This window comes from Streptomyces sp. DSM 42067 (assembly GCF_055792885.1).
Genome location: NZ_CM147706.1, coordinates 4,784,104 through 4,897,910 on the forward strand (window position 1 = coordinate 4,784,104; position 113,807 = coordinate 4,897,910).

The following is a 113,807-nucleotide window of genomic DNA, read 5'->3' on the forward strand; positions in this document are numbered from 1 at the left end:
GAGATCGAGCACGCCGGGGCTCTGCTGGTGGAGCGCTTCAGAGTCTTTGGGCGGGTACGAGCTGCGCCGCGTACCGCGTGGAGCTGGATGAGTCATTGCTGCCGTGATGCCTTGAGTACCGCGTGATGCCTTGAGTACTGGGTGGTGCCTTGGCTACTACGTGGTGCGTTGGGTCATGCATGGCGCCTTGGCTACTACGTGGTGCCTTGGGTCCTGCATGGTGCCTTGGGCTGCATGGTGCGTTGGGTACCACGTGATGCCGTGAGTACTGGGTGATGCATTGGGTACTGCCGCGATGTCTTGTCCTGCGATTCGTCTGTGCCTGTGAGGGCTTCAGAGAGTCGGGGCTTCTGCCACATTCGCTGTGCCTGTCGCGGAGGCGTCGAGGGCCGGCAGACGGCGGCAGGTGGGTGAGGAGCCGTGGGCCTCGGCGTGGATGCGCTGCTTCATCGTGGGCGGCAGGGCCCCGACGTGCGGCGGCCTCCAGTGGACCGCGCGGGGCGCCGGTGCCGTCGCGTCCGCCTTGCCGTTGCAGGATTCCGTCGGCTGCTGTACGGGGGCGGCCGCGGTGGCCGCCGTGGTGAAACCGAGTGCGGCGAGCACCGCGAGGAAGGCGGAAATGATGAGGGTCCACAGGTTGACGACCTTGTTGGCGGCCATGATCTCTCCCATTCGGGTCGGGCGATTTGCGTACTTTCCTCATGATGTGTATGACGGGCGAAGAGTGGTGGACCGACGCCCATGGCGCATCGATCTTCGGATGAACACCACCCGGATGGATGCATGTGGATGGAAATGTCCCCAAGAGCGGTGAAAGTACCAGCATGTAAAGGGTGATCGGCGGGGCTCCGCCCGGTTCGACTGCTGGATTCCGGGCGGCAGTTGAGGGCCGACGCAGGTCACCGATCGATATCGGTCGGTGTGTATAGTCGGGCGCCAGAGGTCCCCTACGTCAAGGAAAGACGAGGTCGCGCGGTGAAGAAGCTTCTCCTGGTCGCACTGGCCGCCATCGGCGGACTCCTCGTGTACCGCCAGATCCAGGCGGATCGCGCCGAGCAGGATCTGTGGACGGAGGCGACTGACTCCGTGCCCACGGGTTCGTGAGTATCCCTGGCAGTCTCTTCACGGGCCCCGGTCACATGATGGCCGGGGCTTTGTGCTGCCGGGTTCGGTCAACCCGCTTCACTTGAGTGAATCTTTTGCTTGCTGATGCAAATGGCGATGGGTGACGAGGGGTGGTGCGTGATGGGGCGGCGCTACAGCAGGTCGCTGGTCGCTGCGGGAGCTGCGCTGGGCGCTCTGGGCTCGCTCTGCGTAGCGGCCGTATTTCCTGTGGTGCCCGCCTCGGCGGCTAGCGCTCCTCCGCATCCGTATGCCTTCGACGACGATGCGACGAAGGTCGCGGGCACCGCCAGCAATACGGATGCCGAGAGGCTGCAGCCCGGCACGACGTACAGGAGCTCCCTCCCGCGCGACGAAGTCAAGTTGTACTACCGCCTTCAACTCGACGCCACGTCCAACGCCTACGTCTCCGTCACCGCCGTACCCAAAGCGACCGCGCAGGTCGTGAACACGGACGGCATCAAGGTCTCCGTACAGGACAGCGATGGCCGCACCTGTTCGTTCGGTGAAGAGCGGTTCGGCGCCGCCGAGAGTACGCGGCCCATCGCCGCCTGGGCCTCACGCGATATCGAACCCGGCGAGGTCACCTGCCAGGAGGCCGGCACGTACTACGTGCTCGTCGAGCGCACCGGCATCTCCCGGTCGACCCCGGAGGACTGGGACCTCGAGCTTCAGTACGCATCCGAGCCCGCTGTGAAGCAGAGCGGTGAGATGGAGCCTCCCGAGGTCTGGGACTCCGCCTCACCTCAGCCGCCCGACGCTGAGCCGAAGCCCCGTAAGGGCGGAGCCGGTTTCAGTGAGGCGCGCGGAGTGGCGCAGGGCGTCTGGAAGGACGAGATCGAGGCCGGGGAGACGCTCTTCTACCGCGTGCCGGTGGACTGGGGGCAGCAGCTCTTCGCCACCGCCGAGCTGGGCAGCGCCAGCGGGGGCGACGGATATGCGGGCAACGCCCTCGTCATGACCCTGTACAACCCGGTGCGAGGCTACGTCGCCGATACGGGCACCGGGTACGACGGCGAGCAGAAGTCGACCGCCCTGGACCCGCTGCCTCCGGTCGCGTACGAGAACCGCTATGACCGCGACGACCAGGTGAACGGGGTGCGGTTCGCCGGCTGGTACTACCTGGCCGTCCACCTCGACCCCGAGGTCGCCGAGAAGTTCGGCCAGGAGCCTCTCGGGCTGACTCTGAGCGTGGCGGTACGGGGAGCGGCGCAGGCCGGACCCGAGTACGCGGGGTCCCCTCAGCCCGCCGGCGCGTTCAGCGTCACGGAAGGGGACAAGGACGCGGCGGAGAGCGGGGAGACGGAGGACGAGGCCGCGCGCGGCGACACCATGAAGCTGGTGGCTGCCGGCGGTATCGGCACGGGGACCGTGCTCGTGTTGTTCCTCGGGTTGTGGACGGTCGTTGCGCGGCGGCGGGCGGCAGGGGTTTCCCGGGCGCAGCGGGAGTACGGGACGCCGTGAAGGGCCGGGCCGGTGGCCAGGCCGGGGCGGTTCGTGATCACATCTGGGTCAGCGCCCAGATGCCCACGGCGAAGCAGATCAACGCGACCGCCAAGACGGGGATCGCCACCTTCGCCGGCGGGCCCGGACGCCGGGTGGGGAGCTGGGGCGGTGCGTACGGCAGCTGATCGGCTCCCGGGGTGGTCCCCGGGAGGTAGGGGTTGGCAGGGGTGTAACCGTGAGCGGATCCGTGCGCGGACCCATGAGCGGGGACTCCCGGGACCGGAGCCGTGTACGAACGAGTGGGCGCGGTATCCCGCTGGACCGAGGCTGTCGGACTCCCCGAGAGGTCGATGGGAGCCGTAGGCGGCGCTGAAAGGCCTGGCAGGGGGCTCGATGGTGAACTCGGGGCTGGGCTCGCCTGCGGTGGTGGAGCGAGCGGGAAGCTGCCCGTCTCCGACATCGAGGGGTGATGCCCGCCCGCGACTTCCGCGTCGGGGGACGCCGGTACGGCCGGTCCAGCGGGAGTGACCGGCTCGGAGCCGGGGTCGGCCTCGGGGGTGACGAGCGCCTCGGAGGCGCCCGCGTCGAGGAAGGCAGCAGCGGGAGTTTCGGCGTGCGAGAAAGCCTCGGAGGGAGGCACTGCCGGTCCTGGGCCCATGGTCGGTCCGGTGGTCACGGCCGGTCCCGGGCTGACGGTCGGGCCGGTAGTCACGGCCGGTCCCGGGCTGACGGTCGGGCCGGTAGTCACGGCCGGTCCGGGGCTGACGGTCGGGCCGGTGGCCACCGTCGGCTCGGATCGAGGTGCCTTCGTGACGGGCCCGTCGGGGCCGAATCCCGGTGGGAGCGACCCAAGTTGGTCGAAGACCTCGATCAGCTCGTCGTCCGGCCCGGGCTCGGGCAGCATCTCGGCGGCGGAGGCCAGCGCTTTGCGCGCCCCCGTGGCCGTACGGAACCGCGCCTGCGGATCCGGCTGCAGCAGATTCGCCACGACCTGCCAGAGGGGCTCGGGGATGCCCTGCGGTGCGTGCGGGATGCCCTGCGCCCTGAAGCGCTCGACGAGCGCCTTGGCGTCCGGCTTGGCTCCCTGCAGCAGATACAGGGCCACCAGGCCGACCGCATAGAGGTCGGAGGGGAAGTCGGGTTCCGCGCCCAGCAACTGCTCGGGCGCGAAATACCCGGGCGTCCCCACCACGAAGTCCGTCTCGGTGAGCCGCGGCTCACCCTTGCGCATCGAGATGCCGAAGTCCGACAGCCGTAGGTGCGGCCGCTTGGTGCCGGTCGCCTCGAGCAGGATGTTGGCGGGCTTGATGTCGCGGTGCACGACCCCCTCGGCGTGCACCGCGGCGAGCCCCGACAGCAACTGGTCGAGCAGAGTGCAGACATAGGCCGGCGGCAGCGGGCCGTAGTCGCCGATCAGGTGCGCCAGCGAGCCGCCGCCGACCAGGTCCATGGTGAACAGGACCTTGTCGTCGTCGGCGGCCCAGCTGACGGGAGCGAGCACGTGCGGGTGGTCGATCCGCAGCGCCTGCTCGCGCACGAAGCGCAGCAGCGTGTGCGCATCGCTCTGCTGCAGGACCTTGGCGGCCACATACCGGCGCCGCCGGTGATCCCAGGCACGCCAGACCGCCCCGACTCCCCCGCGTCCGATCGGATCGGCCAGTTCGTACCGCCCGGCGAAGATCTCACCCATCGTCGTGCCCAGCTCCCGGTTCGGCGGTCCCGGCGGCCCGGCCGCCGGTTGAGCGGCCTTGGGGAAGTGCACCCGCACTTCCCCGAGGCCGCTCAGCTCTGATGCGCCTGGTAGTGGGCGACGGCGTCCGCCGTGCGTCCGGCGCCGTACACGCGCAGGAACTCTGCCAGCTCCGGATGGGCCGGGGCGAGCATGTCCGCGGCCTCGATGATGTCGCCGGCGGCGGCGACCGAGCGCAGCAGGGACTGGATCTCGCGGACGACACGCTTGACCGTGGGCGCGCCTGAACTGGACGTGGTCTGCGAGGTGTTGGTGCTCAGCACGGAGCCCCCCTGGGACCTCTTGATCTCGTCCATGCGCTCGGTCGCCTCGGCGGCGCTCACGCTGCCGTCCGCGACCTGGCCGGCCAGCTCCTGCAGCAGTTGGACCCGCTGGACCACCGCCGGATTGCCGATCTTGGCGCGCTGGCCGCTCATCAGCTGGGACAGCATGGGCGCAGAAAGACCGAGCACCCCCGCGAGCCGCGCCTGGTTGAGGCCCAAGTCGTCGATCAGCCTACGGAAGAGCGCCCCCAACGGCTCTCCGTACCAGTTCCGCTGCAGCTCCCGTGCTCTTGCGGTCGCTTCCTGCTGTGCGGCATCCATTGCGTCTCCCCATCGCTTCCCCAAGTACCGCGCGGTTCGCTGCTGCGAACCACGTCGAGCATCTTACGAAGCGGGATCGTGGACGGGGAGCCCCAATCCTTTTGCGAGATCCCGGGGGTTACCCGGTACTCTGGTCCCCGGTGCCTGCCGGAAGGTGTTTCTTCCGGTGGATGCATCGCCTTCGGGGCCTTAGCTCAGTTGGTAGAGCGCTGTCTTTGCATGGCAGATGTCAGGGGTTCGACTCCCCTAGGCTCCACAACGACAACAGGCGACGCCTCCCGCGAACAGCGCGGGCGGCGTCGCCTTCGTCGTTCTGCATCCTGTGACTCTCGCGACTTTTGTTGCGACTTTTATGCCGAATCCATGGCCGTCCTTTGCGCAAACCGCAGGCAAAGCGCTGGCCGAGTGTCATGTCAGGGGTGGCGCAGGCGACGCCGGGTGAGGGGTGGCGCTGGGCCAGAGAGCGATGCCGTTGGTGGAGGGCGCTGGGCCAAAGAGGGATGCTGTTGGGTGGAGGGCGCTGAGCCGAAGGGGTCGGATCGAGCGCATCGAGGTTTCACGTGAAACGCTGTCGGGCGGGAGACCGGCTGGTCTCCCGCCCGACAGCGTTCGTGGCGCTCAGTCGCGCTCGTTGCGCTCGGCTGCCTCCGCTTCGGCCTGCTTCGCCTGCACGTCGGGGTCGAGCTGGCTGCTGCCGTCCACCGAGCTCAGCGCACCGCTGTCAGACACTTCGGTGGCAGCCGGCGGCTCGACCAGCCAGTCGGGGTTGGCCTGCTTGTCCCACCACTTCCAGGCGGCGAAAGCGCCGCCGGCGAGCGTGGCGAGCAGAGCGAGACCCTTGGCGAACCGCCCGGCCTTCGCCCGACGCTCGTGCTTGCGCACCAGCTTCTGGATGTCCTTGGCGGAAATCTGACCGCGCAGCGCGGCCAGCGCAGCCACACTGCGAGCGGCTGCTTCCTCACGGACGGGCTGGGCCGCGGCGACGGCCTGCTCGATACGCGGCCTCGAATAGACGGCGGCCTGGCGGGCTGCCCGGCGAGTGCGGACGGCGGCCTCATGAGCCGCGTAGTCGACCTTGGGTGGCACATGGGTGCGTGCCTGTTCCAGACGCGGCGCAACATGTGAGCCGTACTGGGCACGGGCCTGTTCCGCCGCTTGCTGTGCGGCGTGCGACACCTTCGGCGCGAGTCGTACACGTGCCTCGTGTGCGTAGTGCGCGGCCCGGTCCTTGGCCGTGTCGGCGTAGGGCGCCACCACTTCCGCGGCGTGCAGCACGCTCTCCTTCGCCGAGCCGGTCGCGGCGCGCACGCTGTCGATGCGGGTCACGGGATCCTCCTCCTCGGTGGCGTACAGGTATTTCACCTTTCCACCCTTATCGGGATCATGCCTGTCGGAAGGCTCCGCGGCATGCGAGGGCGGGCATCCGGGTCATCAGCGATGACTCAGGGAATTCAAGAGCAATACGGTGCAAGGGGAGCTTGCCGACGACAATGCCACGGATCCCGGCATGACGCGCCCCTTCGGCTTCTACTAGGCCGTGTTTCCCCGGTAAAGAGGTGTAGTCCGGCAGGTTGGGGTGCGACGACGCACGGACCAACCGTGCGAAGACGGCAGAGACCATCCATGCGAGGATCGGAGGGTCACAGAGGACAACGGAAGGCAGATCGTGGCTGAGCAGCTTTACGCCACCCTGAAGACCAACCATGGCGACATCGAGGTGCGGCTGCTGCCGAACCATGCGCCGAAGACGGTCAAGAACTTCGTCGAGCTCGCCCAGGGCGAGCGGGAGTGGGTCCACCCGGCGACCGGCAAGAAGTCCACCGACAGGCTCTACGACGGTACGGTCTTCCACCGGGTGATCAGCGGTTTCATGATCCAGGGCGGTGACCCCCTGGGGAACGGCACGGGCGGCCCCGGCTACCAGTTCGAGGACGAGTTCCACCCGGACCTGGCCTTCGACAAGCCGTACCTGCTGGCCATGGCCAACGCCGGTCCTGGCACCAACGGCTCGCAGTTCTTCATCACCGTGGCGCCGACCGCCTGGCTGACCCGCAAGCACACCATCTTCGGCGAGGTCACCGACACGGCCAGCCAGAAGGTCGTGGACGCCATCGCCGCCGCCCAGACGAACCCGCGCACCGACCGCCCGGTCAACGACGTCGTCATCGAGTCGGTCGTCGTGGAGACCCGCCAGGGCTGAGCCCACGGGATCCCGCGGGTGCGCCCCAAAGGGACCCGCAGGGAACCAAACGCCCCGCCCGTCCGTAAGGATGGGCGGGGCGGTGCGTTGTGTACGGAGAACGAGGGGAATCCCATGGACCAGGCGCCAGGCAATCCCAAGGACCCGCAGGGTGCCCAGAGCCTGCCCGGCTGCTACCGGCACCCGGACCGGGAGACGGGCATCCGGTGCACCCGCTGTGAGCGCCCGATCTGCCCGGAGTGCATGGTCAGCGCCTCGGTCGGATTCCAGTGCCCCGACTGCGTACGCGAGGGCTCGGGCACGGGCCATGCCCCGGACGCGAACCAGCCGCGCACCATCGCCGGTGGCACGGTCGCGGCGGACCCGCGCATGGTCACCAAGCTCCTGATCGGACTCAATCTCGCCGTCTTCTTGGTGCAGCTCTCGGTCGGTGACCGGTTCACGGACAGCTTCGATCTGATCGGGCGTGCCTATGTCCCCGTGCTCGGATCACTCGAGGGCGTTGCGGACGGGCAGTGGTACCGGCTGCTGACGGCGATGTTTCTGCACGGCAGTCTTATCCACATCGCCTTCAACATGCTCAGCCTCTGGTGGATCGGCCCGCCGCTGGAGGCCGCGCTGGGCCGCGCGCGCTATATCGCTCTGTATGTGGTCTCGGGACTGGCGGGCAGCGCTCTGACCTATCTCCTCGCCGCCCCGAACCAGCCATCGCTCGGCGCGTCCGGTGCCATCTTCGGGCTGTTCGGCGCGACCGCCGTTCTCATGCGGCGGCTGAACTACGACATGCGGCCGGTCATCGCGCTGCTGGTGATCAACCTGGTCCTCACGTTCACATGGGCCAACATCGCGTGGCAGGCCCACGTGGGAGGACTCGTCGGCGGTGTCGTGGTCGGTTACGCCATGGTCCACGCGCCTCGCGAGCGCCGGACGCTGGTCCAGTACGCGACCTGTGCGGTGGTGCTGGCCGTGTCGCTGGTGATCGTGCTGATGAGGACTGCGCAGCTCACTTGAGCCGCAGTTGTCCACAGCGTGTGGCTGATCCTGTGCATGCCGTGGGGAACGAGTGTGCCCCTTGTCGCTGACCTGGGTTTTCGCAGGAAGGACAAGGGGCGAACAGACGTCCGAAGGGTGGTAGGTCAGTCACACCGGCAGCAAAACCGGTGGGTTATCCACAGATCTTCTGACCTTTTCCCCCGCTGTGGACAGTGCTGTGGATAACTCAGTGGATAGCTGGGGGCAGAGCCTCGGGCCGAGGCTGGGGCCGAGCTATTTCCACTGGGTGGAGACGCCGAACCCCGCCGCGATGAAGCCGAAGCCCACAACGATGTTCCAGTTGCCGAGGGCGTCGATCGGCAGCGAGCCGTCGGTCACATAGAAGACGACGATCCAGGCGAGACCGAGCAGGAACAGCGCCAGCATCACCGGAGCCACCCAGGCGCGGCTGGTCAGCTTGATGTTCGTCGCCTGCTTCGACGGCGGCGGCGTGTAGTCGGCCTTCTTGCGGATACGTGACTTCGGCACGAGGGTCTCTCCTGTCGATGCGCTGCGTGGCCGCGCAAGTGAACTGGGCTGGCCCTGGGGCAGCGTACAAGGGGAAACTGAGCGCTCCCCCGGGCGTCCGTTAGCGTAGTCCTTCCGCGGCGCCGTAAGGAGTAAGGGTACGTTGAGCAATTCTGCCGACTCCCCGGGGACTCAATCCAGTCCCAGTCGTACATCACGGTGGCGACCTGTGCGGTTGCTCACGATTGCCGTCTTTGCTCTGGCCGGACTGATCTTCTTCACCAGCTTCAACACCGCCAAGGGCACCAACATCCGCACCGACGCGTCCTTGCTGAGGCTCTCCGACCTCATTCAGGAGCGCAGCCACAGGAACGGTGAGCTCGACGAGTCGAACAGCTCGCTGCGCGAGGATGTCGAGTCGCTGGCCGAACGGGACGACGGCAGCACGAAGGCCGAGGACGCCAAGCTGGCGGCGCTGGAGGAGAACGCCGGCACCAAGAAGCTCCGCGGCCAGGCCCTCTCCGTCACCCTCAACGATGCCCCGACGAACGCCACCGCGAAGCTCCCCGGCTACCCGGAGCCCCAGCCCAACGACCTGGTCATCCACCAGCAGGACCTGCAGGCCGTCGTCAACGCCCTCTGGCAGGGCGGAGCCAAGGGGATCAAGGTCATGGACCAGCGGCTGATCTCCACCAGCGCTGTGCGCTGTGTCGGCAACACCCTGATCCTCCAGGGCCGCGTCTACTCCCCGCCCTACAAGGTGACCGCGGTCGGCGACCCGGAGAAGCTGCAGAACGCTCTCACGGCCTCTCCCGAGATCCAGAACTACATGCTGTACGTCAATGCGTACGGTCTCGGGTGGAAAGTCGAGGAGGAAGGGTCGGTGACTCTTCCCGGCTATTCGGGCACAGTGGATCTCCATTACGCGAAGCCTGTGGAGTAGCGCCCGGAGGTCGATGGTGTCGGTGCGAGTGATCGTCAGGACGTTCAGCGAACTGTGCATCACCGTCGGCGCCCTGATCGTGCTCTTCGTCTGCTACACGCTGTTATGGACCGGTGTGCAGGCCGACGGTGCCATGGACGACCAGATCGACCAGTTGCAGGACGGGTGGGCCCAGGGCTCGCTCCCAGCACCGACACAGACCGGGGCCGCTGAGGACAAGGGCACTGACGCCGCCCCGGACAGGAACGGCGGCCAGGAACAAGAGCCCGCGGCCGCCGAGCCGAAGCTCTACAAGGACGGCAAGCCCTTCGCCGTCATGTACATCCCGCGCCTTGGTTTCACGTGGAACAAGCCCGTGCTCGAAGGCACCAAGACCGAGACGCTGAAACGGGGCCTCGGCCACTACGCCGGCACCGCCCAGCTCGGCCAGAAGGGCAACTTCGCCGTCGCCGGCCACCGCCGCACCTACGGCGATCCCTTCAAGGACTTCCCCAGGCTGCGCCCCGGCGATGCGGTGGTCCTGACCGACGGCACGACATGGTTCACGTACCGCATCGACACCAAGCCGTACAAGACACTGCCCAGCGACATCGCCGTGATCGATCCCGTGCCGCGCAAGTCGGGATACGACGGGCCGGGGCGCTACCTCACGTTGACGACCTGTGAGCCGGAGTGGGGCCACAGCCACCGGTTGATCGTCTGGGCCCATCTCGACGCCACCCAGCCTGTGGAGGCCGGGAAACCGAAGGCGTTGCGCCGTTAGGCTGGTGCCGTACGGCGTGAGTCTGGTGCCGTGGTGCGACGGAAGGGACGGCATGTACGGCTGGATCTGGCGGCATCTGCCAGGAAACGCATGGGTGAGGGCACTGATTTCGCTGGTGCTGATCCTCGCTGTGGTCTACGTCCTCTTCCAGTACGTCTTCCCCTGGGCCGAGCCTCTGCTCCCCTTCAACGATGTGACGGTGAACGGCCAGTGAGCGCACGCATCCTCGTCGTCGACAACTACGACAGCTTCGTCTTCAACCTGGTCCAGTACCTGTACCAGTTGGGCGCCGAGTGCGAGGTCCGCCGCAACGACGAGGTCTCCACGTCCCATGCGCAGGACGGCTTCGACGGCGTACTGCTCTCGCCCGGCCCCGGAGCGCCCGAGCAGGCGGGTGTGTGCATCGACATGGTGCGCCACTGTGCCGCGACCGGCGTGCCCGTCTTCGGCGTCTGCCTCGGTCTGCAGTCGATGGCCGTGGCGTACGGCGGCGTGGTGGACCGCGCGCCCGAGCTCCTGCACGGCAAGACGTCGCTTGTCGAGCACGAGGGCAAGGGCGTGTTCGCCGGACTTCCCTCGCCCTTCACCGCGACCCGCTACCACTCGCTGGCCGCCGAGCCGGCCACGATCCCGGACGAGCTGGAGGTCACGGCCCGTACGCAGGACGGCATCATCATGGGCCTGCGCCACCGTGAACACCGGGTGGAGGGCGTGCAGTTCCACCCCGAGTCCGTGCTGACGGAGCACGGCCACCGCATGCTCGCCAACTGGCTGGTCGAGTGCGGCGACCCGGGCGCGATCGAGCGATCGGCCGGGCTCGCCCCGGTGGTGGGCAGGGCCACAGCGTGACGGCGCTGCGCCCCGAGCGCGACGGTGCCCCGTACGACGAGTACGACGAGTACGCGTACGGGGGCGCCCAGGCGTACGACGGCGCCGACGCGTTCGAGGCGGCCGTGGATCAGCTGGCCGACCCGCTGAGCGATCCATTGCCGGGGCAGCACGCGCTTCGTGGCGAATCCCATTCGTCCCCCTGGTTCCGCGTAGCGCAGAGCCCGGAACCGCCGTCAGCCGACCAGCAGGAGTGGCACGCCTCGGGAGACGACCCACTGGGGTACGCGAACGACTGGCACGGGTCGCAGGTGCTGCCGTCTCAGCCCTCGTACGAGGAGCAGGCGGGCTCGTACGGGCAGGAGGCATACGCCCAGCCCTATGCGGGGCCGCAGGACCCCTCGGCCGCGGCTCCGGCGCCGTCTCCGCGCGCCACTCCCGCTGCTGCCGCCGGACCGGTTTTACCGCCGGACGACGGCGCGTCTGTGGGCGCCGATGGCGAGACTGTGGGCCTGCGCATCCCGCACCCGCGTCCGGTCCTCGACGACGAGACGGTGGGACTGCGCACGGAGGACACCCGTCGAGCTGCGACCGGCGGAGCCGACGGCGCGCTCTTGGCAGGGAGCGCACAGGGGGCAACGGCCGGAGCCACTGCCGCCCTGCCTCCCACAGAGGGCCGGGCGGCCCGCCGCCGCGCCGCCAAACGCGGAGGCGGCCGGCATTCGGCGGCCTCCCGGACCACCTCCCAGGAAGCAGCCTCCCAGGGGGCATCGGACGACGCAGCCGAGGCCGCGTCCAAGCCCCTCACCCGGCTCGAGGCGCGCCGGGCGGAGCGGGCCCAGAAGCCGAGCCCGGCGGTGCTGGCCAGCCGCGCGCTCGGCGAGGTGTTCATCACCACCGGCGTACTGATGCTGCTCTTCGTCACCTACCAGCTGTGGTGGACCAACATCCGCGCCCATCAGCAGACCGATGACGCGGCCCACACCCTGAAGGACGACTGGGCGAACGGAAAGCGGAAGCCGGGGGCGTTCGAGCCGGGCCAGGGCTTCGCGATCATGCACATCCCCAAGCTGGACGTCGTCGTGCCGATCGCCGAGGGCATCGACAAGCAGACGGTTCTCGACCGCGGCATGGCCGGCCACTACGGCAAGGACAGCATCCCGACGGCGATGCCGAACGCCAAGACGGGCAACTTCGGAGTGGCCGGGCACCGCAACACACACGGCGAGCCGTTCCGCTACATCAACCGCCTCCAGCCCGGCGACCCGATCGTGGTGGAGACCCAGGACGCATACTACGTCTACAAGATGGCGAGCATCCTCCCGCAGACCTCGCCGAAGAACACGAGCGTCCTCGACCCGATCCCGAGAGGGTCCGGCTTCACCAAGCCGGGCCGCTACATCACCCTCACCACCTGCACCCCCGAATTCACCAGTACCTACCGGATGATCGTCTGGGGCAAGATGGTCGAGGAACGGCCGCGCAGCAAGGGGAAGCCCGATGCGCTCGTCGAGTAGCCGAGGGGGCCGTGGCCGACGTACCACCACCGCATGCGCAGCCGACCGATGCGTAGGCGATGATGCATGCGCTGCAGCAGACACACGAGTTGCCTTCACCAGCACCTGATACAGACGGGGCAGATCAGTGGTAGCCACGACCGACCGCGACGAGCGCACCGGGGCGCCCGCGCCCGCACGACGACGCCGGGCCTCGGGCCGCATCGCCACAGCGGTCAGCGTCTTCGGTGAGCTCCTCATCACCGCGGGCCTCGTCCTCGGCCTCTTCGTCGTCTACTCGCTGTGGTGGACCAACGTCGTCGCGGACCGTGCGGCGGACAAAGAGGGCAACAAGGTGCGCGACACCTGGTCGAAGGACACCGGCCCGGGCGCCCTGGACACCAAGGACGGCATCGGCTTCCTGCACGTACCGGCGATGAAGAACGGCGAGGTGCTCGTCAAGAAGAGCACCTCCCCGAAGGTCCTGAACGACGGCGTCGCCGGCTACTACACGGACCCGGTGAAGTCCGCCCTGCCTCAGGACGCCAAGGGCAACTTCTCGCTGGCCGCGCACCGCGACGGGCACGGCGCGAAGTTCCACAACATCGACAAGATCAAGAAGGGCGACGCGATCGTCTTCGAGACCAAGGACAAGTGGTACGTGTACAAGGCGTACGCGATCCTGCCCGAGACCTCGAAGTACAACGTGAAGGTCCTGAGCCAGGTCCCCAAGGAGTCGGGCGTGAAGAAGGCCGGCCGCTACATCACGCTGACGACCTGCACGCCCGTGTACACGTCCACGTACCGCTACATCGTGTGGGGCGAGCTGGAGAGGGTCGAGAAGGTCGACAGCGAGAGGACGCCGCCGGAGGAGTTGCGCTAGCGAGATGGTGAGAATGGCAAGTTGCTTATGTCGAGAGTGACTTGCTGTCACTCTCGACATGAGCCGGGCCCGAAGCCGCAACTTCCCTTTGCGGCTTCGGGCCCTTTCCTGTGCGGTGCCTATCGCAGCGCCTTGAGGCGCACTCCGGCGCTCCACGCCTCCAGTTCGTCACGGTTCACGGTGATGACCCCGCTCAGGTCTGCGATCGCTTGGGCCTCCCTACTGAATTCGCAGGTGGCGATGAACAGAGCGACATCCACGCGGTCAACGGCGCGTGCGGCACCGGCGAACTTCTGCATGTCGGCGCTTGGCACGGACCAGCGGCCGGTCCGGTTCTTGCACTGGACGGCGACGGTGCGTCCGTCAGCTGTGCGCGCGGTGATGTCGATACCCCGATCGCTGCGTGCTTGTCGTACCACGACGTCGGTACAACCGTCCCGGTGTAGCAGGTCGGCGACATGGCGCTCGAACGCCTGCCAGGTCATTGCTTTGATGGAGGCCCTGACCTGGTCCGTCGGTTCCTCTCCTTCCAGGCTGCGGATTCGCCGGTGGTGCCAGCACAACTTGCGCTCGACGTTCTCGATGTCCTCGCGGAGCGCGATGAGCTCGCGGCGGTGTTCGCCGGAGGTGGCGATCAGGGCGTTGAACATCGGGACGACGGTCTTGCCGAGGATGTGGGTGATGCGCTGGTCGATGCGGTCGTCGAGGGACGGTACGGCTTCGTGAGCGTGGACGTCCGCCCTGTCGACAGGGGGGTCCACAGGGCGGATGCGTACTAGGTACTCCATATCGAGGAGGTACGTGCGCACCTGACGGGCGACATCGCTGTCGCGCAGGAGCATGGCGACATTCAGGACGGATCGGCGCGACCAGATGGCCAGGCTAGAGCGGGGTTGTGGATAACCGCTGTGATAGGAACTCAAGTTGAGTTCCTTAAATTCTCGCAGCTCAGGACCGCGAAGTACTCGCAGTCCGTTGGACTCAAGCTCCTGCCTGTGACGACTGAGCAGGTTGTTGATCACTGTTTCGGCGACCTCGAAGTACGCCGCGACCATCGCCGTCGTCACATGCATGCCGTCGGGCAGCAGCGACAGCGCCTTCACCCTGTCGAGCACTTCCGTGCGGTCCAGCACGCTGGCACGCAAAGTCTGCGATTCCAGCAAAGCCGATTCGTTGATCACTCTCTGCCCCTTGTCACTCGTGTCGTGGCCGAGTGGCCAGGGCAGAGATCTGATTCCCCATCCCACCCGATCAACGAGTCGTGAAATCTGAAGACACGACTGGGTGCCGGGGTGCGATTGGGGTAGAGCCCAGGCAAAGCGGACGCCGCCGGCTGAGTTGCGCTAGCCGGCGGCGTCCGTGGGCGCCCTGTGCGGGCGTTCAGGCGGTGCTGAGGAGGGTCAGTACTCCTCGTCGCGGGTGGCCGTGCCCGTGGGGCCTCCGAAGAAGCCTCCGTTGCCGTTTCCGCCGTTGCCGCCCTGGTCTGCGGTGACCAGGCTGACCGCGGAGCCCTTGGCGACCTGGCTGTCGGGCTGCGGGTTCTGGCCGAGGACGGTGGCGTTGTCGTCCTGGGAGCCGGTGACCGTGACAGTCAGGCCGAGGCCTTCGAGGGTCTTCCTGGCGTCCTTGAGTGTCATCTGGGTCACGTTCGGGACCGTGACAACCTCCTGCGAGGGCGCCTTGGCGATCTGGATCGTCACCGCCGAGCCGGGGTCGACCGAGCTGCCCTTCGCCGGGATCGTCTGGATGACCTTGCCCGCCTCGACGGTGGTGCTGTCGACATCGGTGCAGTTGCCCGTGAGGTCGTTGTCCTCCATCTGCTTCTTGGCCTCGTCGCAGGTCTTGCCGGTCACGTCGGGGACGGTGGTCTGCTCCTTCTCCTTGGCCACCTCGAGCGTGATGGTGCTGCCCTTCTCCCGCTCACTGCCCGGGTCGGGGTCCTGGCTGAGAACGGTGCCGGGCTTCTGCGAAGACTCGGTCTGCTCGGTCTCGACCTCGAAGCCCTTCCGCTCGAGCTGCTCCGTGGCCGCCTCGACGTCCTTGCCGATCACGTTCGGCACGGCGACCTTGGGCGCACCCTTGGACACGACCAGCGAGACGGTGTCGCCCTTGTTGACCTGGGTGCCGGCCTTCGGGTCCTGGCTGCAGACGCTGCCCTTCGGCTGGTTCTCACATTCCTTCTTTGTGATGTCCAGCTTCAGATCGACGTTCGTCGCCATCTTCTCGGCGTCGCTCTGCGTCTCACCGACGAAGTTCGGGGCCTTGAAGGGTTCGTTGCCGGCGTCGGTGCTGCTGAACGCCCACTTCCCGATCAGGATCGCCCCGACCAGCACCAACAGGCCGGCCACGACCAGCAGGATTGTGGAGGTGTTGTTCTTCTTCTGGCGGCGGCGGTCCGGGCGCTCGTCGTAGCCGTAGCCGCCGCCGTCGTCGGGGTTCACGGGAGGCATCATCGACGTCTGGCCGACGCCGCCGCCCTGCGGGCGCAGCATCGCCGTCTGCTGGTCGTCCGGGTGGCCGCCGTAGCCGACCGCACCCAGGGCCGCTGTGGCCGCGACGGGCTGGCCGTCGAGGCAGGCCTCGATGTCGGCGCGCATCTCGTCGGCGGACTGGTAGCGGTAGTCGGGGTCCTTGACCAGTGCCCTCAGGACGATGGCGTCCATCTCGGGCGTGATCTCGGGGTCGAAGACGCTCGGCGGCTGCGCCTCCTCCCGTACGTGCTGGTACGCGACCGCGACCGGCGAGTCGCCCACGAACGGGGGCCGGACGGTCAGCAGCTCGTACAGCAGGCAGCCCGTCGAGTACAGGTCGGAGCGGGCGTCGACCTGCTCGCCCTTGGCCTGCTCCGGGGAGAGGTACTGGGCGGTGCCGATGACGGCGGCGGTCTGCGTCATCGTCATTCCGGAATCACCCATCGCACGGGCGATGCCGAAGTCCATCACCTTGACCTGGCCGTTGCGCGTCAGCATGACGTTGGCCGGCTTGATGTCGCGGTGGACGATCCCGTTGCGGTGCGAGTACTCCAGGGCCTGGAGGATGCCGATGGTCATCTCCATGGCGCGCTCGGGCAGCAGCTTGCGCCCGGAGTGCAGGAGTTCCCTCAGCGTCGACCCGTCGACGTACTCCATGACGATGTACGGGATCGAGACCCCGTCGACGTAGTCCTCGCCCGTGTCGTACACCGCGACGATCGCGGGGTGGTTGAGCGAGGCGGCCGACTGGGCCTCCCGGCGGAAGCGGGCCTGGAAGGACGGGTCGCGCGCGAGGTCGACCCGCAGCGTCTTCACCGCCACGGTGCGGCCGAGCCGGGTGTCATGCGCGAGGTACACCTCGGCCATGCCACCACGGCCGAGCACCTGGCCCAGCTCGTACCGGCCGCCGAGGCGACGCGGCTCTTCCATAGCTACCTACCAGCCCTCTCCGTCGGTCCCGACCGCACCCATGTGTGGTCCGGCGGTGTGCTGTCCGGGCATACCGTACCTGGCTCGCGTTGCTTGACCTGGCCGAGAACGTCACCCGATACAGGACCGGTATCGCAACGTGCACCGTTGTGAAGGCGACGTGACCGGGTTCACTTCTTGCTGTCGATCACTGCCTGCATCACGGCCTTGGCGATGGGGGCGGCCAGACCGCCACCCGAGATGTCGTCACGGTTGGCGCTGCCGTCCTCGACGACGACGGCCACGGCGACCGGGGAGCCCTCGCTGGTCTTCGCGTACGAGATGAACCAGGCGTAGGGCTTCTCGCTGTTGTTGAGGCCGTGCTGTGCGGTACCGGTCTTGCCGCCGACGGTGACGCCCTGGATCTGGGCGTTGGTTCCCGTGCCCTCGCTGACGACGGTCTCCATCATCGACTGCAGCTTCTGCGCGTTCTCCTTCGAGATCGGCTCGCTCAGCTTCTTGGGCGTGTGCTGCTCGATGGTGTCGAGGCTGGGCGCCTGCAGCTTGTCGACCATGTACGGCTCCATGAGCGTGCCGTCGTTGGCGACGGCCGCGGCGACCATGGCCATCTGGAGCGGCGTGGCGCGGTTGGACGCCTGGCCGATGCCGCCCATGGCGTTCTGCGGCCGGTTGTCCTCGGGGTAGACGCTTTCGACGGCGCGGACCGGGACGAACTGCTCCTCGTTGAAGCCGAACTTCTCCGCCTGCTCGATCATCTTCTCGTTGCCGACGTCGTCGCTGAGCTTGCCGAAGACCGTGTTGCAGGAGTCCCGCAGGGCCACGCGCAGCGTCGCGTTCAGGCATTCGCCGTGCTCATTGGTGAGCTTGTCGGTGGACAGCGGCAGCGGCCAGGGGTCCGGGGAGTCGGTCTTGGCGTCGATGTCCGTGACCTCGCCGTTCTCCAGCGCCGCGGCGGCCGTGACCACCTTGAAGGTGGAGCCGGGCGGGTAGGTCTCGCGGAGGGCGCGGTTGAGCATCGGCTTGTCCGCGTCCTTGTCCAGCTTCGCGAACTTGTCGCCGTCGTTGAGGCCCGCGAAGACCGACGGGTCGTAGGAGGGCGTGGAGGCGAGCGCCAGGATCGCGCCGGTGGACGGGTCGATGGCGGCGACGGCACCCTTCTTGCTGCCCAGGCCCTCGAAGGCGGCCTTCTGGGCGGCGGCGTTGAGGGTGGTGACGACGTTGCCGCCCTCCTTCTTCTTACCCGTGATCATGTCGAGGGTGTTGCGGAAGAACAGCCGGTCGTCGTTGCCGGTGAGGATGCCGTCCTCGATGCCCTCGAGCTGGCTGGTGCCGACGAGCTGCGAGGCGTAGCCGGTGACCGGGGCCCACATCTCCCCGTTCTTGTACGTCCGCTTGTAGTTGAAGTCCGTCCCGGTCGTCTCGACGGAACCGGTGATGGACTTGCCGTCGACGATGATGTCGCCGCGCGGAGCGGCGTACCGCTCGATGGCGACGCGGCGGTTGTTCTTGTTGGACTGCAGTGCGTCGGCCTGGACGTACTGCAGCCAGTTGTCACGGATGAGCAGGGCGAGGACGAGGAGTCCGCAGAAGATCGCGATCCGGCGCAGGGGCTTGTTCACGGGCGGACCACCTGGGTCATCTCGGCGTCGGGGTTGGAGGCGGGGGTCGGGGCAGGGCGCCGCGCGGTGTCGCTGATGCGGATCAGGATGCCGATGAGGGCCCAGTTGGCGATGACGGACGAGCCACCGGCCGCGAGGAACGGCATGGTCATACCGGTCAGCGGGATGAGGCCCATGACACCGCCGGCGACCACGAAGATCTGCAGGGCGAAGGCGCCGGACAGACCGACCGCGAACAGCTTCCCGAAGGGGTCGCGGGCGGCCAGTGCGGTGCGTACGCCCCGTTCGATGATCAGGCCGTACATCAGCAGGAACGCCATGACGCCGGCCAGGCCGAGCTCCTCGCCGACGGTGGCGAAGATGAAGTCGGAGTTGGCGGCGAACCCGATGAGGTCGGAGTTGCCCTGGCCGAGGCCGGTGCCGAGGACACCGCCTGAGCCGAAGGACATGATCGACTGGCCGATCTGCTCGCAAGCGCCCGAAGTCTCGTAGCAGGCGAAGGGATCGAGCCAGGCGTCGACGCGGGCCTGCACGTGGCTGGCGAACGAGGCGACGCCGACGGCGCCTGCGGCGGACATCAGCAGGCCGATGACGATCCAGCTGGTCCGCTCGGTGGCGACGTACAGCATGATCACGAACATGCCGAAGAACAGCAGCGACGTACCGAGGTCGTTCTCGAAGATCAGGATGAGCAGGCTGACTGCCCAGATCGTGATGATCGGGCCGAGGTCGCGGCCGCGCGGCAGGTAGAGGCCCATGAAGCGGCGGCTGGCCAGCGCCAGCGCGTCGCGCTTCACCATGAGGTAGCCGGAGAAGAAGACCGCGATGATGATCTTCGCGAACTCGCCGGGCTGGATGGAGAAGCCGCCGACGCTGATCCAGATCTTGGCGCCGAACACGTCGGCGCCCAGTCCCGGCACGAGCGGCAGGAGCAGCAGCACCAGCGAGGCGACCATCGAGATGTACGTGTAGCGCTGCAGGATGCGGTGGTCCTTGAGCGCGAACAGCACGACGACGAACAGTGCGATGCCCGCCGCGGAGTACATCAGCTGGTTCGGGGCCGAGGGGCTGAATACGCCGTACTGCTTCTCGGCGAGCTGCTGGAGCCGCTCCGACTGGTCCAGGCGCCAGATGAACACCAGCCCGAGCCCGTTCAGCAGCGTCGCCAGTGGCAGCAGCAGCGGATCGGCGTACGGCGCCAGCTTGCGGACCACCAGATGGCCGACGCCCGCGAGCAGGCCGAGACCGATGCCGTAGCCCATCAGGCCGGTCGGCACCTCGTCATTGATGGCCAGGCCGACGTTGGCGTAGGCGAACACCGGGATGACGACGGCGAACACCAGCAGTGCGAGCTCGGTGTTGCGCCGGCTGGGCGCGCCGATGGCGCCGATCGTTGACGTGTGGTGCGTCGACGTGTTCGTGCTCATGGTGTGACAGGGCCCCTCACGGCTGCTTACTGCTTACCGCACAGCGAGACCAGCTTCTGCTCTTCGTCGGAGAGGCTGGGGCCGGGTGTCGGAGTGGGTGCGGTCGTGGACTTGTCGGTCGAGGACGCCGAGGGACTCGGCGTGGGTGTGGCCTTCGTGACGACCGAGGTCTTCGTGGCGCTCGTGGTCGTTCCCGTGGTGCCACCCGCCTCGCCCTCGCCGGTCTTGGCGTTGTCGCTCTCGGCCTTGCGGCGCTCGTCGTTCTTCTTGCACGCCGACGCCTGAAGGGCCAACTCGTCGATCTTGTCGTGGGCGTCGCCGAGGCTGCCCTCGGCGATGGTCGCCTCGACCAGCTTGCGCTGGTAGGGCGGCAGGTACTTGAGTTCGATGTCGGGGTGGTCCTTCTCCACCTTCGACAGCGAGACCCAGGCCAGATCCTGGCTGATGCCGCGGTACAGCGCGACATGCTCGCCGTTGGCCCCGACGTAGTACTGGGTCTGCGTCCAGCGGTAGCCGCCGTACAGGCCGCCGCCGATGACCGCGAGAGCGAGCGCGGTGTAGAAGGATCTCTTGAGCCACTTGCGGCCCCTGCGCGGCTTGACGAAGTCGTCGTCCGTGTAGGCGCCGAAGTCGGGCTGGGGAACGTACCCGGTGATGTCGCCGCTGCCGGGCGGGCCGAACTCGCCGCCGGCTCCGCCGTGACCGGGCGCCGGACGGCCGAGGCCCGATGCGCGGCCCGCGGGGGTCTGCATCGCGCTGTTGTCGTGCAGATGGTGCTGGTTGTGCTGGTTCTCGGCGACCGCGCCGACCACGACGGGGGTGTCGGAGAGCTGCGCGGCCAGGGTGTCGCCGCTGTCGATGTCGAGGACGTCGGCGACGATCACCGTGATGTTGTCCGGGCCGCCGCCGCGCAGCGCGAGCTGGATGAGCTCCTGCACGGTCTCCTGCGGGCCCTGGTAGCTGGCGAGGGTGTCCTCCATCGTCTGATGGCTGACCACCCCGGACAGGCCGTCGGAGCAGATCAAGTACCGGTCGCCAGCGCGGACTTCACGGATCGACAGGTCCGGCTCGACGTGGTCGCCACTGCCCAGCGCGCGCATCAGCAGGGAGCGCTGCGGGTGGGTGGTGGCCTCCTCCTCGGTGATGCGGCCCTCGTCGACGAGCCGCTGTACCCAGGTGTGGTCCTGTGTGATCTGCGTCAGCACGCCGTCACGCAGCAGGTACGCGCGCGAGTCGCCGACGTGTACGAGACCGAGCCGCTGACCGGTCCACAGCAGTGCGGTCAGGGTGGTCCCCATGCCCTCGAGCTGGGGGTCCTCCTCGACCATCATCCGCAGCTGGTCGTTGGCACGCTGCACGGCGGTGCCCAGCGACGTGAGGATGTCCGAGCCCGGGACGTCGTCGTCGAGCGTGACGAGTGTCGAGATCACCTCGGAGCTGGCGACCTCGCCGGCGGCCTGGCCACCCATGCCGTCGGCGATCGCGAGAAGGCGGGGACCGGCGTAGCCCGAGTCCTCGTTGCCCTCGCGGATCATGCCTTTGTGCGATCCGGCGGCGAAGCGCAGTGACAGACTCATGCGCACCTCGCCCGTCGGCTCCGGGTACATCCGCACGGTGCCCACCCTCCGGTCGGGAGCGCGCCGGCGTCCTGTGCCAGGACCACCGCGTCCGCTCGCTCGCTCCGCTCGCTCATTGTCGTACTACTTCCGCAGCTCGATGACGGTCTTGCCGATGCGGATCGGCGCGCCCAGCGGAATCGGTGTCGGCGTGGTCAGCCGGGTCCGGTCGAGATACGTGCCGTTGGTCGACCCGAGATCCTCGACGATCCACTGGCCGTCACGGTCGGGGTAGATCCTGGCATGCCTGCTGGACGCATAGTCGTCGTCCAGCACGATCGTGGAGTCGTGTGCCCGGCCCAGCGTGATGGTCTGTCCCTGCAGCGCCACCGTGGTGCCGGTCAGGGTGCCCTCGGAGACGACCAGCTTGGTGGGAGCGCCGCGGCGCTGGCGGCCGCCGCCGCTCTGCTGGCGCTGCTGCGGCGGCGCGGCCTGGCGGGCGGCCTGCTGCGGCCGCCCGGCGTCACGGCGCGACCCGCGCTGGGTGACGCGCGTACCGAACAGGTCGCTGCGGATGACCTGCACGGCCACGATCACGAACAGCCACAGTACGGCCAGGAAACCCAGCCGCATGACCGTGAGGGTCAGCTCTGACATTGCCCCCGCTTCACCCTTCGGCTTGCCGGTAAATGATGGTGGTGCTGCCCACGACGATCCGCGAGCCGTCGCGGAGCGTAGCGCGGGTGGTGTGCTGCCCGTCCACCACGATTCCGTTGGTGGACCCGAGATCCTGGATCGTCGAGGGCGTTCCGGTCCGGATCTCACAGTGCCGGCGCGAGACGCCGGGGTCGTCGATCCGCACGTCGGCGTCGGTGCTGCGGCCCAGCACCATCGTCGGGCGGGAGATCTGGTGGCGGGTGCCGTTGATCTCGATCCAGCGCCGCACCTGGGCGCCCGGCAGCGGGCCCGCGGCCGACCGCTGTCCCGCGGACGCGGGTCCGGACGCGGGTCCGGACGCGGGTCCGGGGCGGCCGGGCGGAGGCGTGGACGGCATGGGAGGAGCACCGGTCGGCTGCTGCGGGTACCCGCCTGCGGGCCCCGGGTAGCCGTAGCCACCGCCCGAGGCTGCACCCCGGCCACCGGCTGCCGGGCCCGCAGGGGCGCGGCCGGGAGCCTGGGAGGTGCTGGAAGCGAGCGTGCGGCTGCGCACCCGGTACAGACCCGTGTCGAGGTCGTCGGCCTTCTCCAGGTGGACCTTGATCGGTCCCATGAAGGTGTAGCGCTGCTGCTTCGCATAGTCGCGGACCATGCCGGACAGCTCGTCGCCGAGCTGTCCCGAGTAGGGGCTCAGACGCTCGTAGTCCGGCGTGCTCAGCTCCACGATGAAGTCGTTGGGAACGACGGTCCGCTCGCGGTTCCAGATCGTCGCGTTGTTGTCGCACTCGCGCTGCAGGGCGCCGGCGATCTCGACGGGCTGGACCTCGGACTTGAACACCTTGGCGAAGGTGCCGTTGACCAGACCCTCGAGACGCTGCTCGAACTTCTTCAGGACTCCCATGGGGCACCTCCTCCTTCGATGTCGCCCTGGTACTGCTTACTGATCGTATCCACGCGCCGGTAAATCGGCTGGTTCCCCTTGTCTGCCCGGACCATGAGTGTCGACCCTCACAAGACATGCCCTGGCGGAAGAGCCGGGATCCTTCCGGGCCTCCTCGAAGGCCGATTCCGGACGCCGGCCGGACCTCGTCGGGGCACCTGTGCAGCCTCCTCCTGAGACTCGTGCCGGGGCTCCTTCACCTCGGGGCTCCCCTTTGAACTCCGCTCTGAACTCCTCGGCGAACCTCTCCGCACTCCTTGCCGAACCGCTCCGGTGAGGCTCGGTGAAGTTCTCCGTTGAACCTTCCCGACAAGGGATCGTAGAGGGGGCCTGAGAACAGTGTCCCGCACCCGGCTGTGGACCTCGGTCACTGCCGGGGGTCCGGGCCGGGACCGGTACGAGGTTGGTACGCGGCCGATGCGGATCCGCTGCCGATCCGGCACCGGTCCGGCAGCGCGGGGGTGCCTGGCCGTGCAGCGGCAGTGCCGAGGCGGTGCAGATCCGGTGCCGCGCCAGTGCTGATCCGGTGCCGCGCCAGTGCTGATCCGGTGCCGGGGCGGGTGTCGGCACGACGACGGCGGTCGTCCTGGGGGGTGGGGCGGTCGTCGGGGGAACGGGCTGGTCGCCGGGAGGACGAGTAGAGGTGTCCGGGGGTGCTGGGCGGCCGGTGGTTGACGCGCGCCGGGGAGGCCGGGGTCCCGGCCGGCCTCCGTCGGGACGTGCGGCCCGGCCGGGTGCGGTGTGGGCTGGAGAGTGCGCTGTGTGCTGGAGATACCCCTGGTCCGATGCCCCTGGTCCGGTGCCGTGCGTGGCGTACGCGGCCTCGCGATGCGCCGGGATCCGGTCTCACGGCTGCTCGCGGATACGGATGTGAATCCACCCTCGACAGCGTGCTAATCTTCTGGATGTCGGCAGGCGCTCGCACCGAAAACGCGGGACCGGACGACAACACCCAATGCGCGGGTGGCGGAATAGGCAGACGCGCTGGATTCAGGTTCCAGTGCCCGCAAGGGCGTGGGGGTTCAACTCCCCCCTCGCGCACAACATGAAGCGGGTCCCCGCCAGAGACGAAAGTCCTGGCGGGGACTCGCTTTTTGTGTTGTATCTCACCGTGGTGCATGTCGCTTGGCGGGCAGTTGCTTGGTGGCAGTCGCTTGGTGATATGCCCGCTGTGGGCGTCTTGCGCGGCTGTGTCGTACTGCTGCGTCTGTACTGCTGCGTCTGTACTGCTGTACTGCTGTGTCGTACGGCGCCGCGGTGCGGGTGCCCCGCCTGGTGCGCGGCGAGGGCTCCGCGGTGACGTATCTCACCGCTGGAGCGTCGTCGGTGTGTATGCCTGCCGGGGTGCGCCTGCCGGGGCCCGCCGGTTCGGGCGGGCCCCGGTTGGAGCGACTGCGGTCGTACGGTCGGCTGCGGCCGGCCGCAGGTCGACGGCGCTGTGGATCAGGCCGCCGCTGGATCAGACGGCCTGGTGGATCAGGCGGCGGCGACGCGCTGGACGAGTGTCTTCGCCTTCGAGGCCGCGTCGTTCAGGGCCTTCTCGCGGGACGCCTCGGCGAGCGGGATCAGCTCCGCCATGGCGGGGTTGGAGTGCGCAAGCGTCAGCTCGGGGACGATGAAGTCGACGTCCATGCCGAGCATGTCCGACAGCAGAGCGCCGATCAGGTTCTGCACGTACTCGAAGCCCTCACGCGGCGTGCCGGGGGCGTACGAGCCGCCCCGGCTGGCGACGACGGTGACCGGGGTGCCCTTGACCGTGGACGTCTCGCCCGCGGTGCGGCCCATGATGATCACCTGGTCCAGCCAGGCCTTCAGGGTCGACGGAATCGTGAAGTTGTACATCGGGGCGCCGATCAGCACGGCGTCGGCCTGCTCCAGCTCCTCCACCAGCTTGATGCGCTCGGCGTAGGCCGCCGCCTGCTCGGGGGTGTGCGTCGCCGGGTCAGCGAAGGCAGCGGAGGCGCCGGCGCCGTCGAGATGGGGCACGGGGTTCGCGGCCAGATCCCGGTAGATCACCGTGCCTTCGGGGTGCTGCTCCTCCCATACCTTGCGGAACGTGTCCGTGACGGTCCGGGAAGCGGAGGCGGAACCAGGGAAAACAGACGAGTCCAGATGCAACAGGGTGGCCATGGGGATCTCCGTGGGTAATGCCCCGCCCGGCGGGCCGGGCGGATGTGGCGATGAGTGGTGAGCGGAGTGGGAGGAATCGTGAGCGTGAGGCGGCATGGGCGTGCCGCGTCGCCGCTACCGACGCACTGCCACTCCGTGCGTAACTATGGATAACACAGGTCCTTACTTTTTTTCACCTCCCGAAGGTAAGGCAGTACCCTGGACTCATGGCGGCCAACGGGGTCCACAGCGAGACGGCGTGCAAGCGCGTGGACGAAGGCATCACGCGCGTATTCGAGCTGCTCGGAAAGCGCTGGACCGGGCTCATCGTGTCCGTGCTGATCCAGCAGCCCGTCCACTTCGCCGATCTGCGGAGGGCCATCCCCGGCATCAGCGAACGCATGCTCTCGGACCGGCTCACGGAACTCGCCACCGCGGGGCTCGTCGTACGGGAGGTGTCCGAGGGACCCCCGCTGCGCGTCTCGTACCGCCTCACAGCGGCGGGTGCTGCGCTGGAGCCCTCGCTCAAGGAACTCGGGCAGTGGGCTGAGAAGCACCTGCCGGACGGCTCGGGGTGTCCGGGGTAGTTCCAGCAGTAGGGCGGGGGGCTGCATAGGGCGACTGAATGGGCGGCTGCACAGGGCGGCTGAAATGGTGCGCACTACAACGCTCGTAGGCGCTCGGCGAGTTCGTCGGCCCGAGTTGTCCACAGCCTGCCGTGGGTGCGGACGTGGAGTTGTCCACAGGTGCGGAGTTGTCCACAGGCTCTGACGCACTCTCGCCACCGGCGGTACGGTCATTGCCGGTTGATGTTCATCTGAACGTCGGTACGCGGTGCGTCCGCGGTCCGTAACGCCCGTATGTTCGCGCTCCGCGGGGGCTGTACGGCGTTCCGTGCGCTGCGTACCGCCACTGCTGCAACCGCCGCAGAAGGCGGTGAGACACGGGGGAGGCGGTCGCCGTGACCGAGATCAGTACGGAAGCCGGGCTGGAAGCCACGGGCGTTCGCGGACGGCGCGTCGAGACGGAGCACGACGAGACGTCGCGCGACGAGACGGCGGCGCGCGATGCAGCGGAAGCGCCCCAGCTGGGGGGTGGGCCTCGGGCGGCCCGGCTGCCGCGGGTGCGGGGATTCGCGGAATGGCCCGCGGAGGATTCGCCCGGGCATTCGCCCAAGCAGGAGGGCAAGGCACTGCGTGCGCGTGTGCCCCGGTCCTCGCACGCCGAGTTCTCGGCCGACAGCGGTCGCCCGGACGCCGTCACCGCCGTCGAGGAGTCCAACCGAGGCAGGCTGGCGGAGCTCACACCCATACGCGTCGGGCGGATGGCCGCAAGTCCCTTCGCCTTCCTGCGCGGTTCGGCCGGACTCATGGCGTACGACTTGGCGCGCACGCCCCTCACGGGCGTCGGCGCACAGATATGCGGCGACGCACACGCGGCCAACTTCGGGCTCTATGCGGACGCGCGCGGCGGCCTGGTCATCGACCTGAATGACTTCGACGAAACCGTGCACGGACCGTGGGAGTGGGACGTCAAGCGGCTCGCCGTGTCGCTCGTTCTCGCGGGCCGTGAAACGGGAGCGGACGAAGACGTCTGCCGCAAGGCGGCCTTCGACGCCGCCGGCGCCTACCGGCGCACGATGCGACTGCTGGCGAAACTTCCGGTACTGGACGCGTGGAACGCCATCGCCGACGAGGAACTGGTCTCGCACACGGACGCACACGACCTGCTCGGGACGCTGGAGCGGGTCTCGCAGAAGGCACGGAACAACACAAGCGGGCGGTTCGCCGCCAAATCCACCGAGCCGACAGTCGACGGCGGACGGCGGTTCGTCGACGCCCCGCCCGTGCTGCGCCGCATACCCGACGCCGAAGCGGCCGCGGTGGCGGCCTCCCTCGGCGAGTATCTGAGCACCCTGTCCGCCGACCGACTGCCGCTGCTGGCGCGGTACGCGATCCAGGACGTCGCGTTCCGGGTGGTCGGCACCGGCAGCGTCGGAACCCGCTCGTACGTGGTGCTGCTCCTCGACCACCGGGGCGAGCCCCTCGTGCTGCAGGTGAAGGAAGCGCGCCCGTCCGCTCTTCTGCCGCACCTGCCGGCCGCCGGCTTCAAGGTGCCGGAGGAGAACCACGAGGGCCGCCGAGTGGTGCTCGGCCAGAAGCGTATGCAGGTGGTCAGCGACATCCTCCTGGGATGGACGTCGGTCGACGGACGGCCTTTCCAGGTACGGCAGTTCCGCAACCGAAAGGGCAGCGTGGACCCCGCGGCGCTGGCCGCCGACCAGCTGGACGACTACGGCCGCATGACCGGCGCCCTACTGGCCCGCGCCCACGCACACAGCGCCGAGCCACGACTGATAGCCGGATACTGCGGCAAGACCGAGGAACTGGACGAGGCGATCGCACACTTCGCGATGGCCTACGCAGACCGCACGGAAGCTGATCATGCGGGGCTGGTGGCTGCGGTGAGGGAGGGGAGGGTGGCGGCGGAGATTGGGGTTTGAGGGGGTAGGGGGCGGGGCGGGGCGGGGCGAGGCGGGGTGGGGGCGGGGTGGGGGCGGGGGCGGGCCCCTCCCAGCCAGGGGCGACCGGCCAGATTCGGGGCCCCCGCGGCTTCCCTTCGGAGCGCTGGTCTCCGTCTCGCGGCCGTGGCCTAGGCTGGACCGGTGACGACCCCGGAAGCCGAGACGCCCCAGCCCGAGCCGCCTGCCCAGGAGCCGCGGGAGCGGGCTGGCGCAGGTGAGCGGTCCGGCACGGATGAGCCCGCCGGTGTCGGTGGCCAGGCGGGTGCCGGCGAGCAGCCCGGTGGCGACCAGCAGCCCAGCGGCGACCAGCACCCAGGTGCTGGCGAGCAGGCGAAGCAGGCGGGGACCGGGCAGCGGGCCGGTTCTGATGGGCGGCGGCCCGAGGAGCGGCTCGAGCAGGCCGTGCGCAACGCTGAGCAGGCGTTGATCGAGTATGAGATCGCCGTCGAGACGTTCCGGGTCGAGGTGGAGAACTTCTCCCGGCTGCACCATCAGAAGCTCGGCCCGATGTACGCACGGCTGGACGAGCTCGACGCGCAGATCGCTGAGGCCAGAGCAGCCCGTACCGGTGATCCCGAGGATCTGCGCCGGGCGCAGGAGGCGCGGGCGCGGGTCATGCCGATGCCGGCGGTCGAGGAGCTGTTCCACGACTGGATGGACTCGGACGGGCTGCGGCCCGAGGCCGCCGCGATGCTCACCGATCAGTCGGTCAGGCCGCCGCAGCGGGTGCGCCCCAGCGACGAGGCCCGCAAGCTGTACCGCGAGCTGGCGCGTAAGGCGCATCCGGATCTGGCGGACGACGAGCGGGAGCGGGACCGGCGTGACGAGTTCATCTCGCGGGTGAACGCCGCATACGCCCGTGGTGACGAGGCGTTGCTGAGGGAACTGGCCGAGGAGTGGGCCGCAGGGCCGGTGCCCGCGGAACGACGGCCCAGCCCCAGCGAGGAGCTGTACGCCCGGCTCGAGTGGCTGGCGCAGCGCAAGGAGCTGCTCACCCTGGTCGCGCGTGAGCTGGAGGAGGGCGCGATCGGCTCGATGCTGCGGCTGGCGCCCGACGACCCGGACCGGCTGCTGGACGAGATCGCCGAGCAGCTGCTGGCCGAGGTCGCGGAGCGTGAGGCGGAGCTGGCGCGGCTGCTGGCCGCTTAGCGGATCCAGTGAACCAGCGGATCCAGCGATCCAGCGATCCAGCGGATCCAGTGAACCAGCGGATCCAGTGAACCAGCGGATCCGGTGAACCAGCGGATCCAGCGGACCAGCGATCCAGCGGATCGTCTTCCGGGGCTGAGCCGGTGCCTCGATACGGCTCCCGGAACAGTGGGCGGCGCAGCCGTGAAGCGGTGGGGCGTGGTCAGGTAGCGTCGGGGTTATGCATTTCGGATCTGGTGTGCCCACGGTCGAGGTCGGCCAGCTGTCGGCCGAGGACTTCCTGCTGGACGTCCGCGAGGACGATGAATGGGAGGCGGGTCACGTCGAGGGGGCGCTGCACATCCCCATCAGTGAGTTCGTGGCCCGGTACGGCGAGCTGACCGAGGCGGCGCCGCAGGACGGCAGGATCCATGTCATCTGCCGGTCCGGCGGGCGCTCGGCGCAGGTCGCGATGTACCTCGTGCAGCAGGGCATCGACGCCGTGAACGTCGACGGCGGTATGCAGGTGTGGGCTGCCGCCGGCCGCCCGGTCGTGGACGCCAAGGGGCAGCCGGGATTCGTGCTGTAGCGGGCCGCGTCGGCCGGCTGCACAAAGATCGCCCGCCGCGAGCCGAGACGGCCTGCTGAGCCGAGACTGTCCCGCCGCGAGCCGAGACTGTCCCGCCGTCAGCCGAGACGGTCCTGCCGCGAGCCGAGACTGCCCCGCCGCCAGCCGAGACTGTCCTGCTGCGAGCCAAGGCTGCCTGCCGGGCCCGCGGCCGCCCGCCGATCAGCTCAGTGCATGGGCGGCGAGCAGATCACCCAGCGCTTCCTCGTGCGCCGCGGCCGGGCCGAGTGACAGCTCGAGGTGTTTGGCCCACGCGTGGTAGCGGTGCAGCGGGTAGTCGGTGTCGGCGCCGAAGCCGCCATGCAGATGCTGCGCGGTCTGTACGACGCGTCGTACGCCGTCGGACGCCCAGATCTTGGCGACCGCCACATCGCCCGACGCCGGCAACGCGCCGCCTGCGGCCGTGCTGATGCGCCAGGCGGCCTGCCAGAGGGTGGCCTCCATCGCGCGCAGGTCGATGTAGCGGTCGGCGGCCTGTACGGCGACGGCCTGGAAGGTGGCGATCGGGAACCCGAACTGCTCGCGTTTGCCGGTGTACGTACTCGTCATGGCCAGCACCCCCTCGCCGAGGCCCAGCGCCAGCGCGCAGGTGCCGGTGGCCAGAAGGTTCCGCAGCCACTCCCAGGCGCCCTCGGCCTCGATGACGTCGTGGGCGTTGATGCGTACGGAGTCCAGACGGACTTCGCCGAGGCGTTCGCCGCTCGTGGAGATCTGCTCGTAGAGGCTGATGCCCTCGTGGCCGCGCGGGACGAGCGCCAGCATGGTGCGACCATCGCCGGTGTGCGCGGGGACCATGATCAGGTCGGCGCCATGTGCCCAGGGCACGGCTGTCTGGACGCCGTCCAGGACCCAGGCGTCGCCGTCCCGACGTGCGGTGACGGCGAGTTCCGCCGGGTCGTGGCCGGTACGGCCGTTGGCGGCCACGGTCAGGACGAGATCGCCACGTGCGGCGGGCGGAAGTATGTCGCGCTTCAGTTCCTCACCGCCGTAGGTGTGTACGGCGTATGCCGCGGCGCTGCTCTCCAGCAGCGGGACGCGGGCGAGCACCTTCGCGGATTCCCGCAGTACGAGGCAGAGGGCGATGGCGTCCAGGCCGGCCCCGCCGTACTCGGGTCCGACCAGCAGACTCAGCAGATCGCTGTCGGCGAGCCTGGCCCACAGTGCACGGTCGAAGTCCTCTGCGACGGGGCCCGGGGTGAGGGCCGGGCTGGGTACGCCGTCCGGCGTGACCCCGGCGAACACTGCTTTCGCCGCCTCTGCGGCCGCCTGCTGTTCCTCGGTGAAGGTGAAGTCCACGGCCTGTCCTTCCGCGATACGGCGACCGCTGTGAGCACGGGCACTGACAATCGATCTGACGGGGCGTCAAGATAGAACAGGTTCTACGAGAAGGGAACGGCACGAGCAGATTCCGGATTCGCGCCCGTCCCCCACCTGCAACCTCCAGCCGGCGCCCACGTGCAACCCCCGGCCGGCGCCACCTGCACCCCCCCGGTCGGCGCTACCTGCAACCCCCGGCCATCGGCTGGCCTGAAGGCCGCGTGCCGGACGGGACGAGGGATGTGAACCGGCGCCGTAAGGTGTCAACCCTGTGGACAACGTCACGGATCGCTGTGCCGGGCGGGCAGACCTGGGTACCGTCCGGTGCGAACGTCGCGACGAGGGTCAGGGCCCGAGGTCCGAGGGTCCGAAGGTCGGGGGCCGGGGCCCGAGGGTCCGAAGGTCGGGGGCCGGGGAGCCGTAGCGGGCGGGCCGCGGGAAACGGAAACGGGCGGCAACCGGAATCCGGAACCCGAGGAATCCGAATCCGGATCAGCAATCAGGAATCGCATCGGAAAGCGTGGATGGATCGGGGCGGAATGGACGCATACGACAAGGGCGCGAGCGCCCGCCCCCAGCCCGCACCACCTCCCCACGCTCCCCGGATCGGCATAGCCGCGCTCTCGTTCCGCTACCAGATCGTCGCCGCGCTCGCGCTCGGGACAGTCGCGCTTGCCGCGTGTGCGCACCTCGCGATGGTGTTTCTGCACGTCGCACCGTCGAACACCGTGACAAAGCAGCACGGGCAGGCGATCGACGAGTGGATATATCCCGAGTTCGAGCAGAACTGGAAGCTCTTCGCCCCCAATCCCCTGCAGCAGAACATCTCGGTGCAGGCGCGGGCCGAGGTCCGTACCGCGGACGGAGCGACCCGGACGACCGGGTGGTACGACCTCTCCGCGCACGACGGAGCCGCCATCGACGGCAATCTGCTCCCGAGCCACACTCAGCAGAACGAACTGCGCCGGGCCTGGGACTTCTACGTCTCCTCACACGACACCGAGAACCGCCCGGCCGGTCTGCGCGGCGACCTCTCGGAGCGCTACATACGCCGCATAGTCGTCCTGCGTCTCGACGGTGAGAACCCGGGCGGACGAGGCGCTGTCATCGAGCGCGTGCAGGTCCGTTCCAGGACCGACAATGTGCCGCCGCCCGAGTGGAGCGACGAGAAGATCGACACCCGGCCTGTGTTCCGTGAGCTCCCCTGGTGGTCGGTGACGCCGGACGACGTGCCTCTGGCTCGAGCTACGAAGGTGGAGGTGACCGCCCGGTGAGCCGTCTCGACCGTCTCGACCGTCTCCACCGTCTCGAGCGCCCGATCGCATCGCTCGCGCGCGGCATCGCGCGCGTCACGGCAACCGCGCTGGGCCCGTACCAGACCGCCGTGATCCGTATCGGCTTCGCCGCCACCTGGCTGCTGTTCCTCCTGCGCGAGCTGCCGAACCGCCATGAGATGTACGGGCCCGACGGCCCCTGGGACTGGGACATGGCCCAGCAGCTCATCGCGAACAACCACGCTTTCACGGTGCTGATGTGGTCCGACAGCACGTTCTGGTTCGAGACGGTCTACGTGCTGGCGATGCTCTCCAGCGCGCTGCTGATGCTCGGCTGGCGTACCCGCACCATGTCCGTGCTCTTCATGGTCGGGGTGCTCTCGCTGCAGAACCGCAGCATCTTCATGGGTGACGGCGGTGACAACGTCATTCACCTGATGTCGGTCTATCTGGTGCTCACGCGCTGTGGGCAGGTCTGGTCGCTGGACGCGCGGAGGCTGCGGCGCGCGCAGGAGGCACGCGCGCGTGGCGAGCGTTCCGGGGCCGACGAGGCCAGGCGACTCCGGGACGGGGCCGACGAGGCCAGGCAACCCCGGGACGCGGTCGACGAGGCCAGGCAACCCCGGGACGCGGTCGACGAGACTGCGCAACCCCGGGACGCGGTCGACGAGACTGCGCAACCCCGGGACGGGGTCGACGAGGCTGAAACCCGGGACGGTTTCGACGACAGCGGGCACTCCCGGGACGAGACGAACAAGACGGACGAGACGAGGGACAGGGTCGGGCCGGGCCTGTGGTGGGTCCTCGGGCTCGCGCTCTCCGTCGTGACGTTCATGGGCGAGCTCGGCTGGGGCTGGCTGTTGATCTTCTGGGGACTGTGGGGCGCCCATGGTCTGTGGTGGGCCGTAGAGCGACGCGCGCCCGGCGGAGAGCTGCGTCTTCTCCTCGATATCGTCGCCAACCTCGTCCACAACGCCGCACTCTTCGTGATCATGGCTGAGGCCTGTCTGATCTACGCCACCGCGGGCTGGTACAAGATCCAGGGCAGCCGCTGGCAGGACGGCACCGCGGTCTACTACCCGCTCCAGCTCGACTCCTTCTCGCCCTGGCCGGCCCTCTCCGACGCGCTCGCCGCCCATGGCACCTTCGTGATGCTGGTGACATACGGGACGGTCGCGGTCCAGGTCGCCTTCCCGTTCACCCTTTTCAACCGGCGCGTGAAGAACGTCCTGCTGGCGGCCATGATCTGCGAGCACGCCGTCATCGCCGTCGTGCTCGGCCTTCCGTTCTTCTCGCTCGCGATGATCACCGCTGATGCGGTCTTCCTGCCGACGTCGTTCCTCCGGCGCGTGGGCGGATGGGCGGCACGCGCGCGTGGAGTGCTGCTTCCGGGGCGCGGGCGCGGTTCCCGTGGAGAACTCCGGGTGCCTGGACAGCGCCGGGGCGAGGAGCCGGACCCGGAATCCGCGGAGCAAGCGCGCGTAGGCTTCACGGCATGAACGAGCCCTCTGCATTGGTCATTGCTACCTCGGCCACCGCCGCGGTACGTATCTGGCGCGGGCTCGCCGACACGGCCGTACTGCTCGACGGTTTCCACGCCCTCAAGCACGCCCTGCGCTTCGGCGCCGAGATCCCCGTCGCCCTGACAAGCGACCGGGCGGCCGCTCTCGGTCTGGCCGACGACCTCGCCCCCGACCTGCGGGAACCACTCGGTGCGCTGCTGGTCGAGGTCACGGACGAGGCGCTGCGGGCCCTCGTCCCGCGTATCCACCCGACCGGCGTGGCTGCTCTGGCGGTACGTCCTTCGCGTACGGCCAATCTTGAGGCGCTGGCACGTATGCCGCGGTCAGCGCCGGTCGTGGTGCTCGACAACCCGCGCAACCTGGGCAACGCCGGAGCGGTGATCCGCCTCGCGGCCGGTTTCGGGGCGACGGGCGTCGTGACCACAGGCACTCTCGACCCCTGGCATCCGACGGTCGTACGCGGAGGCGCAGGCCTGCACTTCGCGACAGCGGTGGAGCGCCTGGACGTCGCCGATCTGCCGCGGGGGCCGCTGTTCGCGCTCGACGCGGCGGGCGAGGACATCCGCGGCCTGAAGATCCCGGACGACGCGGTCCTCGCCTTCGGGTCCGAACGGAGCGGCCTGTCCGGCGAAGTCCGCGCGCGGGCGGACCACTTGGTGTCCCTGCCGATGCGCCCCCAGGTCTCCAGCTACAACCTGGCGACAAGCGTGGCCATGACGCTCTTCCACTGGTCCGCGAGCGGCGCGGAGTAACTCACGCCTCCCGCCGCACCTCCACCACCCGGAACCGGTTCGCCACGAACGCGCCGTCACACAAGGCCGAGTTGGCCGCCGGGTTGCCGCCCGATCCGTGGAAGTCCGAGAACGCCGCGGTCTGGTTGACGTACACGCCGCCCGTCAGGTTCAGGGACAGCTGCGCGCACTCCTCCAGGCACGTTTCCTCGATCGCCTCGGAGACCTCGTCCGACGTGGTGTAGGCGCCGACGGTCATCGCCCCCTTGTCGCGCACCGTGCGCCGCAGCAGCTCCACGGCGTCTGCCGCCGAGTCGACCGCCACAGCGAAGGAGACCGGGCCGAAGCACTCGCTCAGATAGGCCGCCTCCGCGTCCGGCTTGGCGCCGTCGAGCTTCACGATCACCGGCGTACGGACCACGGCGTCGGGGAACTCCGGGTTGCTGATCTCCCGCGAGGGCAGGGCGACCTCGCCCAGGCCGGACGCGGCGTCCAGGCGGGCCTTCACATCAGTGTTGACCAGGGCACCCAGGAGCGCGTTGGCCCGCGCGTCGTCGCCCAGCAGGCCGCTCACCGCGGCTGCCAGATCGGCCACGACCTCGTCGAAGGTCTTGTGGCCCGCGTCCGTGGTGATGCCGTCGCGCGGGATCAGCAGGTTCTGCGGGGTGGTGCACATCTGGCCGCTGTAGAGGGACAGGGAGAACGCGAGGTTGGCCTGCATGCCCTGGTAGTCGTCGGTCGACTCGACGACGATCGTGTTGACGCCGGCCTTCTCGGTGTACACCTGCGCCTGGCGGGCGTTGGCCTCCAGCCATTCGCCGAACGCCGTCGAACCCGTGTAGTCGATGATCTTGATTTCGGGGCGTACGGCAAGGGTCTTGGCGATGCCTTCGCCCGGCCGCTCCGCGGCCACGGCCACCAGGTTCGGGTCGAAGCCCGCCTCGGCGAGCACCTCACGGGCCGTCTGGACGGTGAGCGCGAGCGGCAGCACCGCGCGAGGGTGCGGCTTGACCAGCACGGCGTTTCCGGTGGCCAGGGATGCGAAGAGGCCGGGGTAGCCGTTCCACGTCGGGAAGGTGTTGCAGCCGATCACCAGGGCGACACCGCGCGGCACGGCCGTGAACTGCTTGTTCAGCGCGAGCGGGTCCCGCTTGCCCTGCGGCTTGGTCCACTCCGCGGTGTCCGGGGTCCTGGCCTGCTCCACGTACGCATACGCCACCGCCTCGAGGCCGCGGTCCTGGGCGTGCGGGCCGCCCGCCTGGAACGCCATCATGAACGCCTGGCCGCTGGTGTGCATGACCGCGTGCGCGAACTCGTGCGTGCGGGCGCTGATCCGGGCCAGGATCTCAAGACACGTCACCGCACGCATCTCCGCGCCCGCGTCCCGCCACGCGTGCATGCCCGCACGCATGGCGGGCAACAGGACCTCGATGTCCGCATGCGGATAGGTGATGCCAAGTGCCGGTCCGTACGGCGAGACCTCGCCGCCGGCCCAGTCGTCCGTGCCCGGCTGGCCGAGATCCATGCGGCTGCCCAGGAGAGCGTCGAAGGCGGCCTTGCCTTCGGCCGCGCTCAGGCTGCCGTTCTCGCCGTAGGCCTTGGGGTGCTCGGGGTGCGGGGACCAGTACGCGCGCGTGCGGATCGTTTCCAGCGCCTGGTCGAGGGTGGGCCGGTGCTTGTCGATCAGCTGGTGCGCGGTGAGTGCGGCGGCCATCGGGGACCAACTCCTCCTCGGACCGGCTCCTCGTCGAGCCGGCGAGCTGTGCAGAACAGGCGGACAGAGTTAGAGTAACCGAACGATCGGTCGGGACAAGGGGGACCCCCGAACCTGTGGAAAACCCGGTGCGGGAGGATCGCGAGCATGACAGCACTCGTCCCCGGGCGCTCCGCCCCCAGCCGCATCGGGCCCGGCTGTGGCGGCCCGAGCGCCGGCCCTGGTGGTCTTGGTCTCGGCCGCGCGTACGCCTCCGAGAAGCGGGAGTCCGCCTCATGACCGCCGCCAAGCGCGATACCTACACCCCCGAGACGCTGCTCTCCGTCTCCGTCGAGGTCTTCAACGAGCGCGGCTACGACGGCACCTCCATGGAGCACCTCGCCAAGGCGGCGGGCATCTCGAAGTCGTCGATCTACCACCATGTCGCGGGCAAGGAGGAGCTGCTGCGGCGGGCCGTCAGCCGGGCGCTCGACGGGCTGTTCGGGATCCTCGACGAGGAGCACGCGCGCGTGGGGCGTGCCGTGGAGCGTCTCGAGTACGTCACGCGCCGCATGGTGGAGGTCCTCATAGCCGAACTGCCGTATGTCACGCTGCTGCTGCGCGTGCGCGGCAACACCGGCACCGAGCGATGGGCCCTGGAGCGGCGCCGTGAATTCGACCACCAGGTGGCGGACCTGCTGAAGGCCGCGGCTGCCGACGGCAACGTACGGGGCGACGTCGAGGTCCGGCTGGCCACTCGCCTGGTCTTCGGCATGATCAACTCGATCGTGGAGTGGTACCGGCCCGACGCCCGTGGGGCGGGAGTGCAGGAAATCGCCGACGCTGTCGTGCAGTTGGTCTTCTCGGGGCTCCGCAAGGAGGACTGATGCGCCGTCCCGCGGCCGTGATCCGTCAGGCCTCCGCGTCCAGATCCTCCTCCTCGAAGACCAGCAACGTGCGCGTGCTGAGCACTTCGGGGATGGCCTGGAGCTTGGTGAGTACGACATCGCGCAGCGCCCGGGTGTCCGGGGTGTGCACCAGCAGCAGAACGTCGAAGTCACCGCTCACCAGAGCGATATGGGCCGCCTCGGGCAGGGCCCGCAGCTGTTCTCGCACCGTGCGCCAGGAGTTCTGCACGATCTTGAGGGTGATGTAGGCGGAGGCGCCCTGCCCGGCCCGCTCGTGGTCGATGCGCGCGCTGAACCCGCGGATCACGCGGTCCTCGATGAGCCGGTTGATGCGGGCGTAGGCATTCGCGCGGGACACATGGACGTGTTCGGCCACCGAACGTATCGACGCGCGCCCGTCGGCCTGCAGCATCTGCAGGATGTCGCGGTCTATGGCGTCCAGGGGGCGGGGCCGGTTCTCCGGGCGGTCGGCCGGTGGACGGGACTGGCTTTCCGCACGACCGGCCGGCGTGCGGGACGGGCTCTCCGGACGGCCGGACTCCATCCCTTCGGCCATTCGTTCAGATGCCATGTCCCCCCGCCTCCCTACCATGGACGTACTGCCTCTATCCCAGGTTGTGGAGAACCGATTGTCCACAGCCTGGAGCCGCCTGTAGCCAAAATGTGCCGACGACCGAACAATCGGTAGGTGAGGCGCACCACACGCCGCGCCTCTCGGCCGCTCCCACGAGGAGCCCTCCCCTGGCCGGTGGAGCCGGGGGCACAGCACGAGGAGGTGCACGCGGTGAAGAGTCGCAGCCTGACGGTCATGGACCAGCGGGGCACTTACCGGCCCGCTCCGCCCCCGGCCTGGCAGCCCCGTATGGACGCAGCGCCGCTGCTGCCCGACGCGGAGCCGTACCGCGTGCTGGGCACGGAGGCCGCCCGCCAGGCCGACCCTGGGCTGCTGCGCCGCCTGTACGCGGAGCTGGTGCGCGGCCGCAGGTACAACGCGCAGGCGACGGCCCTCACCAAGCAGGGCAGGCTCGCGGTCTATCCGTCGAGCACCGGGCAGGAGGCCTGCCAGGTCGCCGCCGCGCTCGCCCTGGAGGACCGGGACTGGCTCTTCCCCAGCTACCGCGACACGCTCGCCGCCATAGCCCGCGGCCTCGACCCCGTCCAGGCACTGTCCCTGCTGCGCGGCGACTGGCACACCGGCTACGACCCGCGCGAACACCGCATCGCCCCCCTCTGCACGCCCCTGGCGACGCAGCTGCCGCATGCCGTGGGCCTCGCACACGCGGCCCGCCTCAAGGGCGACGGCGTCGTCGCGCTGGCCATGGTCGGCGACGGCGGCACCAGCGAGGGCGACTTCCACGAGGCGCTCAACTTCGCGGCGGTGTGGCAGGCGCCGGTCGTCTTCCTCGTCCAGAACAACGGCTTCGCCATCTCGGTGCCGCTCGCCAAGCAGACCGCGGCCCCGTCACTCGCCCACAAGGCCGTCGGCTACGGCATGCCGGGCCGGCTCGTGGACGGCAACGACGCGGCCGCGCTGCACGAGGTGCTCACCGACGCCGTGCGGCACGCGCGCGCGGGCGGCGGCCCGACACTCGTCGAGGCGGTGACCTACCGCATCGACGCCCATACGAACGCCGACGACGCCACCCGCTACCGGGGCGACGCAGAGGTCGAGGCCTGGCGCGATCACGACCCGATCGCACTGCTGGAGCGCGAGCTCACCGAGCGCGGGCTGCTCGACGAGGAAGCCGTACGCAAGGCGCGCGATGATGCCGAGGCGATGGCCGCGGACCTGCGCGCCCGCATGAACCAGGACCTGCAGCTCGACCCCATGGACCTCTTCGCCCACGTGTACGCCGAACCGACCCCGCAACTGCGCGAGCAGGCCGCACAGTTGCGGGCCGAGCTGGATGCCGAGGCCGAGGACACCGCCACCACGCCGGAAGGGACCGGACGATGACCACCGTCGCAGCCAAGCCGGCCGCCGTCGCCGCCAAGCCGGCCACCATGGCACAGGCACTCGGGCGTGCGCTGCGCGACGCCATGGCCGAGGACCCGGCCGTCCATGTGATGGGCGAGGACGTCGGGACACTCGGCGGTGTCTTCCGGGTCACCGACGGGCTCGCCAGGGAGTTCGGCGACGACCGCTGCACGGACACCCCCCTCGCGGAGGCGGGAATCCTCGGGACCGCCGTCGGCATGGCGATGTACGGGCTGCGGCCCGTGGTGGAGATGCAGTTCGACGCCTTCGCCTACCCCGCCTTCGAGCAGCTCGTCTCCCATGCGGCCAGGATGCGGAACCGCACCAAGGGCAGGATGCCGCTGCCGCTCACGGTGCGCGTCCCCTACGGCGGCGGCATCGGCGGCGTCGAGCACCACAGCGACTCCTCCGAGGCGTACTACATGGCGACACCCGGGCTCCATGTCGTCACGCCCTCCACGGTCGCCGACGCCTACGGGCTGCTGCGGGCCGCCATCGCCTCCGACGACCCGGTGGTCTTCCTGGAGCCGAAGCGCCTGTACTGGTCCAAGGCGGACTGGAACCCCGAGCATCCGCTGGCCGTTGAACCGATAGGCCGCGCGGTGGTGCGGCGCTCGGGCCGGAGCGCCACACTCATCACGTACGGCCCGTCGGTGCCCGTCTGCCTGGAGGCGGCCGAGGCGGCGCGGGCCGAGGGCTGGGACCTCGAAGTCGTCGATCTGCGCTCCCTGGTGCCGTTCGACGACGAGACGGTGTGCGCCTCGGTGCGGCGGACCGGGCGCGCGGTCGTCGTGCACGAGTCGGGTGGGTTCGGCGGTCCGGGAGGGGAGATCGCGGCGCGGGTCACCGAGCGCTGCTTCCACCACCTCGATGCGCCGGTGCTGCGCGTGGCCGGGTTCGACATCCCGTATCCGCCGCCGATGCTCGAGCGGCACCACCTGCCGGGCGTCGACCGGATACTGGACGCCGTGGCACGGCTGCAGTGGGAGGCGGAGAGCTGATGGCGCAGGCTTCTGAGATGCACAGCCTCGAATTCAGGCTGCCCGACCTGGGGGAAGGGCTCACGGAGGCGGAGATCGTCCGCTGGCTGGTGGAGGTCGGCGATCTCGTCGCCGTCGACCAGCCGGTCGTCGAGGTGGAGACGGCGAAGGCGATGATCGAGGTCCCCTGCCCGTACGGGGGCGTGGTGACCGCGCGCTTCGGCGAGGAGGGCACGGAACTGCCCGTGGGCGCCCCGCTGTTGACGGTCGCGGTGGGCGCGCCTGCCGGGGGTGTGCATCCAGAGACCAATGGGGCTGCTGAGCCGTTCGACCAGGCTGGAGAGCGTGGTCATGAGCCCGGGATCGTGGCGGACGGGAATGGCGCGTCGGGGCGCAAGGGCGCTGGGTCCGGGCAGGCCGGGGGCGAGCCGGGAGCCCTCGTTCCCGGGGGAGCAGGCTCTGAAGGAACGGCGCCGGCCCAGGGGCGGCCACGAGCTGGGACGTCTCGAGGGCGGCCCTCCGCCTCGTCCGGAGGCGATGCGTCGGGCGAGTCGTCCGGCAATGTCCTCGTCGGCTATGGCACAGGGGCGGCGCCGGCGCGGCGCAGGAGGGTTCGGCCGTCGGCTCCCTCCCCCAAGCTCTCGGCATCGCTCGAGCAGGGGGTACCCCAATCGGCGGCCGAGGTTCAGGCGACCCCTGGAGGGCCCGGGTGCGACGAGGGCCCGGTGCCGGTCATCTCGCCCCTCGTACGGAAGCTGGCCCGCGAACACGGCCTGGACCTGCATGAGGTGGCCGGCTCCGGACCCGAAGGGCTGATCACGCGGGCCGACGTCGAGGATGCAGTACGGGCAGCAGGGCGGGCCGGAGCGCGGACAGGGCTCGGCGTCCCGTCACCGTCCGAGACCGCGGCAGCGCGGGCGGGGCACGGCCTCGCGCCGGAGCCCGCAGTCCTGCGGACCGGACATGCCCCCGCTGCGGAGCCCGCGGCAGCGCGGCCCGGCGCACCCGTCTCCGGTGCCCCCGGTGTCCGCGTGCCGCTGCGCGGCGTTCGTGGCGTGGTCGCCGACAAGCTGGCGCGCAGCCGCCGAGAGATACCCGACGCGACCTGCTGGGTGGACGCGGACGCCACGGAGCTGATGCAGGCGCTCGCGGCGATGCAGCGTTACCCCGGGGGAGACGTCCGGGCAGCCGAGGGGGCGGGTGGTCAGAAGATCTCGCTCCTCGCCCTGCTCGCCCGCATCTGCACCGCCGCCCTCGCCCGCTATCCGGAGCTCAACTCCACGGTGGACATGGAGGCCCGCGAGATCGTCCAGTTCGGCCATGTGCACCTGGGCTTCGCCGCGCAGACCGAGCGTGGGCTCGTCGTGCCCGTCGTGCGTGATGCGCACACGCGGAACGTGGAGTCACTCAGCGCCGAGATCGCCCGGCTGACCGAGTCGGCCCGGACCGGCACGCTGACACCGGGGGAGCTCACCGGCGGCACCTTCACGTTGAACAACTACGGGGTGTTCGGGGTCGACGGCTCCACGCCGATCATCAACCACCCCGAGGCGGCCATGCTGGGCGTGGGCCGGATCGCCCCCAAGCCCTGGGTGCACCAGGGAGAGTTGGCGGTGCGGCAGGTCGTCCAGCTCTCGCTGACCTTCGACCACCGGGTCTGCGACGGCGGCACGGCGGGAGGCTTCCTGCGCTACGTGGCGGACTGTGTGGAGCAGCCGGCGGTGCTTCTGCGCACGCTCTGAGCCCCAGTCCTTGAAACGTCGGGCCGCTCGACGGCCCGACGGCACCGCAGGGAGGGCGGCCGTTGCCTGCACGCCGGCCAGCTTGGACGGCGGGGGATGTGACCTGCGACGGAATCTGTGAGGTTGCGTTCTCGGGGATGGCAATGATCCTTCGGACGCCCATACTCGGTGCATGAGCGCGTACGAGGCAGAGGACGCCCCCGAGCCCGAGGCCATCCCGGTGGCCGCCTTCGACGCCGTGGTCCTCGCCGGGGGAGCCGCGCGGCGGCTCGGCGGTGCGGACAAACCAGCGCTGCGCGTAGGTGGCCGGGCCCTGCTCGACCGGGTGCTGGCTGCCTGCACCGGTGCCGCCACCACCGTGGTCGTGGCCGGGCGCAGGCCTACCGTCCGGCCCGTGGTGTGGGCGCGCGAGGAGCCGCCGGGAGCCGGCCCCCTTGCCGCACTCGACGCGGGATTGCGCCGCACGACCGCCGAGACCGTGGTCGTCCTGTCCGGGGACCTGCCGTTCCTGGGCCGGGAAACGGTGCGCCGCCTCCTGGCCACCCTGCGCGAACGAGACGCCGAAGGTGCGGTGCTGACCGACCGCGACGGCCGGGAACAACCACTCGTCGCGGCCTACCGCAGCGAACCCCTGCGCCGCGAACTGGCGCTGCTCGCCGCCGAACACGGCAGTCTGAGCGGTCTGCCGCTGCGGCTGCTCACCGCGGAGCTCGAACTCACGCGTATTTCCGACCCCGTCGCGTCGTTCGACTGCGACACCTGGGAGGACGTCGCTGTCGCCCGGGCACGTATCAGGGAGCATGGACACGTGTTGGATGAATGGATTACCGCAGTCAAGGACGAACTGGGCATCGACCTGGACGTCGACGTCCGCCTGCTGCTGGACCTGGCCCGGGACGCGGCGCACGGCGTCGACCGGCCCGCGGCGCCGCTGACCACGTTCCTCGTCGGCTACGCGGCCGCTCAGGGGAAGGGGGGCCCGGAGGCCGTGGCGGAGGCAGCCCGCAAGGCCGCGGCTCTCGCGGAGCGTTGGGCGAACGAGGACCGGCCCGACGCACGGCCGGACGCCGGATGACCGGGCAGAAGGCCGAGCCGACCCGGGTGGCCGGGGAGGACCAGGTTGCCCAGGGCGCTCGTGCCGCCCAGAACGGCCGGATCGCCCCGGACTCCCCGGCCGCCCTCGGCCGCCAGGATGCCCCGGCCGCGTACAACGGCCAGGATGCGCCGGGCGCGCAGGGTGACCGCGGCACCTGGGCTGCCGGGGCCGCTGACCCAGACGTCGACGCCGACGATCTCGACATGGACGAGGCCATCGCCCTGGCCAGCGAGGGGCGCGGTCAGGATCCCGCCCGCCGCCACGGCACGTGGCACGGCACGTCCGGTACTGCCGCGAGGCCCGGGCACCACGCCCCCCGCCCCGCCGCCGCGCCGAGCACAGGCGATCACGCACCGGTCGCCGCAGGAGGCGACAGCGCGCCCCGCTCCCCTCGCGCCACAGCCCAGGCCGACCAGGCCGCCCACGAAGCCGAACAGGCCGACCACGCCGACCCGGCGCACCAAGGCGACCACTCCCACCAAGCCGAGCACGCCCACCAAGCCGAGCACGCCCACCAAGGCGACCGGGCCCACCAAGCCGAGCACGCCCCGCACACCGGCCAAGCCGGTCAGCCCCCGCACACCGGCCGACCAGGCCAGTCCGCCCGCCAGGCCGGTCAGTCCCTCTCCGATCCGCCCCCCGGCCACAAGAACCGGCAGCACCACCGGCACGCCGCCACGCCCTGGCCCGAGGCGCGTGCCATCGCCGCTCGGGCGGCCCGTTCGGTGCCGCCCACCGTCCCGGCCCCTGTACCGCTCGATGCCGCGCTCGGACTCGTTCTCGCCGCGCCCCTCACGGCGCTCACCGACCTGCCGTCCTTCGACTCCTCGGCCATGGACGGCTGGGCCGTCGCGGGGCCCGGCCCCTGGGACGTATGCGCGGACGGCATTCTGGCGGGCCACGAGGTTCCGGAGCAGCTCGCCGACGGAGAAGCGATCCGCATCGCCACCGGCGCCCGGGTGCCGGGGGACGCGACCGCCGTCGTCCGCAGCGAGCATGGGCGCCTCGACGACAAGGGCCGTCTGCACGCCCAACGCGAAGTCGTCCCGGGCCAGGACATCCGCCCCCGAGGGCAGGAATGCCGCACAGGCGACCAGCTTCTGCCGCCCGGCACGCTGGTGACCCCCGCGGTGCTGGGGCTCGCCGCAGCTGCCGGATACGACGAGCTCTCCACCGTGCCGAGGCCCCGCGTCGAAGTCCTCGTCCTGGGTGATGAGTTGCTGACCGAGGGCAGGCCGCGCGACGGTCTGATCCGGGATGCGCTCGGCCCGATGCTCCCGCCCTGGCTGCGCGCGCTCGGCGCGGAGGTCGTTGCCGCCCGCCGGCTGGGCGACGACGCCGAGGCGCTGTACACGGCGATCACGACGTCCGACGCCGACCTGATCCTCACAACCGGTGGAACGGCCGCGGGCCCCGTCGACCATGTCCACCCCACCCTGAGCCGCCTCGGCGCCGAGCTCCTCGTGAACGGTGTCAAAGTGCGCCCCGGCCACCCGATGCTGCTTGCCCGCATCAGGGAGAACCAGCATCTCGTCGGCCTGCCCGGCAACCCCCTCGCCGCCGTCTCCGGACTGCTGACGCTCGCCGAGCCGCTGCTACGGCTGCTCGCCGGCCAGGGGCCCCCGGAGCCGTACACAGTGCCGGTGCGTGACGCCGTGCACGGGCACCCGAGCGACACACGGCTGGTGCCCGTCGTGATCCGGGACGACCAGGCGGTGCCGCTGCACTACTACGGCCCAGCGATGCTGCGCGGTATCGCCGGGGCCGACGGTCTTGCCGTCGTTCCTCCGGGCGGCGCGCAGCCGGGGCAGCACCTCGAAATCCTCGATCTGCCGTGGGCGCTGTCCGGAATCGGGGTGTGTTTCACGTGAAACTTCCGGGCCAGGACGCGATCGCCCGCCAGGCCGACGAACACCTCGTCACCCACAGGGTGAAGCTTCCCCGCCGGGTCGTCGAACGGCCGCTGCGCCAGGTCGCCAAGAGGCTCGCCATGGCCTTGGCGGTGCTGGTCGGGACCGCTTTCATCGTGTACGCCGACAGCGGCGGTTACCACGACGACTCCGACGGCCGAGTCGATCTGCTCGACGCCTTCTACTACGCGACCGTCACCCTCTCCACCACCGGATACGGCGACATCACACCGGTAAGTGACGCCGCCCGGTTCACCAACATCTTTGTCATCACGCCCCTGCGCGTGCTGTTTCTGATCATCCTGGTCGGCACGACTCTCGAGGTCCTCACCGAGCGGACCCGGGAGGAGTGGCGGCTGAACCGCTGGAGGTCCAACTTGCGCGAGCACACCGTCGTCATCGGCTTCGGGACGAAAGGCCGGTCGGCGATCCACACCGTGTGCGCGACGGGGCTGAAAAAGGAACAGGTCGTGGTCGTCGACCCCAGTGAAAGGGCCATCGAGTCCGCGACGGCCAACGGATACACGGGCATCGTCGGCGATGCGACCCGCAGTGAAGTGCTGCTGCGAGCCGAGACGCAGAAGGCCCGCCAGATCATCATCGCCACCCAGCGCGACGACACGGCGGTCCTGGTCACCCTCACCGCGCGGCAGCTCAACCGTGCAGCGAAGATCGTGGCCGCCGTCCGTGAGGAGGAGAACGCCCCGCTGCTGCGCCAGTCGGGGGCCGACGTCGTGATCACCAGCGCCAGTGCCGCCGGGCGGCTGCTCGGACTGTCCGTCCTGAGCCCCAGCGCGGGCATGGTGCTGGAGGATCTCATCCAGCAGGGCAGCGGTCTCGACATCGTCGAGCGGCCGGTCATAAAGGCCGAGGTGGGACGCGGGCCGCGGGAGGTCGAGGACCTGGTGGTCAGCGTGGTACGAGGCCATCGCGTGCTCGGCTTCGACGATCCGTCCGTCGGGACGCTGAAGCCCACGGACCGCCTGATCACCATCGTCCGTGCCACCCCGGGCACCCGGGTCACCCCCGACACACGCCCGCTGCCACAGGACTGAGCGCGCCGGAGGTTCGGGCAGTCGGCAGGAGTAGCCTCGCCGCCATGCATGCGATCACGATCCCTGAACCCGGCGGTCCCGAAGCACTCGTGTGGGCCGAGGTCCCCGATCCCGTGCCCGGCGAGGGCGAGGTTCTGGTCGAGGTGGCGGCCAGCGCGGTCAACCGCGCGGACCTGCTGCAGCGGCAGGGCTTCTACGACCCGCCGCCCGGCGCGTCCCCCTATCCCGGGCTCGAGTGTTCCGGCCGCATCGCCGCGCTGGGCCCCGGAGTCTCGGGCTGGTCGGTGGGCGACGAGGTGTGCGCGCTGCTCGCGGGCGGCGGTTACGCGGAGAAGGTCGCCGTCCCGGTGGGGCAGCTGCTGCCCGTACCGGAAGGCATCGACCTCGTCACGGCGGCCGCGCTGCCCGAGGTGACGTGCACCGTCTGGTCGAACGTCTTCATGATCGCCCACCTGCGCCCCGGCGAGACGCTGCTCGTGCACGGCGGGTCGAGCGGTATCGGCACCATGGCGATCCAGCTCGCGAAGGCGGTCGGCGCCAAGGTCGCGGTCACGGCGGGCGGCAAGGAGAAGCTGCAGCGCTGTGCGGAGCTGGGTGCGGACATCCTCATCGACTACCGCGAGCAGGACTTCGTCGAGGAGCTGCGGGCCGCCACGGACGGTGCGGGAGCGGACGTCATCCTCGACATCATCGGGGCCAAGTACCTCGACCGGAACGTGAAGGCTCTCGCGGTCAACGGCCGACTGGCGATCATCGGGATGCAGGGCGGCATCAAGGCCGAGCTGAACATCGCGACCCTGCTGAACAAGCGCGGCGCCGTCACCGCGACGTCGTTGCGGGGGCGGCCGGTGCACGAGAAGGCCGCGATCGTGGCGGCGGTGCGTGAGCATGTGTGGCCGCTGATCAGCGGCGGTCATGTGCGTCCGGTCGTGGACCGTACGGTGCCGTTGAGCGAGGCCGCCGCAGCCCATCGCGTACTGGAGGAGAGCACGCACACCGGGAAGGTGCTGCTCACCCGTTAGCAGTAGCGGTTGCATCCCTCCCGGGCGGTCCGGGTAGCCAAGAGATCAGGCGCGATGCCTGAATTGTCATGCAATGTAACGAGTGCTCCGCATCGTGGCTCATGGCAGACGTGCCTCACTGGCACCACCGATCTTGGCGACCTGGCACCGGGAGGGGGTCACCGATGTGACTCCACGGCTCCGTACGCGTTGCCCTGCCGGGCTCCTGCTGCTCGCCGGGCTGCTGCTCTTCCCTGGGTGGGGGCTGCTCACCTCCGGTTCGCCTCAGCCCCCGGCTCCCGGATCCCCCATGGCTGGTCCCGCGTATGTGCACGCGCGGGCCACCTCGCCGAGCCCTGGCCGTACGGCTCCCGCCGCCGAGGAGTCGCGGGCCGGGAGCCGGCCCGGAGAGGGGCGGCGCAGGCCGGGCCGTGCGGATTCGCCGCCGCCGGAGGAGAGTGCCGTGCCGACGGGCACGGCCTCCGGTCCGACGTCGAGCGGTACCGGCGCCCCGTCCTCTGCCTCCCCGTCCCCCGTCTTCCCGTCCTCTGCGTCCCCGTCCCTCGGTTTCCCGTCGTCCAGCGCCTCGGTGTCGGATCCCCCCGTGCACCGCGACGAGGCCGTGGGGCCCACCACGTCGTCCACCGCGACAGCCGACGACAGCCCTGCACCGGGGGCCGGGCAGGCCGGCGGTCCCACCGGGCCCGTTCTGGGGGTTCTGCCGCTGGGCACCGGGCTGGTCCTCGTAGGGTTCGGTCTCGGCTTCCTGGCCCTGCGGCTGCGTCGCGGCTGACTGTTTTTGATGCTCCCCCACCCCGCCCCTTCCCGTAACCAGGGGCCGGCCCTGGACCCGCTGGGGGCTCGCCCCCAGACCCCCGGATCGCCCTTCGGGCTCGTCCTCAAGCGCCGGACGGGCTGATTCGTTGCCGGACCGGCTGATTCGTTGCCGGGCGGGCTCCCGTGAAGCGCACGCGCCGCGCCGCCCGCCGCATCCCCCGCGACATTTCTCACGACGGACTTGCTCACCCCGAACCCCGCCTCTGACCGGCCCGTATTCGACAGAACGCACGCGCGCGTACACGGTGGATCACGCCCACACGGGGGCACCACCGAGAAGAGACGTACGCGTGCGAGAGAATGGGCGGCATGGAGATGCCGAGGAACGAAAGGTCGCCGGAGAGCCCCCAGGTCCTGGTCGTGGGCCAGGACGGAATGGCGCTCGGCGGCGTAGGAGACGACGACTCCCGCGAGGTCCCGGTGACGGAGATGGTGGAGCAGCCCGCCAAGGTCATGCGGATCGGCAGCATGATCAAGCAGCTGCTGGAGGAAGTGCGGGCGGCGCCTCTGGACGAGGCGAGCAGGCAGCGTCTCAAGGAGATCCACTCGAGTTCCGTGAAGGAGCTCGAGGACGGACTCGCGCCCGAACTCGTCGAGGAGTTGGAGCGGCTCTCCCTCCCCTTCACGGACGAAGCGGTCCCCTCGGACGCCGAACTGCGCATCGCGCAGGCCCAGTTGGTGGGCTGGCTGGAAGGCCTCTTCCACGGGATCCAGACGACCCTGTTCGCCCAGCAGATGGCGGCGCGGGCCCAACTGGAGCAGATGCGCCGCGCGTTGCCCCCGGGAGTCGGCGGCATGGACGACGGCCAGGACCCGCGCGCGGGCGGCCGCTCCGGAGGCCCGTACCTGTAGAAAGGCCTCGGGCCGCCAAGCCACATCACGAGACCGGCTTCGCGGCGACGAGTCGCATCACGAGACCGGCTTCGCGGCGCCAAACCGCATCACACGGACGAAGAGGCCTGGCAGGCGCATCGCGCGCGTGCCGGGCCTCTTCAGCGTTCCGCGGAGCTTGAGCTGTGCCTACGCCGGGTCGCCTGTCGTTCTTGAAGGCGACGTCCGGCACCCCGAGACGATGTTTCTGTGCGTGAGTTTGGCCACGGCCTGGACTTTGCGCTGGAACAGCTCGGGGAGGGCGTGTTCACGTGGTCGAGCTCGGTGCCCGTTCCGTGACCGTACGGGCAGGATGCGTTCGCGGGAGCGTTACAGGGCCTGTACAGGCGGTACACAGGGTGTGCATGGGCGGAGCCCCGGATTTGCATGGTGACGGGTGCCGGAGGTTTGATGGCCGGTCCATCTCGGACCGGCGCGTTGCGTGAGGCTGTAGCGTGGGCCGACGGAAGACCGTAAGAACCACCGCGCGGACGCGGGGCAGAAACGACGGCGAGGACTGATGGCACAGACGCAGCGCGCTCAGGGCCCGTCCGACCCCGAGGCGACTGGCGGCGGTATGTCAGATGCGCCGGAAATGTGGGGTAACGGAGGACTTGTTGGGGACGGCCGGTATCGGTTGACCCGCAGACTCGGCCGGGGCGGCATGGCCGAGGTGTTCGCGGCCGAGGACGTACGGCTCGGCCGCACGGTCGCCGTCAAGCTTCTCCGCTCCGACCTCGCCGAGGACCCCGTCTCCAAGGCCCGCTTCACGCGCGAGGCGCAGTCGGTCGCGGGCCTCAACCACCATGCGGTGGTGGCGGTCTACGACTCCGGCGAGGACCAGGTCGGCGGCAGCACCGTGCCGTACATCGTCATGGAGATCGTCGAGGGCCGTACGATCCGCGATCTGCTGATCAACGCGGAGGCTCCGGGCCCCGAGCAGGCGCTGATCATCGTTTCCGGAGTCCTCGAGGCGCTGGCCTACTCGCACCAGCACGGCATCGTGCACCGCGACATCAAGCCGGCGAACGTGATCATCACCAACACCGGTGCGGTGAAGGTGATGGACTTCGGCATCGCGCGCGCCCTGCACGGCGCGCAGTCCACGATGACGCAGACCGGCATGGTCATGGGCACCCCGCAGTACCTCTCGCCCGAGCAGGCCCTGGGCAAGGCCGTCGACCACCGCAGCGACCTGTACGCGACCGGCTGCCTGCTCTACGAACTCCTCGCGCTGCGCCCGCCGTTCACCGGCGAGACCCCGCTGTCCGTCGTCTACCAGCACGTCCAGGACATCCCCGTGCCGCCGTCCGAGGCCTCGGACGCGGCGCCGCCGGAGCTCGACGGCCTCGTCATGCGCTCGCTCGCGAAGGAGCCGGACGACCGGTTCCAGACGGCCGAGGAGATGCGTGGGCTCGTCCAGTACGCGCTGCAGATGCTCTACGAGAAGGGCAGCCACACCGGTACGTGGAACACCGGTCCCGTCGACATGCACGAGGGCGGCTCCACGCCGGCGATGGGCGTGGCGGGTACGACCGCCCTGCCGCACCCCGGGGAGCCGGGCACCGCGCAGATCCCGCAGCCGATGCTGCGGCCGCCGGGCGGCGACGACGGCGGTTTCGACGGCGGCTACCGCGAGGGGGGCGGCAGCGGCCGCGGCAAGCTGTGGCTCCTCGCCGTGCTCGCGGTGATCGCCATCGCGGCGGGCGTCGCGCTGGCACTCAACAACGGCGGCGGGGACGGCGGCGGCCCGGACACCACGCAGTCGCCGACGGTTACCCAGTCCGACGAGGAGAAGACGCCGAGCGAGACCGCGTCCGACGAGGAGACCGAGGACACCTCCGTCCCGGACGACGACACGGGCGGTCAGACGGACTACACGCCGTCGCCGTCGCAGTCCACCGGCGAGGTGAGCCCGTCGCCGAGCGAGACGGAGCCGACGGACGAGCCGACGCAGACGACTCCGTCGGAGACGGAGGAGCCGTCCGACGATCCGACTCCGTCGGAGACGGGACAGACGCCTTCGGACGACGTGACGGTCCCGCCGACGGACTTCGGCGGCGGCAGCACCGGGGGGTGACCCGTCTGGGGGGTCCGCCCCCAGACCCCCGAAATCGCCCTTCGAGCTCGTCCTCAAACGCCGGACGGGCTGACATGGCGGTCCGCAAACTCCCCCAGTTAACGCAGACGGGGTGAAACACGGCCCCAACGCCGGACGGGCTGAAACGCCGCATCCCCCAGACGGGCTGAAGAGCTCAACCCCCCGACGACCCAGACCCCGACCCCGGCTTCTCCGCCTGCATCCGCGCCACGAACGCCGCCGCCTGCGAACGCCGTTCCATCCCCAGCTTCGAGAGCAGCCCGGAGACATAGTTCTTGATCGTCTTCTCGGCGAGGTGCAGCCGTTCGCCGATGGCGCGGTTGGTCAGGCCCTCGCCGATCAGGTCGAGGATCTTCCGCTCCTGCTCGGTCAGGTTCGACAGCCGGTCGTCGCCCTTCTCGGCTTGTCCGGTGCGCAGGCGCTCCAGGACGCGGGCCGTCGCGACCGGGTCGAGCAGGGACTTTCCGGCGGCCACGTCGCGTACCGCGGAGAGCAGTTCGTTGCCGCGGATCGCCTTCAGGACGTAGCCGGAGGCGCCGGCCATGATCGCGTCGAAGAGGGCCTCGTCATCGGCGTACGAGGTGAGCATCAGGCACTTGATCTGCTCGTCCCGGGAGCGGATCTCGCGGCAGACCTCGACGCCGCTGCCGTCCGGCAGGCGCACGTCGAGCACCGCCACGTCGGGGCGGGTGGCCGGAATCCGCACCAGCGCCTCCTCGGCCGTGCCCGCCTCGCCGACGACCTCGATGTCGTCCTCTCCGGAGAGGAGATCGTGGACGCCGCGGCGTACTACCTCATGGTCATCGAGAAGAAATACCCTGATATGTCCGCTTTCCTGCACCCGATAAGTCTCACACACGTACTCTTCCCGCGCCCGGTGTCGCCGGGATAACGTGCCGGTGTTCCGGCCCTCTGCAGGGCGCTGACCAGTGCTGTGACCAGCGGCTGTTCCCCCGATCCTCGATTTACTTGGAAATCCAAGCAAAATCGCAGGTCAGAGGGGTTTCGCAGATGCGCGGGGCACTGGGTAACGTGCCTACTGCAGGGTGCTCGCCGGGGCACCTTCCACGCCTGTTCCCGGCCGAGTCGCACCCACCCCGTGCAGCGTACGGATCAGGCGAGCCGCACCTGCCACCCGGCAAACCCGGGGGGCCGGACCGACGGAGGAGCACACGTGACCGTGGAGAGCACTGCCGCGCGTAAACCGCGCAAGCGCAGCACCGGCGCCCGGAAGGCGTCGCCGAAGGCATCGCCGGGCGCGCAATCGGAGCCTGAACTCGTACAGCTGCTGACCCCCGAGGGCAAGCGGGTCCCACACGCGGAGTACGACGAGTACATCGCCGGCATCACCCCCGAGGAGCTGCGCGGGCTGTACCGGGACATGGTGCTGACCCGCCGCTTCGACGCGGAGGCGACGTCCCTGCAGCGCCAGGGCGAGCTGGGCCTGTGGGCCTCGCTCCTCGGCCAGGAGGCCGCCCAGATCGGCTCCGGCCGCGCCACCCGCCCGGACGACTACGTCTTCCCGACCTACCGCGAGCACGGCGTCGCCTGGTGCCGCGGCGTCGACCCGACGAACCTGCTCGGCATGTTCCGGGGCGTCAACCACGGCGGCTGGGACCCGAACAGCAACAACTTCCACCTGTACACGATCGTCATCGGCTCGCAGACGCTGCACGCCACCGGCTATGCGATGGGCCTGGCCAAGGACGGCGCCGACGCGGCCGTGATCGCGTACTTCGGTGACGGCGCCTCCAGCCAGGGCGACGTCGCGGAGTCGTTCACCTTCTCCGCGGTCTACAACGCTCCCGTCGTGTTCTTCTGCCAGAACAACCAGTGGGCCATCTCCGAGCCGACCGAGAAGCAGACCCGCGTGCCGCTCTACCAGCGCGCCCAGGGCTACGGCTTCCCGGGCGTCCGCGTCGACGGCAACGACGTACTCGCTTGCCTGGCCGTGACCAGGTGGGCCCTGGACCGCGCCCGGCGCGGTGAGGGGCCCACGCTCGTCGAGGCCTTCACCTACCGCATGGGCGCCCACACCACCTCCGACGACCCGACCCGCTACCGCCTCGACGACGAGCGCCTCGCATGGGAGGCCAAGGACCCGATCCTGCGGCTGCGCACCTATCTGGAGGCCGAAGGCCACGCGGACGAGGGATTCTTCGCGGAACTCGAAGCGGAGAGCGAGGCGTTGGGCAAGCACGTGCGAGAGAAGGTGCGGGCCATGCCGGATCCGGACCACTTCGCCATCTTCGAGAACGCGTACGCGGACGGGCACGCGCTCGTCGACGAGGAGCGCGCCCAGTTCGCCGCCTACCAGGCGTCGTTCGCAGACGGGGAAGGGGCCTGATCATGGCTGCAGAGAAGATGGCCCTCGCGAAGGCGATCAACGAATCGCTGCGCACGGCGCTCGAGACCGACCCCAAGGTCCTGATCATGGGTGAGGACGTCGGCAAGCTCGGCGGCGTCTTCCGGGTCACGGACGGGCTGCAGAAGGACTTCGGCGAGGAGCGGGTCATCGACACCCCGCTCGCCGAGTCGGGCATCGTCGGCACGGCGATCGGCCTCGCGCTGCGGGGTTACCGCCCGGTCGTGGAGATCCAGTTCGACGGCTTCGTCTTCCCGGCGTACGACCAGATCGTCACGCAGCTCGCGAAGATGCACGCGCGTTCGCTCGGCAAGGTCAAGCTGCCGGTCGTCATCCGGATCCCCTACGGCGGCGGCATCGGCGCGGTCGAGCACCACTCCGAGTCGCCCGAGGCGCTGTTCGCGCACGTGGCGGGCCTGAAGGTGGTCTCCCCTTCGAACTCGTCCGACGCCTACTGGATGATGCAGCAGGCCATCCAGAGCGACGACCCGGTGATCTTCTTCGAGCCGAAGCGGCGCTACTGGGACAAGGACGAAGTCGACACCGAGGCGATCCCCGGACAGCTGCACAAGGCCCGTGTCGTGCGCCCGGGGTCGGATCTGACGCTCGTCGCGTACGGCCCGATGGTGAAGGTCTGCGTGGAGGCCGCGGCCGCCGCGGAGGAGGAGGGCAAGTCCCTCGAGGTCCTCGACCTGCGCTCCATGTCGCCGATCGACTTCGACAGCGTGCAGACGTCGGTGGAGAAGACCGGACGCCTGGTCGTGGTCCACGAGGCCCCGGTGTTCCTGGGGACGGGTGCGGAGATCGCCGCGCGCATCACCGAGCGGTGCTTCTACCACCTCGAGGCCCCCGTGCTGCGGGTCGGCGGCTACCACGCCCCGTATCCGCCGGCGCGCCTGGAGGAGGAGTACCTGCCGGGCCTGGACCGGGTGCTCGACGCCGTCGACCGCTCGCTGGCGTACTGAGGAGAGGGTCGTGACGACGATGACAGACGCTTCGCCGACCGCGGTCCGCGAGTTCAAGATGCCAGACGTGGGCGAGGGGCTCACGGAGGCGGAGATCCTCAAGTGGTACGTCCGGCCGGGTGACACGGTCACCGACGGGCAGGTCGTCTGCGAGGTCGAGACCGCCAAGGCGGCCGTCGAACTGCCCATCCCCTACGACGGGGTGGTACGGGAGCTGCGGTTCCCGGAGGGCGCGACGGTGGACGTCGGAGAGGTGATCATCTCCGTGGACGTGGCGGGCGGGGGAGCGCCCGACGCCGGTTCGCCCGCTCCCGAGGCTTCCGCCGAATCCGCCGAGGAGGCTCAGCCGGAAGGACGGCAGCCGGTCCTCGTCGGGTACGGGGTATCGCAGTCCTCCACGAAGCGGCGGCCCCGCAAGGGCACGGGTGTCCCGGGCGGGAGCGTTCCGGCCCCGGGTGTTCCGGCGCAGCAGCCGGAGCCGCGGCAGCCCGGGCCGGAGAAGCCGGCACCGGCGGAGCCGTACTTCCCGCCGGCGCCCGCCGAGGCCACCGCCGCGCTCCAGACCGAGCTCAACGGTCACGGCGGCGCGACCACCGAGGCCCGACCGCTCGCCAAGCCCCCGGTCCGCAAGCTCGCCAAGGACCTCGGTGTCGACCTGGCGGCCGTCACGCCCACCGGGCCCGGCGGGATCATCACGCGCGAGGACGTGCACGCCGCGGCCGCCCCGGCTCCACAGCCTGCGGTGACCGAGGCCCCGGCCGCGCCTGCCGCCCCCGTGCCGGCCGCCGTGCCCGCGCCCGCGGTCACGTTCGAGGGCGTTCGAGAGACCCGTATCCCCGTCAAGGGCGTCCGCAAGGCCACCGCCCAGGCGATGGTCGGCTCGGCCTTCACCGCGCCGCACGTCACGGAGTTCGTGACGGTCGACGTGACGCGCACGATGAAGCTGGTCGAGGAGCTCAAGCAGGACAAGGAGATGGACGGCCTGCGGGTCAACCCGCTGCTGCTCATCGCGAAGGCGCTCCTGGTCGCGATCCGCCGCAACCCGGAGATCAACGCCTCCTGGGACGAGGCCAACCAGGAGATCGTGCTCAAGCACTACGTCAACCTGGGCATCGCCGCCGCCACGCCCCGCGGTCTGATCGTGCCGAACATCAAGGACGCACACGCCAAGACGCTGCCGGAGCTGGGCAAGGCGCTGGGCGAGCTGGTGTCCACGGCCCGCGAGGGCAAGACCTCTCCCGCCGCGATGCAGGGCGGCACGGTCACCATCACCAACGTCGGCGTCTTCGGCGTCGACACCGGTACGCCCATCCTCAACCCCGGCGAGTCCGCGATCCTCGCGATCGGCGCGATCAAGCTCCAGCCGTGGGTCCACAAGGGCAAGGTCAAGCCCCGGCAGGTCACCACGCTCGCGCTGTCCTTCGACCACCGTCTGGTCGACGGGGAGCTCGGGTCCAAGGTGCTGGCCGATGTCGCGGCGATCCTGGAGCAGCCGAAGCGGCTGATCACCTGGGCGTAGGCGACCAGATCAGGGACGGTCGAACGGCTCGAGGGGTGTCCGGCGGTGCTGGACACCCCTCGAGCCGTACACGTCAGTCCTGCTGTGCGCCGCTGGGCAGCGTCCGCAGCTGCATCGTCGACGCGGTGTTCGTACCGAAGCCGTAGTCCAGCAGCTTCGCCGCGTCCGTGAAGCGGTTGGTGTCGTTGAGGACGACGCCGATGACGGTCTTGGTGCCGCGGGTCGCGGCGAACACGAGGCACGGGCCGGCCGCCGTGCCGGTGCCGGTCTTCACTCCGACCGCGCCACTGTAGGAGCCGAGCAGCTTGTTGGTGTTGTACCAGGTGTAGGTACGGGTGCCGCCGGTGCTGGTCGTCGCGTACCGGACGGTCTTCTGGGTCTTCACGACGGCGCGGAACGTCGAGTACTTCATCGCGCTGCGGGCCAGCTTCGCGAGGTCCTTCGGCGTCGTGTAGTTGTTCCCGGTCGTGGAGATGCCGTCGAAGGAGTCGAACCTGGTGTTGGTCAGGCCCAGGTCGGCGGCCTTCTTGTTCATCTTGCCGATGAACGACTTCACGCGCGCGGCGCGGGTGTCGCCGCTGCCGAAGGTGTCGGCGAGGGCGTACGCGGCGTCGCAGCCGGACGGCAGCATCAGCGCGTAGAGCAGCTGGCGGACCGTCACCTTGTCGCCGGTCTTCAGATCGGCGGTGCTGGCGCCCTTGGCGGTGACGTAGTCGCGGTAGGCCTGCCGGATGGTGACCTTGCGGTCCAGGTCGAGATTCGTCTGGCTGAGGACGACACGGGCCGTCATGATCTTCGTCGTGCTGGCCATCGGCCGCCGGGTGTTCCCGTACTTGCTGTAGATCTGGGTGCCGGACGCGTTGTCCAGCAGGTAGGCGCCCTTGGCGCTGACGGTGGGCGCGGTGGCGGCCTGCGCGGGCGACGCCAGGGCTCCGCCCGCCAGCACGGCGCCGATGGTCACGACGACGGCGGCGGCTCTGCGGATGCGCATGCCCTTGATGCTCGATATCAAAATGAACGCTCCGAATGCGCGAAATGCCCATGAAAGAACGGCACATGAAGGTGCTTCCGTACAGAAGACGCGCGACATGCCCCGAAGGGATGTACGAAAGCTGAAGAAATATACGAGAACTGTGGGGCTCGTGGGGTAAATCGGGATAAGCAGAGCCGGTCCCGTGCGGGTGACCCTCGACATAGGGGGGAAGCGCCGTCCGCATCCTGGACGAGGCCGACCATGCGTACGTGTTGTATCTATGATGTGCGCATGCCCTCAGCGCCGTCCCCCTCCGACACAGCGAAGACCTCCGCCGCAAAGCAGCCCCCTGCCGCCGACCGCGTCTACCACCACGTCAAGCAGGGAGTTCTCGACCGGCGTTACGAGGGCGGGACGCTGCTCACCGAGGGGGAGCTCGCGGAGGCCGTCGGCGTCTCCCGCACCCCCGTACGCGAGGCGCTGCTCAGGCTGGAGGTCGAAGGGCTCATCAAGCTCTATCCGAAGAAGGGCGCGCTGGTCCTTCCCGTCTCCGCCCAGGAGATCGCGGACGTCGTCGAGACCCGGCTGCTCGTCGAGGAGCACGCCGCGCGCAAGGCGGTGCCCGTGACCCCTCAACTGATCACCCGCCTCGAGGAGTTGCTCGAGAAGCAGAGGGCTCAGGCCGCGGCCGGTGACCTGGCCGAGGCGGCGATCACCGACCGCTGCTTCCACGCGGAGATCGTGCGCAGCGGCGGCAACGAGATCCTCTCGCGCCTCTACGACCAACTGCGTGACCGTCAGCTCAGGATGGGAGTCGCCGTGCTGCACTCGCACCCCGACCGGATCGCCAAGACCCTCGTCGAGCACCAGGAGATCCTCGACGCCCTGCGCTCGGGCGACGGAACAGCCGCCGTCGCCGCAGTCCACCGGCACATCGACTGGTTCTCCCACCTGGCGCGGGGCGAGGTCCGATGAGCTCCTCGGCGTCCTCCGTTTCCTCCGCGGGCTCCCTGCCCGGCGATCCCTCCGGCGGCCGGCGCGCTGTCGCCATCTGGTCGATCGGTGTCTCCGTCTACTTCGTCGCCGTCATCTTCCGCACCTCCCTCGGAGTCGCGGGCCTGGACGCCGCCGACCGCTTCGACATCAACGCCTCCGCGCTGTCGACCTTCTCGATACTCCAACTGCTCGTCTACGCGGGCATGCAGATACCCGTCGGCCTGATGGTCGACCGGCTCGGCACCAAGAAGGTGCTGACCATGGGCGCCGTACTGTTCACGGCCGGCCAGCTCGGCTTCGCGCTCTCCCCGTCGTACGGGACGGCACTCGCCGCACGGGCGCTGCTGGGCTGCGGTGACGCAATGACGTTCATCAGCGTGCTGCGTCTTGGCAGCCGCTGGTTCCCGGCTCGCCGCGGGCCTCTGGTCGCCCAGCTCGCGGGCCTCGCGGGCGTGGCGGGCAACCTCGTCTCGACGTTGGTGCTGGCCCAGCTGCTGCAGGGCGTCGGCTGGACCGCGGCGTTCGCTGGCAGCGCGCTGGCCGGTGTCGTCGTCCTCGTGCTGGTGACGCTCTTCCTCAAGGACCACCCGGAGGGACACGAGCCGGAGCCGCTGCCGCACCAGGGCGCCGCGTACGTACGCCGCCAGATCGCGGCGGCCTGGCGGGAGCCCGGCACCCGGCTCGGCATGTGGGTGCACTTCACGACGCAGTTCCCGGCGATGGTGTTCCTGCTGCTGTGGGGCCTGCCGTTCCTCGTCGAGGCGCAGGGCCTGTCCCGGGCGTCGGCGGGCCGGCTGCTCACCCTGGTCGTCGTGTCCAACCTGGTCATCGGCCTCGTCTACGGGCAGGTCGTCGCGCGGCATCATGCGGCGCGGACGCCGCTGGCGCTAGGCACGGTCACCGCGACGGCGGCGGCGTGGGCGGCCACGCTCGCGTACCCCGGCGACCACGCGCCCATGTGGCTGCTCGTCGTGCTGTGCACGGTGCTCGGCGCCTGCGGGCCGGCCTCGATGATCGGCTTCGACTTCGCTCGGCCCGCGAACCTTCCGGAGCGTCAGGGCACGGCGTCCGGCATCGTCAACATCGGCGGCTTCACCGCGTCCATGACGACGCTGTTCGCGGTGGGCGTGCTGCTGGACGCGACCGGTGACAACTATCGCGTGGCGTTCTCGGTGGTGTTCGTGCTGCAGGCGCTGGGGCTGAGCCAGGTTCTGCGGTTGCGGAAGCGGGCGGTTCGGCGGGAGCGGGAGCGGTTGGTCGCCTCCCGGGTGGAGGCGGTGCACGTGCCTGCATAGGCTCGTGCACCGTCACTTGAGGAGTTGCCCGCCGTCGTGGGCACAGTGCGACGCCCACAGCGCGACGCCCACAGTGCGACGCCCGCAGCGCGGCGCCTACGGCGTCACCGCGAAATGCCGCAGGATCGCCGCCGCCAGGTCCTGGTCGCCCTCCGACTTCACGTGGTCCGCGACGTCCAGCGGCTGTACGCGGCCGCAGGCCAGGCGGACGTACGTCTCCCAGTCCATGCTGAGCGTCACGGCGGGGCCGAGGGACGGGGCGCCGTCGATCGTGCCGCGGCCCTCCGCGTCCACGCGGACGGTGCGCAGGAAGTCCACCGGCCCGTTCACATCGAGGACGACGGCGGAGTTCGCCGGCGCCCCCGCGTCCTTGGCGACCACCTTGGGCAGCGCCGCCAGGAGGCAGTCCCGGGTGACGTAGGCGCCGGGGGAGTCCTGGTTGCCCGGCTGGCCGAGAGCCGCGCGCAGGTCCTGCTCGTGCACCCAGATGTCGAACGCCCGCATCCGCATGGCGTGTTCCAGGGTCTGCTCGGTGCCCAGCGGCCCGCGGACCGTGGCCTCCGGGTGCCGCCCCTCGTTGCGCAGCTGCCGCATGCGGCGGATGACCGTGTACTCCAGTTCGGAGGTCATCTCGGGCGCGGTGTGGTGGCGCCGCACATCGACCTGCATCTCCATATAGCGCTGGTGCTCGGTCTTCACGTGGTACAGATCGCGCGGCAGCGTATGGATCGGCCGCGGGTCGCCCAGCATCTCGCAGTCCAGGCCGATGACGTGGGAGACGATGTCGCGCACGGACCAGCCCGGGCATGGCGTCGCCCTGTTCCACTCCCCCTCCACGAGCGGCTGCACCAGCTCGGCTATGGCTTCCACGGAGTGGGTCCAGGCGTCGGCATAGGTCTGAAGGCTGGGATGGAGACTCACGGGACCCCTCGGGCGGTTTGTGCGCGGGCGGAACGGAACTGGGTGGGAGGCTCGGCAGCTAAGTTACGCTGCCTGAAGGCACCCCGGCAGTGCTTTCGTGTGACGATCGTAGGCCCGCGTGGACGGGTCGAATGCCAGGACGGTGGTAGTGTGCGCGCTTCGCTCATCCAGATCGGTGTAGATGACGACGAATCGGTCGATTCTCGACGGAAGCGCGCGGCCTCTCTGGTGAGCGAACAGGCGGGCGCCGATCTCGTCGTGCTGCCCGAGCTGTGGACCACGGGCGCCTTCGCCTATGAGTCGTTCGCCGCCGAGGCCGAGCCCCTGGAGGGTCCGACGTACGAGGCGATGGCCAAGGCCGCGAGCGACGCGGGTGTCTGGCTGCATGCCGGTTCGATCCCGGAAAGGGACCCTGACGGCCCTCTCTACAACACCTCGCTCGTCTTCTCCCCCGACGGGCAGCTCGCCGCCGCCTACCGCAAGATCCACCGCTTCGGCTTCGACAAGGGCGAGGCCGTGCTGATGGGCGCGGGCAGCAGCCTTGTGACGGTACGGCTGCCGGGCACGACGGCCGGCCTCGCCACCTGCTACGACCTGCGCTTCCCCGAACTGTTCCGGGGGCTGGTCGACGCGGGCGCCGAGCTCCTGGTCATCCCGGCGGGCTGGCCGGAGCGGCGGCGTTCCCACTGGACGCTGCTCGCGCAGGCGCGCGCCGTGGAGAACCAGGCGTATGTGCTGGCGTGCGGGACGGCCGGTACGCATGCGGGGGTGCCCCAGGCGGGGCACAGCATCGTGGTCGATCCCTGGGGCGAGGTGCTCGGCGAGGCCGGGGCCGGCGAGGAGGTCCTCACCGTGGAGTTCGACCCGGGCCGGGTGTCCACGACCCGGGAGCAGTTCCCGGCGCTGAAGGACCGGGTGCTGGGGCTGGACGCGCCGCGCCGCTGACGTTGCCGAAACGGCGGCGCCGGAGGGTGCCGCCGTTCGGGTCACTCGTAGTGGTACCGGGCCTGGACCACGATGAGCTCGTCCCCCTTGGGCTTGTACACGAGGCGGTGTTCGTCGTCGATGCGCCTCGACCAGTACCCGGCGAGCTGCTGGCGCAAGGGCTCGGGCTTGCCGATGCCGGTGAACGGGTCACGGAGCGCTTCGTTGATGAGCCGGTTGATACGCCGGGTCATCTTGCGGTCGGTTTCCGTCCAGTAGGTGTAGTCCTCCCAACCTCGGGAGGTGAACGTGAGCTTCACGCTACGACGTCCCCGCTCTCGTCCTCCAGGAGCTCGTGGTGCTCAACGCTGCCGCTCTCGGCTTCGGCGATCGAGTCGAGCAGGCGGCGGGCGTTCGCCGGGGACCGCAGCAGATATGCGGTCTCCTGCAATGCCTCGTAGTCCTCGAGCGAGATGAGTACCGCAGTTCCCTTGCGGGAGACGATCTCGACGGGGGCGCGGTCATCGTTGACCGCCTCGATGAGCTTGAAGAGGTTCTTGCGTGCCTCGCTCGCTGTGACGGACATGACGACCAGCCCTTCCGAAGTGGTACAACTAATCGTACCACTCAAACGACGGCCGGTCCGAAACGCCGCCGGTAGGCCGACGGGCTGAGTCCCGTCTCGCGCCGCAGCCGGGCGCGCAGGTTCGCCGTGGTGCCGAGGCCGCTGCGCTGGGCGACCACGTCCAGGCGCACTTCGCCGCGCTCGATGAGGCGGCACGCCAGCGCCACCCTCTCACCGGTCAGCCAGGCCAGCGGGGTGGTGCCCAGCTGGGCCCGGAACCGCCGGTGCAGGGTGGCCGGGCTCACCGTGGCCCGCGCGGCGAGGTCCGCGACGGTCAGCGGTTCGCCGAGCCGCTCCTGGGCCCAGGCCAGCAGCGGCGCGAGGGACTCGTCCGGTACGTCGGGGACGGGCCGCTCCACGAACTGCCGCTGCCCGCCGTCGCGATGGGCGGCGAAGACGAGGCGCCGGCTGACGGCGTTGGCGATCTCGGCACCGTGGTCGCGGCGCACGATGTGCAGCCCCAGGTCGAGCGCGGAGGCGCTGCCCGACGCGGTGAGGATGTCGCCGTCGTCCACGAACAGGACGTCCGGCTCCAGCCGTACGCGCGGGAAGCGGGCCCGGAAGGAGTCCGCCCACATCCAGTGGCAGGCGGCCCTCCGCCCGTCGAGCAGCCCCGCCTCGGCGATCGTGAACGCCCCGGAGCAGAAGCCCACCAGCCGCGCGCCGCGCGCGTGCGCCCGCCGGACCGCGTCCAGCACGGCGGGGCGGCGCGGCACCTCGGTGTCGGGCCGGTTCGGCACGATCAGGGTGTCCGCCGTGTCGGCGGCCTCCAGATCCGCGACGCCGGTGAGCGTGAAGAAGCCGTCCCGCATGAGCGTGCGCGGCTCGGGCGAGCACAGCGCGAAGTCGTACAGCTCCCGCCCCAGCTCGGGCCTGCGCAGTCCGAACACCTCCGTCGCACAGCCGAGTTCGAAGGGATTCGAGTTCTCGTCGACGATGACGACGACGCGGTGGTGCCTCGTGGGCTGCGTGGGCTCCGGCGGGTGCGAGGATCCTTGCGGCATGTGCGATTTCTAGCACTCGCGGGCGCGGTACGTCCCGCCCGAGGATGGGCGCATGAGCGACGAACCGATCTCCCTCGCCTCCGCCCTTGCCTCCTTCGACGACCTGTGGAGCCCCCGCATCGTCACCCGCGTCAACGACTACGACGTACGCATCGCCAAGGTCGAAGGCGAGCACCTCTGGCACGCCCACGAGCACACGGACGAGTTCTTCCTGGTCATCGACGGCGAGCTGACCATCGCGCTGCGCGAGCCGGGAGCCGGCGAGCGCACGGTCACCCTCCCCAAGGGCTCGGTCTTCACCGTCCCGCGCGGAGTGGAGCACAAGCCGACCGCGCCGAACGGTGCCTCCATCCTGATGTTCGAGCCCACCGGCACCCTGACCGTCGGCGACCGCCACGACGAGATCCCCGCCCACGTGGACGCCACGACCGGGCACGCTCTCGCGTGATGGCACCCTTGAGGGATGAACGACGTCTCCTCCGCGCAGCCGCGCCGCGCCCGTGTCCGTGCCCCCGAGCTGATTGGCAAGGGCGGCTGGCTCAACACGGGCGGCCGGCAGTACACCCTCGCCGACCTGCGGGGACGCATCGTCGTCCTGGATTTTTGGACATTTTGCTGTGTGAACTGCCTGCACGTCCTCGACGAATTGCGTGAGCTTGAGGAGAAGCACCGCGACACCGTCGTGATCATCGGCGTGCACTCGCCGAAGTTCGTGCACGAGGCCGAGCACCAGGCCGTCGTGGACGCCGTCGAGCGGTACGGCGTGGAGCACCCGGTGCTCGACGACCCCGAGCTCGCCACCTGGAAGCAGTACGCGGTCCGTGCCTGGCCCACCCTCGTCGTCATCGACCCCGAGGGGTACGTCGTCGCGCAGCACGCCGGCGAGGGCCATGCGCACGCGATCGCGAAGCTGGTCGAGGATCTGGAGGCCGAGCACGAGGCGAAGGGCACGCTGCGGCGCGGCGACGGGCCGTACGTACCGCCGGAGCCCGTCGCGACCGACCTGCGCTTTCCCGGCAAGGCGGTGCTCCTGCCGTCCGGGAACTTCCTGGTCAGCGACACGACCCGGCACCAGCTGGTGGAGCTGGCCGCCGATGGCGAGAGCGTCGTACGGCGTATCGGCTCGGGCGGGCGCGGTTTCGCCGACGGACCGGCGGAGGCGGCGGCCTTCAGCGAGCCGCAGGGTCTGGCCCTGATCGAGGACGGCGCGGCCGTCGTCGTCGCCGACACCGTGAACCACGCGCTGCGCCGCCTCGACCTCGCCACGGGCGCGGTCACGACGCTCGCCGGGACCGGCCGCCAGTGGTGGCAGGGCTCCCCGACCAGCGGCCCCGCCCGCGAGGTCGACCTCTCATCCCCCTGGGACGTGGCCGTCTTCGGCGGCCAGGTGTGGATCGCGATGGCCGGTGTCCACCAGCTGTGGACGTACGACCCGGCGGACGCGGCTGTGGCCGTCGCGGCCGGTACGACCAACGAGGGTCTCGTCGACGGGCCCGGCGCCGAGGCATGGTTCGCGCAGCCGTCCGGTCTCGCCGTGTCGGTGGACGGGCAGCGGCTGTGGCTCGCCGACTCCGAGACGTCCGCCCTGCGCTGGGTGGACCTGGACGGTTCCGTCCACACCGCCGTCGGCACCGGCCTGTTCGACTTCGGGCACCGCGACGGGGCCGCCGACCAGGCCCTGTTCCAGCACCCGCTCGGCGTCACCGCCCTCCCCGACGGTTCCGTCGCCGTCAGCGACACGTACAACCACGCCCTGCGCCGCTACGACCCGGCGACGGGCGAGGTGACCACGCTCGCCACCGATCTGCGGGAGCCGAGCGACGCCGTGCTGCTCGCCGAGCCCGGCGACATCGTGGTCGTCGAGTCGGCCCGGCACCGGCTGACGCGGCTGCGGCTGCCGGAGGAGGCCGTACGGGTCGAGTCGGTCGCCCACCGTACGCAGCGGGCCGCGACCGAGGTCGCCCCCGGCAAGCTTCAGCTGGATGTGATCTTCCAGGCGCCGGCCGGGCAGAAGCTGGATACGCGGTACGGGCCGTCGACGAGGCTGCTTGTGTCGTCCACGCCGCCGGAGCTGCTGCTTGCGGGGGAGGGCGCGGGCACGGATCTCGACCGCGTGGTCGAGCTCAACCCGTCCGTGCCGGAAGGTGTGCTGCACGTCTCGGCGATGGCCGCGTCGTGCGATGACGATCCCGCCAATGAGTACCCCGCGTGCCATGTGCACCAGCAGGACTGGGGGGTGCCGGTTCGCCTTGCGGCGGGCGGGGCGGGGCGGTTGCCGCTCGTTCTGGCCGGCATGGACGCGGGCTGACGTCCGCCCGGGTGGGCACCGTATGACGTCGGTTACCCGCCGTCGTGGGGCTGTGCCCACCCGTTCCGCCCCAGCGGAACGATTGCCCACAGCGGGATGGGCGGGCCCACCGCCCGCAGCGGTGTGTACGTCACTCGTACCCGCCGTACCCGCCCCCATGGTGATGGTGCCGCTCCTCCTCCACCACCGGTGAACCCGGTGGCATCACCACCCGGCGGCGCCTTGCGATGCTGCTGAACGTGGCCACGCCGATGAGGCCGACGGCCATGAGGATGATCCCGACCACGTCGAGGTTCACGCCCTGCATGTCCCAGTCGGTCGCGAACGTGAGGATGGCCCCCGCGGCGATCAGGATGATGCATCCGCCCAGGCCCATAGGTCTCGCCTCCCTGAGGTCCCGTATGTCTGTTCCGGGCCCAGGTCGAGTACCCCGAGCCCGAACAGCCATGCGGAGGCGGAGACTTTAAAGCCGCTGACGGGTCCTCAGCCTTCCAGAAACGCCACCAGCGCATTGGCCAGCAGGAACGGGTCGTCCGCGCCGCACAGTTCGCGGGCGCTGTGCATCGACAGGATCGCGACGCCGATGTCGACGGTCTTGATGCCGTGCCGGGCGGCGGTGATCGGGCCGATCGTCGTGCCGCACGGCATCGCGTTGTTCGAGACGAAGGACTGGAAGGGGACGCCCGCCTTCTCACACGCCGACGCGAACACGGCGCGGCCCGAACCGTCTGTCGCGTAGCGGTTGTTGACGTTGACCTTGAGGATCGGTCCGCCGTTCGCGCGCGGGTGGTGTGTCGGGTCGTGCCGCTCCGCGTAGTTGGGGTGGACGGCGTGGCCGGTGTCGGAGGACAGGCACACCGTCCCCGCGAAGGCGCGCGCCCGGTCCTCGAGCGAGCCGCCGCGCGCGAACACCGACCGCTCGAGGACCGAGCCCAGCAGCGGGCCGTCCGCGCCGGTGTCGGACTGGGACCCGTTCTCCTCGTGGTCGAAGGCGGCCAGCACCGGGATGCTGAGTTTGTCTGTCTGCTTCGCAGAACGGAGGTCGGCGCCCGACGTCGCGGAGCCCGCCACCGCCGCGAGTGCCGCCGTGCCCGCGTGCACGGACAGCAGGTTGTCCAGGCGCGGTCCGGCCATCAGCTCGCGGTCGCGGCCCAGATAGGAGGGGCGCTCGATCGAGTGGACCATCAGGTCCCAGCCGGTGACCTCGCCCGGCTCGATCCCGTTCTCGTCCTCCAGGAAGCGGATCAGGCCGCCCTCGCCGGGCTCGCCCAGACCCCAGATGGGCTGCAGATGCTTCTGCTTGTCGAGCTTGAGGCCCTCGGTGTGCACCGACCGGTCGAGATGGATGGCCAGCTGCGGTACGCGCAGCAGTGCCCGGTCGACGTTGACCAGCACACTCGAGCCGTCCCGCAGTGAGAGCCGTCCCGCGATGCCCAGGTCGCGGTCCAGCCAGGAGTTGAGCAGCGGCCCGCCGTAGATCTCGACCGCGATCTGCCGCCAGCCGTGGGCTCCGGTGTCGGGCAGCGGCTTGACCCGCAGGTTCGGCGAGTCGGTGTGCGCGCCGACGATCCGGAACGGTGTATGCGGTGCGGCGCCCTCCGGCACGTACCACGCGACGATCGCGCCGCCGCGCAGCACGTACTTCCCGCCGGTCGACCCCTCCCAGGCGTCGGTCTCCGAGACCTGCCGGAAGCCCGCCTTCTCCAGCCGCTCGGCGGCGCTGGCCACAGCGTGGTACGGCGACGGGCTCGCCGTCAGGAAGGACATGAGGTCGTCGGTGTGGCCGCGGTCGAAGCGGACGGGAGAGGTCATGGGATCACCTTAACGACGTACGAGGGCCCGCTCCCGGGGGTGGGAAGCGGGCCCTCGTAAAGGGGGGCGTCTGTAGCCGGGTTGACTAGAAGGCTGCCTCGTCGATGTCCATCAGGTCCAGCTCGACGGCCTCGGCCAGCTGACGCTGGACGGCGACGCCCGGCAGGATGTTGGCGGCGAAGAACTTCGCGGCCGCGATCTTGCCCGTGTAGAACGCCTTGTCCTTGGCGGAGGCGGTCGGGAGCTTCTCGGCGGCCACGGCGGCGCCCCGCAGCAGCAGGTAGCCGACGACCACGTCACCCGAGGCCAGCAGCAGGCGGGTGGTGTTGAGGCCCACCTTGTAGATGTTCTTGACGTCCTGCTCGGTGGCCGCGAGGTCGGTCAGCATGACGCCGACGATCGCCTCGAGCTCGACGGCCGCCTTGGCGAGCGAGTCGCGGGCCGCGGCCAGCTCGTCGCCGCCGGTGCCGACCGCGAGGAACTTCTTGATCTCCTCGGCGAGCGAGTTCAGCGCGGCGCCCTGGTTGCGGACGATCTTCCGGAAGAAGTAGTCCTGGCCCTGGATCGCGGTCGTGCCCTCGTAGAGGGTGTCGATCTTGGCGTCGCGGATGTACTGCTCGATCGGGTACTCCTGCAGGAAGCCGGAGCCGCCGAAGGTCTGCAGGGACTGCGCGAGCTGCTCGTAGCCCTTCTCGGAGCCGTAGCCCTTCACGATCGGCAGGAGCAGGTCGTTGAGCGCGTGCAGCTGAGAGGTGTCCTCGCCCGCCGCCCCCTTGACCGCGATCTCGTCCTGGACGGCCGCGGTGTGCAGGACCAGGGCGCGCATGCCCTCCGCGTACGCCTTCTGCGTCATCAGCGAGCGGCGCACGTCCGGGTGGTGCGTGATGGTGACCTTGGGAGCGGTCTTGTCCATGAAGTTCGCCAGGTCGGGGCCCTGGACGCGCTCCTTGGCGTACTCGAGGGCGTTGAGGTAGCCCGTCGAGAGCGTGGAGATCGCCTTCGTGCCGACCATCATGCGGGCGAACTCGATGATGCGGAACATCTGGCGGATGCCGTCGTGCTTGTCGCCGATCAGCCAGCCCTTGGCGGGGTGGCGGTCGCCGAACGTCATCTCGCAGGTGTTGGAGGCCTTGAGGCCCATCTTGTGCTCGACGTTCGTGGCGTAGACGCCGTTGCGCTCGCCCAGCTCGCCGGTCTCGAAGTCGAAGAGGTACTTCGGGACGAGGAAGAGGGACAGGCCCTTGGTGCCCGGGCCCGCGCCCTCGGGACGGGCGAGGACGTAGTGGAGGATGTTCTCCTCCATGTCGTGCTCACCGGACGTGATGAAGCGCTTCACGCCCTCGATGTGCCAGGAGCCGTCCTCCTGCTGGATCGCCTTGGTGCGGCCCGCGCCGACGTCCGAACCGGCGTCCGGCTCGGTGAGCACCATCGTGGAGCCCCAGGTCCGCTCGACCGCTATCTGGGCGATCTTCTTCTGGACCTCGTTGCCCTCGTCGAAGAGGATCCCGGCGAACGCGGGGCCGGACGAGTACATCCAGACGGCCGGGTTCGCGCCGAGGATCAGCTCCGCGTACGACCAGATCAGCGACGGCGGGGCGGTGGTGCCGCCGATCTCCTCGGGCAGGCCCAGGCGCCAGTACTCGGAGTCCATGAAGGCCTTGTAGGACTTCTTGAAGGACGCCGGGACGGGGGCGGTGTTGGTCTCGGGGTCGAACACCGGCGGGTTGCGGTCGGCGTCCGCGAAGGACTCGGCCAGCTCGTTCTCCGCGAGCCGGGTGAGCTCCTCGAGGATGCTCTTGGCGGTGTCGGTGTCCATCTCCGCGAACGGGCCGGTGCCGTACAGCTTGTCGCGCCCGAGCACCTCGAAGAGGTTGAACTCGATGTCGCGGAGATTCGACTTGTAGTGCCCCATGGCGACGGCTCCGTTAGCAGTTCGGGAGGGTTCTCATACACGTACCAGCAAGTAGCTAGGATGATGCTACCCGTCGGTAATAAAAAGCAACCCCTATCGGGCATCTGTGACGCGTTACGCGTCCGCCGGCTCGCGCCGGACCCTCCCGAACCGCTGCTCGGACCGCCACCGGTCTGCTCAGACCGGCACTGGCCTGCTCAGACCGGCGCTGGTCTGCTGAGACGAGCAGTGGTCTGCTCAGACCGGAACCGTGAGCGTCGCCGTGTAGCCCTTCTCGACGCTGCCCTTCACCGTCGCCATCTGCTGGTCGTAGCCGTCGCTGAAGATGTTGTCCGACTCCAGCGAGAGCCGGCTGAGGTTCTCCACGCTCTGGCTGTAGCCGTCGGTCGCGTACACCGTGTCGCAGACGTCCTTCGGCAGCGCGAGCTGCGAGGTATTCGTGATCGAGGTGGCCGCGGTGGCGTCCTCCAGGCTTCCGTAGACCTCGAAGTGGATGTGCGGCCAGCGGCCCGAGTAGCAGGCCGGGAAGATGCTCTTGAAGGTGACCTGGCCCTTGTCGTCCGTCTCCTGGACTCCGCGGAGGTAGTTCTCGTCGGTGACGCCCTCGGAGTAGAGGGAGTAGTTGCCGTCCCGGTCGCAGTGCCAGAGATACACGGCGGCGCCCTTCTTGGGCGTGCCGCAGCCGGAGGCGGCGTCGACGACCGTGAGCGAGATCGTCAGGGGCACGCCCTCGGCGGTGCCGCCCGCCGAGTCGCCGAAGCTGGACGTGATGTCGCTGCGGACGACACCGCTCTCCTTCAGGACGTTCACGCCGTTCGAGCCGTCGCCGGGGTACGGGCCGGCCGTCTCGTTCGGGATGGTCTCGCAGCTCGCGGACGAGGAGGACGAGCCGCCGGACGAGGTGGAGGCGGCCGAGGAGGAGGACGAAGAGGAGGCGTCGTCCTCGGCGGCGCAGCCCACCAGCGGGACCAGGCTCGCGCCGGCCATCAGCCGGATCATCCGGCGGCGGGCGAGGACCGGGAGGTCGAAGGAGAGACCTCTGTCGTGGTCGTGGATTTCTTCGTGCATGGCTGTGCCCCCTGCTTTCTGTGCCCGATTGTTCTGTGTGCCTGATCGTTCGCTGTGCGTGCCGATTGCCCGCTGTGTGACGGATGCTAGGAGTGCCCGCTGTGAGCGGCCAGTGCCGTTTCCGTGAACTCCCTTAGCGAGTCCGCTCGCTTCGGGCCCCGGGTGCGGGGCCGTACCGCCCCGCCCGCCCCGGCGCTCTCGGTACGCTGTGCGCCATGTACGGGTACGAGCAGAACCAGGGCGCCCAGCAGCAGTACGCCCCGCCGCCCCAGCAGGGTTACGGCCAGCAGCCGCCCCTGTACCCGGAGCCGTCGCCGCCCTCCCTCGCGGACGCCGTGCGGGCCTTCACCACGGGGTCGATGTCCGCCGAGGACTTCCAGCAGACCTTCGCGACCTCGAAGGTCTACTGCCCGCGCGGTGACAACCCGGGCTTCCTCGCGCTGCACAACACCCAGCAGCCCGTGATCCCGATGTTCACCTCGCTCAAGCAGCTGCGCCGGTACGCCGGCAAGGAGTCCAAGTACTTCGTGATCACAGGCGCCGAGGTGATCGACCTGCTGCCCACCGGGTACGGCTTCGTCCTCGACATGGAGGGCGAGCACCGGATGGTCTTCGACGCCAAGGCGGTCGAGCAGATGGTCGACTTCGCGATGCGCCGTATGTACGGCTAGACGCCGTTGCCCCTGCGGGGCCCATGTAGGCCCGCACCCCTGTCGCACCCGACGCCCGGAGGGAATTCCCTCCGGGCGTTCGTCGTTCTGGGTGGCAGAAAGTTCTACATTCAACTAATGTAGAGGTAAAGGAGGTCCCGACATGCCTGCAGTGACGATCGAGAACCCGCTGACCCTGCCCCGTGTGGTGGCGCCGGCTGACGCCGTGGCCCGTCCCGTGCTCACGGTGACGACGGCACCGAGCGGATTCGAGGGCGAGGGCTTCCCGGTGCGCCGTGCGTTCGCCGGGATCAACTACAAGTACCTGGACCCGTTCATCATGATGGACCAGATGGGCGAGGTGGAGTACGAGCCTGGGGAGCCGAAAGGGACCCCGTGGCACCCGCACCGGGGCTTTGAGACCGTCACCTACATCATCGACGGGATCTTCGACCACCAGGACTCCAACGGCGGTGGCGGCACCATCACCAACGGCGACACCCAGTGGATGACCGCGGGCTCGGGCCTCCTGCACATCGAGGCTCCGCCGGAGTCGCTCGTCATGTCCGGCGGCCTCTTCCACGGCCTCCAGCTGTGGGTGAACCTCCCGGCCGAGGACAAGATGATGGCCCCGCGCTACCAGGACATCCGCGGCGGCAGCGTCCAGCTGCTCACCACCCCCGACGGCGGCGCGCTGCTGCGCGTCATCGCCGGTGAGCTGGACGGTCACAACGGTCCCGGCATCACGCACACACCGATCACGATGGTGCACGCGACGCTGGCGCCGGGCGCCGAGATCACCCTGCCCTGGCGCGAGGACTTCAACGGCCTTGCGTACGTGCTGGCCGGGCGCGGGTCGGTGGGTGCCGAGCGGCGTCCGATCCACCTGGGCCAGACCGCCGTCTTCGGCGCCGGCTCCTCGCTGACCGTCCGCGCAGACGAGAAGCAGGACTCCCACACTCCGGACCTGGAGGTGGTCCTCCTCGGCGGGCAGCCGATCCGTGAGCCGATGGCGCACTACGGGCCGTTCGTGATGAACACCCGCGAGGAGCTCCAGCAGGCCTTCGAGGACTTCCAGAAGGGCCGGCTGGGCACGATTCCCGCGGTGCACGGCATGTGAGACGGGCAAATTGAGCCCGTCTGTGGGCAGCTCCCAGCGGTAGCTGGGGGAGTTTGAGGACGAGCCCGAAGGGCGATCGGGGGTCTGGGGGCGAAGCCCCCAGGGGTGCCCGGGTTTTACGGTGCGGCCTCCGGCCGGGTTGCTGACTGTCCGTCACCCGGCCGGAGGCCGCTGCCGCGCCGCCCCGTCCCGCCCGTGGTCGGGTGGACGGTGTGCAGACCCCCGTAACGCCGCCCTCCCTCCTGCCCGAACCCGCGCGCCGCACAGCCGCGTGGTGCGTCGTCATCCTGCTCGTCATGGCCGTGGCCGCCGTCGGGATCTGGCTGTGCATGGTGTTCCGGACAGCCGTCGTCCCGGTGCTGCTGGCGCTGCTCGGGACCGCGCTGCTGCGGCCGCTGTACCGGCGGCTGGTGCGCGTGAAGGTGAACCGTTCGCTCGCGGCCGGGATCACTTGTGCCGCGGTCCTCGCCGTGGTCGGCGGCGCGATCTACCTCGTCGTCCGGTCGCTGATCGAGACGGGCGATCAGATCCTCGCGTCCGTACGGAAGGCCGCCGCCGATCTGTCGCGGTACTTCGGCGCGGCCGGGACGTCGCTCGAGGACGTCGCGGCCAACGCCAGGGAACTACTCGGCAGGTTCGGCGGGACCGCCGCCTCCGGCGTGGTCAGCGGAATCAGCGTGGTGGCCGAGACCATGGCCATGGCCGTGCTCGCGCTGCTGCTCGTCTTCTTCTTCCTGCGCGACTCGAACCGGGTGTCGGCGGCATTGCGGTCGCTGTCGCCGGGCGGTACGGGCGAAACCGTCGAGTCGATGGCGCGCCTCGGCTTCCGGGCCGTCGAGGGATTCATGCGCGGGACCACGTTCATCGCGCTCATCGACGCCGTCATCATCACGATCGGGCTGCTGGTCCTGCGCGTGCCGGGGGCCGTCGGGCTCGGTGCGCTCGTCTTCGTCGGCGCCTACATCCCGTATCTCGGGGCGTTCCTCTCCGGCGCGGTCGCCATCCTCGTGGCACTCGCCGACCGCGGCGTCGTGATCGCGCTGTGGGCGCTCGGCGTCGTCCTCGCCGTGCAGGTGCTCGAAGGGCATGTGCTGCAGCCGATCGTCCAGAGCCGGACGGTGCAGATGCACCCGGCGGCCGTGCTGCTGGCGATCACTGCGGGCGCTTCCGTCGCGGGCATCCTCGGCATCCTGCTGGCCGTCCCACTGATCGCCGCCGTGTTCGGCGTCATCGGCGCACTGCGCGCCCGTTACGCCAAAGGGCCGTCGCCGTCCTCCGGGCCGTCGCCGTCCTCCGGGCCTACGCCGTCCACCGGGCCTACGCCGTCCTCCGGACCTCCGCCGTCCTCCGGACCCCGGCCGTCCACCGGTCCTCCACCCGGCCCCGCCGACTCGTAGAACTCGAACCAGATGCTCTTGCCCTCGCCCCGCGGATCGACGCCCCACCTGCCCGCGAGGAGCTCCATCAGCAGCAGACCGCGGCCGGACGAGGCCAGCTCGCCGGGCCGGCGTTTGTGCGGGAGGTCGTCGCTGGCGTCCGTCACCTCGATCCGCATACGGCGCGCGCCCTCCTCACCGATGACCTCGGCGACCATCAGCGCGTGGCTGTCCGTGTGGACGAGGACGTTCGTCAGGAGCTCGGAGACCAGCAGGACCGCCGAGTCGGTCTGGTCGGCGTCCGCCCAGTCGTGCAGCATCTCGCGCATCTGCTGACGGGCCGCCGCGACCCGCTCGGGCTCGGCCTGCGCGATCGTCAGCACGGTCCGCCGCGCCGTCGTGGCCCGTCCCGGCTCGCTGCTCCTGTGCAGAAGCAGGACCGCGATGTCGTCCTCGCGGCGGTCCGCCAGCGGGCCGGTCGTGTGGTGGGACGAGGGGCCGTGCACGGCCTGCACCAGTACGTCGGCGAGTTCCTCGAGGCCCTTGGTGCTCTCGAGGCCCTCGGGGGTCTCGGGCCGGTGCTCCTCCAGGATGGAGCGGATCCGGGACCAGCCGGTCTCCAGGTCGTGGCCGCCGGTCTCGATCAGTCCGTCCGTGCAGATCAGCATGGTCTCGCCCGGTTCGAGGGCGAACTGGGTCATCGGATAGTCCACGTCCGGGTCGACGCCCAGCGGCAGACCGCCGACGGTGGGCCGTTTCAGCACGGTGCCGTCGGCCATGCGTATCGCGGGGTCGGGATGGCCGGCCCGGGCGATCTCCAGGACACCGGTCGTGGGGTCCGCCTCCACGTAGAGGCAGGTCGCGAAGCGCGGTTCGTGCTCCTCGGCCCGGTCGGGACCGCCGGTGGAGCCGTAGGTGAAGGTGTCCGTGATGCCGTACAGGAAGCGGCTGGCGCGGGAGAGCACCGCGTCCGGGCGGTGTCCCTCGGAGGCATAGGCGCGCAGCGCGATGCGCAGCTGTCCCATCAGCCCGGCGGCCCGTACGTCATGCCCCTGCACATCGCCGATGACCAGCGCGATCCGGCCGGACGGCAGCGGGATCATGTCGTACCAGTCGCCACCGACCTGCAGGCCGCCGCCCGTCGGGACATACCGTGCGGCGACGCTCATCCCCGGGATCTCGGGTCCCAGCGTGGGCATCATGGAGCGCTGCAGCCCGTCCGTCAGCTCCCGCTCCGACTCGGCGGTGCCGGCCCGCGACAGGGCCTGCGCCAGCATCCGCGCCACGGTCGTCAGCACCGAACGCTCGTCCGGCGTGAACGAGACGGGATACGCGAAGGCCGCCAGCCAGGCGCCTATCGTGCGGCCCGCCACGATCAGCGGGAGGAAGGCCCAGGACTGGCGGTTGAAGCGCTGGGCGAGCGGCCAGGAGACCGGATAGCGGCGCCGGTACTCCTCCGGCGAGGAGAGGTAGACCGCACGGCCGGTGCGCACCACCTCGGCGGCCGGATAGTCGGTGTCCAGCGACATCGCGGCGAACGGGCCCTCGTCGCCGGGCTGGTGCCCGTGGTGTCCGATGAGCGTGAGCCGGTCGCCCTCCGCGCCGAAGACGGCGAGCCCGTCCGGTGAGAAGCCCGGCATCGACAGGCCCGCGGCGACCCGCAGCACCTCCTCCGTCGACCGCGCCTCGGCCAGCGCCCGGCCCGCGTCCAGCAGGAACGCCTCGCGCGAGCGCCGCCAGTCGCCCGTGACGGGCGTGCGCGCGGCGGCACCCGGCGGCGGCTCGCTGACCTCCTGGAGGCTGCCGATCAGCTCGTACGCGCCCGGGGCGCCGTGTACGACGGGCTTCGAGCGGCTGCGTACCGTACGGATCACCCGGCCCTGCTCGTCCATGATCCGCAGCCGGGCCTCGGCGAGGGTCCCCTCGGCGACGGCGAGCTGGACGACGCCGTGGATCTCGTTCCAGTCGACGGGGTGGAAGCGGGACCGCACGGCCGCCTCGGTCAGCGTGACCTGTTCCGCGGGCAGCCCGAGGAGCCGGGCGGCTTCGGCGTCGAGAGTGACCGTTCCGGCCGCGTTGTCCCAGCGCCACAGGCCGGTCGCCAGGGCGGCCAGGACGTCCCCCACCCGGGGCAGGGGATCTTCGGTACGCATTGCCCCACTCTAAGAAGGACGGGCAGCACGTCGCCACCGACCGTCTTCGGCATTCGGCGGAAGCCGCCACGCCCGTATCGCGGAAGCCGCCACGCCCGTATTCATGGAAAGCAGCCGCCGGCCCGTAATCATCGGAAAGCGATCGTGGCATGGCCGGTACCCTGGGAAGGCTGGTCCATCCAGATGGGCCGGTCCACACGAATCGCAAAGACCATCGCACGGATCGTACAGATCACTGACGCGAAGACTGGATGAACGACGATGCATCGGTACAGGTCCCACACCTGCGGCGAGCTCCGCGCCTCTGACGTCGGCACCGACGTCCGGCTGAGTGGCTGGCTGCACAATCGCCGAGACCTGGGCGGCATCCTCTTCATCGATCTGCGCGACCACTACGGCATCACGCAGCTCGTCGCCCGCCCCGGCACCGCGGCCGCCGAGGCCCTGGACAAGCTGCACAAGGAGACGGTGGTCCGCGTCGACGGCAAGGTCGTCTCGCGCGGCGCCGAGAACGTGAACCCGGACCTGCCGACCGGCGAGATCGAGATCGAGGCCGCCGAGGTCGAGGTGCTCGGTGAGGCCGCCCCGCTGCCGTTCACGATCAACACCGAGGACGGGGTGAACGAGGAGCGGCGCCTGGAGTACCGCTTCCTGGATCTGCGCCGCGAGCGCATGCACCGCAACATCATGCTGCGCACCGCCGTCATCTCCGCGATCCGCCACAAGATGGCCGCGATGGGCTTCAACGAGATGGCGACGCCGATCCTGACGGCGACGTCCCCCGAGGGCGCCCGCGACTTCGTCGTCCCCTCCCGCCTGAACCCGGGCAAGTTCTACGCCCTGCCGCAGGCGCCGCAGCAGTTCAAGCAGCTGCTGATGATCTCCGGCTTCGACCGCTACTTCCAGATCGCGCCCTGCTTCCGCGACGAGGACGCCCGCGCCGACCGCTCGCCCGGCGAGTTCTACCAGCTCGACGTGGAGATGTCCTTCGTCGAGCAGGAGGACATCTTCCGGCCGATCGAGCAGCTGATGACGGAGATCTTCGAGGAGTTCGGCGGCGGCCGTCATGTGACGTCGCCGTTCCCGCGGATCCCGTTCCGCGAGGCCATGCTCAAGTACGGCTCGGACAAGCCGGACCTGCGCGCGCAGCTGGAGCTCGTCGACATCACCGACGTCTTCGAGGGCTCGGAGTTCAAGGCGTTCGCGGGCAAGCACGTACGCGCCCTGCCTGTGCCGGACGTGTCGTCGCAGCCCCGCAAGTTCTTCGACCAGCTCGGTGACTACGCGGTCGAGCAGGGCGCGAAGGGCCTGGCCTGGGTCCGCGTCGCCGAGGACGGCTCGCTGACCGGCCCGATCGCGAAGTTCCTCACCGAGGAGAACGTCAAGGTCCTCACCGAGCGCCTCGGCCTGGAGCCCGGCCACGCCGTGTTCTTCGGCGCGGGCGAGTTCGACGAGGTCTCGAAGATCATGGGCGCGGTGCGGGTGGAAGCCGCTCGCAGGGCGGGCCACTTCGAGGAAGGCGTCTTCCGCTTCTGCTGGATCGTCGACTTCCCGATGTTCGAGAAGGACGAGGACACCGGCAAGATCGACTTCTCGCACAACCCGTTCTCGATGCCGCAGGGCGGCATGGAGGCCCTGGAGACCCAGGACCCGCTGGACATCCTCGCCTGGCAGTACGACATCGTCTGCAACGGCGTCGAGCTGTCCTCGGGCGCCATCCGGAACCACGAGCCGGACATCATGCTCAAGGCCTTCGGCATCGCGGGTTACGACGAGGAGACGGTCGAGCGCGAGTTCGCCGGCATGCTGCGCGCGTTCCGCTTCGGCGCCCCGCCGCACGGCGGCATCGCCCCGGGCATCGACCGCATCGTCATGCTCCTCGCGGACGAGCCGAACATCCGCGAGACCATCGCGTTCCCGCTGAACGGCAACGCGCAGGACCTGATGATGGGCGCGCCGACGGAGCTGGAGGAGTCCCGTCTGCGGGAGCTGCACATCCAGGTGCGCAAGCCGGCGGGCGAGAAGTAGGCGGTATGCGGCGGTGGACGCCGGGGGCGCCGCGCGGCTGAGGCTGCGCGGCGCCCCGCTGCTTTTCTGCGTCGCGTGCGTTTGGCGCGTGCTTTTTCTTTGTTTCCTGTGGGCGCCTACGTTTCCTGTGTGCGCCCACAGGGCTTTCCCACGTCCCTGACAGGCGCGAGCCTTAGCCTCCCCGCCATGACTGAGCACCAGGGACCGGCCCACAAGAGGGACATGACGCGCCGTAAGGTCGTCATCGCAGGCGGAGCGGCTGTGGCCGCGGTCGGTGTCGGCGGCGGGATCGCCGTCAACGCCTTCGCGGACGAGACGACTGACACGACCGCCACGGGCAGCACGGAGAGCGCGGAGACCTGCTACAAGCTGACCTCGGAGACCACCGAGGGCCCGTACTACATCGACGCCGACAAGATCCGGCAGGACATCACCGAGGACAAGGACGGCATCCCGCTGACCCTCCGCCTCAAGGTGATCGACTCCGAGACGTGCAAGCCGCTGAAGAACGCGGCCGTCGACATCTGGCACTGCGACGCGCTGGGCATCTACTCCGGTTACGAGAGCCTCTCCACGGGCGGTGGCGGGGGCACGCCGCCGAGCGGCGCCCCGACCGACGCCCCCTCGGGGGACCCCTCCGGCATGCCCACGGGTGAGCCGCCGTCCGGCGCCCCCGGCGGCGGCACGGGCGGCGGCATCCACGAGGAGCCCACCGACGACGAGCGCTACCTGCGCGGCACATGGAAGACGGACAACGCCGGCCGTGTCGAGTTCAAGACGGTCTTCCCGGGCTGGTACCGGGGCCGCTGCGTCCACATCCACACCAAGGTGCACGTGGACGGCGAGTGGACCGACGCCGGTTACGAGGGTGGCCACACCTGCCACACGGGCCAGTTCTTCTTCGAGGAGGAGGCCGTCCTCGCCTCCGCCGAGGTCGAGCCGTACTCCACGAGCACGACCGAGCGCACCACGCTCACCGAGGACACCATCTACGATCAGAGCGGCACCGCGGGCGGTCTGCTCAAGCTGAAGTACAAGAAGAACGACATCGCGAAGGGCGTCATCGCCACCATCACGGTGGGCGTCGACCCGGATGTCACACACGACGGCACGGACGACGCCGTCCAGCCGGGGGCATCGGCTCCCGCTTCGGCTTCAGCCTCGTAAAACCGCATCTCCGCTGCACGCGCGGGGGCGCCCGGGACGATCAGGTCCCGGGCGCCCCTTCTGTTGTCCGGACGGACGATCAGGACAGCGACTTGTAGCCGCCCCAGCCCGTCGCGATCTTCGTGCGGCTGCTGAACGAGCCGGTGCCGGTGCCGTTGTTGCGCCAGACGTTGCCCGAGGTGTCGCGGGAGACGATGTCCGCCTTGCCGTCGCCGGTGATGTCGCCGACGCCGACGACCGTGTTGTACGAGCTGCCCCAGGCGCTGAAGACCTTGGCGCGGGCCCTGAAGGTGCCGCTGCCGGTGCCGTTGTAGCGGTACAGGTCGTTCGCCTTGTTCTGAGCGATCAGGTCGCCGATGCCGTCGCCGGTGATGTCGCCGACGCCGACGATCTTCTTGTAGCCGGACCAGTCCGAGTAGAGCTTCACGCGCGAGGACAACTTGCCGGTGCTGGTGCCCTTGTAGAGGTAGACGGCGCCGGTGGAGGAGCTGCGGGCGATCAGGTCCGGCTGGCCGTCGCCGGAGATGTCCCCGGGCGAGGTCAGGAGGTTGTACTGTCCCCAGCCGGTGCCGAGCGAGGTGTACGAGGTGGAGGGCGTGACGGCCTTGCCGCAGCCCGGCTTGTAGAACCGGAGGGAGCCGCTGCTGAGCCGCACCAGTACGTCGTTGCACCGGTCGCCGCTCAGGTCCCCGAACGGGACGGCCTTGATCGAGGTGGCCCAGCCGCTGCCCGACAGCTTCCCGGAGAAGGTCCCGGAGGAGCGCTTGCCCAGTTGGAAGGTGAGACCGCCGGAGGAGTTGAGGGTGAGCAGGTCGCCGGTGCCGTCGGGGGTGGCGGAGGTGCCGCCGAAGTCGCGGCTTACGGCGGCGCCTCCCGTCACGGTGAGAGTGCCGGAGTCCAGCATGGTCGCCGACGTGGCGTCGGTGGAGGTGGCGCTCAGCTTCCACTTCAGCGGCCCGTTGGGGGCGTGAACGCCGGAGGCCGTACGGCCGTTCCAGGTAGGGGCGACCGTCAGGCCGTTCGCCGTGCCGGTCAGTGTCCGTACCGTCCTGCCCGCGCTGTCGGTGAGGACCAGGGACCATGAGGACGTGGGCCGGGTGAGCTGCCAGGTGGGGGCCCAGGCCGTGCTGGAGGCGGTGGTGCCCCGCAGCGCTGCGGTGCCCGGGACGGTGGACCCGCTCACAGCGAGCACGGGCCACTCGGTTCTGGACCCGTACAGCCGTGTGACGTCGTTCTGGGTGTCCGACCAGACGGCCGTGGCCGCGCCGTCGGTCCCGGCGGCGACCTGACCGCGTACGAACTCGGACGCCGAGCCGGGGAGTTCGGCAGCTGACTCCCATGCCCCCTCGGTGCGTGCGGACTCCATCAGCACCCGGCCGGAGTCATCCGGGTCGGTCTGCGTCCAGACGGCGTGCACCGTGCCGTCCTCGCCGATCGAGGCGTCGTACTGCTCGGGCACGTACCCCGTCGACAGTGTCTCGGGCGAAGACCAGGTGCCACTGGCGGCGCTGCGGGTGGCGGAGCGCGTGCTGTAGGTCGTGGTCCAGTCGACCCAGACGAGGGTCACGTCGCCGTTCGTGGCGATGAGCGGCTCGGGCGTTTCCACGAGGTCGTCCGTGGTGGACACGGATTCGGCCGCCGACCAGGTGCCGTCCGCAGCGCGGGCCGTGTAGATCGCTCTGGGGTCCGACTCGGTGACCGCGGCCGACCAGACCAGCGTCAGGGAGCCGTCATTCGCCGCCGCGAGCTGGGGATCTCCCATCGACTCGGACGCCTCGGTCAGGGCGACCGGGTCGGTCCACTTGGTCTCTCCCGCGGCCCTGGAGACCGTGCGCAATGTACTGAGGCCGCTGTCCGACTGCTTGTATACGACCACGACGGTGCCGTCGGCATCCACGGCCACGCTCGGGGCCGCCGCGCTGTCGGCACCCTCCGCGATGGCCGCGCTGATCTTGACCGGAGCGGACCAGCTCCCGTCCGCGGCCCGCGTTGCGGCGCTGACCTCGAGCTTCGACGTGGCGGTCGCACGTGTGCCCCAGACCGCGGTGACCGTGCCGTCCGGCGCCTCGGCGAGGTCGATGCCGCCGTCGGTCCAAGCCGCGTCGGTGCCGACGACCTCGACCGGTGCCGACCAGGACGCTCCATCTGCCGACAGCACGGAACTGACGAGCCGTATCTCATACGTTCCCGATCCGGGCGAGGTCTCGTTCGGGAACTCCGCCCACAGCGCGGTGACCGTGCCGTCTGCGGAGGCCAGCAACTTGATGTCACCCGCCTCCGTGGGGGTCGTGGCGAGCAGCGCCGGCGCTCCCCACGTGTCGTTGTCCGCCGGGCGCACGGCCGCGTACAGCTTTCGCTCGGTGCTGCTGTCGGAGAGCTGGTTCCACAGCACTACCGCTGAGCCGTTGGCCGTGGTGACGAGTCCCTTCACCGAGGCTTCCGCGTCGGCGCCTGTGATGGCTGTCGCCTCGCCCCAGGGGACGAGTGCCGCGGCGTTGCTTGATTCCGCCGAGACCAGTGGATACACAAACCCGCCGGCGATGATCAGCGACGCAGCGCTGATGGCCACGGCCAGCCGGCCGCGGCTGAGGGCATGACGGCCCACGTGATGTTTCCTCCCCCGGGGACCCTGCGCCCCCTCACAAGTGCGCGGATGGTATCAGCGCCATCCACGCAGGTCACACGCAGGCGTCGGTTGCGGGAACCGCAACTGTCCCCCTCAGGGAGCGGGCCGGTCTGAGGGCTTCAGGTCTCTTCTGCATCCTCGGCGAAGAGTTCGTCGGCCGTGGTGGCGGCGAGGGCGCGGTCGAACCAGAGGATGAGGGTGTCGAGGTCGGTGCAGGAGGTGACGCGCTCCCGGGTGTCGTCAGTGACGGGGATGCCGCGCTTCTCAAGGAGGCGAAGGATCAGTGAGGCACGATCTTCGGCCTTGCCCTCGGCCTTGCCTTCGAGGTAGGCGGTCTCACGGACGGTGCCCCGACCGGGGAAGTAGGTGACGAAAGACATGATTTCCTTCCATCTGTCTCCGGCTGGGGTAGCCCTCAGGTTCAGTTCCAGGAACTCGTAGAAGTAGTCGGTGGACTTCCCGTCGGTCGCCTGAAGGGCTCGGCCGAGCGCTTCCAGTATGGCGTCGATGTGGGGGCTGCGGGCATGCACCAGTGCGGAGAAGGACGCCATCGCGAGGTTCCCCGCGGCCGCCCTCTGGTCGGTGATCAGCGGCAGGTTGTCCGGCCCGATGACCATGGGGTACGTCCGCTGGGCTGTCCAGCCCCGGGCGCCGCAGTCGAAGGGGCCGGTTGCCCACTTGGCCGTGGCCCTGTCCTGGAAAGGACCTGTTATCCCGCCGACGTAATGCGATCACTCTTTCGGGGACAACGGATCAGGCCGCCGACGGCGGCCACCGGCTGCCCGCGCGGGCCGATGCAGGGACGGCGCCCGATGCCGACCGTGGAACGCGGGGTGCGGACTCCCAGGGGCGGGCACGACGATATGGCCGAAATCATTCGCGCTGCGTGTCAATTCCTTCGCTGTCAGTGTTCAGGCGTGCCCGGAGTCGGCCGAATCCGTGGCCGGGAATATGCCGTTCGAAAGTGTCACTGAAAGCCTGATGTGGGAAGTCGGTGAGTTCCCGCCTGTGGATGTCGGTCGGATGGCCTTCACCTGGAGTGAATGCTTGGCTCAGAATTCGAGAAGCCTTCGAAACCGTTGACAGGGGCTTCGAATAGTCGCTGGCCGCGAGCTCCGCGGCCAGGCGCCCGGCTGGTGAAGCAGTCACGGCGACTCGGGCCCGGCCGTCCCGGAGACACGTCGGGTATGCCTTGACATACTAAAGAACCGTCAACCATTCTTTCGCGTTGTAAAACTTTCAACACTTGGTGCGGGGTGAGCTCTGGGCCGAGGCATGGGGGCGGGGAGAGATTTGTGAGCGGGTACCTGCCGGTGCCGAGCCGTAATCGAATACTGCATTCGTCCATGCCTATTTATTGACGCTTTCTTAGCGCGTCGAATCGATCCCGCCGCACCCCGCAACCCCCCACTTGCAAGGAGGACGCCCTCGTGCACTCCGACATGCTGCGCGCCTTAACCGGAACGGTCCGGGAGCTGATGGACGCCGGCCCCGGGCCGGACGGAGCCATCACCCCGACGGCCGGGGACACGGGCGGCAACCTTCTTTTCGGCTACGGCGCCTCGGACGTACTGACGATGTTCTGCTCCCGGTCCGGCTGGACCGTTCATGTCCCCGGCCACCCCGACGAGGTGCGCCGTGTGGTCCTGGACTCCGTCGACCGCGGCGAACGCGCCTACATCCATGTGTCACCGCGGTCCAACTCCGAGCCGCGCGGCCTCGGCGACGGCCGCGGCTTCGAGACGGTCCGCGAGGGCCGCTCCGGCGTGGTGGTCGCGGTCGGTCCTCTGCTCGACCCAGTGCTGCGCGCCACGGCCGGGCTCGATCTCGCCGTGCTCTACACGGCCACCATCCGCCCCTTCGACTCGGCCGGCCTCCGTACGGAGGTTCTTGCCGCCGACCAGCCGAACGTGGTCCTGGTCGAGCCCTGCGCCCGCGGCACTTCCTCTCACTACGTCGCCGAAGCCCTGCTCCACGTACCCCACCGCCTGCTCGCGCTGGGGACCGACCGCGACGACAAGCCGGTCGGCACCGGCCGCGACGACGGTGGGTCGGGTGACCGTGAGGACGAGGACGACGGTCTGAGCGCCGCCCCGGCCGGCGGCTCGGAGACCGGCACGGAAGACCGCGGCTCGGAGACCGGCACGGAAGACCGCGGCACGGAAGACGGCGGACTGGGCGGTGGCGGACTGGGCGGTGGTGGGCTGAACGACGACGGCCTGGCCGGCGACGGCCTCGCCGACGACGGCCTGGACGAGGAGACCATCGCGGCGGCTGTGCGGGACTTCATGCGGTGAGGGGGCGGCGGCCACAGGGGGCGGCGGCCACAGGGGGCGGCGGCCACATCAGGGGGGCGGCGGCCATCGCCGTCGCGCTCGGCATGTGGCCGCCGCCCCCGCGGCTGGGTCCCGTCTGGGGCCATGGGAGTGATCGTCTCAGCGGCGAGTGCGGCCGGGCCGCCGATCACGCCGCCGGTCGGCACGATGGGACCCGGCGGCGCACCGCGGTGGTCGTGGAGCGGTGGCCGCCGGGAGGAGGGCTCATGCAGAGCGCGAAAACGGAGCCGGCAAGGGTGCTGCGGACGCCGCGCGCAGCGGGCGTCGCCGGCGTCCTGTTCGCGCTGCTGCTGGGTACCGCCCTGGTGCTGGTCCGTATCGCGATCCCCGTGGATGCGGACAGCGCAGCCGACTGGCTCGCCGATGAGGACCACCGCAACGCGCTGAAAACCGCACTCGGCCTGGTGCCCTTCGCCGGGATCTTCTTTCTCTGGTTCATGGGCGCGGTACGGGACTACGTCGGGCACGGTGGGGAGGACAGGTTCTTCGACACGCTTCTTGTGGGCAGCGGGCTGCTGTTCGCCGCCATGCTCTTCGGACTCGCCGTCGGCGTCGACGGCCTCACAGGAGGGGGCGGTGTCTCCCCTCCGCCGAGCGAGCAGCAGTCGTGGGAGCTCGGGCGTCACCTCAGCCTCTCACTGCTGAGGGACTACGCGATGCGTATGGCAGCGGTGTTCACCGTGTCCACCACGGTGATCGGGCACCATCTCGGACTGTTCCCGCGCTGGCTGAAGTGGCTGGGGGCCGTCGCCGCACTGGTGCTGATGTTCGTCATCAGCAGCGTCCCCTGGTCCGAACTCGTCTTCCCCGTCTGGGTGCTGGCCCTGAGCGGTTACGTGCTCTGGGCCTCCTTCCGCCGACCCGACCGCACGACAGCTGCTACTTGAGTGCTACTTGGGTGTTACTTGATGCCGTGTGGGTGCTACTTGATGCCGTCGAAGGCGATGTTCAGATGCCGGGGACCCCTGAGGACCGCGTTCTGGCGGTACTCGGGCGGATCCTCGAGCAGACGGGGTTTGTCGAGCCGGCGGACGAGCTCCGTCAGGGCGAGTTGTGCCTCGAGCCGGGCGAGAGGCGCGCCGAAACAGCTGTGGATGCCGCTGCCGAGGCCCAGGTGCTGGTTGTCGGTCCGGTTGGGGATGAACCGGTCGGGGTCCGGGAAGCGCTGGGGGTCCCGGTTGCCGGACGCGAGCAGCAGCCACAGTGAGGCGCCCTTGGGGATGATCGTCCCGCCGACCTCGATATCGGTCAGCGTGGTGCGCTGCGGAAGCAGTTGAACGGGCGGCTCGTACCGCAGCAGCTCCTCCACGAGCGGCACGGCGAGGCCGGGGTCGTCGCGCAGCCGCTGCAGGACCTCCGGGTTGCGCAGCAGCGTGAGCATCCCGTTGGTGATGAGGTTGACGGTGGTCTCGTGCCCGGCGATCAGCAGCAGAGCCGCGGTGCTGATCATCTCCACGGGCGACAGCTGACCGTCCGGACCGTGACCTGCGGCCATGGCGGAGAGCATGTCGTCGCGGGGAGCCTTGCGGCGCTCCTCGATCAGGCCGGCGAGGTAGACGGCGAGGTCGGCCCGTGCCTTCCGGGTGGTCTGCATCCGCGCTTCGCGGTCCTCTCCCGAGACCGGGTCGAGGCTGGCGGCGATCGTGTCGGCCCATTCGTGGAAATGTGCCTCGTCCTCGCGGGGGACGCCGAGCAGCCTGCAGATCACGGTGACGGGGAACGGGTACGCGAAGGTGTCCACGAGGTCGATCCCGTCCCCTCCCTGCCGGTCCCCGAGCCCGTCGATGAGCTCGGAGACGATCTCGCCGAGCTCGCTGCGCATGTCGTGCACGCGCCGGGGGCTGTGCGGAGGCCCGAACGGCCGGTTCGCCAGTCCACGCAGCCGGTCGTGCTCGGGAGGGTCGAGCCTGAGGAAGGTCGGCGGCAGGTTGGGGTCCTCGTCCTGGGCCGGACCCATGGGAGCGTCCGGGCTCAGGTTGCGGGCGTCCGAGCTGATCCGCGGATCATGGAGCAGCTCCTTGATCTCCCAGTACGTGCTGACGAGATAGGGGCCCTCCTCGTCCTGCACCACCGGGGTTTTGCGGAGTTCGGCGTACAGGGGGTACGGGTCGGCCCGGTTGGCGTAGTCGGTGATCTGGCGCAGGAGTGCGACCGACGTCATGGCGGGTCCCTTCTCAAGTCGCGGGTGCTTCGGCCGGTGGCCGTCCGTACGTCGAGGTCGTCCGTACGTCGAGGTCGTCCGTACGTTGAGGTCGTCCGTACGTCCGTGCGGGCATCCTGGGCGGGTCACGCGCGCATCGGCGTGAACGAGACGCGCCGGTCGGTCGGTGAGTGGCCGCTGAGGGTGACGGTCGGGCCGTGCGTGGGCAGCGAGGGGTCCGGGAAGCCGGCCGATACCGGCCGCATCCCGTCCGGCCGCCGGTCGACGCTGGGGTACGGGGGCGGGAACGGCGCGGCCTGCTCGATCTGCCGCTGGTAGAACTCCAGCCATTTCGCCTGGTCGAACGTGACGGCGGCGATCATGCGGCCCTGGAAGCCGTAGACCGCGGTGAAGCGGCGGTCGGCGAGTGACCCCTGGGTGACGGTGATCTCCTGGCCCATGGGCGGGACGCCGACCGACTTGATGTTCACGCCGAACTGGGCGGACCAGAAGGACGGCGTCCACACGTGGGGGCGTCGGTCCGCACTGGAGTTGATCATGTTGTGGGCCGCGACCTCGGCCTGCGCGACCGCGTTGCCCCAGTGCTCGAGGGAGAGGAACTGGTAGCCGAACAGCGGGTGCGGGGAGCGGGCGACGTCCCCGGCGACGAAGACGTCGTCGGTCACGATGCCCCGTACGTCGAAGGCGCGGCAGCCGGCGTCGCAGGCGATCCCGCGAGGGCCCGCACCCAGCCCGGACCCGGCGAGCCACTCGGTGTTACGAGTGGCCCCCAGCGACACGACGGCGATGTCCGCCTCGACCGTGGACCCGTCCGAGAGATGGGCGCACCGCAGACGTCCCGCCGGGTCCCCCTCCAGCCCGGTGACCTGCACACCGCACCGCAGGTCGACGCCGTGCTCGCGCTGCAGTTCCGCGGCCACCTCCCCGATCACGGCGCCCAGCGCACCCACCAGCGGTGCCGGGCCGCGCTCGGCGACCGTGACGGGCAGCTGCTGCTCGCGGCAGGCGGAGGCGATCTCGGAGCCGGTGAATCCGGCTCCGATGACGAGCACCCGGCGGGGCCCGGCCTTCAGCCGGTGGTGCAGGCGGGCGGCGTCGTCCACGGTGCGCAGGACGAAGACCCCGTCGAGGTCGGCCTCCAGCTCGTTCGGCCACGGACGGGCCCGTACGCCGGTGGCGATCAGCAGCCGGTCGTACTCGACCGCGGTGCCGTCGGCGAGGTGCACCCGCTTGGCCCCCATGTCGAGACCGGTGGCCGCGGTGCCGAGCCGCCAGTCCGCGTCGATCGCGCGGCGGCGGGGCAGCGCCGTGTGGTCGGGCGGCACCTTGCCCAGCAGCACCTGCTTGGACAGCGGCGGCCGGTCGTACGGCTCGTGGGGCTCGTCACCGATCATGGTCAGCGTCCCGCTGAAGCCCTCCTCGCGGAGCGTCTCGGCGGCCCGCAGCCCGGCCAGCGAGGCACCCACGACGACGATGTGGCCCTCGCGCCTCAGCCTCTGAAGGTATCCGTCAAGTGGCATAGGTGGCACCCGCTCGCGCCGGAACCGAGGCGGTGACGTCCCCGCCCTCCACGGTGATGGCCTTCACCGGACACGCCTCCGCCGCTCGCAGCACGTGCTCGCGCTGCACGTCGTCGGGCTGAGGGTCGTACATCAGCGCCTCGTCACCGTGCATCGTGAACACATCGGGGGCGAGAAAGGCGCACTGCGCGTACCCCTGGCACCGGTTGAGATCGACGACAAGCCTCATGAGGTCTCCGCTTCTTCGGTTTCCTACGGCTTCTTCGTGCCTCTGCCCCCGTAGCCAGCATGGAAGGACGGCCGGGGGTGCGCACGCCCGCCGGGCCGACGGGGTGAGGCGCGCTCTATGCGCCGACGAGCTCGCACCAGACGTACTTGCCGGTGCCGGTGAGCGGGTACCAGCCCCAGTCGGCGGACCGGGCCCGGACGAGGCTGAGGCCGCGGCCTCCCTCGGCGTCCGCGTCCGTGACCGCGGGTGGTGTGGGCGCGGGCTCCGGTGGGCGCGGGTCCGCATCCCAGACGCCTACGCGCAGGACGCCCCGCGCCCAGCGAAGCCGTATGGCGGCGGGCCCCTTGGTGTGCAGCACGGCGTTACTGACCAGCTCACTGGCCACCAGCTCGGCGGCTTCGGTGAGCTGGGGGAGCTGGTGGAGGGCGAGGACGAGGCGCAGGGTGCGGCGGCAGATGGTGACGGCACGGGGGTCGTGGGGGACGTAGAGCGTGTACTCCCACGGTTCGTCGTCGTTTTCAGGCATACGAGATCTCCGGTGACGGGTGGAGGAGGGGGAGTGGGCTGCGCGGCGTTCGGCGGGCGGTGGCAATGCCGCGGCCGTCACGGCATGACGGGGCGGTGCGCTTCCGGGGTCCCGGTGGTGCCGCACTGTGTGCGTCGCGTCACCGACGGTACGGTGAAAATTTTCCCCCGCGCAAGCGGTTCCCCTACTCTGACACCCGAATGAGTTGTCCAACGCCACAAGCAGGCACGCCGGTTGAGGAGACAGGGACTGCATGACAGCGAGGACCCAGCCAACCGCTCGTCAGGTCCGCCTTGGTGCTGAGCTGCGCAAACTCCGGGAAGCTGCAGGCCTTTCGGCTCGAGACGTGGCGGGCGTCCTGGGGGCCACCTCTGCGCAGATGAGTCAGATGGAGGCTGGCAACTCGGCTATCGGCGAGGAGCGCCTACGCAGGCTGGCCGCCCACTGTGCCTGTGCAGACCAGGAGTTGATCGAGGCGCTGGTGGCGATGGCCAGTGACCGTACGCGCGGCTGGTGGGAGGACTACCGCGGGGTGCTTCCCCCTGCCTTCCTGGACCTGGCGGAGCTTGAGCACCACGCCACGTTCATCCAGGCGATCGGTACCGCGCACGTCCCGGGACTGTTGCAGACTGAGGACTACGCGCGTGCGGTATTCGCGTACTGGCGACCGGAACTCCCGGAGAGCGAACTAGAGCCGAGGGTGGAGCACCGAATGCGCCGCAGGGCAGCCCTTGCCCGAGAGGGGGCGCCCACGTACTTGGCTGTGCTGCACGAGTCTGTGCTGCGCACACGCGTCGCGGATCGGCGCGTTGCCCGCGCCCAGCTCGACGAAATCCTTCGCGAGTCGGAGCGCTCCAGCACTAGTGTTCGCGTGATCCCATTCGACGTAGACGGCTTCGCCGGGGCCAGTTCAGCTCTCGTCTACGCGGGCGGGCGCGTTCCCGCGCTGGATACCGTTCAGAGGGACACACCGTACGGCTCTGCCTTTCTGGATGCTGCTGCTCAACTCCAGTCAATGCGAACACTTTTCCGTAAGGTGGAGTCGGCGTCTCTTGAACCCGCGCAGTCGCGGGACTACATCCACCGTCTGGCGAAGGAGCTGTAAGACGTGACCGAGTGGCAGAAGTCGTCCTTCTCTGGCGGCGCGGACGGCAACGAGTGCGTGGAACTGGCCCACGGCGACGACTCGCTGCTCCTCCGCGAAAGCGACGACCCCGCCCGAATAATCACCGTCAGCCATGACGGACTGGCGGCCCTACTGCTCCAGATCCGCGGGCGTACCAGCATGTGCCGATAACGGACGACTAGCCCGGTCGGCGGGCCGGCTGCGGTATCCCGCACACTGGCGGGGAAGACCGAACCGCAGGGCTTCGGACGAACGGGAGAGCCACCAGTGTCGCGCTTCGACGAGAACAAGTTCCGTGCCGTCACATGGGTTCAGAGGCACATCGCCAACCCCATCACCAGGCGGCTGCCGATCCAGACGGTCCTGGAAACGACGGGGCGCAAGTCCGGTCTGCCCCGGCGGACACCGCTCGGCGGCCGCCGCATTGGGCGTGAGTTCTGGCTCGTATCGGAGTACGGAGAGAAGTCGCAGTACGTACGGAACATCCAGGCCGACCCGAGGGTCCGGGTCCGGATCATGGGCAAGTGGCACGCGGGCACTGCGCACCTCGTGCCCGAGGACGACGCCAGGGCGCGGCTCAAGAGCCTGCCGCGACTGAACAGCGCAGCGGTCCGGGCGGTCGGCACGAACCTGCTGACGGTACGGGTCGACCTGACCGACTGAGCCGCCTGACCGTAGGACGTCCTTGGAGCTATCGTGCGGTCGTGACCGGCCCACTGGAGCGCCCCATCCTATTCCTCGACGTCGACGGACCGCTCATCCCGTTTGGGCCGTCGTCCAGCCGGGTCCAGTTCCCTGCCCCCGGCTCGGAGGTGCTCCCTGATCAAGGAAACCCATTGCTTGGGCGACTCGACCCGGCCTTGGGACCGCTTTTGATGGCACTGGGCTGCGACCTGGTGTGGGCCACCACCTGGATGGGCGACGCGAACGAGATCATCGCCCCACTGCTCGGGCTTTCGAGCCTCCCTGTCGTGGAGTGGCCTGAAGCATCCACTGACGATGGTCCACGCGGCCTGCACTGGAAGACCCGCCACCTTGTCCAGTGGGCCGGCCGCCGCCCGTTCATCTGGGTCGACGACGAGATCAGCGATATGGATCGCCTATGGGTCTCCGTGCAACACCAAGCACCGTCGCTACTTCACCGCGTAGACCCGCACAAAGGCCTTACCGACGTCGATTTCCCTCCGCTTGCCGACTGGCTCCGTGCGCGGTCTTGAATGGCCGCCGGATTGGCTGGCGCCGGTTCCGCTGACACCCACGGATCCACTGCACACCGCGTTGCCGCTTGACGTCACCGTGGAGAGAAACGGTGGTGCAACTTGCTCGTTGGTTAAGGAAAGCCTTAAATTCGAGGTGCAGAGGGGGTCGTCTTGGGTTGGGCGATCAAGGTAACCGATGAGTACGCGGATTGGTTCAGGCGGCTGATCAAGGATGATCTCGGTTCCGCTACCCAGGTTGCGCAAGCCGTCGCTGCGTTACGCGAAGCGGGCCCCACCCTGGGCCGTCCTCTCGTGGATCGGCTGAAGGGTTCGGACCTGCATCACCTCAAGGAGCTGAGACCGGGATCGGGTGGGCGGTCCGAGATCCGGATCATCTTCGCCTTCGACCCGACGCGCTCGGCCCTCCTCTTGCTCGGGGGCGACAAGGCTGGAAACTGGGACCGCTGGTACCGCGACAACATTCCGTTGGCCGAACAGCTCTACAGCGACTACACCGGTGACACGGAGGACTGAGGAGTGGGCATGCCCAAGAAGGCCCCGCACGATTGGGAGAGCCTGGAGCAGGAGCTGTACGCGGCCGGCGTCGACCCCGCTGAGGTGAAGGCCGGTAGTCGCCGTCTGTTGGCAGAGGCGCGCGGCCACCAACTGGCCGAAGCCCGCAAGCAGTACGGGCTGGCTCAGAAGGACGTGGCCGCCCGTATGGGTGTGAGTATCGCGCGTGTGTCTCAGATCGAGCATGGAGAGGTTGCCACTCTCGATGTGATTGCTCGCTATGTCGAAGCTCTCGGTGGCAGGCTGGATCTGGTCGCCGATTTCGGTGACCACACGGTGCGCATGCCTGCGAGTGACGACCACGGCCGTGCGGCGGCGTAGCTGATATTGATCGCTTTGAAGCCGTAGTCGGTCGACCATGCCATGGGCTTGGACGGCATAGCCGCTGGTTCGCCCGGCAGATGTACAAGCGCCGCAACGAGGTCGAGCGCACGAACAACCGGCTCAAGCACTCCAGGGCTGAGGCGACACGCTTCGACAAGCGGGCCTATGTCTTCCACGGCACCGTCACCGCAGCCTCGGTTCGTCTCTGGCTCAAGCCTGACCGGAGGTGTCATCGCGAGTGCCCCTGCCAGGAGGCAGGGGCACTCGCGGGTCGGGTATGGGTGTCAGCTCAGGCGTCCGCCGATGCCGCCTTCGGGGGCGATCTCGGCGATGCGGTCGAGGTCGGCGGCGTTGAGGACGAGGTCGGCGGCGGCGATGTTCTGGGCGACGCGGGCGGGGTTGCGGGAGCCCGGGATCGGGACGATGTAGGGCTTCTTCGCGAGCAGCCAGGCCAGGGCCAGCTGCGAGAGGGTGGCGCGTACGCGCCGGCCCCGGGCGTCACATACGCGCACCGGCCCCGGGCGTACGTGACGCCCGGGGCCGGCGGACAGTGCTGCCCGTCCGCTACCTGTTCGTGGTCCGCACCGCGTCCAGGTCCGGCTGCGGTGCCGCGGTCCCGGCCCGCGGCGCGTCCGTGCCGGTGTCGCTCGCGGCGCGGGGCGCCGAGAGCGCCGACTGCTGCGCCGGGGCGAGACCGTTGTAGTACGGGTGGTAGTCCACCAGCGAGCTGCCCGCGCTGATGGCGGAGCCCGCCGCGGTCAGCTCGGCCGCGGAGACCGAGCCGGTCCCGCCGAAGGCGATGACGGAATTGACCCCGGCCGCCTGCTGGCGCAGGTAGGTCGCGTCCGTCTCCGTCAGTGTGGTCTCGTCGGTCCACAGGACCGGGCCGTAGTAGAGCATCCCGGTGCTCGCGGAGACGCCGCCGCGCCAGCTGTCAGACCAGGCCAGGCCCACCTGGGACGGGGAGCTCCACCAGAGCTGGGCGAGCGCGACGGAGGTGCCGTCGTGGCCGGTGCCGCTGACCGGGAAGTACGTCCAGGTGTCGGGCCAGTTGGAGAGGTACGTGTGCGTGAGCGCGTACTTCGCCGAGGAGCCGACCGGGATGACCATGGTCTGGTCGGGGTCGAGCGAGTTGAGGTACGACTTCACGGACGACGTCAGCTTGTTGCCGTCGTTGAGGACGACCGTGCCCTTGCCGCCGTAGCCGAGCGCCCCGGCCGCGGCGGAGGCCGCGAGCGCCGAGTGGTAGTCGGTGCCGGTGGCGAGGAACACGTACTGCGGGGCGCTGGTGACGGCCTTGGCGACCGCCACGGACGTGGAGTAACGAGAGGTCCCCGCCAGCCGCTTCGGCGTGAAGCCGAGTGAGCTGACCTTGCTCGCCACCGCGCTGGAGAGGATGTCCGTGCCACCCACCAGATAGACCGTGGCGCCGGGCTTCAGCGTGCGCTTCAGCTCGGTCTGAACAGCGGTCGACACAGAGGTCTTCGACGTCATCAGCAGCGGGCCCTGCCTCTGGCCGGCGAGCGACTGCCCGGTCAGGGCGTAGGACGGGCTGTCCTTGCTGATGAGGACGGCCGTCCTCGCGTCGATCAGGCCGGGCTCGCTCTGGCCGACCGTGTTCCACGTCCAGCGGGACGCGGCCACGTTGGTGGCCGAGGAGTCGGCGCCCCAGACCCGGGCGACATTCTGGCTGCGCAGCGGCTGCCAGGCGACGTCGATGGTCGACGAGGTGCCCGGCGGCTGCGGCACCGGGGTGACCTCGCCGGTGGCGACGTCCACGATGCGGGTGCTCGACGCGTCCTCGTCGAAGCCGTTGTTGACGGCGATGCGCGTGCCGCTGGGGGACCACGCCGGGGTGTACGCCGCGTCGGTGAAGGTGAGCTGGCGCTCCCCCGTGCCGTCGACGTTGATGACGAACAGCCGGCTGAGGCCGTCCGCCTCACGCACGAAGGCGACCTGGGTGCCGTCGGGCGAGATCGCGGGGTTGTCGCCGTTGTCGGTCAGCTTGGTGAAGCCGCCGGTGGTGTCGTCGTAGAGCCAGATCGCCGACCCGGTCGCCGAGCCGCAGGTGTCGCCGGTGCGGACGAAGGCGATCAGACCGTTGACGGACGCGCTCGGCTCGCGGTCGCAGCCGTCCTCCGCGGTGGAGAACAGCGGCTCGGCATAGCGGGAACCGTCCGACGGGGCGTAGCGGAGGCGGCCGCCTTCGGAGTAGACGATCGTGTGGCCGGAGTACAGGAACGTCGGATGGTTCACCCCTCTCGGAGTGTCCCTCTCAGGGATCTTGACCAGGGTGGAGCCGGTGTACCGCCGGGTCTCGACCCGGCCGTCCTTCACGTATGCGACCCGGCTGCCGTCGGGCGACCAGGCCGGCTGCCAGCCGTCGGCGACGAAGTCGGTGTAAGTGCTGGTGCCGAGCTGGTGCGTCTGCAGGACGTGGCGTGCGCCGTTGACGAACATCAGCTTGCCGTCCGCGGCCTGCCACGTCACGGGTTCTGCCGCCGTCGCGCCCGGCGCGGTGGCCGTGCCCGCCGCTACGGCAACGGCGGTGGCCAGTGCCGCGAGCACGCGGCGTCTGCGAATCTTCATGTGCCCCCACAAGAGTGATGAAAGGGCTGTCGTTCGCCTCCCCGACGATGAACGGAAACCTCACGTTCCTCTACGACAGCTGCGTCACTGTAGCGGCACACGTGATCAGAAAGGAACAGCTTTCTCACAGACGACGGCGCGGGCCCGCCGATCCGCCCGGCGCAGCTCGTCGGCCTCGCGCTCATCCCCGCGGTCTTGTTCACGACTTCGCGGACAGGTTGATCGCCACCAAGGAGCGGGCCCCGGACCGAAACGGTTCCGGGGCCCGCGCGCGTACTACGTGCGGTTACGCCGTCGGCTTCTCCTCCAGGCGCGGGAACAGCACCGCGCCCTTCGTCACCGTCGTGCCTGCCGGGAGGCCGCCCCACGTGGCCGCGTCCTGGAGCCGCTGGTCGGCGAGGGCGCCCAGGGAGGCCTCCGCGCCGAGGGAGTCCCAGAGCTTCTGGGAGGTGTCCGGCATGATCGGGTTGAGGAGGACCGCCACCGCGCGGAGGGACTCCGCTGCCGTGTAGAGGATCGTCGCCAGGCGGGCCTTGCCCTCGTCACTGGTGTCCTTGGCGACCTTCCACGGCTCCTGCTCCGTGATGTAGCCGTTGACCTGCTTGACGAAGTCGAAGATCGCCAGGATGCCGCCCTGGAAGTCCAGCTCCTCGCCGATCTTCCGATCGGCCTCCGCGACGGCCTTGGCCAGGCCCTCATGGACCGCCGTCTCCGCCTCGCCGTCGGCCGCCGAGGCCGGCAGCTCGCCGCTGAAGTACTTGCCGACCATCGCGGCCACGCGCGACGCCAGGTTGCCGTAGTCGTTGGCGAGCTCGCTCGTGTAGCGGGCGGAGAAGTCCTCCCAGGAGAACGAGCCGTCCTGGCCGAAGGCGATCGCGCGCAGGAAGTACCAGCGGTACGCGTCCACGCCGAAGTGCGAGGTCAGATCCTGCGGCTTGATGCCGGTCAGGTTCGACTTCGACATCTTCTCGCCGCCGACCATCAGCCAGCCGTTGGCAGCGACCTTGCCCGGCAGCGGCAGTCCCTGCGCCATCAGCATCGCGGGCCAGATGACCGCGTGGAAGCGGAGGATGTCCTTGCCGACGAGGTGGACGTTCGCCGGGAAGGTCTCGTCGAACTTGGCCTGGTTCTCGTTGTAGCCGACCGCCGTGGCGTAGTTCAGCAGCGCGTCGATCCACACGTAGATGACGTGCTTCTCGTCCCAGGGGATCGGGATGCCCCAGTCGAAGGTGGAACGGGAGATGGAGAGGTCCTGCAGGCCCTGGCGCACGAAGTTCAGGACCTCGTTGCGCGCGGACTCGGGCTGGATGAAGTCCGGGTTGGCCTCGTAGTGCGCGAGCAGCTTTTCGCCGTACTCGCTCAGCTTGAAGAAGTAGTTCTCCTCCTTGAGGATCTCCACCGGCTTCTTGTGGACGGGGCACAGCTTCTGCCCGGCGAATTCACCCTCGCCGTCCAGCAGCTCGCCCGGAAGCTTGTACTCCTCGCAGCCCACGCAGTACGGGCCTTCGTACCCGCCCTTGTAGATCTCGCCCTTGTCGTACAGGTCCTGGACGAACTCCTGCACACGGTCCGTGTGCCGCTTCTCCGTGGTCCGGATGAAGTCGTCGTTCGCGATCTCCAGGTGCTCCCAGAGGGGCTTCCAGGCCTCCTCGACGAGCTTGTCGCACCACTCCTGCGGGCTTACGCCGTTCGCGTCCGCGGTGCGCATGATCTTCTGACCGTGCTCGTCCGTGCCGGTGAGGAACCACACCTTCTCGCCGCGCTGACGGTGCCAGCGCGAGAGCACGTCGCCTGCGACGGTCGTATAGGCGTGGCCCAGGTGAGGAGCGTCGTTGACGTAGTAAATGGGGGTCGAGACGTAGAACGCCTTCTCACCCTGCTTCTCTGATCCAGTGGCCGCCATGGTCGAAATCCTACTGGTCCCGTGAAGATCGACTCACACCGATTACGGGCGGTGAGGACGGCGAGGACTACGGGGACGGGGCCCGACCGTAAGGCCGGGCCCCGTCGGGGTCGTGCGGCTGCTCCTGGGGGAGCGGGTCTTCGGGTGCCTGGTGCCCTACGGACGCCAGGCCGCGAGCAGGCCCTCGTACAGCTCCTCGTCCGTGAGTTCGCGGGGTGTCGGGCCCGCGTGGAAGAACGCGGCGTTGTCGGCCTTGAGCTTGCGCAGGTAGTCGAAGCCCTTGGCGTCGTGCTCGCCGAACGCGACGAACTGGAAGAACAGCGGGTGCTTCGCCGCTTCCGCCAGCGCCTGCGTGGCCACGCCCTTCGTGTCCGGCGGGCCGTCCGTCTGGAAGATCACCAGGGCAGGGCCTTCGGAGCCCGACTTCTCGTAGTCCGCGACGACCTCCTCCACGGCGCGGTGGTAGCTGGTACGCCCCATCCGGCCGAGGGACTCGTGCAGCTCGTCGACGCGGCCCTCGTACGCGGCCGGGGTGAGCTCGCCCGTTCCGTCGATCTCCGTCGAGAAGAACACGACGTGCACCGTGGCCTCCGCGTCGAGGTGCGTGGCCAGCGCCAGCACCTGCTCGCCGAGGCTCTGCGCGGAGCCGTCCTTGTAGTACCCGCGCATGGACCCGGACCGGTCCAGCACGAGGTACACCCGGGCCCGGCTGCCGACCAGGCCCTGCTCCTCGAGCACTGCACCCGCGGCCTTGTACGCGGGCACGAGCCCGGGCGCCTTCGCCTTGACGCGGGCGAGGGAGAGGGCGGGCTTGGCGGTGGGGGTTGCGGGGGCGGGGGCCTGCGCTTGGCCTTCGGCCGGGGCGGCGGCTACCTCGAGCGGGGCGGCGGTTACCTCGGCCGTGGCGGCTGCCGGTTCGGCGGGGGCCGGGCTTTCCTGGGCGGAGGCTGGGCTCGCGGCTTCGGCCTCGGGCTCGGGGGCGGGAGCCTCGGGCTCTGCCTCCTGCGCGGGCGCCTCGGCTACGACGTTGGGTTCCGGGGCGGGCGCCTCGGCCACAGCCTCGGCCACGACCTCGGGTTTCGGGGTGGGCGCCTCGGCAACGGACTCGGGCTTGGGCTCGGGGGCCGGCGCCGAGGTCACGGGCTCGGCGGCCACAATCTCCGGCTCAGGCTCGGCGGCCACGGCCTCCACAGCGGCCGGGACCTCGACCGCCGGCGCCGGCTCGGGAGCCGCGGTCACGGCCTCCGGTTCTGCTGCCACGGGCTCGGGCTCGGGCTCCGCGGCGGGCGCCTCAGCCACGGGCTCGGCAACGGGCTCGGCGGCCGCGATCTCGGGCTCAGGCTCGGCGGCGACGGGCTCGGACTCCGGGGCCAGAACCTCGGCCTCCGGCTCCGTCTCAGGAGCCACAACCGCCGGTTCGGCCTCCGCCTCAGACTCGGAAGCCACAGCCACCGGCTCGACCCCCGGCTCCGTCTCAGAGGCGACAGCCTCGGGAGCCGTGACCTCGGCCTCAGGCTCCGGCGCGGCAGCCGTGGCCTCGGCCTCCGCCTCTCCCGAGGGAGCCGCGGCCCCGGCCTCCGCCTCGGGGGCGACAGACTCCGGCGTCAGCTCGGGAGCTGTGACCTCGGCCTCAGGCTCCGGCGCGGCAGCCGTGGCCTCGGGCTCCGGCTCCGGCGAGGGCGCCGCAGCCTCGGCCTCAGGCGCTGGCTCGGGAGCCTCAACAGCAACCACCGGCTCAGACGCGACGGCGAGGGGCTCGGCCTCGGGCTCCGGGGTGGGAGCCACGCCAGCGGGCTCGGCCTCGGGTTCCGGCTCGGGAGCCACGGCCGCAGCGTCGGCCTCGGGCTTCGGGGCATGAGCCGCGGCCGCGGACGCAGCCGCAGCCTCAGGCTCGGGAGCCTCAGGCTCCCGCGTCGCCGAGGCGGCCCGCGCCCCCGGCACCGTCACTTTGTCGAACGCCTGCGACACCAGCTCGTCCACCACGGACGGCTCCGGCTCGCTCGCGGGCGCGGGAACCTTCACCTCCGTCGCCGTCGAGGACTTGGTCGCCGTAGACGACTCGACGGCCGACGAGGAGGCCGACGAGGCAGCCGACGAGGGCCCCTGCTCCCCGACGGCGTCCCCGTCACGCCCCTTGCGCGACCGTCCGAACGCGTTCCGCAGGAGACTCAGAATGCCCATGTGCGCAACCCTTCGCATGAGTTGGTACCCGTAATTCCTGGCCAGGAAGGACACGTAAGGGTAGCCGCCGTATTCGACGATCTTGGGGAGGGGCGGCTTCCGCGCACTGCCCAGCGTTCCAGCGGCTTCCCAGGGGCGGGTGGCCGACGGCGTCCGGGCCGCCAACTCCCGTGAGTCCGCCCGGGGTTCACCCGGCGTTCATCCGAAGTCCGTCACTCTGCTGGCCTCCGCCCCTAACGTCACGCCGGAAACAACCGGAATCAGCCAGATGGGCGCGGGCAGCGCAGGGCGGACGGCCGCCGCACGCAGCAACGCGGGCCCGGGGGGACTCCGGTCCGTGTCGGCGCAGGGAGCGCCGGTTCATGTGCACATACGGAGGGGACAGTGCGCAAACTGCTGCCGATCATCACCTCGCACGCGGGCGGACGGTCCGCCATGACCTGCCGGTTCCGCTGTGGTGACGCCTGCTTTCACGAGGTGCCGAACACGAGCGAGAACGAGTACGTAGGCGATGTCATAGCCGGTGCGCTCAGCCGGCGGTCCATGATGCGGGCCGCCGCCGTCGTGACCGTCGCCACGGCCGCCGGGGGAGCGGTCGTGGGGGCGGGTGCCCCGCAGGCCGCGGCCGCGACGACCACCGAAGGCTGGAACGGTACGAGCGCGAAGGGTGCGCGTGGCCTGCGCTTCACGCCGGTCGCGCCCAACAAGAACGACGCCGTCACCGTCCCGGACGGCTACGCGCAGAACGTCGTGATCCGCTGGGGCGAGCCCATCCTGCGCGGCGCCCCCGCCTTCGACCCGGACAAGCAGACCGCCGCGGCCCAGGCGGGCCAGTTCGGTTACAACTGCGACTTCCTCAGCCTGCTGCCCCTGCGGGGCGAGTACGGCCGCCAGGTCCTCGTGGCCAACCACGAGTACACGGACGAGATCCTGATGTTCGAGGGCTACGACGCCGCGAACCCGACCCGTGAGCAGGTCGAGGTCGCCTGGGCCGCGCACGGCCTGTCCGTCGTGGTCGTGCAGGAGGAGCGCGGCAGCGGGAAGCTGACCGCCGTCCCGCGCCACCGCCTCAACCGCCGCCTCACCGCCACCAGCGAGTTCCGCCTCACCGGCCCGGCAGCGGGCAGCGCCCTCGTCCGTACGACCGCCGACCCGACCGGCACCAAGGTCCTCGGCACGCTCAACAACTGCGCCGGCGGCGAGACCCCGTGGGGCACCACGCTGCACGGCGAGGAGAACTTCAACCAGTACTTCGGCGGCTTCGACAAGGTGACGGACCCGACCACCGTCGCCCGCCTCAAGCGGTACGGCGTCACGACCGCCGTCTCCGAGCGCAAGTGGGAGCGGTACGACGACCGCTTCGACCTCTCCAAGGAGCCGAACGAGGCCAACCGCTTCGGCTGGGTCGTCGAACTCGACCCGTACGACCCGGAGTCGACCCCGCGCAAGCGCACCGCGCTCGGCCGCTTCAAGCACGAGGCCGCGCAGCCGCGCCTGACCGACGACGGCCGTCCCGTCGTCTACATGGGCGACGACGAGCGCTTCGACTACTTCTACAAGTTCGTCTCCAGCAAGCAGGTGGCGAAGGGCGGCTCGCGCGCAGCGCACGAGCACAACCTCACCCTCCTCGACGAGGGCACGCTCTACGTCGCCAAGCTCACCGGTGACTCCCCGGCGGCCGAGATCGACGGCACGGGCAAGCTGCCGTCCGACGGCGAGTTCGACGGCAGCGGCGTGTGGATTCCGCTGGCCACGGCCGGTCCCGACGGCGCCGTCTCGCACGTCGAGGGCATGACCGCCGAGGAGGTGTACGTCTTCACGCGGCTCGCCGCCGACAAGGTGGGCGCCACCAAGATGGACCGCCCCGAGGACATCGAGCCGTCCCCGTACAGCGGCAAGGTGTACGTCGCGCTCACCAACAACACCGACCGTGGCAAGGCCGGCAAGGCCCCGGCCGACGAGGCCAACCCGCGCAACCTCAACAAGCACGGCCAGGTCCTGGAGCTCACCGAGTCCCGCAACCGCGCCGAGTCGACGACCTTCGCCTGGTCGCTGTTCCTCGTCGCCGGCGACCCGAACGACCCGGCCACCTACTTCGCGGGCTTCCCCAAGGACCAGGTGTCCCCGATCTCCTGCCCGGACAACGTCGCCTTCGACCCCTACGGCAACCTGTGGATCTCCACCGACGGCAACGCGCTCGGCACGCACGACGGCCTGTTCGGCGTCGCGACGCGCGGCGAGCGGCGCGGTGAGCTCAAGCAGTTCCTGACGATGCCCACCGGCGCGGAGACCTGCGGCCCGATCATCCAGGACCGCCGGGTCCTCGTCGCGGTCCAGCACCCGGGGGAGGTCGACGGCGCCTCCGTCGAGAACCCCGCGAGCGCCTGGCCCGACGGCCCCGGCAAGATCGTCCGCCCGTCGGTGGTGGCGGTCTGGCGCGAGGACGGCTGCAACATCGGTATCTGACCGGCGGTACGACTGCACGTCTGAGAAGCAAGAGGGGGCGCCCCGGACCGGGGCGCCCCTTCCGGCGTACCGACGTGCCGGCGTCGTCAGCCCTCCGTACCGTCCCGGCGGTGCAGTGTGAGATCCGCCAGTACGGCCCGGTGATCGGTGTCGGCGAGGTCCAGGAACCGTACGGAGCGCACGGAGAACTCCTCCGACACCAGCACGTGGTCGATCTGCACACCGAACCGGGGAGACGTCCGGGCCGGCCAGGTCGGGGTGCGGGAGGCGCCGGCGAGGCGGGCGCTGTCGCGGAGACCGGTGTCGAGGATGCGGCGGAAGGCCGTGTGGTCCTGGGAGGCGTTGAAGTCGCCGGCCAGGACGGTCGCCCCGTCGCCGGCGCGGGCCGCGAAGTCCCGCAGGGCGCCGAGCTCGCGGCGCCAGGTGCCGATCTGGCGGGGGACCGGCGGCATCGGGTGCGCCAGCTGGAGCCGCACGGGATGGCCCTTCACATCGGCGACCGCGCCGGGCATGCCCATGGTGCCGGGGACGCCCGCTGCGGACTCGAGAGGGAACCGGCTGAGGATGACCGATCCCTCCGACCCGTATCCCTCGACGGCCCGGCGGTACGGGTAGTCCCCCGTTGACTCAAGCGCATTGGAAGGACCCCCATCGTCGCCGAACTCCTCGGTGAGGGCCGTCAAGCAGCCGGGATCGCACTCCTGGACGAAAAGGACGTCCGGGCGCTCGCGCTTCACCGCCGCGATCAGCGACCGGGTCGCCTGCCCGAACTCGACGTTGGACGTCATGACACGCAGCTCGGCGACGGGTGTGCCGCGCGCCTGCGTGGCCTGGCCGTACGGCTCGATGAACCAGGCGAGTGCGCCGAGGACGACGACGCCCCACACCAGTCCCGTACGCCATCGTGCGAGTGCCGCGAACAGCAGGGCGGCGCCGGTGGGGGCGAGCAGCCACGGCAGGAAGGCGAGCAGCTGCGGCACGGGCGTGATGCCGTCGGTGTCGGCGATCCGGCATCCGACGACCACGCTCACCCCGAGCAGCAGCAGCCCGGCCAGCCATGCACCGAGCCGCCGCCCGCCCCGGCGGCTGCCCCGGTAGGACACAGGCTCGTCCTCCCTGGCCCCTGGTTCGGCCCCCGCCCTCTCCCATACCGTCAAGGGCACGAGGGCACCTCCCTGGCCGTTGTGCTCTCCAAGGCCCGCCTTCCGTCGAGGTTTCCGAGGTTTCGCGCTATGCCCGAATCCTCCCTCAAAGACGGGGCTGGGCGGCAGACGGTTGCCGTCTGCCGCCCAGCAGCGCACGACGGTAGCCACGCGGGCATGGGGGCGCGCTCAGTCCCCGATGCGCGCGAGGAACTCGGCCAGGGCCGCGTTGAACTCCGCCGGGCGTTCCAGGTTGGGCATGTGGGCCGCGGATTCGACGACCGCGAGCGTCGACTGGGGCAGGGCCGCGTGCATGGCCTCGGCGTCGGCGACCGGGGTGTACGTGTCGTCGCGGCCGACCACCACCAGGGAGGGGACCGTCACACGGGTGAGGAGGTCGCGGTAGTCGGGGCGTTCGGCGCGGCCGCGCAGTGCCGCCGCCGCGCCCTCGGGGTCGGTGGCGGTCATCATGCGGTGCACATGGGCGGCGACGTCCGGGTGGGCGTCCGGCGCCACCATCTTGTACAGGACCTCGTCGGCGTACCCCTTCATGCCCTCGTGCAGCAGACGGTCGGCCAGGTCGCGCCGCCACTGCCTGCCGTCGGGCGTCTCGGCCGCCGGGAACGTGTCCGCCAGGACCAGGCCGCGGATGCGCTCGCCGAAGAGCCGGTAGCACTCCATCGCGATCTGGCCGCCCATGGAGAGCCCGCCGAGGACGAAGCGGTCGATGGCGAGGGTGCCGAGGAGCTGCGCGATGTCCTCGGCGAACGTCGAGAGCGGGACGATCCCCGGGGTCACCGGGGAGGCGCCGTAGCCGCGCAGGTCGGGGACGATGACCCGGTGGCTGCCGGCGAAGGCCGCGACCTGCGGGGCCCACATCGTCCGGTCGAAGGGATGACCGTGGATCAGGACAAGGGGCATTCCCGCGCCTTTGTCCTCGTATGCGAGGAAGGGTGCCATGGGCAGGAGGCTAGAACGCCTCAACTTCTCGGTGCAATAAGCTCTTTGCCCTCGGTGCAATCGGGCGGGTGGGAAAGAAGGACGCAGGCAAGAGGGGTGGTACGGCCGTGAACGACTACCGGCGCATCGCGGATCTGGTCGCCGAGGACATCGCCTCGGGGCGGCTCCGACCCGGCGACCGGCTGCCGCCGCAGCGCGCCTTCGCGCGTCGGCGCCGCATCGCCCCCTCGACCGCCGGGCGGGTGTACGCCGAGCTCGTGCGCCGCGGGCTGGTCGTCGGCGAGGTCGGGCGGGGCACGTTCGTCCGCGCCGCAGCACCGCCCTCGGGACGGGCGCTCGCCGAGCCCGCGACGGCGGCACCGGTCAATCTGGAGCTCAACTACCCGGTCATGGACGGGCAGTCGGAGCTGCTCGGCAACGCGCTCACGCCGCTGCTGCGGCCCGACGTCCTCGCGGATGCCACCCGTACCGCGCCCGCCGCGGGTACGCCACGGGCGCGCGAGGCGGTCGCCACGCTGCTCGCCCGCGAGTGCGGAGGGGGCGAGAACGGGGCATGGTCTCCCGCCCCCGACCGGCTCCTGTTCACCGGCAACGCGCGCCAGGCCATCGCGGGTGCGCTCGCCTCGCTGTCCCGGCCGGGAGGCCGCGTCGGCGTCGAATCGCTGACGTATCCGCTGGTCAAGGAGATAGCGGAGCGGCTGAGCATCACGCTGGTGCCGCTCGCATCCGACGAGGAGGGGATCCTGCCGGCCGCGCTCGAGACCGCCCATCGCAGGGCGCCGCTGAGCGCGCTGTACGTGCAGCCGACCCTGCACAATCCGACCTCGCTGACGACGACCGGGCGGAGGCGGCAGGAACTCGCCGACGCCGTACGGCGCCTGGGGCTGCCGGTCGTCGAGGACCGCATCTGGTCCTTCCTCCACGCGGACGCCCCACCGCCGCTGGCTGCGTACGCCCCCGAGCGCACATACGTCGTCGACGGCCTGTCGAAGCGGGTGGCCCCTGGGCTCACGGTCGGGTTCCTCGTCCTGCCGATGCCGATGCCGATGCCGATGCCGACGCCGGTGCCGGCGGGGGCGCCGGGGATGGGGAGCGGCGGCGGCCATGTCGCCGCAACGCTCCGTTCGGGAGGCTGGACCGCCTCCCGCTTCGCGTTGGAGGCCGCGGTCCGCTGGATCGAGGACGGCGTCGTCGACCGGCTCGTCGCCGCCAAACGGGCGGACGCCGCCCGGCGGCAGCGGCTCGTCGCCGAGTATCTGGACGGGTTCGCCGTGCGTGTCGACCCGTACGGCTACTACGTCTGGTGGGAGTTGCCTCCGCCCTGGCGCGCCGATACGTTCACCGCGGCCGCCGCCGAGCGTGGCATCGCCGTCACGCCGGGCTCCGCCTTCGCGGTCGGCCCCGGCGCCGCCCCGGACGCCGTCAGGCTCGGACTTGCGTCTGCTCCGCCGCCGGATCTTGCGGCGGCTCTTCGGACGCTGGCTGAGCTCGTGCGTCACGGCTGATCAGAGGTGACCGAAGCGTCCGGATCTCCCGGAGCCGCCGGACCGGCCCGACTCCCCCGAACCGCCCGAGCACCCAGCCGACCAGCATCACCGCCACGCCCACCGCGAGGATGATCCACGCCACCGTGCGCAGCGATTCGGTCAGCGCGTCGTAGACCGCTCCCGCGGCCGCGCGGGACACGTCCGGTGGCAGATCGTCCAGCGTGAGGCGTCGGCCCACGACGATCCCGGCCTCCAGGAGCGCCGCGCCCAGCGCCATGCCGAACGCCGCCGCCGTGACCGCGCGGCGCCTGCGGACGGCCAGCGCGATCCCGGCCAGGGCGAGCACCAACGCCGCGACGGGCAGCCAGAAGCCGGTGATCTGAAGCATCCGGAACCCCTTGCGCAGCTGCGGCAAGGCCCCTGATGACGCCGAATCCATCACGGTGACCTCGGTGTGCCGCACCGGAATGCGGTCGGCGTACGGCACGTCGTCGGCGACCAGCTGGCGTTTGACCTGCTCGGTGATGGGCGCGAGGTCGATCGTGACACCGCCCCCGTCACCGTCGTCGCCAACGCCGCCACCGCCCTCGCCGTCACCCGCATCGTGGCCGGTGTGACCGGCCGCGAGGGTGTCGTCGCCGGTGTGACCGGCCGCGAGGGTGTCGTCGCCCGTGCTCCGGCTGCCGCCGCCGTACAGCGCCTGCATCACCGCGCCGTGGGCGGCGCGGTTCGCCGCGTCCCACGCGGTCCTGAAGGCGCTGGTACCGGCGAAGGACCGCACCGCCTCGTGCACGAAGCTCTCGACGGCCTCGTCGGATCCGAGCTCACTCGTGTCGATCTCCCTCACCACCGCGTCGGCGACCGCGTCGGCGACGGCGGTGTGCACATCGGCGTCGGACGCGAGCGGCGCCATCGCGGCGACATACGCGTCGGTGTCCCCGATCTCGTACCTCGCCCACGCGGACAGTGCGCCTGGCGCGACGAGCGCGCACGCGACGATGATCAGCACCGCTGAAAGGACTCTCCGCACCCCTCCATGACCCACCCCGGTCGCCCCGGCCACCATCGGGGCGACTGCATCCGGCCGCGCGAAGACGCCCTTCCGATGGATCCGGGCGGCCGGTGCGGGACGGTCCCGATCCACGACGGCGGTTTCGTCCCGTACGGCGGCCCTTCATCGAGGATCCGCTCACGCTGCGTGATCGCTCCGGTGGAGCGTTCACCTGAACGGGTGTTTCCTGGACGAGGGGCAAAGGAGGCGATCATGCGCAGTACTACGGCTTTCCGAACCGTGGCCGCAGGCCTGTTCGCGGGCGGCGCCCTGACCCTTGCCGCCACGGCTCCCGCGTCCGCGGGCGTCCCGGCAGTCGAGGAGGACATCCAGGGCACGGTGGTGTCTCCCTCCGACCTGAAGGTCCGCGAGGACCCGAACAACACCTCCGCGGTCGTGGCGGTACTGGCGCGGGGCACCCATGACCGCGTCGAGTGCAGGACGACGGGCCCGACCGTCGCCGACAACCCGTACTGGTACTGGCTCGAGGGAGCCAAGGGCTGGGCCAACGCCGAGTACGTGGACACCCGTGGCCGGTCCGTGCCCGACTGCACGGACCCGTGCCCGTACCAGAGGTGCACGGACCCGTTGTCGTACGACGGAAAGAACCAGCCGCTGCTGCGTCAGCCATGGCTGACGGCGCTGACGCCCGACACGACGCCGAAGTCCGGACAGGCCTAGGGACGCCGAAGTCCGGACAGGCCTAGGGACGCCGAAGTCCGGACAGGCCTAGAGATGCCCAAGTCCGGACAGGCCTGGGGACGCCGAAGTCCGGACGGCCCAACAGGCGCAAGAAACACCGCGGTCCGGCCGGATCTGATCCGGCCGGACCGTGCGGCTCGCTTCTACTCCTCGGACCGTGTGGGTCCGGTCGTCCGCCTCATCTGGCCGATGTCCGTCTCGCCCTCGTTCGAGTAGTAGTGGTAGAAGGCCGCCGCGAAGACGCCGGCCGCCACGCACAGAGCGAGGACCGTGGACCACAGCACGCTGGCTCCGGTCAGGCTGAAGACATAGCCGATCGCGATGCCCGCGAAAGCCGTCCAGGCGAGCGCACGCGTCTCGCGCCGCATACGGGGCCCGGCGCTGTGCAGCGCATACGTGATCGCCGCGACGAGGGCTCCCATAAGGATCCCGAAGAAGACGTTGCCCACGGTGACCGGGCCGGCATCGCGCTGGATGCCGGAGGCCCAGAGGCCGTAGACGAGGCCGAGTACGACGGGTACCGCCCATGCCGCGGTGGTGGCCGGCCGGAGGCCGGGAGGCAGCTTGTCGAAGATTCGTTGTATGCCCGAAGTGCCGGTGCCGCCGGATGCGCGTGCCACGTGAGCCATGACGAGGCTCCTCTCTCTGCTGACCCCCGTCTTCGCCCCGACTTCCAGGGCACACCTGGGAGCGACCGGTGGCAAGTCGTACGCACAGCGGATGCGAGGCGGGCGGGAAGCGTCAGGTGAGGCGGGTCGGAGGCGGATCGAAGGCGGATCGGAAGCGGATCGGAGGCGGGTCGGAGGCGAATTCGAGGCCGGCGGAAGGGCTTCTCCCGAGGGCGCCGGACCCTTGGAGGAGCCGCACAGCCGCCCGCCGTAGCCTGGGCCCATGGGAGCGCGTCGAGCCGAGGCGGCCGAGGGTGTGGCGGGCGGTGTCGGTGCCGACGGTGGCCCGGTGGTCACGCGTGTGCCGCTGCTGCTGCGCGGGCAGGGTCCGGTGCTCGCCGTCGTCGCGCTGGGCGGCGTGATGGGCGCCGCCGCCCGCTACGGTGCCTCGCTGCTCTGGCCGACCGCACACGGCACCTTCCCCTGGACGACTTTTGGTGTGAACGCCGTGGGCTGCGCGCTCATGGGCGTCCTCATGGTGGTGATCACCGAGGGCCGGCAGGCGCACCCGCTGGTGCGGCCCTTCCTCGGCACGGGTGTCCTGGGCGGTTTCACCACCTTCTCCACGTACGCGGTGGACATCGAGCGCCTGACCGCTTCTGGGGAGGTGCGCACCGCCCTGGCGTATCTCGCCCTGACGCCGGTGGCCGCGCTGGCCGCGGTCTGGGCCGGATCCGCGGCCACCCGCCGCGCGACGGCCGCGGCAGTGGCCGTGGCAGCCTCCAGGAGGAGACGATGACGAATCCCAGCCCGCGCCTCACCGGCCGCGCCGTGCGCCTGACCGTCTTCGTCGGTGAGAGCGACCAGTACCACCACATCCCGGTCTACACGGAGATCGTGCACCGCGCGCACCGGGCGGGCCTCGCGGGCGCGAGCGTGTTCAAGGGCATCGAGGGGTTCGGTGCGTCCTCGCTCGTCCACACCCAGCGGCTGCTGTCGCTCAGCGAGGACCTGCCGGTCGCCGTCGTCATCGTCGACGCCGAGGAGCGGGTACGCGCGTTCCTGCCCGAACTCGACGATCTCGTCGCCAAAGGACTGGTCATGCTCGACGACTGCGAGGTCGTCACATACGCCGGACGGGAGCGGGAGACGTGAACTGGCTACTCGTCGTCGTCGGCGCCGCGGTGGGCGCCCCCCTGCGCTACCTCACCGACCGCGCGGTCCAGTCCCGCCACGACACCGTCTTCCCCTGGGGCACCTTCGCGGTCAACATCGCCGGATCGCTGATCCTGGGCGTGGTGACCGGCGCGGTCATGGCCGGCGCGACCTCGTCCCCCGTACAACTGCTGCTCGGCACGGGCCTGTGCGGAGCTCTGACGACGTACTCGACGTTCTCGTACGAGACACTCCGCCTCGCAGAAACCGGCGCCCGTCTCCTGGCAGCGGCCAACGTCGCCGCAAGCATCATGGCGGCCCTGGGCGCGGCTTTCGTCGGCACGGCCCTGGCAGGGGCTGTCTGGTCATAAGACCGACCGGTCTCAGTGCGGTGCCCACGACGGCGGGCGCATCGAACCGTCCGGATGCGCCCCGTACCCCATCATGCTTGGCTGGACGCAGTCCGCGCGGCGCACAACAGGAGCCGTACATGAAGATCGTGTTGCTGGGCGCCACCGGCATGGTCGGCAGCCGCATCGCCGTCGAGGCCACCACCCGTGGCCACCACGTCACCTGCGTCAGCCGCTCCGGAAAGGCCCCCGCACCGGGCGTCACCTCGACCGCCGCGGATGCCGCGGACACGCCCCGCATCGCCGCCCTCGCCGCCGGGCACGACGCGGTCGCCTCCGCGCTGGTGCCGCCGCGCGACGGCAGCGACCCGAGGGAGCCCTTCCTCGCCCTGAACCGGGCCCTGGTCGACGCGGTACGGGCCGCCGGCGTCTCGCGGCTGGTCGTCGTCGGCGGCGCGGGCAGCCTGGAGGTGGCACCCGGCGAGGCCCTGGTCGACCAGCCCGGCTTCCCCGCCGACTACCTCGGCGAGGCGCTCGCGCACCGCGACGTCCTCGCCTTCTACCGCACCATCGGCGACCTCGACTGGACCTACGTGTCGCCGGCCGCGGAGATCGGCCCCGGAGAACGCACCGGCAAGTTCCGCATCGGCGGCGACCAGCTGCTCAGCGACGCCGAGGGCCACAGCCGCATCAGCGTCGAGGACTACGCGGCCGCCTTCGTCGAGGAGCTCGAGAGCAACGCCCATCCGCGTACCCGGATCTCGGTCGCGTACTGAGCCGGTGGGGCGGGTGATGGACAAGTTGGAGGCCCGGCCACCGCAGTCGTACCTGCGCGTGCGCGGCCACAGCATCGCCTGGATCCTGCCGCTCGTCGTGCTCCTCGTGGTCGTCATCATCGACGGGAAGACGTCCGGTGAGTTCCGGACCATCTCGTGGCTCGTCGTCGTCCCCGCCACGGCCGCGGCGATGTGCGGCGTGTGGACCACCGCGGGCTACGCCGCCGTCGCCATGGTCACGTACTTCCTGATCGACACCGCCTGGGAGCGCCAGTACCGGGTGGGTCTGTCCGACTTCATCCTCGTCGCGGTCGGCGGCGCACTGGCCACGGCGGCGTGCTGGATCCGGGTCCGCGAGGAGCGGCGCATGCGGCACATGCGGGACATCATCGAGACCACCCGGCGCACCGTGCTGCGCCCGTTGCCGTCGCGTTGGTACGGGCTCGACCATGCCGCGATCTATCTCACGGCGGAGAGCGAGGCACTGGTCGGCGGCGACTTCTACGACATCCAGCCCAGTCCGTACGGTCCCCGCCTCCTGGTCGGCGACGTGCAGGGCAAGGGCCTGGGCGCGGTGGCCGTGGCATCGGTGCTGCTCGGCAGCTTCCGCGAGTCCGGCTACCACGAGCCGGACCTAGCGACCGTCGCCGAGCGACTGGAGATCCGCATGCGCCGCCACCGCGCCCATATGGCGCTGATCGAGGCGGCTCGCGGCCGTGTCGGCGCATACGGCGGCGCGCACGACAGCGCATACGACAGCACCTACGACCCTGCATACGACAGCGCGTACACAGACGGTACGACGGGCGTGATGGACGCCGTCCGAGGCGACGCCGTCACGGCCAGCGGAGACGTCATCCAGGCCGACACCGCACTCGACAGCGAGCGCTTCGCCACCGCGGTCCTGATCGGCTTCCCGCCACCGGACCACGACGCGGACGACGACCAGGACGGCGGGCACGGCGTGTACATCGACGTCGTCAACTTCGGGCACGAACCGCCGCTGGCGGTCGGCCCGGACGGCGTACGCGAACTGGCGGCCGGCGACGGGCTGCCCATCGGACTCGGCGATCTGGCAGGTGGGCCGCCACCCCTGCAGCGGGTCCGCATCGCGCCCCGCGAGACGCTGCTGCTGGTCACCGACGGGGTGACGGAGGCACGCGACGCGAGCGGCGAGTTCTTCCCGCTGCGCGAGCAGATCGCCGCGGCGCTCGTCGACGACCCCCGCGTGGCAGAGCCGTCACGACTGGTCCGGCTGGTACAGGACGCGACGCTGCTGCACACCGGCGGCCATCTCGCCGACGACACCACTGTGTTCGCGGTCCGCCTCACCACCTCGTAGCACGCCGGACACACGTCGTGCCGGCCCGGGAGGACCGGCACGACGCGGAGGCGGCAGCGGCTGCTTCGCCCCAGACGCTGCGCCCCGTGTGAGGGGCACCGTGGTGTCAAAGGCTCCGTAGTGACCGAGTGGCCGCCCCCCTGTGATGCGGAGAGCGGCCACGGAAGGGGACCGGCCGTGAAGAGGAGCCGACCCGGTTGTTCAGTCGTTGACGCAGGAGTTGCCGGCCGCGGGGTTCAGCAGGCCGATGACACTGACGGTGTTGCCGCACACGTTCACCGGGACGTGCACGGGGACCTGGATGACGTTGCCCGAGACCACACCCGGGGAGTTGGCGGCGCTGCCCGTCGCGTCAGCGTCGGCAGCGGCAACGCCCGCGGTGCCCGCCACGGAGGCGGCGGCAACGCCGGACAGAACAAGAACCTTCGCGGTACGCCACATGGAGAAATGCTCCTTGGTATTCGGTTGCGTGGCCGGAACGGGTGCCCGACCCTATGCACAACGGTTCTTTTTCACCCGGGTTGTGCCGCCGATTGGGTGATGCACGTTTACGTACAAGCCCAAATGGGGCGGGTTCCGAAGGCCCTCGGTGCTATCCGGAGCCGCGCACTCATGCCTGATTTCTGCGCCGAATTCGGTGCCGGATGATCCGTTGTTATGGTGGCTCGGGCGAATGGATCGCCCATAAAAAGGCGCCGTTCCCGTTCCGGATCTGGGCTCCGGAACGGGAACGGGCCTATCGGTGCTGCCGGCGGCGGAACGCCAGCGGACCGCCTGCAGCGACCGTCAACGGCGAGCCGTGGCCCCGACGCGTCGATACAGCATCGCACCGCCGGTGAGCAGCCCCGCTCCGGCAGCGGCAATGCCGATCGCGTTGCCGGGATCACCCGTCGCGGCCAGCTCGCCATAGCTGTGCACCCGTTGGGCCGGGATCGAGGAGCCGCTCTGCGGGGAGGCGCCGAGCTCTCGTTCTTGTCCCTGTCCTTCGAGGGGTCCAGCCGGGTTGGCGCGGGGACCTTGACCCGCGCCGGGCTCCGCGGTGCGCGGAACCGCTGGTGACTCGTTGCCGAGCCCCGAACCGGTCGGTTCGCTGCCGCAGCAGTGGCCCGACCCGGCAGGATCGTTACTGCAACAGCGAGGTGCGTCAGCGTCGCCGCTTCCGCAGGTGTTGCCGACGGCGGGGTTGACAGCGGCCACCACGTCCACAGTGTTGCCGCAGACGTTGACCGGTACGTCGACCGGTGCCTGGATGTCGTTGCCCGACAGAACGCCGGGCGAGTCCGACGCCGATCCGGACGCGTCCGCGTCCGCAAGGGCGTATGCGCCAGGCAGGGAGAGGAAGCCCGTCGCGGCCGCGGCCGCGAGGATTCCCTTACCGACTATCAGGCGCGGGCTCAGTTGCCGTCCTCCTCGCAGGGTTCCGGGTAGTCGGGCTTGCAGGGCTCCGGCTCCTCACAGGGCTTGCACTTGTCCTTGTCCCAGGGGTGGTGGTCGTGCTCACCGTCGTAGTAGGGCGGCTTGTGGCCGAAGGGCGGCCCGTCGTGGCCGCCGTCCGGCCCGGACCCGTTGTTCACGCAGTCGTTGCCGATCGCCGGGTTCAGGAAGCCGATGACGTTGATGGTGTTGCCGCACACGTTGACGGGCACGTGGATGGGGGCCTGGATGACGTTGCCGGAGAGGATGCCCGGGGAGTCGGAGGCGTAGCCGTTCGCATCGGCGTCGGCGAGTGCCGGCGACGCCATGCCCACGGCCATGAGCGCTCCCGCGACCAGTGTCCCGGTCTTCTTGAACTGCACGGATTTTCCCTTTCTGCGGTCATGCCAATGTGACGGATCAACCGAGCGGGCCGGACCTTGAACGACTCGACTCGCACCATGACCTGCAACCCGTGAACGATGCGATGCAGGGTGAGGAAACGTTTCTCCTAGTCAATTCGAAGCCGGATTCACCCGTTTGCCGCACTGGCGTGAACGGTCGTTTCTGCGAATTCCTGCGAACAGAAATTGCGTAGGTCAGGCTTGCACGACGCCACGGGGCACCGACCCGACGCGCGGATGTTCGCTCCGGGGTTCACACAAAAGAGAAAGTCCCGCCTCCGCCGTGTCGGCTTTTCCCTCGCCCGGGAAGCCGGAATTCACGGCACGCGTTCGTGGCCGGTCGTGGCAGCTCAGCGCCCCACGGCGTCGTCCGGGCCCACCGGGGGGCGTACATCGGATCCTGAGCCTCTGCAACCCGGCAACCGGCCTACCCACCGGTGCCCACCGGTTGCGCATCAGGGCAGAACCCGCGGGGCGGCCGCCTGGCCGCCCCGCAGGGAGTCGTCGCCGCGCGCGGCCTCAGCGCCCTTGCTCGACCAGGCCCTTGAACTGCTCGAGGTCGTTCCGTACGAGCCGCTCGATCGCGGTCGCCTGGGCGAAGCCCTTGGGTCCGCCGAACGCCTCCCTCACGGCACTCGGGTCGTACTCGATCCGGGCCTGGACCCGGGTGTGCTGCTGGTCGATGGGCAGCAGGGAGAACGATCCGGCCAGGTCGGGGCCGCTGGTGGTCTTCCACTCCATCGTGTGTGCGTCGGCGCGGTCGGTGATCTGGGTGTCGAACGCCTGAGCCCGGCCGCCCGCCTCCACGTCGAGGTGCGCTCTGTTCGCGCCCTCCGTACGCGCCTCGCGTACTCCTTCGAGGAACCGCGGGTAGCTCTCCACGCGGTGGAGGGAGTCCCAGGCCACATCGACCGGAACATCGATGTCGACATGTTCTTCGAGAGTGCTCATCGGATCACCCCAGGTCGGCTCGCGGTTTGCGGGGTCATGTCTCCAGTGTCGCCCTGCGGGGGATCGAGCGCCCGTGCGACGGGAGTGCAGCAGAGGGCTTCAGGACAGAGGGGCCGATGGGTGCGTTCGGGGGACAGAGGGCCGATGGGTGCGCTCCGGGACAGAGGGGCCCGACGGGTGCGCTCCGGGATGAACGCAGCGGACGGCGGGGCCTCCGGTTCCGTCGCCGGGGCCCGCCGTCCGCTGAGAGTCCGCCGTCCGCTGGGGTGCCGCCTGCCGCGCGTGGCGCCAGGACGGGGATGTGCCGTGTCAGGAAGTGGCGTCGGCGGTCGCCGTCGGCGTCCGGTCCTTCGTGCCGTCCGCCGTGGCGGTCTCGGCGGTGTCGCTCAGGTCGGTGCGGTGGGACTCGCGGGTCAGGGCTATGGCCGCCGCGCTGACCAGGCAGACGACGGCGATGAAGAGGCTCACGGTCGTCGAGTTGGAGCCGCCGCCCGCACGGGACAGCAGGCTGCTGGCGATCAGCGGGGCTGTGCCGGCGCCCAGGGTCGTGGCGAGCTGGTAGCCGAGCGAGGCGCCGGTGTAGCGGGCGCGGGTGCCGAACATCTCGCTCACGAACGCCGCCATCGGTCCGTACATCGACGCCTGGAGGATCGGGTTGCCGAGGATGTACGCCGCGAACAGCAGGGCCACGGAACCGCTGTTGACCAGCCAGAACAGCGGGAACGCGGCCACCGCGGCGACGAGCGCGCCGCTGATCATGACGGGCTTTCGGCCCACGCGGTCCGACAGGGCCGCGAACGCGGGGATCGTGAAGATGTGCAGCGCCGACGACACGGTCTGCGCGAGCAGGACCGTGGAGCGCTCGTAGCCGAGCCCCGTCGCGTACGTGAGCATGAAGGTGGCGAGGAGGGACTGCAGGACCAGGGCGCCGCAGCCGCCGAGGCAGGACAGCACGATGTTCTTGCGGTACCGGCGCAACACCGTGAGCAGCGGGGCCTCCTGCTTGACCTCCGATTCCTGCGCCCGGCGCTGGGCCTCGGTGAACAGGGGGCTCTCGGTGACCCTCAGCCGGATGAACAGGCCGATCGCCAGCAGCGCCACGCTGAGCAGGAACGGCACCCGCCAGCCCCACGACATGAACTGGTCCTCGGGCAGGGCGGAGAAGGCGGCGAACACGGCGGTCGCGATCACGGCGCCTGCCGGACCGCCCATGTTCGCGAAGCTGGCCGCGAGCCCGCGCCGCTCCGTCGAGGCGTGCTCCATGGCCATCAGGGCGGCGCCTCCCCACTCGCCGCCGACGGCGATGCCCTGCACCAGCCGGGCCGCGATCAGCAGCACCGGCGCCCAGATCCCGATCTGGTCGTACGTGGGCAGCAGGCCGATGGCGAAGCTGGCCAGCGCCATCAGCGTCATGGTCAGCACCAGCATCGACTTGCGGCCGACGCGGTCGCCGAAGTGGCCGAAGACGATGCCGCCCAGCGGGCGGGCCACGTAGCCGGCGGCGAGGGTGCCGAAGGCGGCGATCGTGCCGGTGAGCGGGTTGAGGCTGGTGAAGAACAGCTCGTTGAAGACGAGCGAGGCGGCGGCTCCGTAGAGCAGGAAGTCGTAGAACTCGATGGCGCTGCCGACAAAGCTGGACAGGGCGATCCGTCGCGACTGGCTGCGACGGGCAGCGTCGTTGGTGGGCATCTGCGGCTCTCCGGATGGGTGGGCACGTGGGTGCGCGCAGCCGGGCCTCTCGACTCCTGTGCATACTCCGCACCATCGCGTGTAGATAGCGAACACAGTGCGGGGGTTGTCCGGCCGTGTCAAGAGTTGCCGGAATGATCGATCATCGGGCGCCCGGTGGGATGTGATGCGGAGTGGTGCCCACGATTCAGCGCCGGTCCACACGATTCAGCGCCGGTCGCCAGGCCTCCGGGCATGCCGAAGAGGCGATGCGGACCTCAGGGGGGAAGGTCCACACCGCCTCTCGGCGGGACGGTCGCTCGGTCAGGGCAGAGTCG

At 70.0% G+C, this 113,807-nt stretch carries 100 protein-coding genes, 2 tRNA genes and 4 pseudogenes; 60 read left to right on the forward strand and 46 right to left on the reverse strand.

Annotated elements, in window-relative coordinates:
- Positions 1-333: 333 nt before the first annotated feature.
- Complete coding sequence (locus tag ACSMXV_RS21940) at positions 334-660, reverse strand: DUF6344 domain-containing protein (RefSeq protein WP_473173025.1); 327 nt, start codon at positions 658-660, stop codon at positions 334-336.
- 315 nt (positions 661-975) lie between these two features.
- Between ACSMXV_RS21940 and ACSMXV_RS21945 the strand changes: the two genes are divergently transcribed.
- Both ACSMXV_RS21945 and ACSMXV_RS21950 read left to right on the forward strand, forming a co-directional pair.
- Entirely contained in the window at positions 976-1,104 is a 129-nt protein-coding gene (locus ACSMXV_RS21945; protein WP_003999697.1) for a DLW-39 family protein, read from the forward strand.
- A gap of 117 nt (positions 1,105-1,221) precedes the next feature.
- Positions 1,222-2,586, forward strand: a complete 1,365-nt coding sequence (locus ACSMXV_RS21950; RefSeq protein WP_473173026.1) for a hypothetical protein — start codon at positions 1,222-1,224, stop codon at positions 2,584-2,586.
- Between the two features lie 37 nt (positions 2,587-2,623).
- On the opposite strand, the gene ACSMXV_RS21955 is transcribed toward ACSMXV_RS21950, so the two are convergent.
- Both ACSMXV_RS21955 and ACSMXV_RS21960 read right to left on the reverse strand, forming a co-directional pair.
- Positions 2,624-4,258, reverse strand: a complete 1,635-nt coding sequence (locus ACSMXV_RS21955) for a serine/threonine-protein kinase (RefSeq protein ID WP_473179028.1) — start codon at positions 4,256-4,258, stop codon at positions 2,624-2,626.
- Positions 4,259-4,350: 92 nt separating this feature from the next.
- Entirely contained in the window at positions 4,351-4,902 is a 552-nt protein-coding gene (locus tag ACSMXV_RS21960; RefSeq protein WP_181656278.1) for a helix-turn-helix domain-containing protein, read from the reverse strand.
- Between the two features lie 183 nt (positions 4,903-5,085).
- Between ACSMXV_RS21960 and ACSMXV_RS21965 the strand changes: the two genes are divergently transcribed.
- Positions 5,086-5,158: transfer RNA gene (locus tag ACSMXV_RS21965), tRNA-Ala, on the forward strand.
- 362 nt (positions 5,159-5,520) lie between these two features.
- Here ACSMXV_RS21965 and ACSMXV_RS21970 read toward each other — a convergent pair.
- The gene (locus ACSMXV_RS21970) at positions 5,521-6,228 is read right to left on the reverse strand and encodes a DUF5324 family protein (protein ID WP_473179029.1); all 708 of its coding nucleotides are present in this window, start codon (positions 6,226-6,228) and stop codon (positions 5,521-5,523) included.
- Between the two features lie 340 nt (positions 6,229-6,568).
- On the opposite strand from ACSMXV_RS21970, the gene ACSMXV_RS21975 reads away from it, so the two are divergent.
- Both ACSMXV_RS21975 and ACSMXV_RS21980 read left to right on the forward strand, forming a co-directional pair.
- Entirely contained in the window at positions 6,569-7,102 is a 534-nt protein-coding gene (locus tag ACSMXV_RS21975) for a peptidylprolyl isomerase (RefSeq protein ID WP_473173027.1), read from the forward strand.
- Positions 7,103-7,216: 114 nt separating this feature from the next.
- Positions 7,217-8,113: a rhomboid family intramembrane serine protease gene (locus ACSMXV_RS21980; RefSeq protein ID WP_473173028.1), complete on the forward strand. Its 897-nt coding sequence runs from the start codon at positions 7,217-7,219 to the stop codon at positions 8,111-8,113.
- Between the two features lie 255 nt (positions 8,114-8,368).
- On the opposite strand, the gene crgA is transcribed toward ACSMXV_RS21980, so the two are convergent.
- Positions 8,369-8,623: a cell division protein CrgA gene (gene crgA / locus ACSMXV_RS21985; protein ID WP_181864666.1), complete on the reverse strand. Its 255-nt coding sequence runs from the start codon at positions 8,621-8,623 to the stop codon at positions 8,369-8,371.
- Positions 8,624-8,765: 142 nt separating this feature from the next.
- Here crgA and ACSMXV_RS21990 point away from each other — a divergent pair, with 142 nt between their 5' ends.
- The 5 genes from ACSMXV_RS21990 (at position 8,766) to ACSMXV_RS22010 (ending at position 13,515) form a co-directional block, all read left to right on the forward strand.
- A complete protein-coding gene (locus ACSMXV_RS21990) occupies positions 8,766-9,545 on the forward strand; it encodes a DUF881 domain-containing protein (RefSeq protein WP_473173029.1) in 780 nt (259 codons plus the stop codon).
- Positions 9,546-9,567: 22 nt separating this feature from the next.
- A complete protein-coding gene (locus tag ACSMXV_RS21995; RefSeq protein ID WP_473179030.1) occupies positions 9,568-10,308 on the forward strand; it encodes a class E sortase in 741 nt (246 codons plus the stop codon).
- A 210-nt stretch (positions 10,309-10,518) separates the two neighbouring features.
- Positions 10,519-11,157, forward strand: coding sequence for an aminodeoxychorismate/anthranilate synthase component II (locus tag ACSMXV_RS22000; protein WP_473173030.1), 639 nt, complete (start codon positions 10,519-10,521; stop codon positions 11,155-11,157).
- Positions 11,154-12,653 (forward strand): class E sortase, encoded by a 1,500-nt coding sequence (locus tag ACSMXV_RS22005; protein WP_473173031.1) that lies wholly within the window; start codon positions 11,154-11,156, stop codon positions 12,651-12,653. The genes ACSMXV_RS22000 and ACSMXV_RS22005 overlap by 4 nt, the downstream gene beginning before the upstream one ends.
- Before the next feature lie 127 nt (positions 12,654-12,780).
- A complete protein-coding gene (locus ACSMXV_RS22010) occupies positions 12,781-13,515 on the forward strand; it encodes a class E sortase (protein ID WP_473173032.1) in 735 nt (244 codons plus the stop codon).
- A 119-nt stretch (positions 13,516-13,634) separates the two neighbouring features.
- On the opposite strand, the gene ACSMXV_RS22015 is transcribed toward ACSMXV_RS22010, so the two are convergent.
- The 7 genes from ACSMXV_RS22015 to ACSMXV_RS22045 form a co-directional block, all read right to left on the reverse strand.
- Positions 13,635-14,696, reverse strand: a complete 1,062-nt coding sequence (locus ACSMXV_RS22015; protein WP_473173033.1) for a restriction endonuclease — start codon at positions 14,694-14,696, stop codon at positions 13,635-13,637.
- Positions 14,697-14,915: 219 nt separating this feature from the next.
- Positions 14,916-16,916, reverse strand: a complete 2,001-nt coding sequence (gene pknB / locus ACSMXV_RS22020) for a Stk1 family PASTA domain-containing Ser/Thr kinase (protein WP_473173034.1) — start codon at positions 16,914-16,916, stop codon at positions 14,916-14,918.
- 170 nt (positions 16,917-17,086) lie between these two features.
- Entirely contained in the window at positions 17,087-18,535 is a 1,449-nt protein-coding gene (locus ACSMXV_RS22025; protein ID WP_473173035.1) for a peptidoglycan D,D-transpeptidase FtsI family protein, read from the reverse strand.
- Entirely contained in the window at positions 18,532-19,962 is a 1,431-nt protein-coding gene (locus ACSMXV_RS22030) for an FtsW/RodA/SpoVE family cell cycle protein (RefSeq protein WP_473173036.1), read from the reverse strand. Before ACSMXV_RS22030 ends, ACSMXV_RS22025 begins: the two co-directional genes overlap by 4 nt.
- A 26-nt stretch (positions 19,963-19,988) precedes the next feature.
- Positions 19,989-21,539 carry a Stp1/IreP family PP2C-type Ser/Thr phosphatase gene (locus ACSMXV_RS22035; protein WP_473173037.1) on the reverse strand — a complete coding sequence of 517 codons (1,551 nt, stop codon included), beginning with the start codon at positions 21,537-21,539 and terminating at the stop codon, positions 19,989-19,991.
- Between the two features lie 123 nt (positions 21,540-21,662).
- Positions 21,663-22,175, reverse strand: coding sequence for an FHA domain-containing protein FhaB/FipA (locus ACSMXV_RS22040; RefSeq protein WP_473173038.1), 513 nt, complete (start codon positions 22,173-22,175; stop codon positions 21,663-21,665).
- A 10-nt stretch (positions 22,176-22,185) separates the two neighbouring features.
- Positions 22,186-23,076 (reverse strand): FhaA domain-containing protein, encoded by an 891-nt coding sequence (locus ACSMXV_RS22045; RefSeq protein ID WP_473173039.1) that lies wholly within the window; start codon positions 23,074-23,076, stop codon positions 22,186-22,188.
- Between the two features lie 996 nt (positions 23,077-24,072).
- On the opposite strand from ACSMXV_RS22045, the gene ACSMXV_RS22050 reads away from it, so the two are divergent.
- Positions 24,073-24,156: transfer RNA gene (locus ACSMXV_RS22050), tRNA-Leu, on the forward strand.
- Between the two features lie 435 nt (positions 24,157-24,591).
- Here ACSMXV_RS22050 and ACSMXV_RS22055 read toward each other — a convergent pair.
- Complete coding sequence (locus ACSMXV_RS22055) at positions 24,592-25,245, reverse strand: FMN-dependent NADH-azoreductase (protein WP_473173040.1); 654 nt, start codon at positions 25,243-25,245, stop codon at positions 24,592-24,594.
- A 206-nt stretch (positions 25,246-25,451) separates the two neighbouring features.
- Here ACSMXV_RS22055 and ACSMXV_RS22060 point away from each other — a divergent pair, with 206 nt between their 5' ends.
- The 4 genes from ACSMXV_RS22060 (at position 25,452) to ACSMXV_RS22075 (ending at position 29,465) form a co-directional block, all read left to right on the forward strand.
- Entirely contained in the window at positions 25,452-25,811 is a 360-nt protein-coding gene (locus ACSMXV_RS22060) for a winged helix-turn-helix transcriptional regulator (protein ID WP_473173041.1), read from the forward strand.
- Between the two features lie 500 nt (positions 25,812-26,311).
- Entirely contained in the window at positions 26,312-27,727 is a 1,416-nt protein-coding gene (locus ACSMXV_RS22065) for a DUF2252 domain-containing protein (RefSeq protein ID WP_473179031.1), read from the forward strand.
- 162 nt (positions 27,728-27,889) lie between these two features.
- Positions 27,890-28,897 carry a hypothetical protein gene (locus ACSMXV_RS22070; protein WP_473173042.1) on the forward strand — a complete coding sequence of 336 codons (1,008 nt, stop codon included), beginning with the start codon at positions 27,890-27,892 and terminating at the stop codon, positions 28,895-28,897.
- A gap of 238 nt (positions 28,898-29,135) precedes the next feature.
- Positions 29,136-29,465 carry a rhodanese-like domain-containing protein gene (locus tag ACSMXV_RS22075; RefSeq protein ID WP_181863197.1) on the forward strand — a complete coding sequence of 110 codons (330 nt, stop codon included), beginning with the start codon at positions 29,136-29,138 and terminating at the stop codon, positions 29,463-29,465.
- Between the two features lie 201 nt (positions 29,466-29,666).
- On the opposite strand, the gene ACSMXV_RS22080 is transcribed toward ACSMXV_RS22075, so the two are convergent.
- Positions 29,667-30,800, reverse strand: a complete 1,134-nt coding sequence (locus tag ACSMXV_RS22080; RefSeq protein WP_473173043.1) for an acyl-CoA dehydrogenase family protein — start codon at positions 30,798-30,800, stop codon at positions 29,667-29,669.
- 560 nt (positions 30,801-31,360) lie between these two features.
- Here ACSMXV_RS22080 and ACSMXV_RS22085 point away from each other — a divergent pair.
- Genes ACSMXV_RS22085 through ACSMXV_RS22095 form a run of 3 tightly spaced genes read left to right on the forward strand, consistent with a single transcriptional unit; the run spans position 31,361 to position 34,370 of the window.
- Positions 31,361-32,095 carry a DUF5819 family protein gene (locus tag ACSMXV_RS22085; protein ID WP_473173044.1) on the forward strand — a complete coding sequence of 245 codons (735 nt, stop codon included), beginning with the start codon at positions 31,361-31,363 and terminating at the stop codon, positions 32,093-32,095.
- Entirely contained in the window at positions 32,092-33,594 is a 1,503-nt protein-coding gene (locus tag ACSMXV_RS22090; RefSeq protein WP_473173045.1) for an HTTM domain-containing protein, read from the forward strand. Before ACSMXV_RS22085 ends, ACSMXV_RS22090 begins: the two co-directional genes overlap by 4 nt.
- Positions 33,591-34,370, forward strand: coding sequence for a TrmH family RNA methyltransferase (locus tag ACSMXV_RS22095; RefSeq protein ID WP_473173046.1), 780 nt, complete (start codon positions 33,591-33,593; stop codon positions 34,368-34,370). The genes ACSMXV_RS22090 and ACSMXV_RS22095 overlap by 4 nt, the downstream gene beginning before the upstream one ends.
- Before the next feature lies 1 nt (position 34,371).
- Here the strand turns inward: ACSMXV_RS22095 and paaN are convergent, their stop codons facing one another.
- A complete protein-coding gene (gene paaN, locus ACSMXV_RS22100; protein ID WP_473173047.1) occupies positions 34,372-36,063 on the reverse strand; it encodes a phenylacetic acid degradation protein PaaN in 1,692 nt (563 codons plus the stop codon).
- Positions 36,064-36,210: 147 nt separating this feature from the next.
- Between paaN and ACSMXV_RS22105 the strand changes: the two genes are divergently transcribed.
- Complete coding sequence (locus tag ACSMXV_RS22105; RefSeq protein ID WP_473173048.1) at positions 36,211-36,342, forward strand: hypothetical protein; 132 nt, start codon at positions 36,211-36,213, stop codon at positions 36,340-36,342.
- Positions 36,339-36,929 carry a TetR/AcrR family transcriptional regulator gene (locus tag ACSMXV_RS22110; RefSeq protein WP_473173049.1) on the forward strand — a complete coding sequence of 197 codons (591 nt, stop codon included), beginning with the start codon at positions 36,339-36,341 and terminating at the stop codon, positions 36,927-36,929. The genes ACSMXV_RS22105 and ACSMXV_RS22110 overlap by 4 nt, the downstream gene beginning before the upstream one ends.
- Positions 36,930-36,954: 25 nt before the next feature.
- Here the strand turns inward: ACSMXV_RS22110 and ACSMXV_RS22115 are convergent, their stop codons facing one another.
- A complete protein-coding gene (locus ACSMXV_RS22115; RefSeq protein WP_473173050.1) occupies positions 36,955-37,521 on the reverse strand; it encodes an Lrp/AsnC family transcriptional regulator in 567 nt (188 codons plus the stop codon).
- A gap of 228 nt (positions 37,522-37,749) precedes the next feature.
- On the opposite strand from ACSMXV_RS22115, the gene pdhA (ACSMXV_RS22120) reads away from it, so the two are divergent.
- From pdhA (ACSMXV_RS22120) to ACSMXV_RS22165, 10 genes and pseudogenes are all read left to right on the forward strand, one after another.
- On the forward strand, positions 37,750-38,907 hold the full coding sequence (gene pdhA, locus ACSMXV_RS22120) for a pyruvate dehydrogenase (acetyl-transferring) E1 component subunit alpha (protein ID WP_473179032.1): 1,158 nt from the start codon (positions 37,750-37,752) through the stop codon (positions 38,905-38,907).
- The gene (locus ACSMXV_RS22125) at positions 38,904-39,929 is read left to right on the forward strand and encodes an alpha-ketoacid dehydrogenase subunit beta (protein WP_473173051.1); all 1,026 of its coding nucleotides are present in this window, start codon (positions 38,904-38,906) and stop codon (positions 39,927-39,929) included. The genes pdhA (ACSMXV_RS22120) and ACSMXV_RS22125 overlap by 4 nt, the downstream gene beginning before the upstream one ends.
- Positions 39,929-41,650: a dihydrolipoamide acetyltransferase family protein gene (locus tag ACSMXV_RS22130; RefSeq protein ID WP_473173052.1), complete on the forward strand. Its 1,722-nt coding sequence runs from the start codon at positions 39,929-39,931 to the stop codon at positions 41,648-41,650. The genes ACSMXV_RS22125 and ACSMXV_RS22130 overlap by 1 nt, the downstream gene beginning before the upstream one ends.
- A 172-nt stretch (positions 41,651-41,822) precedes the next feature.
- Positions 41,823-42,725 carry an NTP transferase domain-containing protein gene (locus ACSMXV_RS22135; protein ID WP_473173053.1) on the forward strand — a complete coding sequence of 301 codons (903 nt, stop codon included), beginning with the start codon at positions 41,823-41,825 and terminating at the stop codon, positions 42,723-42,725.
- Between the two features lie 689 nt (positions 42,726-43,414).
- Positions 43,415-44,617, forward strand: a pseudogene (locus ACSMXV_RS22140) (molybdopterin molybdotransferase MoeA); the annotation flags it as partial.
- On the forward strand, positions 44,614-45,711 hold the full coding sequence (locus ACSMXV_RS22145) for a potassium channel family protein (protein WP_473173054.1): 1,098 nt from the start codon (positions 44,614-44,616) through the stop codon (positions 45,709-45,711). The pseudogene ACSMXV_RS22140 and the gene ACSMXV_RS22145, both read left to right, overlap by 4 nt.
- A 44-nt stretch (positions 45,712-45,755) precedes the next feature.
- The gene (locus ACSMXV_RS22150; protein WP_473173055.1) at positions 45,756-46,733 is read left to right on the forward strand and encodes an NAD(P)H-quinone oxidoreductase; all 978 of its coding nucleotides are present in this window, start codon (positions 45,756-45,758) and stop codon (positions 46,731-46,733) included.
- Positions 46,734-47,022: 289 nt separating this feature from the next.
- Positions 47,023-47,505, forward strand: a complete 483-nt coding sequence (locus ACSMXV_RS22155) for a hypothetical protein (protein ID WP_473173056.1) — start codon at positions 47,023-47,025, stop codon at positions 47,503-47,505.
- 353 nt (positions 47,506-47,858) lie between these two features.
- Positions 47,859-48,401: a bacterial proteasome activator family protein gene (locus tag ACSMXV_RS22160; RefSeq protein ID WP_473173057.1), complete on the forward strand. Its 543-nt coding sequence runs from the start codon at positions 47,859-47,861 to the stop codon at positions 48,399-48,401.
- Positions 48,402-48,939: 538 nt separating this feature from the next.
- Positions 48,940-50,499 (forward strand): protein kinase domain-containing protein, encoded by a 1,560-nt coding sequence (locus ACSMXV_RS22165; RefSeq protein ID WP_473173058.1) that lies wholly within the window; start codon positions 48,940-48,942, stop codon positions 50,497-50,499.
- A gap of 175 nt (positions 50,500-50,674) precedes the next feature.
- Here the strand turns inward: ACSMXV_RS22165 and ACSMXV_RS22170 are convergent, their stop codons facing one another.
- Entirely contained in the window at positions 50,675-51,361 is a 687-nt protein-coding gene (locus ACSMXV_RS22170) for a response regulator (protein WP_181656247.1), read from the reverse strand.
- Positions 51,362-51,694: 333 nt separating this feature from the next.
- Here ACSMXV_RS22170 and pdhA (ACSMXV_RS22175) point away from each other — a divergent pair, with 333 nt between their 5' ends.
- From pdhA (ACSMXV_RS22175) to ACSMXV_RS22185, 3 genes are read left to right on the forward strand one after another with little or no spacing between them, the layout of a single operon-like run.
- A complete protein-coding gene (pdhA, locus tag ACSMXV_RS22175) occupies positions 51,695-52,867 on the forward strand; it encodes a pyruvate dehydrogenase (acetyl-transferring) E1 component subunit alpha (protein ID WP_473173059.1) in 1,173 nt (390 codons plus the stop codon).
- 2 nt (positions 52,868-52,869) lie between these two features.
- On the forward strand, positions 52,870-53,850 hold the full coding sequence (locus tag ACSMXV_RS22180) for an alpha-ketoacid dehydrogenase subunit beta (protein ID WP_473173060.1): 981 nt from the start codon (positions 52,870-52,872) through the stop codon (positions 53,848-53,850).
- Positions 53,851-53,860: 10 nt separating this feature from the next.
- A complete protein-coding gene (locus ACSMXV_RS22185; RefSeq protein ID WP_473173061.1) occupies positions 53,861-55,369 on the forward strand; it encodes a dihydrolipoamide acetyltransferase family protein in 1,509 nt (502 codons plus the stop codon).
- A gap of 73 nt (positions 55,370-55,442) precedes the next feature.
- Here ACSMXV_RS22185 and ACSMXV_RS22190 read toward each other — a convergent pair whose 3' ends face one another.
- The gene (locus ACSMXV_RS22190; RefSeq protein WP_473173062.1) at positions 55,443-56,360 is read right to left on the reverse strand and encodes a D-alanyl-D-alanine carboxypeptidase family protein; all 918 of its coding nucleotides are present in this window, start codon (positions 56,358-56,360) and stop codon (positions 55,443-55,445) included.
- Positions 56,361-56,633: 273 nt separating this feature from the next.
- Here ACSMXV_RS22190 and ACSMXV_RS22195 point away from each other — a divergent pair, with 273 nt between their 5' ends.
- Together ACSMXV_RS22195 and ACSMXV_RS22200 are read left to right on the forward strand one after the other, a co-directional pair.
- The gene (locus tag ACSMXV_RS22195) at positions 56,634-57,317 is read left to right on the forward strand and encodes a GntR family transcriptional regulator (RefSeq protein WP_473173063.1); all 684 of its coding nucleotides are present in this window, start codon (positions 56,634-56,636) and stop codon (positions 57,315-57,317) included.
- The gene (locus ACSMXV_RS22200; RefSeq protein ID WP_473173064.1) at positions 57,314-58,633 is read left to right on the forward strand and encodes an MFS transporter; all 1,320 of its coding nucleotides are present in this window, start codon (positions 57,314-57,316) and stop codon (positions 58,631-58,633) included. Before ACSMXV_RS22195 ends, ACSMXV_RS22200 begins: the two co-directional genes overlap by 4 nt.
- A gap of 96 nt (positions 58,634-58,729) precedes the next feature.
- Here the strand turns inward: ACSMXV_RS22200 and ACSMXV_RS22205 are convergent, their stop codons facing one another.
- Positions 58,730-59,554: a maleylpyruvate isomerase family mycothiol-dependent enzyme gene (locus ACSMXV_RS22205; protein ID WP_473173065.1), complete on the reverse strand. Its 825-nt coding sequence runs from the start codon at positions 59,552-59,554 to the stop codon at positions 58,730-58,732.
- 150 nt (positions 59,555-59,704) lie between these two features.
- Between ACSMXV_RS22205 and ACSMXV_RS22210 the strand changes: the two genes are divergently transcribed.
- Positions 59,705-60,499 carry a carbon-nitrogen family hydrolase gene (locus tag ACSMXV_RS22210; protein ID WP_473173066.1) on the forward strand — a complete coding sequence of 265 codons (795 nt, stop codon included), beginning with the start codon at positions 59,705-59,707 and terminating at the stop codon, positions 60,497-60,499.
- Positions 60,500-60,540: 41 nt separating this feature from the next.
- Here the strand turns inward: ACSMXV_RS22210 and ACSMXV_RS22215 are convergent, their stop codons facing one another.
- Genes ACSMXV_RS22215 through ACSMXV_RS22225 form a run of 3 tightly spaced genes read right to left on the reverse strand, consistent with a single transcriptional unit; the run spans position 60,541 to position 62,107 of the window.
- On the reverse strand, positions 60,541-60,798 hold the full coding sequence (locus tag ACSMXV_RS22215; RefSeq protein WP_473173067.1) for a Txe/YoeB family addiction module toxin: 258 nt from the start codon (positions 60,796-60,798) through the stop codon (positions 60,541-60,543).
- Complete coding sequence (locus tag ACSMXV_RS22220; protein ID WP_181863123.1) at positions 60,795-61,064, reverse strand: type II toxin-antitoxin system Phd/YefM family antitoxin; 270 nt, start codon at positions 61,062-61,064, stop codon at positions 60,795-60,797. The genes ACSMXV_RS22215 and ACSMXV_RS22220 overlap by 4 nt, the downstream gene beginning before the upstream one ends.
- A gap of 41 nt (positions 61,065-61,105) precedes the next feature.
- A complete protein-coding gene (locus ACSMXV_RS22225) occupies positions 61,106-62,107 on the reverse strand; it encodes a GlxA family transcriptional regulator (RefSeq protein WP_473173068.1) in 1,002 nt (333 codons plus the stop codon).
- 52 nt (positions 62,108-62,159) lie between these two features.
- Between ACSMXV_RS22225 and ACSMXV_RS22230 the strand changes: the two genes are divergently transcribed.
- Both ACSMXV_RS22230 and ACSMXV_RS22235 read left to right on the forward strand, forming a co-directional pair.
- Complete coding sequence (locus ACSMXV_RS22230) at positions 62,160-62,555, forward strand: cupin domain-containing protein (protein WP_473173069.1); 396 nt, start codon at positions 62,160-62,162, stop codon at positions 62,553-62,555.
- A gap of 15 nt (positions 62,556-62,570) precedes the next feature.
- Positions 62,571-64,415: an NHL domain-containing thioredoxin family protein gene (locus ACSMXV_RS22235; protein WP_473173070.1), complete on the forward strand. Its 1,845-nt coding sequence runs from the start codon at positions 62,571-62,573 to the stop codon at positions 64,413-64,415.
- Positions 64,416-64,545: 130 nt separating this feature from the next.
- On the opposite strand, the gene ACSMXV_RS22240 is transcribed toward ACSMXV_RS22235, so the two are convergent.
- The 4 genes from ACSMXV_RS22240 to ACSMXV_RS22255 all read right to left on the reverse strand — a co-directional run bounded on the left by ACSMXV_RS22240 (position 64,546) and on the right by ACSMXV_RS22255 (position 69,207).
- Complete coding sequence (locus ACSMXV_RS22240; protein ID WP_473173071.1) at positions 64,546-64,791, reverse strand: DUF6458 family protein; 246 nt, start codon at positions 64,789-64,791, stop codon at positions 64,546-64,548.
- 107 nt (positions 64,792-64,898) lie between these two features.
- The gene (locus ACSMXV_RS22245) at positions 64,899-66,227 is read right to left on the reverse strand and encodes a M18 family aminopeptidase (RefSeq protein ID WP_473173072.1); all 1,329 of its coding nucleotides are present in this window, start codon (positions 66,225-66,227) and stop codon (positions 64,899-64,901) included.
- An 85-nt stretch (positions 66,228-66,312) separates the two neighbouring features.
- Positions 66,313-68,139, reverse strand: a complete 1,827-nt coding sequence (locus tag ACSMXV_RS22250; RefSeq protein WP_473173073.1) for an acyl-CoA dehydrogenase — start codon at positions 68,137-68,139, stop codon at positions 66,313-66,315.
- A gap of 237 nt (positions 68,140-68,376) precedes the next feature.
- The gene (locus tag ACSMXV_RS22255; RefSeq protein ID WP_473173074.1) at positions 68,377-69,207 is read right to left on the reverse strand and encodes an intradiol ring-cleavage dioxygenase; all 831 of its coding nucleotides are present in this window, start codon (positions 69,205-69,207) and stop codon (positions 68,377-68,379) included.
- A gap of 215 nt (positions 69,208-69,422) precedes the next feature.
- Between ACSMXV_RS22255 and ACSMXV_RS22260 the strand changes: the two genes are divergently transcribed.
- From ACSMXV_RS22260 to ACSMXV_RS22270, 3 genes and pseudogenes are all read left to right on the forward strand, one after another.
- A complete protein-coding gene (locus ACSMXV_RS22260) occupies positions 69,423-69,878 on the forward strand; it encodes an SseB family protein (RefSeq protein WP_473173075.1) in 456 nt (151 codons plus the stop codon).
- A gap of 142 nt (positions 69,879-70,020) precedes the next feature.
- Positions 70,021-70,977 carry a pirin family protein gene (locus ACSMXV_RS22265; RefSeq protein ID WP_473173076.1) on the forward strand — a complete coding sequence of 319 codons (957 nt, stop codon included), beginning with the start codon at positions 70,021-70,023 and terminating at the stop codon, positions 70,975-70,977.
- Positions 70,978-71,189: 212 nt separating this feature from the next.
- Positions 71,190-72,293 (forward strand): annotated as a pseudogene (locus ACSMXV_RS22270) (AI-2E family transporter); the annotation flags it as partial.
- On the opposite strand, the gene ACSMXV_RS22275 reads toward ACSMXV_RS22270, so the two are convergent.
- Entirely contained in the window at positions 72,227-74,506 is a 2,280-nt protein-coding gene (locus tag ACSMXV_RS22275; protein WP_473173077.1) for a SpoIIE family protein phosphatase, read from the reverse strand. The pseudogene ACSMXV_RS22270 and the gene ACSMXV_RS22275 overlap by 67 nt on opposite strands.
- A gap of 261 nt (positions 74,507-74,767) precedes the next feature.
- On the opposite strand from ACSMXV_RS22275, the gene aspS reads away from it, so the two are divergent.
- Both aspS and ACSMXV_RS22285 read left to right on the forward strand, forming a co-directional pair.
- Positions 74,768-76,534, forward strand: a complete 1,767-nt coding sequence (aspS, locus tag ACSMXV_RS22280) for an aspartate--tRNA ligase (RefSeq protein WP_473173078.1) — start codon at positions 74,768-74,770, stop codon at positions 76,532-76,534.
- A 186-nt stretch (positions 76,535-76,720) separates the two neighbouring features.
- The gene (locus tag ACSMXV_RS22285) at positions 76,721-77,701 is read left to right on the forward strand and encodes an intradiol ring-cleavage dioxygenase (RefSeq protein WP_473173079.1); all 981 of its coding nucleotides are present in this window, start codon (positions 76,721-76,723) and stop codon (positions 77,699-77,701) included.
- 79 nt (positions 77,702-77,780) lie between these two features.
- On the opposite strand, the gene ACSMXV_RS22290 is transcribed toward ACSMXV_RS22285, so the two are convergent.
- Both ACSMXV_RS22290 and ACSMXV_RS22295 read right to left on the reverse strand, forming a co-directional pair.
- Positions 77,781-80,306 (reverse strand): FG-GAP-like repeat-containing protein, encoded by a 2,526-nt coding sequence (locus tag ACSMXV_RS22290; protein ID WP_473173080.1) that lies wholly within the window; start codon positions 80,304-80,306, stop codon positions 77,781-77,783.
- A 140-nt stretch (positions 80,307-80,446) separates the two neighbouring features.
- Positions 80,447-80,944, reverse strand: a complete 498-nt coding sequence (locus tag ACSMXV_RS22295) for a hypothetical protein (protein ID WP_473173081.1) — start codon at positions 80,942-80,944, stop codon at positions 80,447-80,449.
- 813 nt (positions 80,945-81,757) lie between these two features.
- On the opposite strand from ACSMXV_RS22295, the gene ACSMXV_RS22300 reads away from it, so the two are divergent.
- A complete protein-coding gene (locus ACSMXV_RS22300) occupies positions 81,758-82,624 on the forward strand; it encodes a hypothetical protein (RefSeq protein WP_473173082.1) in 867 nt (288 codons plus the stop codon).
- Positions 82,625-82,869: 245 nt separating this feature from the next.
- Positions 82,870-83,550 (forward strand): hypothetical protein, encoded by a 681-nt coding sequence (locus tag ACSMXV_RS22305; RefSeq protein WP_473173083.1) that lies wholly within the window; start codon positions 82,870-82,872, stop codon positions 83,548-83,550.
- A 35-nt stretch (positions 83,551-83,585) separates the two neighbouring features.
- Here ACSMXV_RS22305 and ACSMXV_RS22310 read toward each other — a convergent pair whose 3' ends face one another.
- The 4 genes from ACSMXV_RS22310 to ACSMXV_RS22325 form a co-directional block, all read right to left on the reverse strand.
- Positions 83,586-84,824, reverse strand: a complete 1,239-nt coding sequence (locus ACSMXV_RS22310) for a cytochrome P450 (protein WP_473173084.1) — start codon at positions 84,822-84,824, stop codon at positions 83,586-83,588.
- A 125-nt stretch (positions 84,825-84,949) separates the two neighbouring features.
- Positions 84,950-86,344 (reverse strand): NAD(P)/FAD-dependent oxidoreductase, encoded by a 1,395-nt coding sequence (locus ACSMXV_RS22315; protein ID WP_473173085.1) that lies wholly within the window; start codon positions 86,342-86,344, stop codon positions 84,950-84,952.
- Positions 86,334-86,573 carry a ferredoxin gene (locus tag ACSMXV_RS22320; protein WP_473173086.1) on the reverse strand — a complete coding sequence of 80 codons (240 nt, stop codon included), beginning with the start codon at positions 86,571-86,573 and terminating at the stop codon, positions 86,334-86,336. The genes ACSMXV_RS22315 and ACSMXV_RS22320 overlap by 11 nt, the downstream gene beginning before the upstream one ends.
- Positions 86,574-86,688: 115 nt before the next feature.
- Entirely contained in the window at positions 86,689-87,099 is a 411-nt protein-coding gene (locus ACSMXV_RS22325) for an ATP-binding protein (RefSeq protein WP_473173087.1), read from the reverse strand.
- Between the two features lie 253 nt (positions 87,100-87,352).
- On the opposite strand from ACSMXV_RS22325, the gene ACSMXV_RS22330 reads away from it, so the two are divergent.
- The 7 genes and pseudogenes from ACSMXV_RS22330 to ACSMXV_RS22360 all read left to right on the forward strand — a co-directional run.
- Positions 87,353-88,204, forward strand: coding sequence for a helix-turn-helix domain-containing protein (locus ACSMXV_RS22330; RefSeq protein ID WP_473173088.1), 852 nt, complete (start codon positions 87,353-87,355; stop codon positions 88,202-88,204).
- Between the two features lie 3 nt (positions 88,205-88,207).
- On the forward strand, positions 88,208-88,396 hold the full coding sequence (locus ACSMXV_RS22335; protein ID WP_473173089.1) for a DUF397 domain-containing protein: 189 nt from the start codon (positions 88,208-88,210) through the stop codon (positions 88,394-88,396).
- Positions 88,397-88,492: 96 nt separating this feature from the next.
- On the forward strand, positions 88,493-88,888 hold the full coding sequence (locus ACSMXV_RS22340; protein ID WP_473173090.1) for a nitroreductase/quinone reductase family protein: 396 nt from the start codon (positions 88,493-88,495) through the stop codon (positions 88,886-88,888).
- A 41-nt stretch (positions 88,889-88,929) separates the two neighbouring features.
- Positions 88,930-89,442 carry an HAD domain-containing protein gene (locus tag ACSMXV_RS22345; RefSeq protein WP_473173091.1) on the forward strand — a complete coding sequence of 171 codons (513 nt, stop codon included), beginning with the start codon at positions 88,930-88,932 and terminating at the stop codon, positions 89,440-89,442.
- A gap of 153 nt (positions 89,443-89,595) precedes the next feature.
- Positions 89,596-89,958, forward strand: coding sequence for a type II toxin-antitoxin system RelE/ParE family toxin (locus tag ACSMXV_RS22350; RefSeq protein ID WP_473173092.1), 363 nt, complete (start codon positions 89,596-89,598; stop codon positions 89,956-89,958).
- A 9-nt stretch (positions 89,959-89,967) separates the two neighbouring features.
- Positions 89,968-90,318 carry a helix-turn-helix domain-containing protein gene (locus tag ACSMXV_RS22355; protein WP_473173093.1) on the forward strand — a complete coding sequence of 117 codons (351 nt, stop codon included), beginning with the start codon at positions 89,968-89,970 and terminating at the stop codon, positions 90,316-90,318.
- A gap of 83 nt (positions 90,319-90,401) precedes the next feature.
- A pseudogene (locus ACSMXV_RS22360) lies at positions 90,402-90,536 on the forward strand (IS5/IS1182 family transposase); the annotation flags it as partial.
- 69 nt (positions 90,537-90,605) lie between these two features.
- Here the strand turns inward: ACSMXV_RS22360 and ACSMXV_RS22365 are convergent.
- The 4 genes from ACSMXV_RS22365 to ACSMXV_RS22380 form a co-directional block, all read right to left on the reverse strand.
- Positions 90,606-90,833, reverse strand: a complete 228-nt coding sequence (locus ACSMXV_RS22365; protein ID WP_473173094.1) for an aldo/keto reductase — start codon at positions 90,831-90,833, stop codon at positions 90,606-90,608.
- A gap of 52 nt (positions 90,834-90,885) precedes the next feature.
- Positions 90,886-92,910, reverse strand: a complete 2,025-nt coding sequence (locus tag ACSMXV_RS22370) for a cell wall-binding repeat-containing protein (protein WP_473173095.1) — start codon at positions 92,908-92,910, stop codon at positions 90,886-90,888.
- A 286-nt stretch (positions 92,911-93,196) separates the two neighbouring features.
- On the reverse strand, positions 93,197-94,813 hold the full coding sequence (gene metG, locus ACSMXV_RS22375) for a methionine--tRNA ligase (protein ID WP_473173096.1): 1,617 nt from the start codon (positions 94,811-94,813) through the stop codon (positions 93,197-93,199).
- Positions 94,814-94,969: 156 nt separating this feature from the next.
- Positions 94,970-96,994 carry a VWA domain-containing protein gene (locus tag ACSMXV_RS22380; protein ID WP_473173097.1) on the reverse strand — a complete coding sequence of 675 codons (2,025 nt, stop codon included), beginning with the start codon at positions 96,992-96,994 and terminating at the stop codon, positions 94,970-94,972.
- A 384-nt stretch (positions 96,995-97,378) separates the two neighbouring features.
- Here ACSMXV_RS22380 and ACSMXV_RS22385 point away from each other — a divergent pair, with 384 nt between their 5' ends.
- On the forward strand, positions 97,379-99,460 hold the full coding sequence (locus ACSMXV_RS22385; RefSeq protein ID WP_473173098.1) for a PhoX family protein: 2,082 nt from the start codon (positions 97,379-97,381) through the stop codon (positions 99,458-99,460).
- Between the two features lie 86 nt (positions 99,461-99,546).
- Here ACSMXV_RS22385 and ACSMXV_RS22390 read toward each other — a convergent pair whose 3' ends face one another.
- Positions 99,547-100,563 carry an endonuclease/exonuclease/phosphatase family protein gene (locus ACSMXV_RS22390; RefSeq protein ID WP_473179033.1) on the reverse strand — a complete coding sequence of 339 codons (1,017 nt, stop codon included), beginning with the start codon at positions 100,561-100,563 and terminating at the stop codon, positions 99,547-99,549.
- Positions 100,564-100,791: 228 nt separating this feature from the next.
- Positions 100,792-101,562 (reverse strand): alpha/beta fold hydrolase, encoded by a 771-nt coding sequence (locus ACSMXV_RS22395; protein ID WP_473173099.1) that lies wholly within the window; start codon positions 101,560-101,562, stop codon positions 100,792-100,794.
- Positions 101,563-101,669: 107 nt separating this feature from the next.
- Between ACSMXV_RS22395 and ACSMXV_RS22400 the strand changes: the two genes are divergently transcribed.
- Positions 101,670-103,067, forward strand: coding sequence for an aminotransferase-like domain-containing protein (locus ACSMXV_RS22400; protein WP_473179034.1), 1,398 nt, complete (start codon positions 101,670-101,672; stop codon positions 103,065-103,067).
- On the opposite strand, the gene ACSMXV_RS22405 is transcribed toward ACSMXV_RS22400, so the two are convergent.
- Positions 102,985-104,058, reverse strand: coding sequence for a hypothetical protein (locus ACSMXV_RS22405; RefSeq protein WP_473173100.1), 1,074 nt, complete (start codon positions 104,056-104,058; stop codon positions 102,985-102,987). The genes ACSMXV_RS22400 and ACSMXV_RS22405 overlap by 83 nt on opposite strands.
- A 255-nt stretch (positions 104,059-104,313) precedes the next feature.
- Here ACSMXV_RS22405 and ACSMXV_RS22410 point away from each other — a divergent pair, with 255 nt between their 5' ends.
- Positions 104,314-104,781 (forward strand): SH3 domain-containing protein, encoded by a 468-nt coding sequence (locus ACSMXV_RS22410; RefSeq protein ID WP_473173101.1) that lies wholly within the window; start codon positions 104,314-104,316, stop codon positions 104,779-104,781.
- A 164-nt stretch (positions 104,782-104,945) separates the two neighbouring features.
- On the opposite strand, the gene ACSMXV_RS22415 is transcribed toward ACSMXV_RS22410, so the two are convergent.
- A complete protein-coding gene (locus ACSMXV_RS22415; RefSeq protein WP_473173102.1) occupies positions 104,946-105,431 on the reverse strand; it encodes a hypothetical protein in 486 nt (161 codons plus the stop codon).
- Between the two features lie 262 nt (positions 105,432-105,693).
- On the opposite strand from ACSMXV_RS22415, the gene crcB (ACSMXV_RS22420) reads away from it, so the two are divergent.
- The 5 genes from crcB (ACSMXV_RS22420) to ACSMXV_RS22440 all read left to right on the forward strand — a co-directional run bounded on the left by crcB (ACSMXV_RS22420) (position 105,694) and on the right by ACSMXV_RS22440 (position 109,033).
- The gene (crcB, locus tag ACSMXV_RS22420; RefSeq protein ID WP_473173103.1) at positions 105,694-106,209 is read left to right on the forward strand and encodes a fluoride efflux transporter CrcB; all 516 of its coding nucleotides are present in this window, start codon (positions 105,694-105,696) and stop codon (positions 106,207-106,209) included.
- Entirely contained in the window at positions 106,206-106,565 is a 360-nt protein-coding gene (locus tag ACSMXV_RS22425) for a DUF190 domain-containing protein (protein ID WP_473173104.1), read from the forward strand. The genes crcB (ACSMXV_RS22420) and ACSMXV_RS22425 overlap by 4 nt, the downstream gene beginning before the upstream one ends.
- Positions 106,562-106,936, forward strand: coding sequence for a fluoride efflux transporter CrcB (gene crcB / locus ACSMXV_RS22430; protein ID WP_473173105.1), 375 nt, complete (start codon positions 106,562-106,564; stop codon positions 106,934-106,936). The genes ACSMXV_RS22425 and crcB (ACSMXV_RS22430) overlap by 4 nt, the downstream gene beginning before the upstream one ends.
- Positions 106,937-107,055: 119 nt before the next feature.
- Entirely contained in the window at positions 107,056-107,691 is a 636-nt protein-coding gene (locus ACSMXV_RS22435; RefSeq protein WP_473173106.1) for an NAD(P)-dependent oxidoreductase, read from the forward strand.
- Between the two features lie 16 nt (positions 107,692-107,707).
- The gene (locus tag ACSMXV_RS22440) at positions 107,708-109,033 is read left to right on the forward strand and encodes a PP2C family protein-serine/threonine phosphatase (RefSeq protein WP_473173107.1); all 1,326 of its coding nucleotides are present in this window, start codon (positions 107,708-107,710) and stop codon (positions 109,031-109,033) included.
- Between the two features lie 201 nt (positions 109,034-109,234).
- Here ACSMXV_RS22440 and ACSMXV_RS22445 read toward each other — a convergent pair whose 3' ends face one another.
- From ACSMXV_RS22445 to ACSMXV_RS22465, 5 genes and pseudogenes are all read right to left on the reverse strand, one after another.
- Positions 109,235-109,474: a chaplin gene (locus ACSMXV_RS22445; RefSeq protein WP_473173108.1), complete on the reverse strand. Its 240-nt coding sequence runs from the start codon at positions 109,472-109,474 to the stop codon at positions 109,235-109,237.
- A 345-nt stretch (positions 109,475-109,819) separates the two neighbouring features.
- The gene (locus tag ACSMXV_RS22450; protein WP_473179035.1) at positions 109,820-110,473 is read right to left on the reverse strand and encodes a chaplin; all 654 of its coding nucleotides are present in this window, start codon (positions 110,471-110,473) and stop codon (positions 109,820-109,822) included.
- Between the two features lie 125 nt (positions 110,474-110,598).
- A pseudogene (locus ACSMXV_RS22455) lies at positions 110,599-110,787 on the reverse strand (chaplin); the annotation flags it as partial.
- Between the two features lie 582 nt (positions 110,788-111,369).
- Positions 111,370-111,801: an SRPBCC family protein gene (locus ACSMXV_RS22460; protein WP_473173109.1), complete on the reverse strand. Its 432-nt coding sequence runs from the start codon at positions 111,799-111,801 to the stop codon at positions 111,370-111,372.
- A 309-nt stretch (positions 111,802-112,110) separates the two neighbouring features.
- Positions 112,111-113,490, reverse strand: coding sequence for an MFS transporter (locus tag ACSMXV_RS22465; RefSeq protein WP_473173110.1), 1,380 nt, complete (start codon positions 113,488-113,490; stop codon positions 112,111-112,113).
- Between the last annotated feature and the right edge of the window lie 317 nt (positions 113,491-113,807).

Bases quoted from the DNA above. Each gene is read 5' to 3' on its own strand.
- ACSMXV_RS21940 (WP_473173025.1), bottom strand. From the start codon at position 660: ATGGCCGCCAACAAGGTCGTCAACCTGTGGACCCTCATCATTTCCGCC.
- ACSMXV_RS21950 (WP_473173026.1), top strand. From the start codon at position 1,222: ATGGGTGACGAGGGGTGGTGCGTGATGGGGCGGCGCTACAGCAGGTCG.
- ACSMXV_RS21955 (WP_473179028.1), bottom strand. From the start codon at position 4,258: ATGGGTGAGATCTTCGCCGGGCGGTACGAACTGGCCGATCCGATCGGA.
- ACSMXV_RS21960 (WP_181656278.1), bottom strand. From the start codon at position 4,902: ATGGATGCCGCACAGCAGGAAGCGACCGCAAGAGCACGGGAGCTGCAG.
- ACSMXV_RS21980 (WP_473173028.1), top strand. From the start codon at position 7,217: ATGGACCAGGCGCCAGGCAATCCCAAGGACCCGCAGGGTGCCCAGAGC.
- pknB (WP_473173034.1), bottom strand. From the start codon at position 16,916: ATGGAAGAGCCGCGTCGCCTCGGCGGCCGGTACGAGCTGGGCCAGGTG.
- ACSMXV_RS22030 (WP_473173036.1), bottom strand. From the start codon at position 19,962: ATGAGCACGAACACGTCGACGCACCACACGTCAACGATCGGCGCCATC.
- ACSMXV_RS22035 (WP_473173037.1), bottom strand. From the start codon at position 21,539: ATGAGTCTGTCACTGCGCTTCGCCGCCGGATCGCACAAAGGCATGATC.
- ACSMXV_RS22040 (WP_473173038.1), bottom strand. From the start codon at position 22,175: ATGTCAGAGCTGACCCTCACGGTCATGCGGCTGGGTTTCCTGGCCGTA.
- ACSMXV_RS22045 (WP_473173039.1), bottom strand. From the start codon at position 23,076: ATGGGAGTCCTGAAGAAGTTCGAGCAGCGTCTCGAGGGTCTGGTCAAC.
- ACSMXV_RS22055 (WP_473173040.1), bottom strand. From the start codon at position 25,245: ATGGCCACCCTGTTGCATCTGGACTCGTCTGTTTTCCCTGGTTCCGCC.
- ACSMXV_RS22060 (WP_473173041.1), top strand. From the start codon at position 25,452: ATGGCGGCCAACGGGGTCCACAGCGAGACGGCGTGCAAGCGCGTGGAC.
- ACSMXV_RS22085 (WP_473173044.1), top strand. From the start codon at position 31,361: ATGGACGCATACGACAAGGGCGCGAGCGCCCGCCCCCAGCCCGCACCA.
- ACSMXV_RS22095 (WP_473173046.1), top strand. From the start codon at position 33,591: ATGAACGAGCCCTCTGCATTGGTCATTGCTACCTCGGCCACCGCCGCG.
- paaN (WP_473173047.1), bottom strand. From the start codon at position 36,063: ATGGCCGCCGCACTCACCGCGCACCAGCTGATCGACAAGCACCGGCCC.
- ACSMXV_RS22105 (WP_473173048.1), top strand. From the start codon at position 36,211: ATGACAGCACTCGTCCCCGGGCGCTCCGCCCCCAGCCGCATCGGGCCC.
- ACSMXV_RS22110 (WP_473173049.1), top strand. From the start codon at position 36,339: ATGACCGCCGCCAAGCGCGATACCTACACCCCCGAGACGCTGCTCTCC.
- ACSMXV_RS22115 (WP_473173050.1), bottom strand. From the start codon at position 37,521: ATGGCATCTGAACGAATGGCCGAAGGGATGGAGTCCGGCCGTCCGGAG.
- ACSMXV_RS22125 (WP_473173051.1), top strand. From the start codon at position 38,904: ATGACCACCGTCGCAGCCAAGCCGGCCGCCGTCGCCGCCAAGCCGGCC.
- ACSMXV_RS22130 (WP_473173052.1), top strand. From the start codon at position 39,929: ATGGCGCAGGCTTCTGAGATGCACAGCCTCGAATTCAGGCTGCCCGAC.
- ACSMXV_RS22135 (WP_473173053.1), top strand. From the start codon at position 41,823: ATGAGCGCGTACGAGGCAGAGGACGCCCCCGAGCCCGAGGCCATCCCG.
- ACSMXV_RS22150 (WP_473173055.1), top strand. From the start codon at position 45,756: ATGCATGCGATCACGATCCCTGAACCCGGCGGTCCCGAAGCACTCGTG.
- ACSMXV_RS22155 (WP_473173056.1), top strand. From the start codon at position 47,023: ATGGCTGGTCCCGCGTATGTGCACGCGCGGGCCACCTCGCCGAGCCCT.
- ACSMXV_RS22160 (WP_473173057.1), top strand. From the start codon at position 47,859: ATGGAGATGCCGAGGAACGAAAGGTCGCCGGAGAGCCCCCAGGTCCTG.
- ACSMXV_RS22165 (WP_473173058.1), top strand. From the start codon at position 48,940: ATGGCACAGACGCAGCGCGCTCAGGGCCCGTCCGACCCCGAGGCGACT.
- ACSMXV_RS22180 (WP_473173060.1), top strand. From the start codon at position 52,870: ATGGCTGCAGAGAAGATGGCCCTCGCGAAGGCGATCAACGAATCGCTG.
- ACSMXV_RS22190 (WP_473173062.1), bottom strand. From the start codon at position 56,360: ATGCGCATCCGCAGAGCCGCCGCCGTCGTCGTGACCATCGGCGCCGTG.
- ACSMXV_RS22195 (WP_473173063.1), top strand. From the start codon at position 56,634: ATGCCCTCAGCGCCGTCCCCCTCCGACACAGCGAAGACCTCCGCCGCA.
- ACSMXV_RS22200 (WP_473173064.1), top strand. From the start codon at position 57,314: ATGAGCTCCTCGGCGTCCTCCGTTTCCTCCGCGGGCTCCCTGCCCGGC.
- ACSMXV_RS22220 (WP_181863123.1), bottom strand. From the start codon at position 61,064: ATGTCCGTCACAGCGAGCGAGGCACGCAAGAACCTCTTCAAGCTCATC.
- ACSMXV_RS22225 (WP_473173068.1), bottom strand. From the start codon at position 62,107: ATGCCGCAAGGATCCTCGCACCCGCCGGAGCCCACGCAGCCCACGAGG.
- ACSMXV_RS22230 (WP_473173069.1), top strand. From the start codon at position 62,160: ATGAGCGACGAACCGATCTCCCTCGCCTCCGCCCTTGCCTCCTTCGAC.
- ACSMXV_RS22235 (WP_473173070.1), top strand. From the start codon at position 62,571: ATGAACGACGTCTCCTCCGCGCAGCCGCGCCGCGCCCGTGTCCGTGCC.
- ACSMXV_RS22240 (WP_473173071.1), bottom strand. From the start codon at position 64,791: ATGGGCCTGGGCGGATGCATCATCCTGATCGCCGCGGGGGCCATCCTC.
- ACSMXV_RS22245 (WP_473173072.1), bottom strand. From the start codon at position 66,227: ATGACCTCTCCCGTCCGCTTCGACCGCGGCCACACCGACGACCTCATG.
- ACSMXV_RS22250 (WP_473173073.1), bottom strand. From the start codon at position 68,139: ATGGGGCACTACAAGTCGAATCTCCGCGACATCGAGTTCAACCTCTTC.
- ACSMXV_RS22255 (WP_473173074.1), bottom strand. From the start codon at position 69,207: ATGCACGAAGAAATCCACGACCACGACAGAGGTCTCTCCTTCGACCTC.
- ACSMXV_RS22260 (WP_473173075.1), top strand. From the start codon at position 69,423: ATGTACGGGTACGAGCAGAACCAGGGCGCCCAGCAGCAGTACGCCCCG.
- ACSMXV_RS22265 (WP_473173076.1), top strand. From the start codon at position 70,021: ATGCCTGCAGTGACGATCGAGAACCCGCTGACCCTGCCCCGTGTGGTG.
- ACSMXV_RS22275 (WP_473173077.1), bottom strand. From the start codon at position 74,506: ATGCGTACCGAAGATCCCCTGCCCCGGGTGGGGGACGTCCTGGCCGCC.
- aspS (WP_473173078.1), top strand. From the start codon at position 74,768: ATGCATCGGTACAGGTCCCACACCTGCGGCGAGCTCCGCGCCTCTGAC.
- ACSMXV_RS22285 (WP_473173079.1), top strand. From the start codon at position 76,721: ATGACTGAGCACCAGGGACCGGCCCACAAGAGGGACATGACGCGCCGT.
- ACSMXV_RS22295 (WP_473173081.1), bottom strand. From the start codon at position 80,944: ATGGTCATCGGGCCGGACAACCTGCCGCTGATCACCGACCAGAGGGCG.
- ACSMXV_RS22305 (WP_473173083.1), top strand. From the start codon at position 82,870: ATGCAGAGCGCGAAAACGGAGCCGGCAAGGGTGCTGCGGACGCCGCGC.
- ACSMXV_RS22310 (WP_473173084.1), bottom strand. From the start codon at position 84,824: ATGACGTCGGTCGCACTCCTGCGCCAGATCACCGACTACGCCAACCGG.
- ACSMXV_RS22315 (WP_473173085.1), bottom strand. From the start codon at position 86,344: ATGCCACTTGACGGATACCTTCAGAGGCTGAGGCGCGAGGGCCACATC.
- ACSMXV_RS22320 (WP_473173086.1), bottom strand. From the start codon at position 86,573: ATGAGGCTTGTCGTCGATCTCAACCGGTGCCAGGGGTACGCGCAGTGC.
- ACSMXV_RS22325 (WP_473173087.1), bottom strand. From the start codon at position 87,099: ATGCCTGAAAACGACGACGAACCGTGGGAGTACACGCTCTACGTCCCC.
- ACSMXV_RS22330 (WP_473173088.1), top strand. From the start codon at position 87,353: ATGACAGCGAGGACCCAGCCAACCGCTCGTCAGGTCCGCCTTGGTGCT.
- ACSMXV_RS22355 (WP_473173093.1), top strand. From the start codon at position 89,968: ATGCCCAAGAAGGCCCCGCACGATTGGGAGAGCCTGGAGCAGGAGCTG.
- ACSMXV_RS22370 (WP_473173095.1), bottom strand. From the start codon at position 92,910: ATGAAGATTCGCAGACGCCGCGTGCTCGCGGCACTGGCCACCGCCGTT.
- metG (WP_473173096.1), bottom strand. From the start codon at position 94,813: ATGGCGGCCACTGGATCAGAGAAGCAGGGTGAGAAGGCGTTCTACGTC.
- ACSMXV_RS22380 (WP_473173097.1), bottom strand. From the start codon at position 96,994: ATGGGCATTCTGAGTCTCCTGCGGAACGCGTTCGGACGGTCGCGCAAG.
- ACSMXV_RS22395 (WP_473173099.1), bottom strand. From the start codon at position 101,562: ATGGCACCCTTCCTCGCATACGAGGACAAAGGCGCGGGAATGCCCCTT.
- ACSMXV_RS22410 (WP_473173101.1), top strand. From the start codon at position 104,314: ATGCGCAGTACTACGGCTTTCCGAACCGTGGCCGCAGGCCTGTTCGCG.
- ACSMXV_RS22415 (WP_473173102.1), bottom strand. From the start codon at position 105,431: ATGGCTCACGTGGCACGCGCATCCGGCGGCACCGGCACTTCGGGCATA.
- crcB (WP_473173103.1), top strand. From the start codon at position 105,694: ATGGGAGCGCGTCGAGCCGAGGCGGCCGAGGGTGTGGCGGGCGGTGTC.
- ACSMXV_RS22425 (WP_473173104.1), top strand. From the start codon at position 106,206: ATGACGAATCCCAGCCCGCGCCTCACCGGCCGCGCCGTGCGCCTGACC.
- ACSMXV_RS22435 (WP_473173106.1), top strand. From the start codon at position 107,056: ATGAAGATCGTGTTGCTGGGCGCCACCGGCATGGTCGGCAGCCGCATC.
- ACSMXV_RS22440 (WP_473173107.1), top strand. From the start codon at position 107,708: ATGGACAAGTTGGAGGCCCGGCCACCGCAGTCGTACCTGCGCGTGCGC.
- ACSMXV_RS22445 (WP_473173108.1), bottom strand. From the start codon at position 109,474: ATGTGGCGTACCGCGAAGGTTCTTGTTCTGTCCGGCGTTGCCGCCGCC.
- ACSMXV_RS22460 (WP_473173109.1), bottom strand. From the start codon at position 111,801: ATGAGCACTCTCGAAGAACATGTCGACATCGATGTTCCGGTCGATGTG.
- ACSMXV_RS22465 (WP_473173110.1), bottom strand. From the start codon at position 113,490: ATGCCCACCAACGACGCTGCCCGTCGCAGCCAGTCGCGACGGATCGCC.